The organism is Lysinibacillus sp. FSL K6-0057, assembly GCF_038630885.1.
Lineage (GTDB): Bacteria > Bacillota > Bacilli > Bacillales_A > Planococcaceae > Lysinibacillus > Lysinibacillus fusiformis_F.
This window is the reverse complement of record NZ_CP152047.1, coordinates 115,344-230,686: the sequence shown is the minus strand read 5'-3', so window position 1 is coordinate 230,686 and position 115,343 is coordinate 115,344. Positions and strand designations below refer to the sequence as shown.

Genomic DNA, 115,343 nt, shown 5'->3' with positions numbered 1-115,343 from the left:
AAGGCGCAAATTGGAATCAATCGGTTTAAAAAAATATTTATTAACGAAGAGAGGACAGGGTTATCAGTTATGAGTTTAATTGAATTTTTTAAGGAAAAACAGTTAGCAATACTTTTTCATTTACTATCATTGCTAATTATCTCTAGTGTCCTCTACTTGTATAATGAAAATGGAAGTTTAGTAATAGTAATAGATTTGATTCTTCTATTTTTCTTTTTCACACCAATTTTATTTAAATATTATCAATTAAGGAACTATTACGATGAAATAAAAAATATTTCAAAACAAATCAAAGAAAAAACATATATTGCAGATATTGTAGAGGAACCCCCTTTTTTTTCAGGGAAATTCTTCTACAACATCTTAAATGAAGCAACAAAATACATGAATGATTGTATTTTCTCTTTGAAAAACTCACAACGTAATTATACCGACTACATTGAACTTTGGGTGCATGAAATAAAAACACCAATCACTGCACTAAAGTTAATTATAAGTAACCATAAGACACCTGAAAATATCCTTATTCAAGAAGAACTATTAAAAATAGAAGGTTATGTTGAACAAGCTCTATACTATGCAAGAAGTAGTACTTTAAATCAAGATTATAGAATAGAAACATTTACACTTGATAAGGCTGTAAATTTAGCCATTAAATCATTATCTCTAAGTATTATTCGTGCCAATGGTAGTATATATAAGGATAACCTTGATTTGAAAGTCACATCTGATTCAAAATGGATTATTTTTATTTTAAAGCAATTAATAGATAATGCTATCAAATATCGTCATAATCCGCTTAAATTATCCTTTATTGCTAAAAAAGTAGAAAACGGTACTTTATTGTTAATATCAGACAACGGTATTGGTATAGCTTCATCTGATATTGAGAGAATTTTTAAACGTGGGTTCACAGGAACCAATGGTAGAAACTATGTTAAATCTACTGGTATGGGTTTGTACCTTTGTGAAACCTTGTGCAAAAAATTAGGGTTACGCATAAGTGTAGATTCTCAAGAAGATACTGGCACTACATTTAAAATATATTTCCCTGATAAACTGCGATTATTCCAAGAATCGAAACAAAATATATAGAGTTTATTTATTTCAAATCCCTTTTTTTGATTATATAGAGACCTATTATATAGGTTACTACTGAAAAGAAGCTTAAGTAAATAATATTATTAATATTGTAGTATAGAGTAGAAAAACCATCAGAAGCAATGTAAAATGGTGTATTCTCCATAATCGTCTTCATCCAACTGTCATCTCTTTCTACAATTTGTATACCAATGTTATATAAAAAAATATATAGAACATATCCAATTATTAATGAGTAAACGCGATTAAACGTAATAGAAATTGTAAATATACCTACTGATAAGATAGAAGAGAAATAAACTATATATACAATCCAAACTGAGAATAGTGTACTTAGGATCTCCATACTAGAGAAATGTTTACCTATGATAAGTTGAACAGTTAATCCAATTAATATATTAAAAATGCCATATAGAGAAGTATAAAATAAAAATGAAACACTTTTAATATGAATTATTTGACTTCTACTGTACATACTACTAAATACCATTTTCGAAGTTCCAAAACTAAACTCGGATCCTATCATATTACTGCCTAAGTAAATAAAGTAAATTTGTATAATAAATAAGGAAATACCAATATTTCCGCTTAACTCTACGCTTTTACTTAAATTCATCTGATAATAAAGAACATTATCAATAATTGTAGCAATAAATAATATTATTAAAAAAACGCATGTTGATGTATCAAATATTTTCTTAATTTCCATTCGGCTTATAGAAAACATACCAGTCATATTATCAATCTCCTATATTTCTCTTTTATTAATAATTATTAAAGATATTAAAAATAATACTAAGCCTGTTAATGCTAAACAAATATTATTTGATATTGATAAATTATTATATTGCATTCCCTTATAAACCAAAGCCAGTGGATTCTCTTTAATCCAAAGAGCTAATTTTGTTGTAGAGTCTAATTTTATTAAAATAATACCTCTAATCATACTCTCAAATGAAAACATAGAAATAATGGAAACTATTGTTGCAATTTGACTGAACGTAATAAACCCAATGATGAAAGATAAACTTGAAACAAAAAAGGAAATAAGTAAATAATTTGTTAGATTAGTGAAAATATCGTGTGTAAGATTATTCAGAGTAAATTTATTATGTTCCAATACCCACAATAAATTGGCTAGTAATCGATGAATAGTTCCTACAATACATCCAATTAAAATCAATGAAAGTAATTTTGATAGAACTATATTTATACGTGATAAAGATCCTGTGAATATAATTCTAGAAGTTTTTAATGAAAACTCTCTTGACATAATAAAAGAAGGCATAATGAGAATAATATAGTACGAAATATCACCAAAGTAATTGTAATATGTATCCAAATCCGAAGGGGATGGGTACATGGGCCTTTTTAGATAAATTGTAATAGTGTACAAAACTGCAATAAATAAACTTGACCAAATGCCATATCTTTTGAATAATTGTTTAACCTCTAATATTGATATTCTTATAGTGCTATTCAATCTTATTTCCTCCCATTAACTCAAAAAATCTCTTTTCTAAATCTTTGCGAAGTGGATAAATAGCATTTATACTAATTTTATTTTTTACTAAATCTACTATAAGAGAATCAGAATCTTTATAAAGATATTGAAATTTTACTTTATCTTGATCTATTTCTATAAAAGGTATGTTTTGTATATCATTTAAATAGTTTTTTACCATTTCTATTTTTTTAGTTTCTATGATAAATTCATGTAGCTCTCTATCAGTCTGTTTTTCTGTTTTTAAATCAATATAATCTACTACTGTTCCCTTCTTCAAAAACAAAACTTTATCACAAACAGCTTCAATTTCTGATAAAATATGGCTGGATATAAGAATTGATATCCCTCTCTCTTTTGAAACTTTCCCCAATATTTCTCTTATTTCAGCAACTCCTTCTGGATCTAATCCATTTGTGGGTTCATCTAAAATCAATAATTTAGGATTATTAACTAATGCCTGTGCAATTCCTAACCTCTGTTTCATTCCTAAAGAATACCTTTTTACCTTCTTATGAACAAAACCTTCAATCCCCAATAAATGGATTACAGATGAAACATTATCTCTATCATATCCCCCTGAAATCTCTGCAAAATAAATAAGGTTATCCATTCCACTCATATGGGGATAAAAACTAGGGTATTCAATCAGTCCTCCAATACGTTTTATATGTTGTAAAGGTTGCTTTTCAATATCAAACCGAACCTCCCCCTCAAACTTCGTTATTAATCCCATAATTATTCGCATAAGGGTTGTCTTTCCTGCACCATTTGGTCCAACTAAACCTATTACTTCACCTTTTGGAACTGAGAAAGAAACATTATTAATTACTTTATTATTTCGATAACTCTTTGTGATATTCGACAATGTTAAAATATTACTCATTTCTTCTCCTCCTTCTAACGCATCTTATCAATTACACGCAACAATTTTACTGATTTCCAATAAAAATGGTTTATAATTACATTTTATTAAAATAAGGATTTATTGTAAAATAATAGAATTCATAAGATATTACTCTTTCATAAAAAAGATATAGCAAATTGTAATTTAGTAGTTTTCTCCCTAGCTGAAAAGCCCAAGTAGACATATCCACTTGGGCTTTGTTGTAACTTTACTGTTTGCAGGAAAAACTAAGGTCTAACCTAGCCTTTCCTATCTACTTATTTTGTTAGCATATTTGGAAATTCCTCTAGCAACATGTTACTCGTTGTCATATCATCATAATTCCATTTATCCTCTATGAAATGCACTTTATTGTTCTTCACAGCAGGTAGGGAGTTCCACAATGGTTCTTGTTTTAATTCCTCAAATGCCTTTTGGGCCTCTTTATCCGCAGAAATTAATACAAATAATTGATCACCCATAAGTGTCTCATGTAGCGTCTCTTTAGTAATTTCAATATATGGTCCACTATTTGGCTGTAGTGCTTGCACCTTTTCATCCATACTATATCCTTTAGCTTGATACAGTAAACCTGCTACCCCACCTGTTTTCATCACGAACATCTTTTTATTCCAAAAAAATTGGAGTACTACTGCCGTTTCACCTTCAGCTACCTTACCCTCTGCACGAAGCTGCTCCCACATGGCATCGGCATCTTCATTATATTTCTTCAGTAGCTGCTCTCCTTCTTCCTTTTTACCAACAATATCAGCAACGACTGGGAATCGATCCTTTAATGGCTGCATACCATCAAAAACAATAGTTGGTGCAATTTTAGAAGCTTCTTCGACCTCATTATCCATAACATATGACAGCATAATCAAATCTGGCTTTAATGTCAGAACCTTCTCTAGGTTTGTTGGAAAGCCGATATCTGTTGAACTTACTTTCCCGTTATCTTCTAAAACACCGCTCTCGATAAAACGACGATCTACCCCAACAGGCTCTATGCCTAATGCAAGTAAATCACCGATCGAATTGCCCTGAAGTACAATTCGTTCTGGATTTGTAGGAATTTCTACCTCTGCTCCTTGACTATCCTTATAAACTCTTGTCTCAGATGAGTTGGCAGACTGGCTTTCTGCAACAGGCTGATTCTGTCCTGTTGCTTCATTGTTTGAACTGGTAGTCCCTCCCGCACACGCGCCCAACAGCAATGTTATACAAAGTAGCGCTATTGCAGTGAATGAAGTTCTTGAACCTCTATACATATGTATATCTTCCTCTCCTTTATATTGATAATGATTATCACTATCAATATATCGCCATATTTGCCGCCACACAATGGACGATTCAATGATATTTTGAGGACGATGTATAGCATCTTTTCTTTCTTGTTTTCTAAAGCGTAATGGCGATACACCCTTATACTTTTTAAAAAGGCGACTTAAATAATAAGGGTCCCTATAGCCTACATTTTCAGCAATTTCTTTCAATGTAGCATCTGTCTCTACTAATAAATTAGCTGCTATATCGAGGCGCGTTTGAATTACATAGTCAATTACACTATAACCCGTTTTCTTTTTAAAGATGGAAGATAGATGAGGAACACTATAATTCAAATGAGTCGCAATAGATTCTAGTGTCAAATTCTGTGCATAATTCTCTTGTATATACATCATTACCTGTCTCACAAGGTCTGGTTTAATCAGATCTATCCCCTGGCTATGAAGCTGCTGTAATAAATTATGAACAAATTGGTAGAATAATGATTTCACATAAAAGCGATTTATTCCACCAGCCTTCCTCCATTCCTGCTCCATCAATTTAACTTTGTGATAAATAAAAATAGGGTAATTTGGTATATAGCTATATTGCAACAGAAATGGATTACTCCTATCCATGAGTTTCACTATTTTTTGGCTCGTAGGAATAGGCATGGTCACTTTATAAAAAATCAAATAATACTCCAGCTCATCCTCTGTTAGAAAAATATCTAAGATCGTTCCTTTACTACCATGTATGACTTGAAACTGCTGAATAATATACTCAATTTGATTGAGCTGAACCTGCGCCCTTCCACGAGACACAAAAATAAAACCATTGGAAGGCATTTTATAAGGCTGTAACGTTTCATCCATTCTCAAAACTTGATGCCTAACATCCAGCACTTTGATAGCAGCATGATCCCACAGGTATATATGGTCATCAACATTCATAATGCACCTAACTCCTCCTATCTATCTTCTTACTACTATCATTATAATTGAAAATGATTCTCAAATAAAAGCCAAACTACGATTGATGGTAGTTTGGCTTATGATTTATTCATGTTATTTATTTTTTTGCATATTACTAAAGGCTTCCACTACTAAATCAAGCTGCTTCTCTAATGAAACAGGGTCATTAAAGTAGGAAGCATTACTATCCAATATCGTAACCATGTTATTATTCACTGCAGGCAACTCATTCCATAATGTGCTTTCCTTCAGAAATTCAAGCGCTGTGTCTTCTACAAAAATAAAATCTCCTGCATAATCTGGCAATCGTTCAATAGAAAATGAAACGCCCCATTCTTTTGAATCAAGCGCCTCCTTTTGAACTAAATCGGGCGCATCTAATTGGAATTCCCCATAAATAATTTCTCCACCTCTAGAGTAATGATCACCATATATGTAAACCTCTTTATCAGTACCACCCATGATAGAGACCGTCTGTTTCCCTACAACTTCTTGAACAATTGGCTTGTACTTGGCAATTTTCTCATCCCAATTGCTAATCCATTGAGCGGCTTCTTTTTCTTTATTAAGCATCTTACCGAACTCCACTAATTGTTCGCGATAACTCATGTCGCCATACTTAATGCCAACGGTTGGCGCAATCTTTTCAAAGTTTTCAAAGCCTTCCATGCCATCGAAGGCAATAATTAAATCTGGTTTCAATTCCAAGATTTTTTCAACAGATTTGTTGTCACCAATACTTTCAATACCATCTGTTTTACCCTCAAAATAAGGATGGCTTAACGCAAAATCAGACATGCCAATAGGTTTAATACCTAATGCCAATAAATATCCCGCATAGCTGTCTGCTACAACTACAATACGTTTCGGATTTTTTGGAATCTCTACTTCTCCACTCGCAGCTTGGTATGTAATGGTTTCCACCTGTGTTGCTCCACTTGTTTCACTTTGTGCTTGAGATTGTGAGCCTGAATTTGTATTGGCACCACTTGCGCAAGCACCTAATAATAGCGTCAAACACAGCAATAGTGTAGCTGCAAAATTCGACTTATTTTTTCGAGCCATCTGAAATTTTCCTCCTTCTTTGCATCGATAATGATTATCACTATCAATATATCGTTGGAGTGTTTTTTCATCAATGGAGGATTCCATGATGTTTTGTGGAGCATCTTCTAGCATGCCTCGATCCAATACCAGTTTTCTATATTTCCCTGGTGATATCCCTAGATGTCTTTTAAAAAGGCGATTAAAATAATGAACATCTGTATAGCCAACACTTGCCGCAATCTCTTTTAAAGGTACATTTGTTGATTTTAATAGCGTTACAGCCTTTTTCATTCTTAATTGCATAACATATTCAACTAAGCTATGGTTTGTCTCTCTCTTAAATACGGCAGATATATGTGACACACTATAATTTAAACGTTCTGCAAGAGGCTCCAGCTTTATCGAATCTGCATAATGTTCTTCCACATACGCCTTTATTTGACTTACCAAACCTGTTTGTTTTACATAGCTCTCTTGGCTACTTAACTGCTGATATATACTTAATACAATCTGATAAAATAATGTTTTAACTTGCAAACGTTCCAGCCACTTTGATTGTTGCCAGCTTTCATGCATAAGCTGCACTTTTTCATAAATAGCTATCGGATACCTAGGTGTCAAGCTATACTGCACTTGAAATGTATCTCTTTTTTCGAACAACTGAAGAATCCTTTGACCAACAGGATAAGGTACGGAACCTTTATAAAAGATAAAATAGCACTCTAGTTCATTATTTATTTGATTAATTTCTAAAGCCATCCCTTTGCCACTATGTATAATTTGAAACTCATGCACATGATAATTGGTTTGATCCAGATGCATTTTCGCATCTCCCCGAGTGACTATGAGAAAAACACTTGCTGGTAATTTATATGGCTGCAATGTTTCCCCTATACTGAGTATCCTATGACGTACATCTAATACCTTGATAGAAGCGTGATTCCAAAGTAAAAGGTGGTCTTCTATGTTCATGAGGATTGGCCTCCTTTTTGGGTGGAGTGGTTTTATGTATTTATATTATAAATGACAACTATTATCAATTAAATAAAAAAGGAATGGTAGCCTTTAGTTATGAGGAATACTATTTTCGATAGAAAGGAGGCAATACTATTTAGATTAACAGCATTTGGATACTTTTTATAAAATTACGGTAATTATGTAAAGCTTAAAAAACCAAGTGGGGAAAACCACTTGGTTTTTTATAATTTTATGGTGCTTTTGTGATCGTTACATAAGGTTTTAAATCATTACTTACAGCCATAACAATATTACCATATTGATCAATAGTTAATAGGTAAACTTTTTGTCCTTCCCTAAATTCACTTGTACTCACTTTTAAGAGAATTGAAGGTGCTGCTCCTGTTGTTCCATTATTTGTATTGACAGGTACATCATCTTTATCAGATGCAACTACCCCAGGAGTTAGTTGTTTATGATCCACTGTATCAATAATATCTTTAGCTGTTAATATTTTTGTATTACTGTTTGTAACTACATAATAGTATTTTTGTTTTCGGTTTAATTCTGTGTTAATTTCAATACTTACTTTCAAATCATGGGATGAAGTTGCACCACTTGGTCCAATAAGCTCTGCTTTTAGAATTGTATTATTTTCAAAGTCTGCAGGGTGTTCGTACTTAGCAACAGATTTATCAGAAACAAAAGATAGCTTCCCTAAATCCTTAATATCTTTCAGAGTCGTCGCATTCATATCAATCATAAAGTTTGATGAAATTTTCTTATTAAATGTAATAATTAACCTGCGTGGTTCTGCCGTATTTAAAGTTTTTTCCCACTCTATTTTATCAATTGCACCTGAACCAATCGAACTAGAGCTCTCTAACTCATCTTTTAACTTCTTAATAGTAGCTGTAGTATTTTCCTTTACAGGAATCAAGTCAGTATCACTTGATAAAGAAATTGCCTCAGAAAATGTAATAACGAATGTTTGATCTTCTTTATAAGTTAATGTAGATGAATCATTTCTAGGAATAATATCGAATTCTTTATCTGTAATTTTCTTGATAATCGGATCAATCTTTGGTGCTGTCCCGTCCGCATAGAATGGTTTCATCATAACATCACCATATTCTTGCGTAGTACCTACCCTTTGTTGCACTGTGAAGTTCCCAGGTGTGTCTTCAACTCCAATGTATAATACATATTCTTCATGTGGTATTAATCCATCAATTGAAAGTTTATTATTACCCGCATCTAATGACGCACGCTTATAGCCTGTTGCAGCACTTAAGAAGGCAGCTTTCCTTGTAGCACTATCTTTAGATGAATCAGTTGTTCCAGGTAATGGTTTTAAATTGCCACTATTATCATATATATCTGGATTCAGCTCAAGCACACCGCTAACTGGATTTTTCTTATATTTTGGTAATGCAGCATAATATATAAAACCTTTTTCATCAGAGTTAAGTGTGATATCAGCAGTCTCTTCTCCTGGTTTCCCCGGTTTCTCCCCTTTTGGTGTTACTTGAATATCTCCAATTAGTGGAGGCTTACTATCATCAGCAATTAGGGCATCTTCAATGATAGATAAATTTCCGGAACGATCCTTTACTACCATATATACAGAATAACTTGTAAATGGATCAACTGCCAAATCTGATAATACAATATCAAATTTAGTGTTGCCTCTATTGGCTATCTTTTCACCTTCCTTGAATAAATAAATTTTCGCACCACTACTATTGTCAAATTTGCCACTTGGTTTTGATGTGAACTCATCTATAAAATCACGGGAGTCTATATTTAGAGCATCCATATCTGTATTTTGAGGCATAATCATATAGTAGAAAGTTCCCGCTTTATCTGTTGAAAATTCTACTTCAATCTTAGTTTTTTCAGCATTTTTCATTACCTTTTCAATTTTTAATTTTGGAGTATCTATATCTGAGTGCATATATTCTGCATAATTATTCGGAATAGCTCCAGAAGGAACCGTACTTATATTTTCAAAATCATTAAATGCCAAATCTTTAACTCCAGGTAATACTGTTACAGTTAAAGTATCATGATTAATAAACCCGCTTAATGAAGGAACTTTTAATAATACTCTTGATTTGCCAGAACCATATTCTTCATAAATAGCCTCTTCGGGACTAATTACTTTTTGCCCTGTAACGTTAATTATCCCTGTACCGGATAATTCATAGTTTTTAACATCCTGCGCGGTTTCTTTATCTAACCTTTCGTTGAAGTAAACATATACTTGATTAAGCCCTTTTCGTTCTAAAATTTTATTTTCGACATACGGATGAATACTATCAAGTTCTTTCGTTGTAAAATCCTTTGCTACAGCAGGGTCTACTGAAAAGTTGCCAGACTCATCTTTCATCACTACATAAAGCTGATAGCCTGTTTCAGCCTGTAAGCCTGTTAGAATTTCTGTTATGCCTAGTGCACCAGCCTTTGCTTTCCCTTTACCAGTTGGATTAGCAACGATATCTGCTGTTGTTGGGTCAGGTGCTGTAGTTTTTGGGCGTAAATAATAGTAATAGTCTCCAGGTTCACTTGCAGTAAACTTGAATTCAGCTCTTGTTCCACCATGTAAAGGTGTAACTTGTAAAGATTTTACTGCTGGTGGTGATGCATCTTTCATTTGGAAGGACTGTGATGCAATATCTGATGCATTTTTCGATCCATCTACTACCATAATGTAGATAACATACTCTTTTTTCTCACCTAAATTGGAAACCTTAATAGTATTCTTATCTTTAATGGCTGCACCAGTTCCATGTGCTACGTTCTTGTTGGAAAGACGGTTGACCATTTCACTTTTATTTGGTGCCTCTGCATCCTTTTCACGCACAATATAGTAGTAAGTACCGACTTCATCTGATGTGAAATCTGCTTGTATCTCACTACCATTTAGTATTTTGAGCTCCGTAATACTAATGAGAGGTTTTGTTTTATCATCAGGATTCTGGTTCTCATTATCGTCTTTATCGATTGGTTTGCCATCTGGATCAGTAATTTCCCCAACATTATCTTTATCATCTAGGAAATCATCAAAGATATCATTTGGTGACACGTCCTTAGGTAAAATAACTTTATCAATATACGTATAATCTCCAATATCAATCTTGCCATATGAATTATCAACAAATAATGTCCCAATTCGCCCATCAATATACAGCTCAAGATCTGTGTAGCTATTGTAATTAATCCAATCAATATTTCCTGAACCATAAATTGTGAGTTTTGTTTCAGTATTTAAATTTAACGTACCAATATTGCCTTGAATTTCAAACTCTCGCACATTTCCAATGATGTCTACACGTGGTAGTTTTGTATTTGTTTCAATTTTTGTACCTGTTTGAGATACTACTAGTCGAGAAACACTGCTGTTATAGAATTCTAGATACTTTTCAACATTTTTCATTTCCTCTTTTTCTTTAGACCAGTTGACGAACGGCTTGTCATTATCATTATTTGGTTTTGTCCAATTTTGAAGATCGTTCGAATTGTTATTTGACGAATCTTCTCCTTTATTGTTATCTGGATTCGACCAATTGATAAATGAGATATTGTTACTTGCTACACGCCCAAGAGCTAATGGTTGATGGTTTGCAGCCCCTATATGCAAAGGTGGGCGAACTGTTTCATTGACAAACATTGCCCCTGTCAATGTCATATTAGAGAATTCAATATAGTTACCATTTACAACAATCGTTGCACCAAAAGATCCGTAATTACCATCGAAATCAAGTGAACGAGAACTTGTTCCACTTGCATTGAGCGTTAGTTTTGAAATGGATCGAATTACTTTCCCTGAAAGATCACCCTCAATGTAGGCGCCTTTTAAGACAGGTGCATTATAGTCGTTAAAAATATGAGAAAGGCTTTCTGGAATTGTGTAAGATTCACCGTTTACATAAACTTTATCGTCTTCAACACCTGTAATTTTGAAAGATGTTTCATTGCCCTTCTTCTCTTGTGAACCGACAACAAATGAAGCAAACTGTCCACGAGTTACTGGAGCAAATGGAGAGAAAGTAACAGGTGTTGTACCTTCTGTAATATTTAAATCAATAACTGTTTGAATATAGATAGCATTGCTTGTTTGGCTATTTACATCCTTAAAAACATTATTATAATTTTGAGATACTTCTAGATGGAATCCGACCACTACTATTTTGGCTAGTTCACCTCGAGTAATGACTTCATTTGGCATAAATGTACCGTTTGAATAACCTGACATGATACCCGCATTTTGCAACGCAGCGACATATTTATAATATTCGCTACCCTTAGGTACATCTTTATAGTAAGGATCTTGGACATTTTTCGTATCCAATTTTAAAACAGTTGCCAGCATTTTCGCAGCCTGTCCTCGTGTTACATTTACATCCGGGCGAAATGTATTATCGGCAAACCCTTTAATTACCCCTTGAGAATATAATTTTAGAATATCGTTATAATGATCTGTGTATTGGTTAATATCCGTAAAGGGAGAAGTAGCCGCTGCCGCTTTCGGTGGAGGTACTACAACAGCAATTCCACTTGAAGCAAATACTGTTGCAATCAAGGCCTTATTTACTCTTTGGATTTTAGATTTATCCATTCCACTCTTCCTTTCGCTTATGTATTTTGATACGTTCAAATATCATTTTCCTCATACCCTTTATATCGACCATAGACTAGTGAACCTTCATAGATAAGTTTAAAATAGTGAGGTAAAATTCTTAATACGTATAATAAATTCAGACTATACTACTCTCTTTGTCGAAAAATAGTTTCAATTCCCCTTAGTAACCAGGTAGGATTGATTTCTAGGGATTACTTTTACACTTCTTATGAGCAGGAGCAGCTCTTTTTCGATCACTTTCAGACTTCTTATGAGCGGCGGCAGCTCTTTTTCGATCACTTCTTTACTCCTTATGAGCGGGAGCAACTCTTTTTCGATCACTTCCTTACTCCTTATGAGCGGGGGCAACTCTTTTGTGATCACTTCCTTACTCCTTATGAGCGGGGGCAACTCTTTTTCGATCACTTCCTTACTCCTTATGAGCGGGAACAACTCTTTTTCGATCACTTCCTTACTCCTTATGAGCGGGAGCAACTCTTTTGTGATCACTTCCTTACTCCTTATGAGCGGATTCCTCACTTTTGTGATCACTTCCCCACCCTCTTTGAGCGGATTCCTCACTTTTGTGATCACTCCCACACTCCTCATTAGAACAACCTAATTATTCCCAATCATTTCATAAGGATTCCACTCTATTTGTATTCCCCACCAAATATCAAATGAACTTCACTCAGGCACTCAACAAAAAAAGCCAAGGAGCATCGGTGCTCGCTTGGCTTTTGACGATATATAGGCATACATCCAGTCGTACTTGGGGTGTCATAAGGGAAAGGGGGATAACCTTACGTCTTGTCAAGTCGATCAAGAGATGTGGCCCGAGTTACATATCATTTGAACATGGTTTAAAAGTCATATGGCGGATGACTTACACATAGCTTGCCCAAATGATGTTTGCATTAATCATTACCCCAAAAATTTGAATTGTAAGCTCTTTTGTTATATTTTTTTAATTCGTTTTTGAGACTGCCACTTTTACTTGGTTGCGTCCCTCTTGTTTGGCAAGGTAAAGTGCATTATCAGCCGCTTCAATTAGCGCCTCCGTTGTATCTGCCATTGCGGGATAGACCGCTATTCCTGCAGATAATGTTACTGGTCTACCACATGGGCTGACTGTATCGGCCAAAATTCCTCGTAGTTGTTCAGCCACTCGTACGGCTTCCTTTGCTGTCGTATTCGGCAAAAGCATGACAAATTCCTCGCCCCCGTATCGGCAGCATATATCTCCTTTACGGGCTACAGATTCCATATGTCTAGATAAAAATTGTAAAACTTTATCGCCAATTGCATGACCATATGTATCATTCACACTTTTGAAGTGATCTAAATCTAGCAAAATAATGGCATGCGGTACCTTATTTGTTAACCACTCAGCAAGCATTGAATCCATTGTTCGTCTGTTCGTAATACCCGTCAGTGGATCAACTGTAGATTGATCCTTGAAAAAAGAGACCTGTCCATGTAAAAACGATAAACTTCGAACCAATGCATTCTTCAAAGAATACGCTTCAAAGTACCATCCACTAACAGATTTTAAACCTTCTACATTTTTCTTATCTAGACTTTCCTCTGTCAAAGAGGCTAGTTGCTGTAAGGGATTAGCAATGCGTGCTGCAGCCCAAAGTACGATAATAATCGAAACAACCATAAGGGGTACAGATTTTATAATGACTTCCTGTACACGATCAAATGAAGGTGCTAATGCTACGTCTAATGGTTTCTGCGCAACAACTCCCCACCCTGTCGTTGCCACTGCACTATAGCCAGCAAGCATTTTTACCCCTTTTGTGTTCTCAACTAGTTGGGCACCATCCTTGCCAGATATAACAGCTTGAACGACTTTATTTTTCGTTACAACATCATTAATACGGCTTGGATCTTGATGATAGATAACTCGTCCATCAGAATCAACTACATATACGTAAGAACCATCCTTACTATAATGCTCTCCCAATAAGGTTTTAAAGGCATTAGGTTCCTTTAAATAAATAGTGCCTGCGATCATTCCCAGATACTCATTGGACTCTGAGAAAATAGGATGCGATATAAAAATGATGAGCCGTCCTGTCATCGCCTCATAGGGTTTAGAGATGAGTGGTGTCTTTTTGGCTAATGCCTCTTTAGCACCAATTGATGTTAAAACCTCTCCTTTAATTTCTATAGATGGTGGGGAGACAGACAAAACAAGTCCCTTTGCATTTGTTATGACCACCGAATTGAACATTTGATTTTGCAATCTCAAACGCTCCGTTTCCTGATTCAATGTTTGTTCATCATTCATTTTTGTGTTGACCTGATTCGCACTATATCCTAAGATTTGAAAAGCTTCATGTAGATAGGAATCAGCAGTTGATGCCAATTTTTGAGCATAAACTCTATTCGTTTCTAGCGTATTTTCCTTAATAGAATCAACGTTCATCCTATAGCCGCCCCAAACACTACCAATGCTTGTGAAAAAGAATGCGGCCATCGCTACGCCCATTATAAGATGCTTTAATTTTAACTGATGTGATTTCATTTCTTCCCTCCTATTTACGTTGTTTTTATATGTATATTTTGAAAGATTCTTTAAACAATTAGTGCTTATTATAAGCAAAGATTCCTATAGGTAAAAGTATCATTTCATAATTGTGTAAGAAGAATCCAACACACCTCTAGGATTGTATCAATAAAAGAGGTCGTATCATATAGAATCTAGTAAACAAAATTCCAACATTTTAGTTACTTAGATTAAATATTCCAACAGCTGACGCTAATTATCTGAAATTTGATAGAAAATCTAAATTCTAAATTTTTTTACTTTTATTGTTATTCTGACATATAAAAGTTGAAGCGTTTATTTTATAATTAAAATTAGCGTAGGCAAGTTAAGATTCAATCTGTTATAATACTCATTAAAATATAATAAACTGTAATAATACAGTATATAAAATACGCTTTTCACACAATGGGGATTATGAGAAAAGCGCTACTCTGCCATCATCATACAGATGGTTGTGTAGCCTACACAAAAAGGGGTTGGAAGATTTGGGCATTTTAAAGGGGTTAAAAATTCTCGATTTTTCTGCATTACTACCAGGACCAATGGCGACAATGATATTTGCTGATTTAGGAGCAGATGTCATCCATGTTGAATCTTCAAAGCGTGTTGATTTAACACGAATTATGCCTCCCTATGATGATGATCATGAGGCATATATCCATCAACATTTAAATCGATCAAAAAAATCAATTACGTTAAATTTAAAATCACCAGAAGCTATCGACATTGTTAAATCACTTGTACAGGAATATGACGTTATTATCGAGGGATTTCGACCTGGAGTGATGCAACGACTTGGCATTGGCTATGAAGCTCTTAAAGAAATAAATCCTAAGGTTATTTATTGTGCGATTACTGGCTATGGACAAACAGGGCCTTATAGTAATCGACCTGGACACGATAATAACTATCTATCCTTAGCAGGCGTACTCGACTATTCGCGCCATAAAGATAAAAAGCCTGTTTCGATGGGAGTTCAACTAGCTGATATAGCTGGGGGAACTATGCATGCCGCAATTGGCGTGCTGGCTGCTGCACTTCATCGTGAAAAAACAGGGGAAGGACAATTCATCGATATAAGTATGACAGACGCTGTCTTTTCACTTAATGCTATGTATGGTGCTGCCTTTATTGGAGGTGGGCGTGTTCCACAGCCAGAGCAAGAAATTTTAAACGGAGGCAGTTACTATGATTTTTACAAAACAAAGGATGGACGATTTTTCTCTGTCGGTAGTTTAGAGCCTCAATTTCGCAAATTGCTCTGTGAAGCACTCGATATTCCTGAGTTGATCGATAATACCTTCAATGATTCCTACTATACGCAAATTCGTTTTAAAGAAGCTGTTCACGATGCCTTTTTGTCCAAGACATATGAGGAATGGCTTGAAGTATTTAATGAGGATTTTGAAGGTTGTGTTGAGCCAGTTCTAACATTTCCTGAAGCATGTGAACATCCGCAGCTAAAAGCACGGGAGATGATTGTGACTATTCCCAAAAGCGATGGGACTATGCAAAAACAAATTGCCTCTCCGTTTAAATTTGATGGTGCACAGCCTGAATACAAGCATGTTGGTGCTAAGTTAGGGGAGCATAATAAGGAAGTTTTACTATCTCTAGGCTTTGATGCTGAACAAATCGATGCTTTGAAAGAAAAAGGCGTTTTAGAGTAAAAAAAGGTGTCTAATACTGTGACGTATTAGACACCTTTCTTAGTGTTGAAAAACAAAACTGTCAATCGAAAGGTAGAAATGGATTTCCGTTGCAGGCTACTTGCTTTCCTGTGGGCGAGCGCCGAATCGCTTCCTCCGCTACCGCTCCGTGCAGGGCTTCGCCTGTCTCGCTATCCCACGGGAGTCAAGTAGCCATAGCCGTGTCCTTAGTGATTTCCTTTATTCGTTGGTTCATATTTCTCTTATCAAGGTATAGATAAGTACACTTGATAAAGGAGGTCCAGCAAAATGAAACCAGAAAATATTCAATTACTTGCGCCACTTTTTCAGATACTTGGGAAAAATGAAGTAAAAGAGGTGGGTAGATTATCGGGTTTTATTCAACGCGAGCGTTCGTTTAGTGCGGCACAATTTTTACACTTTCTGTTTTTGAAAAAGAGTGAGATTATCAGTGATTCGCTTGAAACGCTTTGTACGGACTTGGCGGAGCAGGATATATTTATGACGAAATCGGCTCTTAATAAACGCTTTGATGAACGGGCTGTTACTTTTTTGGAAACCATTTTTGGACGATTATTCAAAACGCAGCTTCAACTCGCCTTCCCCAAGCTAACGGGATACACATTTACTCGAATACGTATTTTAGATAGCACAACGATCAAATTGCCAGATGCCTATCAGGGAAATTTTCAGGGTGTCCATTGTTCGTCTGTTAAAGTGCAAGTGGAGTTTGATTATTTAACCCAACAGCTACTTTATTTTGATTTAATGAACGGACGTGATGCCGATAATCCAGCAGGAATGACGCGATTACCTTTGATTCAGGAGAGAGAACTGGTTCTACAGGATTTAGGCTATTTTCAATTCGATTTTTTTAAAAAGGTGCACGCAAAAGGTGCTTTCTATATCACAAAAACGAAAAAAGATACGCAATTGTTTGTCGAAGTAAGTCATCCACCTCGTCATCCAAATGGGAAATTGATTGAAAGTCGCCGTTACAAACAAATTCATTTAGAAGAAATCGCATTAGAAATGGTACGTGGCGAATACAAAGAGTGGTCCCAATTATTTGTAGGACGACACGAAAAAATGCCTGCACGTTGTATTCTCTATCGCCTCTCAGAGGAACAGGAAAAAGAGCTACACAAGCGGGAAAAAAGAAGACGTCAAAAGAAACAAGGGCAAGTCCATAAAAATGAAGTAGAACAAATACCTGGAGTGGTCATCTATTTAACAAATGTACCAGAGGATATGCCAGCAAGTGAAATTCATGAACTTTACCGATTACGCTGGCAAATCGAGCTCTTATTTAAAACATGGAAATCAGATTTAGAAGTCGATAAGATGAAGAAGGTGAAGATTGAACGATGGTTATGTCATTTCTATCTTCAAAGTATTGTGCTTTTATTGACTGAAATGATCATGGGAATGATGAGAAATGATCTGTGGGTGACAAGAAAACGGAGGATTAGTGAAAGAAAGACGGTCCGGTTGATTGCGAAACAAATAAATCGACTTTTAAAAAGTATGTGGCATTCGAAAAAACAGCTATATGTCTATTTCGATACGCTCACCCGAAACGTTTCGTCATTTTGCCTAAAGTGTAAAAAACGCAAAACTTCTTAAAAGTCGATGTAAACCCAATATTTGGATGGATAATTTGTATAGTTTATTTAGTGAGGTCATTTTTCCCTCACTCCTTGTGTAATACCCATTTTAAACAGAAGATAAACACACGAAAATCTGGCGTAGGATGTCTGATGTTTTTTTAAGGACACGGCTATGGTCAAGTAGCCTTCCACTTCAACCCACTGACTTTTTAGCAAAGATTTTCATATAAAGGGAAGGTGTTCACTACTCTTTATGAAGAGGTGTTGTCACGCTTCACTTCTCCACATTGAAAATAAGAGCTCATCTCCTCTAAGAATACAGTTAATGGGCGATTTGATCGCTATGCTACTATGAAAAAAAGTAAAGACACTTTGCAGCATGGTTGATTGGAGTGGAGCCAGCGTCACTCCTTGGGGATTTAGCGTCACAGAGGAGACCCTGGAGCGAACGTAAGTGAGTGAAGCGGCTCCTCGGACGCCCCCTGGAAAGGATGCTGGCGGAACGGAAATCAACCCCTCACCTTGCCAAGTTGCTTTTTCTGCCGTTAACATCACCTTTCTTATACATACGCACTAATAAACATACGAAGGCTTTCAAAATGATCATCAATTAGCAGATATTTTTTATAGATTTCCATTAATTTTTCAAAAAGCTCGAACTGCTCGGTTACAAACAATACTCTTAAAATATTTAACATATGCAGAGATGCACTTTGTGCGACAACATAGTATGGTGCATCTGGTTGACGATAATTGCGTCGCCACTCTTCCACAGACAAACCAATATGTTGGAGAGAGTTATTCACATGTAGTGCTATATCCTGTTGAACATACGCCTCAATCGCAATAAGCTGTTCGCTACTAAAGTTTTTTTGTACTAATGAGGTATTAATTTTTTTATTAGATGCTAGGACATGCTCCTTTAATAAAAGCAAGCCATCCTCATAACGTGCCATTTTTACATAATGCTCAAGTAGAATAGCATATAAATTTTCTAAATAATTTAGCTGATAATTTTTAATAATGGCAGGTGGTGTTGGTTTACGATTTGGCAATAGCTCTTTATACTCAAGTAATATTTCAATAGCGTAATTATTTATTCGTTCATCTTCTAATAAATATTCACCATAATGTATAACTTCTTCACTCTGCTGTTCTTTATTGGCTATATGAAATAAAATATAGGCAATTAATACTTTTTCCTTCTCTGATAGTGCATACATTGAGTAGCGCCATTCCGCTTCGAATGAGGTAATAAACGCTTTAACACTATTAAAATCACCTTCTGATAAGCAATAATGAGTAACAATTTGGTAAAGACGTAACTGTTTCTTTGCCAAACAGCTAGCATTATGCTTATCCACATGAGTTATACACTTATCCAGTATTGATTTATAGTTATTCACAAAGTTATCCACATGTTCACAATTTTCTCTCACAGATTGCTCGAAATGTCCCATTATTTCATAAAGAAATGTGAATTGCTCTAAAGGTCTGTGGATAAGAAGTGAATAAACTTTTTTTGTGAAAAGCCAATGCCAAAAAGATGCATGCTCTTTATACATCATATGCACTAAATATTCATCTTGAAATTTATATAAAATAATTGATTGTAGCTCATTAACTGGCATAGCTATTTGCATTCGTTTCCCAAAAACTAACCAAATTAATCGTTCTAGGTCTATTGTATGTTGTGCAAAAAGCTGCTCAAAAAAAGTATCTTTGCCTTTTTGTGTATAGAAAAAAGCACTAAGCCGCTCATTCACGAATTTTGAATCTAAACCATATTTGTCAAAATACATTTGCATTTCTGTTGATACATGACCCCAATATTTACGTGCTGTGGAAAAGGCAATATTCTTAGCCGTTTCTTCGTCTACTAAAAATAGATTGGGTGAAAGCGAAGTACCAAGTATTTTTGGATCTTCTTGCAGATTGGACTCTGCCTCCAGCCATGTTGCTAGTATATTTTCAGCACCCTTTTCACTTCTTTGTTTATAAGCCATGAATAATTGCTCATCACAGTCCAACAGCATACAATTGGATCCTCCCATCAAATTCTACCAACAAAGATCTTCCCCTATCATTCAAATACATGTTTTTTACACTCTTTCTTCAATATAACAAATCTTAACTAACATATGCTAAAGAAATTTTGGTATGCATAGCGAAAACGTTAACAAATAAAAAAACCATCTATTAAGTGAACACACTTCATAGATGGATAACTTCATTACCAAAACATCGGATATTTTCTTTTTTCTCGTAAATTATTTATCAACAACCCGAAAAACACAATGATGACTGCTCCAATTAACACCGGTGTGAGTAAGTAACTCCAACCGTAACCTCCTAAAATAATAATTATAGGATTGGCGCCTGCTGGCGGATGAATGACACCTAAAAAGGCCATAAAAAATATGGTTAATCCAACACCTAGACTAATAGACAATATATTGGAACCTAATAAGGAATACATAGCCAAGCCAATAAAGGCGGAAATAAAATGACCTCCGATTATATTTCGAGGCTGAGACAAAGGTGCATTCCAGACGACAAATACAAGCACACAACTACCACCTAATGATGCCATTAGCCAAGGTGAATCAGTAAAATTGGTTAACCATAGCAACACAAAAATGCATATTAATCCACCCATTGCTCCAGTAAAGGCATCAGCGAAATTTGTTCGAGAAGGCGCATGGCCTCCTCCTCTCATTTTTAATATAAAGGGTTTAATGCTATTCTTTTTCTCTATCTTATTTTCTACACCTAGAATTTCTGTCATTGGACACCAACTTTTCTCTTCAATACTCATCTATTTAAATACGAACATGTAATCATTGTTAAACTTTAACTATTATATCAACACGACAATAGATTTCAATCCAAACTTCAAATTTCAGACAAATATTTACTTTTCCAACTTATAACTCATACAAAAAAGCAAACTTTTAAAAGTTTGCTTTTGCAAGAAATCATCTATTAGTCATATTGCCTTTTCACAGTTTTATATATTCTTACCTTTTTCAATATTGTTTTAGGTACTTGGAAAGTGGCTGTGACAACCCCTGGATGGCGTCCGATTTCAATGGAGCCTGTGATTGTTGCTCTATTTAAAACCTCTGGCTCGCTCATCTCAAATAGCTTCGCAGCTCGACTTATCGCGTTATCAGTCGCCTCATTTAACGTTTTACCAGAACCAACCACCGACACTGGAAATGCATCCTCTACCTGTTTAACACCGAATTCCTCTGCTAGCTCACGTGCACGACGTTTTTCTTCCTTTGTAAAGGGCTTTGCTGTATAAGGTAAATCTTCTACATTTGGTAGTAAAATTGGGCCTTCCAATGCTACTTTTTTCAAGACCTTCACTTGAAGCTGGACAATACCCGCTACATCGGTTGTATGGCCAGCAATCTCGCCATCCCCTTGCATGGCATGCATGTCTCCAATATATACACCACCGCCTGGTACCTTGACCGGACAAATTATAGTCGCTCCTTCTCGCACTCGGCTAATATCCATATGTCCATCGGTACGATGTAAATCCAATTCATCTTGGGTAAAGGCATATTCATGTGGTGCTCCAATTAAGAATGAACCAAAATCTCCAGCATTATGAGAATCTGGCATCGCTTTCGAAGGGGTTGTACCAAGCTGACCTAAAAATGGACGCATTCTTGCTATTACGCCTACTAAGTCGCTGGGAGCTAATGCAACAACAGGATTTTGTACAGAATTTTCAGGTGTTCTCATGTAATTTCTGGCATCAAGTGCAATTCGTCTAGCACCCTCTCGTCCAACAGTCACACCCATTTGCCCTTTATGATCTAGTGCCATCGTATAGCCATTTGTCATTTTAAAAGGTGCCGTTTCTGTATCACATGTCGAACATCGAATTGCATGTGGACCTATTCCTTTGACAACTGTGCTTGGGTGAAGTTTGCCACAGCCTGGACATTTTACAGAAACAAACGGATCGCCAATGAATCGATCTACAATTGCCTCATCATGACCAGACGAAGTTGCAAGCGATGTGACCTGAATCGATTTAATTTTTATAACAATAGCGTCACCCACCTCTGCCCCTTCTACAAACACAGGCTTCGTTACTTCATGTCCTCCACGAATAGTGGGTGTAAGCATGGGTCCCCAACATCCAGGTGTTGTATTGGCAATAATCGTTCCACCATCCTTAACCGGCCCTAACATCTTTTGTGATGGATCTAAAATACCATCAATAAACTCATTTACGAACAATGTCTCAGCGGCTTGTGGTTGCTGTATAAAATCTTCACTTTCTACCTCTTCTTTTTCTAGCACATGCAATTCGTTTGTCATTTTTCATCACGCTCCTAGAATAATTTTTATGTATAACGTTATATGTTAAAAATGCTCTCCACACTTGCAGAGAGCTATTTTTATCAATTGTTCATATATAAATCAAAAATATGTGAGAAGTCTTCTTTTTTATACTTATCTTTATGATCGATCATCCAAGTATTCGCAAAGCGCGTAATTTCCTCGAATGACGCTGATGGAGAAATGTTGTCATTGCCAATTCGTCCAAGTGATGAAGAAGCAATGTTTAGACTTTTTTCTGCTACTTCTAACTTATAGGCATTGTTCTTTTGCTCATAGCTAATAGCATGTAGTGCTTTATATAAATCTTTAATGTCATCAATAAAGCGTTTATGAATGTCGATGGATAGTGGGGAATTGCCGATTGTAAACTTAATTTCGACATCAAGGTCGATTGTTCCTGCTGTTTCGAGAAAAACTTCTGTCACGGTATACATAGAATAGTCATAGCGTCGCAGTAATCGTTTCTTGCTCATAGCGCTTTCGCCATCCACATGAATAATGGCACGATTCGTAAAGCAATATTCATCTGCTTTCGTTTTAATTAAAAAATAAATTTTTTCGTCAATTTCATGTAGGATAAAATCATCTGCATCTGTTTTATCATAATCCTCTCGCGGCACAACCACCCCGATATCTGAAAGTCCAAGTGCATCTGCTGCTATTTTTTTAAACATCGTCATTCCTCCTAATTTGTCATATTCTTTTTACGCTTTACAATCTGTAAAGGTTTCACAATGTAGCGTTTTATATACAAAATGACTGCTTCTCTTTTAGAATAAAGGTATTTGCTGGTTAAGCTATACAACTCAACATTTCCTCTTTCCTATACATTTCATTTATAATGATTGTCAGTAAAGATTCTTCCAAATCGAAAGGTCGTGTGAACAAGTGCAAGAACCAACCATTTTAGTAGTGGATGATGAGGCTGATTTAGCCAATCTGCTAAAAGTAAGCTTACAAAAAGAGGGCTATAAACAAATTCATACAGCTGGCACCATCCACGATGCTTGGACAAGCTTTCAACAAACAACACCCGATATTGTACTTCTAGATGTCATGCTTCCAGATGGTGAGGGCTACGATTTATGTAGACGTATTCGTGAAGTATCACATGTTCCTGTGCTCTTTATGTCTGCTAAAAATGAAGAAATTGATAAAATTTTAGGGCTTGCCATTGGCGGAGATGATTATATTACAAAACCTTTTAGCCCTAAAGAAGTTGCTTATCGTGTGAAGGCTCAATTACGTAGAGCTGGCTATCAAACACAAGATACCGTAACGAACATTGTCGAAAAAGCCCTACAGATTGGACCATTTCAGTTGAATGCAGATGAAACAGAGGTCCATAAAGATGGCGTTTTATTGGAGTTAACAGCTAAGGAAATTGGTTTAATGGCGTGCTTTATGCACAATCCCAATCGAATCTTAAGTAAAGAAACATTGTTTGAACGTGTATGGGGAGAGGATTTCTTTGGTTCTGATAACACTGTTATGGTGCATATTCGCCGTTTACGTGAAAAAATTGAGCAGGATCCCTCTAACCCGCTGTATATCACAACTGTAAAAGGACTTGGCTATAAATTTATCATGCCAAAAGAGGCACAAGAATGAAGTGGAAATTAACGGCTCGCTTTCTCCTTTCCGTGCTTTCTATAGTCATCATTGTTATTTTCGTCAATACAGCTATCTTCATGGGACTCCTTACTTATCGATTAGCAACTGATTCTGAAGGCGCTTCTGCCACTAAAGAGGAAAACTTTGTGCGGGAATTTCAAAAATATATTGAAATAAAAAATGGAGCAACCTCCATCAATGCAGACGGACTTGAACAATTGCATCAAAGAAATGCTTGGATACAATTGCTTGATGAAAATGGTCAAGTTATTGATGCTCATTTTGCGCCAGATAAAGCACCATCGCACTATGCACCTATCGACTTAATTCAAGTATATAAATATAAAGAATTTGATTCTGATACTACGGTGTATATTGGCAGTAAGGATGCTTTTAGTTATTTAATTGGTATTAAAGGCAGTGGTGTTACAAGATTTGTTACGCATGTTTCTGGTACATCACTCTTACAGTTTATAGGGAAATTTGGATTGTTCATCGTGATTGCTGACTTATTAGTAGCTACATTGGTAGGATGGCTTTTTGGACGTACATTAACGAAACCTCTATATGCGATGATAGAGCGCATTCATCATTTAAAGAATCATGATCATAAGTCTGTTAAAGCTCCTGGTGGTGTCTACAAGCCAGTTTTTGAAAACTTAAATGAAGTATCACGAGAATTGGCAGCCCATGAACAGGAGAGAAAGAGACTAGAGATTATGCGTGAAGAATGGATCAGTAATGTCTCCCACGATATGAAAACGCCACTAGCCTCTATTCGGGGTTATGCAGAACTATTAAATGATGCACAAATAACAAATATTGAGCAAATGGAGTACGCACAAATTATAGAAAAACAATCATTGCATATGCAAAATCTACTGGATGACTTAAATTTAACGATGCGTTTAAGACATCAACAGCTTCCACTTACACGAAAAGAAGTTAACATGGTGCCTTTCATTCGTGAGATAGTGATTGAAACATTGAATACACCACAATATGAACAGGCTAACCTTGCGTTCGAGGCAGTCACCGAGAACAGTCTGCATCAAATTGACGAACATTTTATGCGCAGAGCTATTATGAACTTTTTACACAATGCGCTCCTTCATAATGTTCCAGATGTATCTGTCCATGTGTCTGTTGATGAGAATACTATTACAATTTCTGATAATGGCAAAGGGATAGCCCCTGAGGATCTTGAACATATTTTTGAGCGCTATTACCGAGGTACAAATACGGACAAAACAGCTGGTACTGGTTTAGGTACAGCAATTGCTAGAGATATCATCGAGGCCCATGGAGGAACAGTGACCATCACCTCAGAAAAAGGAAAAGGTACAAGCGTTATTATTTATTTACAAAAGGAATTTCCAAGTACAAACCAAGAAATTCAGGATTCTCTTAAAAACAGGAAATTTTAATACACTTTTGCTACTGGCGCTTCGTTATACTTCGCTTTCATGCAGAAAAGGAGGAGTCTCAAATTTATGAGACTCCCCCTTTGTGCTATTTCATTTGATTCTGTACTTTTTTAGGTAATTCATGGAATTTTACTTCATCAAATGAAGTGACTTCCGTTTCCTTTTTCACGTAAAGCTTTAAATAAGCATCCTGGCGTAAATTTTTGTGAGCTGAAAACTTTAATGTTTTCTCTTCCCCATTTTTATTGTAAGTAGGTAGCTCGTACCAATACATTTTAAAGATTTCACCACTATCTGTCTTATACTCCTCTACCTCACCATCAGCTGTAATATGGACATAGTATGTGTCTTTATTTAAACGGTTAAAGTCTACAGTCATCAATACAACCAATCCTGCTACGAATAAGATGAACAACGCACCTATTCCGAAAAATACTTTTTTCATATTAATTCCCCTGTCTCACTATTTTATAGAACGAACGCACGGTAAAGATATAATAAATAAAGTAAATAGCTGAATATGCAATCATCCACAGAATGACTGGCTTTGTAATATTCATGCCAAATAGCTGTGAAAATGCTAGTAATGCAAACGCACTATGCACAATACCTACAATAAGTGGAGCACTAAAAATGACAGCCACCTGTCCTGCTACTGTCTTTAATATTTGCTTACTATTTACACCAATTTTATTTAAAATAGCATATTTCGCCTGATCTTCTTCAGCTTCCGTTAAAATTTTGAAATAGATAATACTACCCGTTGCCGCTAGGAAAACCAATCCCAAAAAGCTTCCTACAAACAAGAGGGCACCAACTGTTGCTAAACTATCCTCATAGCTTTGCGGTACACTCGAGAAGGTTTCTTGCTGTTCAGAAGACAATTGCTTGTAAATGTCTTTTGACACATCCTGCTGTTTCAAATCATTGTCCAATCCAACGACCTGCATGATCATCTCATCGGCATCTGTAGCCTTAAATTCCTGATCATTCACAACAAGTACTGTTCCCGCTGCTATAAAGTTTAGGACGCTATCCATGTACATTTTATCTACATGGAAGGAATCTCCGTTTTGTAGTTTAAAATCTTCACCTGTAAAATCATGTGAAAATCGTTCATCAAAGGCTGCATCAAGTAAAACCGTAGAGCCATCTGCAATGTGTAGCTCTCTATCCTTGCCTTGTAATTTCGCTAAACGATTATAATCAGATTCCTTCAGTAATGTATATTCGAAAAACGAGAATTCATTATCAACACGTAGATTTTTCACAGCCACTGCTTCATTATATAAGACATCTTCTTGAGAAAATTCTACTGTCTCGCCCTTCCACATAAATGTATTTGGCAGCATCTGACGCACACTTGCTTCTGCATTGTAATACATGCCAAAGACACCACCGCCAGCAGTAATCGTTGTGGCACTTAAAATTGCAATGATTGACAACGATTTTGCATTGGCTCGAATACGATATAATAACTGAGAAACACCAATTAGATTTAAGCCCTTCCAGGACCATGATGTTGCTCTTTTTAATGCCGTTAACAAAAAGACGCTCACACTATGGAATAGAAGGTATGTCCCTGCAATCGTTACGCCTATAACCATTAATGGCGTCCCTAACACCGTAAAGAATCGCCATATTTCACTCGTAAACATATCAGAGGCAGCTGTATAATAACCAAATGCAATAAGTACAGTACCAAGTAAAGCGGCTACTAATGATGCACGTGGAATTTGCTCCCCCTGTTTGTCTGCATGGAATAAATCAATTAGCTTAAATTGATAAATCACACGATAGCCCTGTAAGGACGTGAATAAAAACAGTAGGGTAAAAATGCCCGTTGTATTAATTAGTGCCTCCATTGAAAATGTCAGGCTACCAACCACTTCATAGCCCATTAAGCGTACTAAAATCATTAACAGCCCTTGAGACATAAAGAATCCTAGAACAATACCAAGTACTAGAGAAACAAGCCCTATCACTAAATTCTCAAAAAAGAGCATTAAGCCGATTTTTTGCTTACGCACACCTAGTAAAGAGTAAAGGGCCACTTCTTTTTTCCGCTTCTTCATAAAAAACGAATTGGAATAGGCCATAAAGATAACAATGAAGAACAGAAGTACTACGGACGAGGCACTCATCAATCCTTTAATTTGTTGTGACGATTGCTTTAAGGCTGAAAGATCATCATTGTATTTGAGCGTCACAAACGTAAAGTAAATAACGATACTAAATACCATCGAGGCAATATATAAAAAGTAATTCGACATACTGCGTTGAATATTTTTCCGCGCTAAGCTAAATAACGTCATTTACTCCACCCCCGATGCTAGACAGCACCTGCAAGATCTCTTGGAAAAATTGCTTCCTTGTTAGAGTCCCACGTTGAATTTCCTTAGAAAGCTGTCCATCCTGAATAAATAGTATGCGCTGGCAGAAGCTAGCTGCAAAGGCATCATGGGTAACCATCATAATCGTTGCGGCTTGAGATTGGTTCAAATCACTTAAGCTTTCTAGTAAATCTGTTGCGGATTTTGAATCAAGCGCACCTGTAGGCTCATCGGCAAAAATTAGTTTCGGCTCTGTCACTAATGCTCGTGAGGAGGCAGTACGTTGCTTTTGCCCACCTGATATTTGATAAGGATATTTATCAAGCAAATCACTTATACCAAACAGTGCAGCAATGCGATCAACCCTTGCGTTAATAGCCTTTGTCGGCATTTTTGCAATCGCTAGTGGTAAAACAATATTTTCTCGCACTGTTAAAGAATCGAGCAAGTTATAGTCTTGGAAAATAAACCCTAAATTATCACGACGAAAATCCGCTAATTCAGCATCCTTCATACGTGCTAAATGAGTATCCTCAATAATTATTTCACCAGTCGTTGGTGTATCAATTGTTGCTAATACATTTAGAAGTGTAGATTTCCCAGCCCCAGAAGGACCCATTACACCAACAAACTCTCCTTTTTCAACTTCAAATGATATATTCGATAGCGCTGTAAAAGTATTTGCGCCTTTGCCGTATGTTTTTCCAACGTTTTGTACCTTTAATAATGGCGTCATATACGCTCACCTCTTCTTTCTGACTTTAGTATACGACCTCAAACTTACAACAAATTTGTCGCAAGCTTACAGCAACCTTAAATCATCTGCTTTTTGAAATTTGTAGACAAAAAAAGATTCATACACAAACTGTGCATGAACCTTTTCTAATCTATTGTGCTAATACTTTTTGAATATCTTCCTCAAAGCTACTTGGCTTATCTGCTGATGCATACCGTCCAACAACCTCTCCATTACGATTCACAAGGAATTTAGTAAAGTTCCATTTAACACTATTACCTAAAAATCCTTTGGAGTGAGAAGTAAGATAATCGAAAATAGGGTGTGCTTCTTTACCATTTACCTTAACTATCTCATGCATTGGGAACGTCACACCATATGTCAGTCGACATTGGGAGGCCGCTTCTTCAGCTGTCGCTAGCTCTTGTTTAAATTGATTTGACGGAAAACCAAGTACAACCAGACCTTGCTCCTGATATTTTTCATAGAGCCCTTCTAATTCTTCAAATTGTGGTGTAAAGCCACATTTGGAAGCTGTATTAACAATTAGCAAAGGCTTTCCTTTATAACGTTCGAGGCTATAGATAGTACCATCTTCTAAAGTTACGTTAATATCATAAATGCTCATCTCTCTCTACCTCCTATTATAAACGTCCATTCATTCTTGCCACCTGCTGCAAAGGATCCCAAACACCGTTAAATGGTGGTGCATAGGCTAAATCTAAATCTAGCAAATCAGGTAGTGTCATTTTACTATATAATGCCGTAGCAAACACATCGATACGCTTATCGACTCCCGCAGGTCCCACGATTTGCGCACCCAGTAACAATTGATCACGTTTGCGAACGACCACTTTAATAAACATACGTTGTGCACCTGGATAATAGCCAGCTATATGGCGTGCAGATAATTTAAATGCCTCATAGTCAAAGCCCAGCTCTTTAGCATTGCGCTCATTAATGCCTGTTGTAGCTATGGTTAGATTGAAAAATTTTAAAATAGAAGTGCCCACAATTCCTCTAAACGGCGCAAATTTGCCTGACATATTGAGACCAGCTAAACGACCTTGCTTATTGGCTGTTGTTCCTAAAGGTATATAATCTAAACGTTCCTTTACAATATTAAAATGGGTTGCACAATCTCCTGCTGCATAAATATTTTCAATAGAAGTCTCTAAATGGCGATTTACAATGATTGCTCCATTTTTTGCAAGTGCAATCCCAGTATCCTTTAAAAACTGCGTATTTGGTTGAATGCCTGAAGCGACAATCACTAAATCTGTCTCCAAAATACCGTTGTCTGTAACAACGCGTTCAACCCGTTTATTTCCTTCAAATGCTTCAACACTCGTATTTAATAACAACTCTACATCGTTCTTTTTTGCTTCCTCATGAACATGCTGAGCAAGCTCTTCATCTAAAATTCTTGCTACATGGCTCCCTCGTTGAACCAGTCTTACCTTTTTCCCGCAGGCATGTAGCGTTTCAGCCATTTCTAATCCAATATAGCCACCACCTATGATGGTTACCTGTTCAATATCTGGTGTTAAATCAGCCAGTAAATCTTCCAGTTGAGGAATTGTTTTCACGGTATGGATACCTTCTAGCTCAATCCCTTTTTTCACAGGCATGACTGGACTAGCCCCCGTTGCGATAAGAAGTTTATCGTAGGTAATCTCAAAGTTTTCGCCACTTGCTTGTGTACCTGTAATAATCTTCTTGTCTATATCTACATGCTCTACCTCATAGCCAACTCTTGCATCAATGCCATATTTATCTCGAAAAGTCTCGACATCTCTTGCAATTAAACGTTTGGTTGATGAAATACGACCATCTACAACATATGGCAATCCACATTGCCCATATGAATAAATAAAACCACGTTCTAAAGAAGTTATTTCTGCTCCTGGAACATTCCGATAGATTTCCATTGCTGCAGACATACCTGCAGCATCTCCCCCAATGATGACGTATTTCATTCTACAAGCCCCCTTATTTTTTCCTTGTTGCCATTAAATCTGCATATTGATCGATATACAAACGTCGCTTTCCACCACTTACGATGACCCGTATCACATGAATAGCTATTATCATTGTAAGTGCAAAACCTGCTATAGCGGCAAGTAGAGAAATGACAATTTGCAGAACATAAAATGGTGAATCCATATCTAATTGAATGTCACCTAGCGTTGTAATGGCCTCTGATAAACACAAGGTAGCAATAATAGCAATACAGCGACGCCACGATTGCCTTACAATACTTTTGCCATTCTTGTTGACCATTGTAAAACGCATCACTTTCATACCGAGCGTTGCACCTTTCATCATACTTGGCATCAAACCAAAGAGTATCATGTACAGAGCCATTTCCACTAAGAATTCAAAAGTACCGCTATACCCTGTCAGAACACCAATCATCATCCAAATCAGTTGGGCGATAATTAAGTCAATGACCAATGCCAGCAAAATAGAAATCGGCTTAACAATATCATTTTTTTCCATTTCAGCAGCTTTAGCCTCAACCTCTTCATGCGAAGGGAATAATGCCCAAACAATTGGTGCTAAGAAGAAGCCTAATAGTGCACCTATACTGTTTAGTAATAAGTCATCTACATCAAAGATTCGGTATGCGCAATTAAAGATGCCATAAATGCCTGTTCTTTGTGTGACCTCATAAAACAATGTTAGCAAAAAGCTAATTAAAAATGCACGTTTCCAGTACCTTCTTTCTTTAAGAAAATAGCGCAAGTAAACGCCGAATGGCATCAGTAGTAAGAAATTAAAGAAGGCTTGAAAAAATGCCTGCTGTTTTGTGATAGCAAGCCATGTAGATGGATTTGTGACAACAACCCCACTGTCCTTTAAAACATCATCAACAAATTGAAAAAGTCTCAAATTAGTATGAACGGTGTCCGGGGATTGAAGTGAGCAAGTATCTCTTGTAGATGGAAATGGTAATAATACTAAACAAAGCGCAGATAAAAAGTAAAAAATAAATGAGAACACGATAATGGTTTTGGACATCGATAAGTATCCATACTTGCGATACGTATAAATTAGCCATGGAATAAACAGTACAAAGGATAAAATAATGGTTATGAAAAACGCTATAAAAATGGATTGCGTGTACGTTGACATAGAAACACCTCTCTCTTTAAATTGCCCTATTTTCTAAACACTAAAACTAAGTTTAGTTCTTCAATACTACATGTATATTTCATCAAGCTTACATAATCCTTAATTCAATAAAAAAACAGGTAAAGAATATATACTCTCTACCTGTTACTTATTATGCTTTCGCTATTTCTTCTTTACAGAATGCCAAAATTTCTTCTAGTTCAACATCCTCTAGTGCAAAGTCTAAATATTCACCCTCAGCCTTTTCTATGATGAAGTAATTTAAAATAAATGGCTCTTCTCCCTTTTCGCCAATAAGAACACGAATTTCAATGCCGGCTTCGTGGTATAGCTCATCCTCTTCATCAATTTCTACATCCAAAATAAATTCATAACGCTTACCTTCTATAATATTTGTTGGGTCTAAAATTTCTTCCATTGAGAATTGTGTAATTTCCATTATGTTAGCTCCTTTTTTCTTTAGCTGTTCTTTTCTATATTAAATCAATTTCAGCATGGGTCAACTAGAAAAGCCGTATACACCTGTAAGTAATTATGCCACAATTAAATGGAATTAAATTAGAGTTTAATTTCCCTACATAAAGGAGGCTTTTTCATGAAAGAGCTATTATATTACCAAGACGTTATGTTGCAAGAGTTTGATGCAACTATTATTAGTAAAGGGACTGATGAATCTGGCCGTCATTATGTTGTACTATCGAATACCGCCTTCTATCCAACTGGTGGAGGTCAGCCTCACGATACCGGTACATTGAATGCGATGGAAGTCATAGATGTTGAAAAGGTGGATGGTGAAATTCGTCACTATATTCAAGGTGATCCATCGACTTTAGATGGTATCATACATGGCAAGATAAATTGGCCAAGACGATTTGATCATATGCAGCAACACGCTGGGCAGCATATTTTAACAGCTGCTTTTGTAGAGCTTTTTAATGCGCAGACTGTAAGCTTTCATCTAGGCAGTGAGCAAGTCACAATTGATATTGCAGTTGATACGCTGTCTGAACAACAGCTTGCAGCGGCAGAAGCAAGAGCCAATGACATCATTTTAGAAAACCGTCCCATTCAAACAACCTGGGTTACAGAACATGAGCTTGGCAACTATAATCTTCGTAAAGAAGTTGCAGTGACGGGGGACATTCGACTTGTGATTATCCCTCATTTTGATTACAACGGTTGTGGTGGCACTCACCCCACATCTACTGGACAAGTTAGTGCCATAAAAATATTAGGTATCGAAAAAATGAAGGGTAATGTGCGCGTTTCTTTTGTTTGTGGTCAACGTGTTTTAACTGAGCTTGGCATGCGAAAAAAAGTATTAGGGGACGTTGCTCGACAATTAAGTGTCCCTGAGATTGAAGCTGCTACAGCACTCACAAAAGTTCTCTCTGCTCAAAAAACCACAGAAAAAGCACTTGCTGCTGCAAAAGAGGAGTTACTCACTTATGAAGCAAAGGCTCTTGTTAATAGCGAAGGCATAGTAACTGCTGCTTTTAATCAACGAACAATGCAGGAGCTACAAAAAATAGCCCGCATTATTGTCACGGAACAGAAAGATGTAATAACTCTTCTTGTGTCTGAAAATGAAGACAAGCTACAATTCGTTGCAGCAAGAGGTACGAATGTTTCAAAAAGCATGAAGGATATTGCCCAAAAGGCACTGCCTCTTATTAATGGTAAAGGTGGCGGAAGCGATCAAATGGTACAAGGCGGTGGCGATTGCACCATTTCTAAAGAAGCGTTACTAGCAGCTATGCAAGACGCTTAATTGCATCATAATAGAGGAGCTGTTTGTTATTAATAGACAGCTCCTCCTATGTTGTTGAAAAAAGACAATGTCACTAGCAGAAAAAGACTTCTTGACAAGGCGAGGGGTTGATTTCCGTTCCGCCAGCGTCCTTTCCAGGGGGCGTCCGATGAGTCGCTTCACTCACTTACGTTCGCTCCAGGGTCTCATCTGTGACGCTAAATCCCCTAGGAGTGACACTGGCTCCACTCCAATCAACCATTCTGTAAAAGTGGCTTTTCCTTATCTTTCATACAGTTGTTGTGAACAAAATAGCAAATGTATAATTCGAGAAAGGATAGACTCTTAATTTCAATGGGAGAAATGATGATGATTGACCACACCTCTCCATAAAATGAGTAGTGAACACCTTCAATTAAGCCTTTGCTAAAAAGGTAACATTTTTATGAGGTGGAGTGGATGGATACCTGACTTCTGTGGGATAGCGACAGACAATCCCCTGCATGGAGCGGTAATCCATTTTGACCTTTCACAAAAATTGTATGGATGGTTTTGTTTTTCAACACTCTGAGAGGAGCTGTCATTAATAGACAGCTCCTCTCTAATTTTAATATTTAAATTTTTGAATGGCTTCATATAAACGTTTTGCCATTTCTGATAGTTTTTCAGTTTGATTGTTCATTGTTGCTACAGTCTTCAATTGTTCGGCTGTTGCATCTGTTACCTCATGCACATAATCACTTGCCGCATGTGCAGTGGCCGCCATTTCTTCCATAGAAGCTGAAACTTCCTCCGTATTGGCAGACATTTGCTCAGCCGAAGCATTCATTTCTTCAATTTGACCTGCTATTTCTCCCACTGCTTGAACCATTTCCTCGAAGCGCTCTCCTACTGCCTCAATGGAAGCTAAACCACGCTCCACATTATCTTCGCCTGATTCCGCAGCTTTTACTACTTCTAATGTGTAAGATTGAACTCTTTCAATTAGCACATTAATTTTGGTAGCTGATTCTGCTGTTTGCTCTGATAGCTTGCGAACTTCTTCCGCCACAACGGCAAAGCCTTTACCAGCATCCCCTGCCCGTGCTGCTTCAATAGAAGCATTCAATGCCAATAAATTCGTTTGATCGGAAATATCGGTAATCATTTTTGAAATTAAGCTAATTTCTTCTGACTCTTTTTCTAGTTTGTGAATAATGGTTAGTTCATCCGTTGTGCCTTGCTGAATCTCATTCATACGTCGAATGGATTGCTGGACTGCATAATTGCTTTCACTAATTTTCTGGGAAATAAAATCTGTATTACAAGCAATGGTTGAGGCAACTTCAGCTACATTTTGTATCCCCATTGCCATTTGCTCCATTGCTGAGGCACTTTCCTCTGCCATCACAGTTTGGCTTTGTGCCCCTCGGTCTACCTCACTTATTGCACCAGCAATTTGCTTCGAATGCTTTGTTACTCCGACTACATCTCCCATTAAATCACATGAAGCTTCATTCACTGCAGTTGCTTCTTGACTCACTTTAGCTATCATTTCCCGCATATTATCAGTCATGCGATCTAATGCACGTGCCATCGTTCCCATTTCATCAATACGTTTCAAATATTTTTCTGGGATCTCCTGTGTAAAGTCTCCTTCTGATAAGCCCTCACTAATGCGAAGTACATGTCGAAGTGGTCTACTAACAGAGCGTGAAATGGCAAACGAGATGCATAGCCCTAGTATCGAAACAATGATTGTTGTGACAATGAAGTTCGTCTTAAGCTTAGAAAGCCCTGAAAACATCTCATTCTCTAATGCGATAACACCCATTTTCCAACCATTATCAAGGGTGTGATAGCCCATTAAGTTAGTTCCATTATCTTCTGTTTCAAAAGAAAAATAACCGTTATCATTAGCAAGCATTTCTTTAGCAGCCAATGCTCTGCCTGTCATGATACCTGTTTCGTCTGCTTCCTTGATTGGATTGTATTGCTCCTTCACATACGAATGATTATTATGTCCAATAATCGTTCCGTTAGCGTCTAACATAAATGCGTAACCACTGTCTCCAACCTTAATGCCTTCTACAATTTTAGATAGGTAATAGCCATCGATACGCGCTAGTAATAAAGCTTTTTCACCAGTCGCTGTTTCAATTGGTGAAACGATTAAAATGACTGGTTCACCTGTTACACGACTAATCGTAATTTCTGACATAACAGACTTACCAGTAAAACCTTCCTTTACATAATCACGATCCCCTAGTTCAGCTGTTGTATCATCAAGGTAATGAGCAACCCCATCAGCGTTAATAATGCCAAAACCTAAGTAATTCTCATTATTAGCAAGACGTTTCGATAAATATTGTTTCTGCTTCTCAAAGTCCATGCTACGAACTGCCTCTTGCTCTGCGATTGCTTCAACTTCTACTAATGTTAATTGGAAGTGTTCTTCTATGTATTGTGAAACATCCTCTGCTCTAGAAACCAAATTTGATTCCACTTGTTCATTCATAGCTTTTGTACTATTTATCCAAGTAGATAACCCTAGTGTGCCACATGTTACAAATACAAGAGCTATAATTGCAACAATTAATTTACCACCAATACCTTTTAACCACATTTCCCTTTTTCTCACTTCTTCCATTTTTAGCTATATCATTCACATATTTATGCATAACTTCAGAGTAAGGTCACTAAAAGTAGAAGTCAACAAAAGTTTTCCAATATGATTAATAAATGTATAATAATACCATTCACACTATCTTTATAGTGCTAACAATTTTCTACAAAATTTTCAATTCATTGATCCATCTTGTTATAAAAAGACAGGGTACATAAATCCAATGGATGAAATTAAAACATTTTCCAACAAAAATTGATTATAATTCACATTTTTTGCTGATTATTAAAGATAGGATCCGTTTAAAACATTTTGAGGGGAGGATTTCTATGAGTTCAGACAAAAACAATGTTTCTCGTCGAGACTTTTTAAAAACAACAGGTATTGCTGCTGGTACATTAGTCGGTGGTGGATTAATTGGAGGTCTAGTAGGCTACAACATCCATGGTAAAGGCACTTCTACCTTGGAGCATGATGGTCATGAAACAACGAATGAGGCAACAGGTTCACCTAAGGCTAAGATGTTTTTTAGAAACGAAAGAGATTTTAGTATCTTATCAAAGGCCACAGAACGTATCTTCCCAGAAGACGATTTGGGACCAGGTGCTATAGGTTTAGATGTTCCCTATTTTATCGATCATCAGCTTGCAGGAAATTATGGGAGTAACTCTAAAGAATATATGCAAGGTCCATTCGATGTGGGTGCCCCAACTCAAGGCTATCAGAGCCGCTTAACGCGAGCGGAAATTTTTAGGCAGGGTATTCAAAAAATGGAGGACGAAGCACAAAAACGTTATAAAAAAAGCTTTAACGATATAGATGGCAAACAAATGGATGAGATATTAACAGCGTTTCAAAAGGGTGACATAGAAATGGTTGGGGTTACATCTGCGTTCTTCTTTGCACTATTACGCGCAGCTACATTAGAGGGAGCTTATTCTGACCCAATGTATGGAGGAAATCGTAATATGGATGGCTGGCGCATGAAGGGCTTCCCTGGTCACCAAATGGCCTATATTACACAAATAGAAGATGCAAAATTCCAAAAAATTGAGCCTAATCCATTAGGCAACCATTAAGGGGGTTAGGAAATGGTTAAAACATTACCAAGTGTAGACGTGGTAACAGTTGGTGTAGGTTGGACAGGCGGTATCGTTGCTGCCGAGTGTGCCAAAGCTGGCTTAAAGGTAGTCGGTTTAGAGCGTGGGCAAAAGCGTGGTACCGAAGATTACTTAAATGTTCATGATGAATACCGTTATGCCATTCGTTATGATTTAATGCAAAATCTATCCAAAGAAACGGTAAGCTTTCGTAATGATCGAAATATGAAAGCATTGCCAATGCGTCAGCTTGGCTCCTTCTTGCTTGGAGAGGGTCTAGGCGGATCAGGAACACACTGGAATGGGATGACTTATCGATTTTTACCCTATGATTTTCAAATCAAAACGTTAACAGATAAACGTTACGGGCCTAATAAGCTTGGGCCAGATTATCTGATTCAGGATTGGGGTTTAACATATGATCAACTTGAGCCCTATTTCGATAAGTTCGAGAAAACAGCTGGTATTTCAGGGGATGATAAAAATAAATTTAGTGGGAAGCGCTCGAATCCCTATCCAACACCGCCTATGAAAAAAACGCCTATGCTTGCACAATTCGAAAAAGCTGCAGCAAATCTGAAGCTAACACCTTATATGGTACCATCAGCCAATGTGTCAGAGGTTTATAAAAATCCAGATGGCGAAACGATCAATGCTTGCCAATATTGCGGTTTTTGTGAACGTTTTGGATGCGAATACGGTGCAAAATCATCTGCAGAAATTACGGTTGTCCCTACTGCTCTGAAGACAGGAAATTTTGATTTACGCTTCAATTCCAATGTTGTAGAAATTTTAAAGCAGGGTAATAAGGCTACAGGTGTTAGATATATCGATACCGTTTCGGGAGAAGAATTCATTCAGCCTGCTAATGCTGTTGTATTAACTAGTTATGTCTTTAATAATGCCAAGCTATTAATGGTCTCTGACATAGGTGAAAGATATGACCCTACTACTGGTAAAGGAACACTTGGCAGAAACTATTGCTATCAAATCTTGCCTGGTGCCGCTGGGTTCTTCGAGGAACAATACAATACATTTATGGGCGCAGGTTCATTAGGCATGTGTATAGACGACTACAATGGGGATAATTTTGACCATAGTGATTTAGATTTTATTCACGGAGGAAATATTGCGCTTACACAGACAGGCACTCGACCAATCGGTTCCAATCCAACACCGCCAGATACACCTACTTGGGGACCAGAATTTAAAAAGCAATCTATTTATTACTATACACGCTCATTCGGTATTGGCGCGCAAGGAGCATCTATGCCACATAAGCAAAATTATTTATCACTGGATCCTACCTATAAGGATGCTTACGGCTTGCCATTAATGCAATTAACGTACAATTTTACTGGGCAGGATCGTGCACTTCATAAATATATCTCTGCACGTGCAGCGGATATTATGAAGGAAATGGGTGCAAAAACAATCGTCCCTAACGCGGAAATTACCGATTATAATATCGTACCTTACCAAACAACGCATAACACTGGTGGAACGGTGATGAGTTTAACACCCGAACAAGGAGTTGTGAATAATTACTTACAGCACTGGGATGTTGATAATCTTTTCGCAGTAAGTGCGGGCAACTTTGCACACAATAGTGGTTACAATCCAACAGGCACATTAGGAGCACTTGCCTACCGTTGTGCTGAAGGGGTTATTAAATATAGTCAATCAGGTGGGTCTTTAGTGTAAAAAAACATTATAAGGGAGGCAAGACTTATGGGAGGTCTTGGAGCAATTGGAGTACCTGGATTAATCATTATTTTAGTTATTGTATTAATTGTATTTGGTCCGAAAAAATTACCTGAAATCGGTGGAGCAGTTGGTAAAACGTTTGCAGAATTTAAAAAGTCTACTAAGGGGCTTATGGATGATGAAGAGGATACCGTGAAAAAGGTCGAAAAAAAATCTGATGCTTCGTAGGAGGGGTTCCTATGGATCCATATGAAGACGGAAAAAGAAAATATTTAAGCCCTCTTGATAAACCTCAAGCCGAGCCTCCAGCACCTATGGAGGCTTTAATTGAAATACCTGTGGTAGCAATTGAAGAGGATCATGTTTCAGCTGAGCCCCTGATACCTGTTACTTCATTATTGGAGCATCTTACTGATTTACGTAAGCAGATTATCAAAGGGCTAACGGTTTTTATTCTATTTTTCATTGTTGTCTTTTCCACAATTAATATTTGGTTTCCTTTCATAACGCGAGGTCACTCACTCGTTATTTTAGGACCGCTAGAAGTAGTTAAATTTTACATGACGATTTCAACTACTTTAGCATTTGGTCTTGCAATGCCTTTTCTTGTCCATTTTCTGTGGAGCTTTATAAAACCAGGCTTAAAGGAAGAGGAAAGTCGATTTTTAGGCCTCTATGCACCGATCATGCTAATTCTTTTTTTAGTAGGGATAGCTTTTGGTTATTTCGTCGTAAACCCACTTAGCTATACATTCTTAGTAAGCGTTGGGGCTACCAATTTCGATGTCATGGTATCAGCAAATGAATATATGCACTTTTTAATCATGACCACAGTACCGCTTGGTTTATTATTCGAGTTACCGATTGTTGCCCTATTCTTATCAGCCATTGGTGTACTGACTGCTGAATCCATGAAAAAGATACGGGGCTGGTCTTATATCGCAATGGGCGTAGGCTCTGCTGTTATCACGCCACCAGACTTTATAAGCCAGCTACTTGTATTAATACCAATGATTATTTTATATGAAATAAGTATCTATCTCGTTAAACGTATAGAACGCAAACAAATTGAAAGCACTGCGTAGATTTTACGCAGTGCTTATTTTTTCTTTAAATCCATCACAATAATTTCTGGTAGATTAAAAATACGATACGGTACGGAGCTATTGCCTAGCCCTCTACTAACCACCATTTTCGTCGCGCCTGCTTCGTAGACACCAGCTGTATATTTTGGGAACAATCCCTGTCCTGGTGCAACAAGTCCTCCTAGTCCAGGAATACGAACTTGTCCACCATGCGCATGTCCCGAAAATACTAGATCTATGTGATAATTTACATACGTATTAAACATTTCCGGTCTATGTGCTAGTAACAACTTAAACATATCGTCTGGCAAATAGGCCGTTGCAATGTCCAGCATGTCTTCTGTTGTTCTACCCATTAACGGATCCTCAATTCCAACAATCGCCAAGCGCTCCCCGTCGCGCTCTAACACGGTCGATTCGTTGGCCATTATATGTACCCCTAACGATGACAGCGCCTCATAAATTTCACTCACCTTATTCGTTGCTACCTCATGGTTACCTAGTACATAATAAACATCCGCTATTTCAACTAGTCCTTTCACTGCCTGTAGACTTTGTTTTAAATCATAGCGATTACTATCGATTACGTCACCTGTGATAAAAATATAATCAGGTTTTGTATCCTTCACCTTTGCAATCAGTTTTCGTTGATTGTCACCAAAGACGGCATCATGTAAATCCGAAACTTGTACTATGCGTAGCCCATCGAAGCTAGCAGGTACATTTTCTGATTCAAACACATGTTTACTTACGACTAGCCAGTGATTGTTTACGTACAAAAAAATGACTATAAAAACAACAAAGAAAATACCATATAATAATTTTTTCAATCGCAATCGCTCACTTTGTGGCTACTTTTTTCAGAAAAAATTCTGACCTTCCTATTATAAGCAAAAAACAGAGTGATTGTAAGTATATGCACTTTAAATACACAAAATGCACAAAATCCCTTTGATTAAAGTTTCTATCATTAGATAATGATGCATGATTTAATCTATTTTTTGTTAACTATTGACATGCTATACTATGGGTAGAAAGACATATTTAAGTATCCATTCATAATACATCACGATTTGGGAAATGCATCTCATTTACTAAAGTGCGAGAATACTAATAAACTTAAAACAATTAAAGGAGTAATAGACCTGCGCTAGTAAAATTTGCAGGATAATATTCCAATTAAATTGGATGGCGAACGGCGTTCTGCCACCTCGAAATTATTGAATTTTCAAAAACATGTAATTATTTAGTGGATGTCCCGTTGCTGAGGACAAAGCATAGCATTGGTGACAGAAGTTTTACTTCTACCAACTTCTTAGTGATATTTGAAAAAGCCCCCTAATTTTAGATGAAAAGAGGTGAAAAAATGTTAAAAGCCATCATTGTAGACGATGAAATTTTGGCAATCAATTTATTAGAAGCTACATTAAACGACAATGGTGCTGTTACTATTGTGGGGAAATTTCTAAATCCACTAGAAGCTATAGCAAACATCCCTACACTCAAACCAGATATTCTTTTTTTAGATATCGAAATGGGCGAAATGAATGGTATTGAATTGGCCAGTAAATTTGCAAACTTTGTGCATTTAATAGACATTGTTTTTGTAACTGCCTATGAACATTATGCCTTAGAGGCTTTTACTGTACAGGCTTTTGATTATATTTTAAAACCTATTGAGAAAGAACGTTTAATGAAAACAATTGAAAGAATTTCTTTGCGTAGAAAGCAGTTTCAATTAAAAGCCGATGTACACCCAATAGATGAAGATGCTCGTACTATAGAAGATTTTCACTTTCATGTTCACTCAGGAAGAGTTTATATTGGTAACATAGCTTTAGCCTTATCCACAAAGGAATTTCAAATATTTTTCTTTCTAGCACAACGGCCAGGACAAATTTTTCATCCTTCAGAATTGTATAAGCTTATTTGGGCAGAGGAAAGTATTGGGCATACTCAGGCATTAAAGGTTCATATTAGTAATTTACGAAAAAAACTGGAATCTGTCACTGGCCATAGAGCTAGGATTGTAACCGTGAGAGGTTCTGGGTATCAATTTCTATTTGAATCATGAAAAAAAGGCACGGCGATTACATAACGAATCGTCGCGCCCAATTTTCAGCTTATTTTTTTGCTGCTTCTTGAATTTCATAAAATGCCCAATGCTGTCTTGGCACATCTGTAAATAATGGTGTTTGGGCTTCTGTTATGACTTGACGCTCAAACAGTCGATTTAATACTTTCACCGCTTGTGCACGTGTTAAGTAGCCATCTGGATTGAATGTATCTGCTGTTACTCCTGTCATAATTCCCGCTGTATTGACAGTATCAATCGCTTTCACTGCCCAATGATTGACGCTCACATCTTTGAATACTGCACTTTGTGAGGTTGGTTGACAGAAATCTGCATCAGGACGATCTACACATTGCTGTTCTATCCAGCGGGCAGCCACTGTTGCCATCTGTGCACGCGTAATCGAGCCATTTGGATTAAAGTTAGCTGCCGTAACCCCTGTAAACAAACCCTTTTCCTTTGCAAATTCAATCGCATCTTTTGCGTAATGCTGAATGGTATCTGTATAGGTTGCCTTCGCTTGCGGAATTGCATTACCTGTTAATTGACGGGCAAACATACTTGCCATTTGTGCTCGTGTAACAGGTGCATTCGGACGGAAGGTACCATCTGGATAGCCTTGGATATAAGGTGAATGTGTAACGGCGTCAGTAGTTGGCTCCTTCACTTCTTCCTTTTCTGGTAAGTAAAGAATAGAGAATGTAGAGAACCTATTTACCTCAAACTGTAAACCTGCTATTCCTTTTTGAAATTCTACAATCTTTCCATACACAACCTCTTTTGTGCCATCACTATGCTCAATATAGATAGCTAGATGATCTAGCTGTTCCTGTGTTAAATCTGTAGGTAAAGGTAAGGTTAATGTGACGGGACGGCTTTGCATATTTGTTTCAATGATCATTGGACGACCAAGTAACTCAACAACTGCACTTCCTACCAACCGCTGCACAACCCTTTCCTTTTTTGCTTGTTCTTGGATATCCAATTGTTCAGCCTGCCCTCTTATAGGAATAAGTCTGAAATAGAGATTATCATTAAACATTTCCAACGAAGTTTTTGGCACTTCAATTTTGACGTTATCTGTGACAATTTCAAGATGGACTGCACCATTTTGTAGAAGTGTCACCACATTATTGGGTATAGACACATGAACTTGATTTACTTGATCCTGCTGGTCCGGAATGATGATTCTTGCTTTATCATTTCCTTGTTCCTGTAATTTTCTAATCGTCTCTGTTGCGCTCTCAGCAGTTAATGTCACTTCATCGTTTATAGTGTTATCTACATTTTTTGTTCGTTTTATTGTTGTTTTAGAAACTAGGTCACCCTCACCAGACTCAACATCTACCACAATTTCCTCTACATTGGTTGAAGGTGTTGATGAACCTGAATCAGGGTTTGGTGAAGGATCGGTATTACCGCCACCTGTATTATTACTAATCCATTTTGCATAGATCACTGTGTTGGCTGTAATTGCAGTATCAAAATTATATGGTGTTGTGTAGGCATTATTTGTATACCAGCCTCCAAATGTATAGCCAGCTTTTGTTGGCGCAGATGTCGGTTGACTTGCTTTTTCTCCAAATGCTACAGTTTGGTTCGATATTGTGCTCCCTCCGCTGACATCAAAGCTCACTGTATACGTCACAGAATTCCATTTTGCATAGATTGTTGTGTTCCCTGTAATGACACTGTTAAAATCAAATGGCATTGTGTAGGCATTACTTGTATACCAGCCTCCAAATGTATGACCAGTTTTTGTTGGCGTTGGTGTCGGCTGACTTGCTTTTTCTTCATGTGCCACTGTCTGATTTGATACGGCACTTCCTCCTGCTACATCAAAGCTTACCGTATATGTCACAGCCACTGGACTCCATTTTGCATAGACTACGGTGTCTCCTGTAATGGCAGTATCAAAATTAAAATGTGTATTCCCAGTACTACTTGTGTACCAGCCGACAAATGTATGACCAGCTTTCGTTGGCTCTGGGGTTGGTTGACTTGCTTTTTCCCCATAATCTATTGTTTGATTCGAGATGGTACTTCCTCCATCTACATCAAAGCTCACTGTATAATGATTAATTGCCCATTGTGCAAAGAGTGTGATATTTTCGGTTGCTATTTTAAATGTATTATTTGGCAGATAAGATGTACCTGTACCATTCGCCTTTGTATTCCAGCTTATAAATGAGTGCCCAGTTTTAACTAGACCGCCATCATTGGCAGCTACAGTGACATCGTCATTTTGACTATATATTGCATTATCTTGAGGTACAGTTCCACCTGTATTACCGTTACCATCGTATAAAACTGTATAAGTTAAAGGTGAAATGATTTTTGTTGAAGACGATACTCCTTGATCCCCATCTAAAATTAGTAGTCCATCACCTTTAGGCTGTACAAAAAAAGTATAGCTTCCTATGCCATTTGTTTGGAATGCGGTAGTAAAGTCAACACCATCATTGATATTTGTAGCTAATACATTTGTTGCTGTTCCAACTGCTATATCACCCTTATACAGAAGCACATCATAGCTCACCGCATTAGGAACAGCCTGCCATTTCGCAATATCTCCATCCCAGTTCAAACCGTTTGTAATGCTTGTTAGTTTAATAATCGTTTGTGTGTTAGAAGAGATTGACGGAACACCATCTAAATATGTTAACCCATCTCCCTTGGCTTTTACGGTTACTGTATATTCTCCCACACCAGCAGCACGCATTGCTGTTAGGAAATTATGCGTTGTTGTATCTGCTGATATGTCAACGACACTACCAATCGGAGAGCCATCTTTATAGAGCTGTACAGCATAGGAAGATTCACCTGCTATATCTGTCCATGTCGCAATACCACTAGTGCTTAATGCCACATTGTCTACTTGTTCGAGAGTAGGTAATGCTCTTATCACCGTGAGGGTATATGTTTTAGTTGCTACTCCGTTTTCAGCAGTCACAGCAATGGTAATCGTGTTACTACCTACATTTAGAGGTATTGTTCTCAATTGTCCACTTGCAATGGAGGTACCATTCAATTTAAGGATTGCACTACTATTTGCGGTCGTTGGCGTTATATCAATATTTTCAACATTATAAGCAACATTAACCTGATAATTCACTGTACTATCTGTAAAATTAGGATTTAAATTACCTGATGAAATAACTAAACTACTTAAATTGGCATTATCACTAGGAGATAGCGTAGTAAAATGCCATATATTATTTGCTGTTATACCTGCTACACCCTGATTGGCTGTGTCTACAAATGCCCCATCGTCCATTAATACATAATAAGTTATCTCTTTTAATAGAGTATTAGTTGGTTGAATTGATACCGTAGAGCCATTTACTGTTGCATTAGTAGCGTCTATTGTATCTATTAAACTATTATTTGGACCATAGATACGAATGTTCTTTCCTGCAACACCACTCACATTTTCGCTAAATGTTAAAGTTAGTGTAGGGTTAATTGGAATATTTGTTGCATTATTGGCTGGTGCTGTTGATATCAGTGTAGGTATTGGGTCTTCGTTGACATCGGTAACCGATATAGTAAATTCTTTATCATAAAATAAGCCATCTTTATCTGTTACCCTAATCCGAACACTATAGCTATTCTTGGTTTCGTAATCAAATGAGCTATTTGTCCGCAGTTCATCCCCGACTATAATAAAGCTACTATTATCGGTATCACCTGTACCAACTACTAAACTATACGTGAGCGTCTCTCCTACATCAGCATCCGTGGTACTTAATGTTCCGACTTTGGTTCCTGATGGTTGATTTTCTGCTATTGATGTTGGGCTTAATGAAATATCTGTTGGGGCTTCATTGACATCTGAAATACTTATAGTGAATGCTTTTTCATATAAATTATTGGTACTATCGGATACTTTAATTCGCACACTGTAGTTATCCTTCGTCTCATAATCAAATATTTCTGCGGTTTTTAGCTGATTCCCATCGATGGTAAAGCTACTGTTATCTGTAGCTCCTGTGCCAGCCACTAAGCTGTAAGTAAATGTGTCTCCAACATTAGGATCAGTAGTGCTAAATGTACCAACAACCGTTCCTACAGGCTCATTTTCCGCTACTGTAAGTGAGCTTAGCGTAATATCTGTTGGACCCTCATTCAATTCTGTCACCGAAATGGTAAATATTTTTTCAAACGTTAATCCTTTATTATCCGTTACCTGAATTCGAACACTATAGCTGTTCTTTGTTTGATAATCAAACGAACTATTTGTTCGGAGTTCATTACCTACTATGCTAAAGCTACTATTATCTGTTGAACCTGCTCCATTTACTAAACTATACGTAAAAGAGGAACCTGCATCAGGATCAGTAGCACTTAATGTTCCGACTTTGGTTCCTGATGGTTGATTTTCTGCTACTGTCGTTGGGTTTAATGAAATATCTGTTGGGGCTTCATTGACATCTGTCACATTGATAGTAAACGATTTATCAAATGATAGACCTTGACCACCTTTATCAGTTACCCTGATCCGTACACTAAAACTGCTCTTGGCTTCATAGTCAAACACACCTGCTGTTTTTAACTGTGTTCCATCGATGCTAAAGCTATTATTATCGTTATCCTCTGGGCCATTTACTAAACTATACGTAAACGTCTCTCCTGCATCGGGGTCTGTAGTACTTAACATTCCCACGGTTGTTCCTGTTGGTTGGTTTTCTTCTACTGTAGCTGGATTTAATGATATATCGGTGGGTACACTATTTTGACCATCACCATAGGTAATTTTTAGAGTAGGTGCCAAGGGTGCCAATTCAGAATCCATCGAGCTACTAAATTTAACTACAGTCATCTCATTTGAATTACTCGTTAATATAAATGTTACATTATTACCTATAATTGCTGATGAATTTGTTACTAGATCTGTCACATCAATCAATTCTTCATAAACTTGTCCACCGTCACCTTGAGCTACAGCTTCATTTTTTGTAGGAATTCCCTGTATAAAATCTGGAAAGTTATTTCCTGGAGAAGTACTATTCCAATTATTATTACCTATTCTAACTTCTAGATTAGAAAAAGGTTTATTATCTTGATTTATTCCAGCTAAAGCAAGCTGAGCTGAAAGGATGGGTTTAGATGTATCAATACTAAATTTCAAAGCAGCAAAATCTTTAGTTGCAACATTCATCATAGCAGGGTCATTATATTCCGCTAAAAGTTGACCATTAGAATCCTTTTTTACATTCATCTGTTCTACAGGAGATAATGTGTCTGTATAACTAGCACTTGCAGGTTGTATTCCTAAGGTTGAGAAAACCATTGTAGAAATGGTTAAAATTATTAATATTTTATATACTGTTGATTTTATAAAAGAAGCTAATTCCATTCTCACTCCACCTTCTTATGGCTTCTGAGGATATATTCCGTCTAAACAAATAATAAAATTCATTGCGACAAATGGCTGCATATTATTATGTGGTTGATTTCCACCTTGTGGATTTACTATATCTACTTTCATTGCAATTGCATTTTTTAAATTAACATATGGTTTTGCCGAAAGCGCTGACTCACTACCCCAAATAGCATTAGTGGGGTTGTTAATGCCACCTGCTACTACAGAGGACCCCTGTGCTATATGTTTATGAATAGGCATTTGTGTTTCATTAAGAGTTACTGTACCTGATCCTATTGATTGGGCAAATGTCCTTGGCGTTAAACCAGGACCATCGCCATAGTGCATGGGGGCACGTCCCCTTAAATCAGGTAACTGAAATGTTGTCTTACCATCTCCACCATAAGTTATTCCGATAATGGAGTATAAAGCATTGTATTGAGCAATAGACAATAGACTGCCATCACAAAATGCCCAATCTCTCGGAGCATAGTTTCCTGCGAAAATTCTAATCTCACCTAAATACGGATCCATTCTGTAGTCCCTCCTTATCCTCTACTTGGAAAAATGCCCATTGTTGCAATACAAAATGATAAGCTTAAATAGGGCTGCATATTATTATGTGCTTTATTCTGTCCTGTACTTGACAAAGCAGTTTCATTCATAGCTGTGTTATGGTTTTTAGCATAAATATTCTTCCCATTAACTGCACCCCATGTATTGTCTTTTGGTGAAGGCTTATCTGTTGTCGAAGAATCTGCTGTTATTTCATGGGTATGAGAGGGTATCTCGTTAACTGTCAATGTATGTGCTTCCTCTCCTCCTACTGTTCCGTAAGCAATCTGATTACCTTGATGTAATGGTACTCTACCTTGTAAATTCGGAAGCGCAAAGGTTGTCTTGCCATCCCCTCCATACGTAACTCCTAACAATGAATACAACGCAACATTTCCAGTTATAGGTAATGTTTGACCATTACAAGGAAGCCACCCTCTCGGTATTTTATTGAAACTAAAAAGACGTATTTCGCCTAAAAATGGCTCTGCCATTATACTCACTCCTTTTTATTGAAAATCGGGATAAAGTCCCTGCGTTGCAATTATAAAATTAAGGACAAATGAAGGCATAATGTTATTATGAGATTGATTTCCACCTACATTAGAAACTAACTCGTTGTTCATTTGTACAATATTACTGGAAACATTCGTTTGATAGTTTGTAAGGCTAGATATTCCCCAGGTATTATTAGCTGGTGAGTTTTCGGTTGCTTCATTTGGTATATTATTGGCATAAACACTATGAGTATGGGCAGGTAAATTTTCCTCTGTTAATGCAACCGTCTCCGTGCCACCTTTACTTGCCCAGGGGAACTGGGAACTATTATGAATCGGTAGTCTTCCACGTAAATCTGGTAAAGCAAAATTCGTTCTACCATCTCCCCCATATTTGACACCTATTAATGAAAAAAGTGCCTCATTACCTGTAATAGTCAATAATTGACCATTGCATAATTCCCACCCTACTGGAGCATATTTACCGCTAAACATGCGTATTTCGCCTACATATTGATCTGACATTATGCACATCCTCCCTTATTGTAATTTCGATGAATGCTATATTAAGCAACACTCGCTAAAATATCCTTATTTTCTTCTTGGATAGATTCGACTTCTTGGATTTCCATTTCTAAGACTCTTGCTATCTCGGATGGTGTATGCTTCGTAAATAACATATACATAGCCTTTATTTTCTTTGCTTGATCCCCAGAAACTTTTAAGGTATTGGAGATTTCAGCTAAATCTGTATGGCTCTCTATTAAATACGAGCCTAATAAAGTATTAGTGACTTTTTGTAACTCATTTGGATCCGCGGTGTTTTTACATAATGCTTCAGCAGCTATACTTGCTGCCACGGATAAATCCATCCCTTTTTCATGCATCCGTTTCATAGCATTAAATTGATCTGACCATTTGCGTAATGTAGAGTTTTGCTCCTTTACTAAGAAAACTAGCTCTCGATGATTTACAACAGTATCTTGTAAAAGTCCTGTCTCCTTAAATGTCATTGCAAGATCTTTAAAGAAAGCATTAACTTGACTCTGTCCACGATTAATCTCTTGTTTGGTCTTAGTTAAATCCTCTTTTGCCTTATTCGTTTCTGCTTGAATATTTTCAAAATACTCTTTCCGCAATTCACCTTGAATAATTCCTGTAATAAGGTAAAGGACAGCAGCTATTGCACCAAGCGTACCTAGTTTCGCAACTAAGCTATCCAGCACTTTTATTTTTCCAATCCATTGATTAACTACAAATAATGTAAGCGCCACATATTTATCTAAAGCGATTTTCTTATAAGAAGGCACAACGATTGATAAAGAAATCAGCGGCAACGTATTTTTAAAGCATTTTCTCCATTCGAGGAATTCCATTAGCAAACTATTTAAATCATCTTGGATATCATGCTTTAAAATATTTAAGTCAATTGATGTTCCACTTAACTCACTTTTCAGCTCTTTTAAAAGCTTAATTGCTTGTACTTTTCGCTCTGGGTTATCTGTACGAAATAGATTATCACCAAGCCATGCACTAATTTCTAAATCCTCGTCTAATAGCTTAGAAATGATGCTATCAATTCCCTCTTTACACTCAGCCAGCTTGTCTTCTACCTCATAAATATTTTTTAGAGCAGGCTGTAATTCTTCTACATAGGTTGCTAATGTCGCTTCTGTAATCGCCATATTATCCATCCATTCTAAGATTATTTTTTAGCTAACAATTGCTATTAAATCGCTATTCGTCTCTTGAATCGTCATGACCTCGTTTACATCCATTTCCAAGACTTGTGCAATTTCATCTGGTGTATGCATTTTAAATAACATGTAGGTTGCTTTTACTTTTTTAATTCTTTCTAAGGACATATCAAGCTTTTGAGACACTACACTATTGGACTCTCCCATTTCAATAAGGTATGCACCCATTAACAGCTTGGTATAATTGTCTAATTCACTTTTATCATCTTGTTTATTTACTAGATTTGCAGCAACCACTTCTGCTGAAAATTCAATATCTAAGCCTTTATTAATCATTCGCTTCATCGAATCATATTGATCCGACCAACGTCTTAATGTCCCAGCCTGTAATTTTACAAACGATACTAGCTCCTGATGGTTTGTATATGGCTTCGTTAACAAGCCTGTTTCTTGAAAGCTCTTTGCCACATCTTCAAAAAAGGTATTTACTTGTACCTGCACATCATTGATATCCTGCCTTAGCTTTTTAACATCTTCCATCGCTACTTTTGTTTCTTTTTGGATATTTTCAAATAGCTCCATTCTTTTTTCGCCTTGAATTATTCCATCTATTAACACCACCACCACGATAAGACCTACAACACCTAACCCTAACACCTCAAATATTGGTAATAATATATCTTTCAATACGATGGTTAATACAAACCCTAGCATTAATCGATGAAAGGGATTAGAAGCCTGGAATTTAGGTACAGCTATGGAAAATGCAATGAATGGTAACCTATTATCAAAGTAAGTTTTCCATTCCCCATATTCCTTTAATAAAGTATTTAATTCATCTTGGATATCATGCTTTAAAATATTTAAATCAATTTTTGCATAACTTAATTCATTGTTTAAGTCATTTAACAGTTGAATAGCTGTTTCTTTCCTTTTCGGGTTATCTGTCCGAAATAGATTGTCACCAAGCCATGCACCAAGATCAAATCCTTCATCGTTTAATTTGGATAAAATACTGTCTATATCTCCACCGGCTTTTCCAAGCTTGTCTTCTAGTTCAATTATATTTTTAATACTGGGTTGAAGTTCCTTCACATAATTGTCTAATTGGTATTCCGAAATTGGCATAGCATTTTCTCCTTTCTGTTTAGGAAATAATTAAAGAAAAAAATTCTTTATTTTCTTTATAAAAAGCTTCAATCTCCATCAATTCCAAATTCACTTGTTCAGCAACTACTACTATGCTCTCTTGGTTTAGCAATAAGTATGCTGCTACTAGCAACTTTGCCTGTTGTTCAGAAAGCTTTAAATCTTGTGCTAATGTCATATAGGTCGCGCCTGTTTCAAGTAGATAAGCTCCTTGTAAAATTCTCTGGTTTTGATAGATTTGCGCTGGTTCCTCTAAACCTTCGCTTAATACTTTTGCCGTTAGATGTATAGCTTCTTGGAATTCCATATCTTTTCCAAGCATTGTATGAAACATTTGATAATGGTCCGCCCATATTTTCAACTGCTCTCCCTTGCTTTTAATCTCAGCAATGAAGTCCTGTTGAGTAGAGGGGGATTCTGACAATCTATCACTTTGATTTAAATTTGAGATGACATTACCAAATTGCCTATCCAATTCATTTTCTGTTTCCGTTACGCTAGACATTAATTTAGCTACACTGCTTTTGGCTTCATTTATTTGCTCTTTTATGTTCACATCAAATTTTTCTAGAGTTACTATTATCCCGTTCACTTGGCTCGATTCAAATGCTGCAGTTAGTAGTGGCAATTTTGTTACTATCTCTTTTTCAATTAAGGGGGACAGAAATACGCTAAATTGAACATTTGAAGAAAGGCTTGTCTCAAAGGGATAGCTTGATAGTGCAAATGGCAGTAAGGGAAGCATCTCCTTAAAAGCTTGCTGAAATTCTCTGCTATCTTTTAGCAAAGTGTTTATTTCATTGACAAGTAGCTGTTTGATATGAGAAATACCGATTAAAGATTTTTGTAAATCCGATTGTAGTATTCTTAGTTCTCCGAGGTATTTTTCTTTCTTTTTACTCGCTAATAAGAATCCTCTTTCTTTTTTTCGAATATAGCTTTTGATATTGCTGTCAATGTGAACAATGATACTTTCGACTTGTCCCTCTAAATTAAAAAAGCACTGAATCGTTTGCCGTAAATCTTCTTCATATGTCTGTAAAGCCGTATTTGATATTGGCAATTCACATTCACCTCTCTTTATTTTTTAATAATGGACGGGTTGTAGCTTTAAAAGAGTGGCAACACTCAAATCCATTTTGTTTATTGCCATCTCATTTTTAAATAGATTTCATCCGTTGACACTACTTGAAATCCTAATCGCTCATATAGATTTTTTGCAGGATTTGTATGAAGAACTTGCAATATCACTGGTTTATTTTCTTCATTTGCCTTTTGCTGAAGATTGCTAATTAGATAAGTTCCTACTCCATTACCTTGGAAGCTTGGCAGAATAGAGATATCAATTATATGTAGTTGCTCAGGTAAGTCTTCTGTTAACAATCTCCCTATATATTGCTCATTTGAAGTAATAATACAGTGGTTTGCCTGTGGAAATCGCTGCCTATATGAGGTCTGCTGTGCGCACCACTGCATTTCTAAAAAGTGCTGTATTTGTTCAGCAGACCATCCCCATGAATCTATTTCTTTCCTACGAGAAGAAGCATAGACTTCGTAAAGGAATGGCTCATCATCTTTTGTAGTAGATTTAAGCTCTACTTTCATCCTCTCACCCCCTTCTTTTCTTGAAAATCTTAATGATTATAGAGTTATAACCCATGTCTGTTATATCTCTCCCACTTCATTTATCTTAAAATTCAGATTTTTTAAACCCTATTAATAACTAATCCTTAATACCCAAATTTAAAGTCTATTATTGCATTTATTTGGTGACTTTCAGCCTTTTTTTCATTATATTATAGGTCAATAGATTTCACTATGAATTTATTCCATTTTTTAGGTTAATTTTTCTTAACCTTTTATTATGATTAGTGATGTTAGTAGCTAAAGTATAGTTATTGGCTTCTTTTTAACTATCACTGATGTAGCTTAATAGCTTCCAATCACACACCTACTGATGGAATGTTAATAAACAATAAGAATCTGCTAGAAAGCTAGCAGATTCTTATTAGTGTTGAAAAACAAAACAGTCAATTGAAAGGTAGAAATGGATTTCAAATAAAGTGAAGGTGTTCACTACTCTTTATGGAAGGGTGTTGTCACGCATCACTTCTCCACATTGAAAATAAGAGCTTATCCCCTCTAAGAATCCAGATAATGGACTAATTGATTGCTATGCTAGTATGAAAAAAGTAAAGACATTTTGCAGAATGGTTGATTGGAGTGGAGCCAGCGTCACTCCTAGGGGATTTAGCGTCACAGATGTGACCCTGGAGCGAACGTAAGTGAGTGAAGCGGCTCATCGGACGCCCCCTGGAAAGGACGCTGGCGGAACGGAAATCAACCTCTCACCTTGCAAAGTTGCTTTTTCTGCCATTGACATCATCTTTTTTCAACACAATGAAGAATCTGCCAGAAAGCTAGCAGATTCTTTTGATTGTTCACCTTATTAATCTAATTGGAATCGGGAAAAGATCTTCCATACTAGCTCATTCCGATTCGAGACATTTACTTTTTGAAAAATTACCTTTAAATGATCTTGTACTGTGTAAGTTGAAATATCAAGATTATGAGCAATTTCTTTTGTAGGAATCCCTTTAATAATTTCAAACACTACTTCCTTTTCTCTAGGGGTAAGATTATAGGCCGTTATTAAAAAATTGAGCATTTCTCTTGATGATGCTTCATTTATTAATAAAGCAATTTGCTGTTCTTGTTGGCTTGTCAGCAATAGTGATGCCCGAATAGCAATATAGCCTGTATCTTTGATAGGTACTATTAAAGAAGTATTTGAATTGTAATTGTCAGCTAGTAGCTTTGCGCATATAGCTTGAATAGGCTTAGGTACTTGTATATCGGCTAAACTTTCATACTTTCTTAAAATAGAGAGCAATTCACAAGCTTTGGTATTACTTGAAAGAATTTTTAACCTTTTATCAAAAATAACAATGCCTTGTTCTCCTTCTACAGCTGGAATCCTCTCCTCAATAATATAATGATGGAACTCCTTTAACGATTCCCCCATAATTGGCATCAGTATTTTTATAAGCACTAGATCTTGATCTTGAAATAAAGGCTGCTCATTTTTAGCTCTTTTGAAAAGTGTTAAAAACCCATAGCATTGTCCTTGATAGGTTAATGCAGCTCTTATTTCATCACTAAAACCATTGGGCATAAACACTTTTTTATAACGGAAGCTTTGACTTGACGAATCGCTTAACCTACCTATGTTTTGACCACTTTGTACTAAGAATCCATATTTATTTACATCTTCTGTCGTATATTCCAACTCCATAATCTTCTGATGAATCGCCTCTATTGATTGTTCTGTGACTGCTCCTACTGAAAAAAGTGTATGTGCATCCGTTAATGTACAGCAATAAGCATCAAAGTTTATATGTGTTCGTAGAGCTTCTATCATCAATTGACGATATTCAAATGAATTTTTGCTGTGCTTGAAGCATTGTTCAGATTTTCTTTGCCAATAGTGTGCTTCCTTCATAAAAACCTACCTCCCCCCAGAAATATGGGATAGTTCTTTTTTTCCGAAAGTTTATAATTGAGAATAATTCTTAATTGAATTGTACAGAAGTTCAACAAGGAGGAATACTATTTTGAAGAAATTTTATTTTTTATTTTTTATTGTCTTACTAACAACTGCCGTTATTAGTGGCTGCTCAGAGAAATCATCTCCAGCAACTGCGGGTAGTGATCAGAATTCAGAAGAACAGCAAACTCTTAAAGCTACTATTAGTGCACCTAAATCGCCAGCTATTTTTCCAAGTATCTTATTGGCAGAGCAACAGAAGGATATTGAACTTATTACCTGGGAAACAGCAGATACCCTTTTAGCTCAAATACAAAAAAAACAAGCACAATTTATTGCACTTCCTCTTAATATGGGGGCAAATCTATATGCAAAAGGTATGCCTTTACAGCTTATTCAAGTCAATACATTTGGCTCTATGTTTCTTGTTTCTACGGATGACAAGGTTCAAAAATTAGAAGATTTAGCACATCAAACTATTTTCGTACCTAGTCAAGGTGGTCCACCAGATATTTTAACAAATTACTTAATTGCTCAAAATAATATCCCAGGTGTTAAGCTCTCCTTTGTCAATCTATCTGAAATTGGTCAACAACTAGCATCAGGAGCTATTCAACATGTTGTTATTCCAGAGCCATTGTTAAGTATAGTGCAAGCTAATTTACAGACAGATTTACATATTGCCATCAATTTTGAAGAAGTATGGCAGAAACAATTTAGCAAACAATTACCTCAAACCGGTATTTTTGTAAATAAGGCTTGGGCATCTAGTAACCAACATGCTATTAAACAATTTCAAGCGCTTTCTGAACAAGCAATTACTGATTTATATCAACAGCCTGATGTTTCCTTGCCCTTATTGAGTGATTTTTTCAAAAGCAATGAAAAAATCATGGAAAGTGCATTAACAAATAGCTCCTTACACTTTCAAACCGCTCAACAAGCGCGGAATGAAACAGAAGCTTATTTTAAGATTTTACTAGAGATTGCACCTGACTCTATAGGTGATGCATTACCTAATGAAGACTTCTATTACAATGAATAGCCTACTTCGTTCAACAGGTAGCATGATCGTGCTAATACTTTTCTGGATTATATTAGCTACTAAATATCCTGACGTACTATTACCTAGCCCTATTGTAGTTGTTTCTGTCTTATTCAAACTATTAGGAAGCCCTGTGTTTTGGTCCGCCTTTTTTATTACAATACTGTCCTTTCTTATTGGAATACTGCTGTCTTTGTTATTGGGTAGTATTTTAGGAATCGCAGCAGGTTTATCAAATAAGTTAAAAGATTTTATAAAACCGCTTATTACATTAGCTCAATCCATTCCTCCCGTTTCATGGATGTTATTTACGGTTTTATGGTTTGGAGAACAGGGTGGTGCTCAAATCTTTATTATTTTCGTCACTTTAGTGCCTATCTTTTTCTTTAATGTCATGAAAGGGATACTTCAAACTCCTCAAGAACTGCTCGAAATAGCTCAATGTTTTAGAGTTTCACGTAAGAAAGTGATAAGAGATATTTATTTTCCACAAGTATCACCTTACTTACATTCAGCCCTATTAATAGCAGTTGGAATGGGGTGGAAGACAATTGTCATGTCAGAGTTAATTGTGGGTCATGGAGGGATTGGTCAGCAGCTTAGTCAAGCACGTGTTTTCTTTGATACCCCAACAGTGTTTGCCTGGACGATCATACTTGCATTAGTTGGTCTAGCTATGGAGTTTTTCCTACAAAGACTACTAAAGCAATCTATCTAGTATTATTCCTGTACATCTTTAGAAAGGAGCTTAACCTATGTTAATCCTTGAGAATCTATTCTTTTCAAGAAATCAAAAGGAAATTTTTCAGCAGTTTCAATTACAAATTGCCCCTCAGACAGTGACATGTATTTTAGGCTCTTCAGGTATCGGAAAAACGACATTATTAAGGCTTATTGCAAAGCTTATATCACCCGATTCAGGGCTAATAAGCTCTCCTACTGGATCTTTAGGCTATGTTTTTCAGGAGCCACGTCTTCTTCCTAGTCTCACCGTATTTGAAAATATTGCATGGGTCAGTGAGACAGTTGATGTGGAACGGATAAATCAATTATTAAAAATTGCAGGGCTCTATCACAATAAAGCACACTATCCGCATCAATTAAGTGGAGGTATGAAACAGCGAGTCTCACTTATTCGAGCAATGGTTAATCAACCAGCTCTTTTATTAATGGATGAACCATTCCAGTCACTGGATGTCCGTTTAAAAAAGGAAATGTTGCAGTTAGTCCATACACTTTGGTTGGACTATCAACCAACCGTTTTATTAGTGACACATGATTTACACGAGGCTCTTTTTCTTGGACAACGAATACTTATTTTAGGGAATAGTCCTACACAAATACTGGGTGACTTCACTAAACAATCATCAGCCTTTCATCCGAATGATTGCTTAAAGATGAAGGAATTGCTCTCGGAATCTTAACGCATAGAAATTAATTATTTTGGAGGTATTTTAATGAGTAGATCTTTACATAACTGGGACAGTCCTTCTGTCAACACATATCAACAGTCCATTCGACAAAGAATCATAGGCTATGATCTTATCTATGACATGATGGCCAATATACTTCACATTTTTACTGCTGCAAATAAATTTTTAGTAGTAGGTGCTGGTGGCGGACAGGAATTACTCACATTAGGCAAATCCTTTCCTTCTGCCCATTTCACAGCAGTCGATACCTCAAAGGTAATGCTGGATCTGGCTGCTAAACAAATTGAATCGCTACCACACGAGCTTACTATTAAGTGGCTTGAGAAGGATTTACTCTCCTTAAGAGTGAATGAGTTATTCGATGTAGCTAGTTGTCATTTAGTTTTACATTTTATTGAAGACCTGGACCAGAAGAGGACAATGCTTCAAAAAATTGCGGATAGCTTAAATGAAAATGGTGTGTTATTTATCTCATCGATTAATGCTGATTTAACTTCCCCAACATTCAGTCACGAGCTTCGTTATTGGCGAAGCTCCATGCTTCATAACGGAATAAGCGAGGATCATTGGGAACGCTTTGAACAATCCTTTCGCATGACAACTCACCCGATTACTCTTGAATTGCTTATTGATTTGCTGAAAGAGGCTGGTTTTACGACAATCCTTCCATATTTTAAAACACATATGATTGACGCTTTAGTCGCTATTAAGGGAGAAACTACTTTATGAAAAATGGGAATATCTTAATCATCGGAGGCTATGGTGAAGTGGGAGGGAAAATTGCAAAATTATTGTTGCAAAGCTATCCTAACAGAATATGGATTGCCGGAAGAAATATAGAAAAGGCAAAGCATTTCTGCGCCCAGCACAATAACTTAGTAAGACCTCTACAATTGGATGTGTCGAAAAAAGTGCAACCAGAGCAATTAAATAATGTAGCACTGGTTATTATGTGTTTAGAGCAAAAAGATACTGCATTTGCACAGCTTTGCTTAAATGAAGGGATTATGTATATCGATATTACTGCAAGCTATACCTTCCTAAAAAAGTTAGAGGCACTCCACTTACTAGCTGAACAGAATCATTCAACAGCCATATTTAGTGTTGGTATGGCTCCAGGATTGACAAATTTAATGGCCATGCATGCTGCAAAGCAATTATCCTCCGTAGAGGAGCTGCATATTTCTATCTTACTCGGCGCAGGCGATACGCATGGCACTGCAGCAATTCTTTGGATATTGCATCAATTAAATACACCGTTCAGTAGCTACAACAATCAGAGAGTTGCTAATTTCACTAATAAGAGAACCGTGAAATTTAAGAAGATTGGAAAACGTAGTGTGTATCAATTTAATTTCTCTGACCAGCACACATTAACAAAGCATTTTCCTTCTATTCCTATCGAAACAAGATTAGGTTTTGATGTAGAGTCGCTCAATAGATTTGTATCCTTTTTACAAAAAAGTAGAATTGCTTACTTATTAAAATTTGACCGTATCCAAACCTTGCTCGCTTCACTTATTCAAAAAATTAAAATTGGTTCTGATGTGTGTGGTATACAAATACAAGCCATTGGAAAAAAACATCACAAAGAAACAAGTTATACATTAGACTTTCTAGAACGCGATGAATCTCTCGTAACAGCGAAAGTTGCAGCATTTATTGCGAAAGAACTCCTTAACAACAATCATCCATCAGGAGCCTATCATATTGAGGAGCTATTTACTTTAGAAACCTTACAGGCTCAATTCGAAATGTCCATTCAATAAAAAAGACATTTAGCATTCGCCTAGACGGGGAGCTAAATGCCTTTTATTTTTTATAATACCTTTTCTAAAAAATCCTTAGCACGCTGTGTTGATGGCGCTGTAAAAAACTGCTCTGGTGAAGCATCTTCAATAAGCTTGCCGCCATCAAGGAAAAGAATACGATCAGCAACCTCACGAGCAAAGCCCATTTCATGTGTCACAATCAACATGGTCATACCAGAATCTGCGAGGTTTTTCATTACAGCCAATACCTCTTTCACCATTTCAGGGTCAAGTGCCGATGTAGGCTCATCAAATAATATAACTTTTGGATTCATAGCAAGTGCTCGCGCAATCGCAACACGTTGTTTTTGTCCGCCTGATAATCGATTTGGATATTCTTGACGCTTCTCAAACAGACCTACTTTCTTCAGTAACTCTTCTGCTTTATTGACAGCAGTAGCCTTATCCATACCCTTTACATTAATTGGCGCATATGTTAAATTTTCAAGCACCGTTTTATGAGGGAAAAGATGAAAATGCTGAAATACCATCCCTACTTCTTCACGTATTTTCATAATATTTGTCCCTTTATCTGTTAGGACATCCCCTGCAATCGTTACCTTTCCACTTGTCGGAGTTTCCAATAAGTTTAAACAACGAAGAAATGTCGATTTACCTGATCCAGAAGGTCCAATAATAGCAATTACTTCTTTTTCTTTAACTTCAGTTGAAATGCCTTTTAATACTTCATTCTGTCCATAAGATTTGTGTAAATCTTCAATTTTAATCACTTTTTCTCATTCCTTTCTCGATTCGTTTACCAAGGAACGTTAAAACAAGCGTCATGATGTAATAGATTACTCCTGCAAAAAGTAATGGCTCAAGATAACGATATGTCGAACCCCCTACTATGTAGGCACGACGCATAATATCTAATGCACTGATTACTGTCACAACTGCCGTTTCTTTATTTAATGTAATAAATTCGTTTACTAAAGATGGTAAAATATTTTTCACTGCTTGCGGAATAATAATATCCTTCATCATTTTTGCATATGGAATACCCAGTGCCTGTGCCGCTTCCATTTGTCCTTTATCGACTGCATTAATACCCGCACGGATAATTTCTGAAATATATGCACCTGAGTTTAAACCAAAAGCAATAATCGCTGTTGGAATGGGTTCAATTTGAATATCTAGTAATTGTGGTACTGCATAATAAATAATCAGTAATTGTAATACAAGTGGTGTACCGCGGAAAATCGACGTATAGAAATCAGCAAACCAACGTAAAAAATTCACTTTACCAATTTTACATAATGCTAAAAGTATACCTACGATAAAACCGATGATGGATGCACCGATTGCAATTTGAAGTGTAACACCTATCCCTTTTAAAATATAAGGAATAGAGGGAACAATAGCTGTAAAATCTAAATTCACAGCGCTCCCTCCTTTCTTTTTCATCATGATGTAGCTTTGTTTTTTGTACCAAACACAAATTTGGAAGAGATATAGAGGTTAAAAATGAAATGCACAAACGATAGCCCAAAAATAGAGCTATCGCACGCAATTATTATTCAACTTTTTCTATCCATTTTTCTTCCAGCTCTTGAATTTTGCCTTCTTCAGCTAGCTCTTTTAATGCTTTGTTAATTTTATCTTTTAAATCGCTTCCTTTTGGCACAGCGATTGCTTTGAAATCTTCAGGCTGTTCTTCTACAGGAAAAGCTTCTAATTGATCATTTGTTTTTAAATAGCCTTTCGCAACGCCACCCTCTAAAATACCTGCGTCTAAACGTTTAGACATCATATCTTGAACGATCTCAGGAATTCGTGTACGCCCTTCGACTTTTACATCAACCTTTTTCGCTATTGCATTACCTAAGTTCTCTTGGATAGATGCTGTCTGTACACCTATTTTTTTACCAGCTAAGTCAGCTTCTTTTTTAATACCGCTATCCTTTTTAACAAGGATTACTTGCTCTGTTTCATTGTATTTATCAGAGAAATCAACCACTTTTTCACGCTCTGGGTTCGGTGTCATACCAGAAATAACGACATCAATTTTTCCTGCTTGTAATGCTGGCACTAAACTGTTAAAGTCCATATCTTGCACTTGCATATCGACACCTATTTTTTCTCCAACTAATTTGATTAGATCAATATCAAATCCAATGATTTCTTCGCCTTTTGCTGCATCCACATATTCAAATGGTGCATAGTCAGCTGATGTACCAACTTTTAATACTTGCTTACCCTCTGTATCAGTAGTAGATCCTGTATCGCTTGCATTATTATCTTTAGTGCCACATGCTGCAAGAACACCTATTACTAATACAAGCATTGTGATGAATAACTTGTTCTTCATATTCAGTAACTCCTTTTATTTATAATTTATTGTGTATGAGAATACATCTCTCGAAAATAGTCGATTGGATATTTATTCATATTGAAGAATAAAAAATCTATCTGCTAATTAAGATATACTCTTTTGAAATAATAATCAAGATAAACTAAAAAATTTTTAGCTAAATATTTTATACATAATTTTCTGATAAGTCAATTTATTTTTCTTTCGTTCTTTCTATAAGGTAACTTTACTATTTTCCGTTTTATCATTATTTATTCCTCGATCATAAAAACAACTTAAATTAGGCGGTTCAGATACAGGGATTGATCATCATCATTTAAGCTCACAATAGTTTGATTTCATCGTTAGTAGGAATTTTATATTAATGGCGTAAGTTATCTTGTATAATCCAACTAAATCATTTGAAAGGGATTTTTATAATGAAAAAATTATCGTTGTTGTTCGCAATTATTATTGGTTCAATGCTGATAGCAGGCATTACCTTTTTCTTAACTCAACCTAAGTCGCATGGGCAACAAGCGATTAAAGGTGTGATGGATTTACGCCATCATACATTTAACGATAATACGCCTATCAAATTGGATGGGGAGTGGTCATTCATCCCGAATCATTTAGTTGACGGTGAAGCCTTTGATACTTATCAAAGCTATCTTGTCGATGTCCCTTCAGCATGGACAAAATATACAATTGATGGGCAACAAATACCTGTATTTGATAGCGGGACTTATCGTCTCAAGGTTTTAATCGATGATACCGAAGATATTTTAGGGATTAAGACAAGTAACATCCGTATGTCGAACGCATTGTATATTAACGGAAAGAGAGTTGGGCACAGCGGAGAGCCAGCTGAGGATAGCAGTTATATACCACACAATACTCCATATACTGCTTATTTTTCGCCTGATAAAAAAGAACTTGAATTGATTGTACATGTGGCAAATTTTGATTATGCACCCGGCGGAGGAATTATTAGCTCCATTTTTTTAGGAGATCAATCTAGTATTGCCAAGCTACGAGAGGGTGCACTATTCTACGATTTAATTACCTTAGCAGGCTTTTTAACAATGTTTATCTACTTTTTTGGCTCTTATCTTTATTCAAAATTTGGTATAGAGCAGCTTTATTTTGCTTTATTTTGCTTTTCAAGTGGTCTCTACACCCTTACACATGGGGAAAAGTTATTACTAGCCTTTATAGATATGCCCTACGCACCATTTCAGAAAATGCAAATGATCTCTAGTATAGCTGTCGGTCTTTTCATATTGTTATATTTTTACCGTGCTCTAAAAAAACATATGAATCGTTTGGTTGTGAAAGTGCTTTGCGCTGTAGGAACCCTTCTTATTCTTGTTGCAATGCTTCCCACATCAATTAATTCGCTATTTCAGAATATTAACTCACTATATGTATTCGCAAATATTGTTTATATTTTCTATGCGCAAATTATGGCAATTTACCAACGTGCTACTGGTGTAATGTATTTAACTTTAAGCTCATTAGCCATTTTGCTTTATTTTATCGTTGCAACGTTAAATACAAATATTAATCTAGAACTGAATGCCCTACCACCGCTGTTGCCATTTATTTGCCTAACAATGCTTTCACTATATATTTCTCATCGTTTTGCCGATTCTTATTTAGAAAAAGGCAAGCTAACAGAGGCACTTATCCGTGTAGATAAATTAAAGGATGAATTTCTTGCTAAAACATCCCATGAATTCCAAACACCTTTACATGGTATTATTGGCATTTCGCAGTCTATGCTGAAAGACAATAGCGTTCCCATCTCAGCGGACGAACAAAAAGAAAAAGTATCACTTATTTTCAATATTGCTGAACGTCTATCCTATTTAGTCAATGATTTACTTGATTTTTCAAAGCTGAAGGAGAACCAATTAACATTGCGTATGACCTCTGTAGATTTATATGCAATTACACATATGACTGTAGAAGTGCTATCCTATACGATCAGCAAAAATGTAAAAATTTATAATCATATTGAACGGGGAACCTTTGTCCAAGCCGATGAAAATCGTCTTCGCCAAATTTTATATAATTTAATTCATAATGCAGTGAAGTATACAAATGAAGGAAAAATTGATATAACTTGTTATGAGAAACAGTCATTTTTAGTGATTGAAATAATGGATACTGGCTGTGGAATAGCGCCAGAAAATTTAAAAACTATTTTTAATGCATTTCAACAATTCAACTATTCAATTGATGGCAGTGGATTAGGTTTACATATTACAAAGGAGCTTGTTGAGCGGCAAGGTGGAAAAATTTTTGTAGAATCTATTGTTGGACAAGGCGCAACCTTTTCAATCAAATTACGAAAAGCACAGCCGACAAACGAGGAATTACCATCAATGCCAATCCAAACATATCAACATCCCTTCCTAACATTCCCACATATTGTTGAAAATATAGGGAAGAAAAAAATCCTAATTGTAGATGATGACGCTGTTAACTTAAAGGTGTTAATAGATATTTTGACGCAAGAAAACTATTCCATTATAGCAATTGATAATGGACACCATGTTTTTGAATACCTTACACAACAACCTGGTATTGATTTATTAATTTTGGATATTATGATGCCCACTATTTCTGGCTACGAGATTTGCCAACAGGTTAGACAAAATTACACGTCTACAGAGCTACCTATTTTAATGTTGACAGCAGCGATTCGCCCAGAGGATATGATTGCAGCCTTTCAATCTGGTGCAAATGACTTTTTACATAAACCCTTGGATGCTACCGAGCTTAAGACAAGAGTTCGTAATCTTCTTTTATTAAAGGAGTCTGCAGAAACAGCTGTGAAAATGGAAACCGCGTTTTTACAAGCACAAATTAAACCGCATTTTATTTATAATGTCTTAAATTCCATTCTTTCACTTAGCTATTTAGACTTAGATAAATCACGGACAATGATTACAGATTTTGCTACATTTTTGCGTAATAGTTTTGCCTTTGAAAATGCCAACAGTCTTGTTCCTTTAGAAAAAGAGCTTAGTCTTATTGAGGCTTATGTAAATATTCATCGAACTAGATATCCAGAGCAATTAGAATTTAAAATTTGCATGGATGAGCCTATTCAATGTCTTATTCCCCCTTTATTGCTTCAACCTTTAGTGGAGAATGCACTTCTTCATGGTCTGAAAGTAGGAAAAGGGCATAGCAGGCTACAATTAGTTATAAAGGAGGAAAAGCAAATGGTGATTTTCCAACTGATAGACAATGGCATTGGTATATCTGCAGAGCTTTTACAGCAAATTCAAAACGGTGAAAAAACCGCTAGTCAAGGTATTGGTATTCTAAATATTTCAAAAAGATTAAAAAAATTCGATAACGCTACTATCCATTTTGATAGCCTTGAAAATGAAGGAACGACTGTTGAAATAAGATTTCCGATAATTACTACATAAAGGATGTGAGCAGCTTGTTAAAAGCAGTTATTATAGATGATGAAATTTTAGCCATTCGTTTATTAGAATCCATGCTAAAGGCAAGTGGCTCTATAGAGATTATTGGAACCTTCCAGAATCCAAAGGATGGTTTAGTAAATATTGATATATTAAAACCTGATATTCTGTTTTTAGACATTGAAATGGCCGAAATGACTGGTCTTGAGTTTGCTTCTAAAATAGAAGATGTCTCAAGCTACATGGATATTGTCTTTGTGACAGCATATGAAAATTATGCTTTAGAGGCCTTTAATGTACAGGCTATAGATTATATTTTAAAGCCCATTGACCACAGCCGACTTTTAAAAACCATTGAGCGGCTACTTGAACGGAAGCGTCATAAAAAGTTGATACAACCAATTGATTATACTTCTGTGAATGAAGGAACGAAAATTATTCACACATTACACTTTCATATACACTCAGGGAAAGTTTCAATTGGTGATACTGTATTAACTTTACCAACAAAGGAATTTCAAATTTTATCCTTTTTAGCACAGCATAGCAATCAAGCCTTTCCAGCTGCTGAGCTGTATCAACTTATATGGGGCGAGGATAGCTTTGGACAAACACAAGCATTACGAGTTCATATCAGCAATTTAAGAAAAAAACTGGAAACGATCCCAGGACACACAGCAAAAATTGTTATGGTAAGAGGCTCTGGCTATCAATTAGTTTTTCAAGCTGAATAATTTGAAAGGGAAGTTGATTAAACCGATCAACTTCCCTTTTCCACTTGAATTGCCCAATGATAACTGACTATAATCCACTGCTCTCTCATCTAGTTCAGAAATTTTATCCCCTTGGAACAATCTATCCATCAACCTTTTAACAAGACGAGAAGTTGATTTCCGTTCTGCCAGCGTCCTTTCTAGTGGGCCGTCCGATAAGCCGTTAAATCCCCTAAGAGTGACGCTGACTCCTCTCCAATCAACCATTCTGCAAATGTCTTTACTTTTTTCATACTAGCATAGCAATCAAATAGCCCATTATCTGTCTTCTTAGGGGGATAGGCTCTTTATTTTCAATGTGGAGAAGTGATAAGTGACAACACCCCTCCCTAAAGAGTACATTCCTTCACTTTATTTGAAAACCTTCGCTAAAAAAGTTAAATATTTATTAATTGGAGTGGAAGGCTACTTGACTCCCGTAAGATCACGAGCCAGGCGAGCCTCTAAACAGAGCGATAGCGGAGGAAAGCAAGTAGCCTGCAACGGAAATCCATTTTCACCTTTCACAAAAATTAAATTGGTTTTGTTTTTCAAGACTATGAGAGGCTGAGACAAAAAGAAAAAATGTTAGACCGATTGTTTCGGACTAACATTTTTTGATTTAGGAAGGAACACTCTACTCATCAAAGCGAAAAAGTTATCATCAATTTTCGCTATTATTCAAGATAATCGAGTTCTGTCCCAGCCTCCTCCTTCTATTTTATCGAATGCTCTTCAGGAAATAATTTTGACTTTAATTCGTCCTCTCCAGAGCCCTCTGCTAATGGAACGTGAGAACGATAGGCTGCACGGCAAATTAAATGTCCAGCGACTGGTGCTGTCACAAAGACGAAAAGAATACCTAAAATGAGCCGTACACTAACAAAACCGTCATGCACCCAGAAATAAATAAACGCTCCTAATAAACAGGTTAAAACTGATAACGTAGAACTTTTCGTAGCAGCATGTGATCGTGTATAGACATCTGGTAAGCGAATCATTCCAAATGCGCTAATCACACTCACGATGGAACCTATAAGAATAAGGATAACTGCCGCCCATTCAATCATCTGATTTACGTTCAACAATCACACCTCTTTCTATATATTTTGTAAAGGCAATCGTTCCGATAAACGCTAAAATACCTAAAATAAGAATAGCCTCTAAATATGCCTTCGTCTTCAATATAATAGAGACAATCGCAATAGCCGATAATAGATTAACACCAATTGTATCGAGAGCTATTGCTCGATCAGGCATTGATGGGCCACGGATAACACGATACAACGACAGCGCAATGGAAATACTAAAGAAAGCAAGTGCAAGAAGTAATATATTGTTAATCATTAGCGTGTCACCTCCATTATTGCTTGCTCAAATTTTCCAATTGATCGTATAACAGCATCCTTAGACTGTTCTATGTCCATGGCATGAATATAAAAAACATCGCCCTCTTCAGACACTTCCATGACGACAGAGCCAGGTGTTAATGTTAACAGTAATGCAAGTGCTGTAATCTCCCAGTCTCCCTTTAGTACAGTTTTATATGTGAATATACCAGGCGTAATGTTTAGCTTAGGTGTAGTGATTTGTCTTAATACACTATAGCTTGATAAAAATAGCTCCCAATTAAACAGCCATAATAATTTAATGATTGAAAAGACTCTTCGCAAGTAAAATTGAGTACCATAAAAGCGATGCATCGCATATAGAATACCCATACCTACAAAAAAGCCCATCAAAAATGTCGAAAATTGTGGTGTCACTTCATCCTGTAGGAGTAACCAAAGTGCTGCGATAAATAAATTTAAAATAAACTGCATCGCCATTATTTATTCACCTCACCTTGCCATTGTTCGCCATCTAAAACTGCATCGATATAGATAGATGGTGTATAAAGTGTTTCAGCTGCATCTGTTACAAATGGTGCCAATTTTTCTGCCCCAATACCTAAACCAATTGTACAGGCAGCCAGTAATGTTAATGGCAACAATATACGTTTTGGTAAAGGTTTTTCATCCTCTAAGCTAATAATCGTTTCGCCAAAAAAGGAAGAAAGAAATATCCGTAGCAGTGAATATAAAACAATTAAACTAGAGAAAAACCCTAGACCTAATAGAACGAAATGGCCACCTTCTATCGCACCTTGTCCAATTAAAACCTTTCCTAAAAAACCGCTTAATGGTGGTATACCAGCTAATGAGCACATCGCTATAAAGAATAGCCACCCAAAGAAAGGATAATTACGAATCAGTCCACTCATTTTATCAATTACTGTTTCCCCAGTGACATATATCATCATACCAACTGCTAAAAACAACATAGCCTTTGCTACCATATCATGCATTAAATAATAGATAACACCTTGTAATGCTGACTCAGTGCCAACCGCTAGTCCAACTATTATAAAGCCAACACCAATTAGCACATTGTAGGAGGCTATCGTTCTAACATCACGACTTGAAAGAGCACCGATACAACCTGCTATTATTGTAATTCCAGCCATGATGCCAAGGGCTGTGTGTGTGACCTCAGTATTATTAGGGAACAGCAAAGTAAAACTACGTACAAGTGCATAGATCCCTACCTTTGTTAATAAAGCAGCAAATAAAGCAGCAATGGCAGTTGGTGGTACGCTGTATGAGCCTGGCAACCAGAAGAATAATAAAAGTCCAGCCTTCAAGCTAAAGACGATTAAGAAAATAAGCGCCACTGTTGTAATAAGTGGATTAGCTCCTGCCTCCATTACACGAACGGAGATATGAGCCATATTTAAAGTGCCTACTGTTCCATACAGAAAAGCTAACGCCACTAAGAAAATCCAAGAGGCAACAATGTTGATGAGTACATATTTCAATGCTTCACGTAGCTGAATTTTTTCGCCGCCTAAGCTGATAAGTGCATACGAAGCGAGCAACATTACTTCAAAACATACAAATAAGTTAAAAATATCTCCAGTTAAAAATGAACCATTGACGCCCGCTACCATGAGTAAGGTAAATGAATAAAAATACATTTTTTCATACCTTAGCTCCATCGTAAAAATTGCATATAACATACAAATGAGGGCTACAAGATTTGCAACTAAAACTAGAAGTGTCGCAAATGAATCTGCAACAAATGAGATTCCAAATGGAGGTGCCCAACCACTAAAATCAATGCGCATCACACCCTGTTCTTGAATCTCTACTAATAAAATGATGCTAATGATAATAATAAAGCTCAATGTCAATAAGCTGATGATACGTTGTAACATCACATGCTCTTTTAAAAACACCAGTAAAATAGCTGTAATTACCGGTACAATTAATGGTAAAACAATCATATTACTCATCCGGCGTACCTCTCAATTCATCAAAATTCCCTGAACCATTTGTTTTGTACGCACGATAGCCTAAAACGAGAACAAAGGCAGTGACAGCAAAGCTAATGACAATAGCTGTTAAAATTAATGCTTGTGGTAACGCATCTGTATATGGTCCCTCTGATTCCCCTAATAATGGTACATCTCCTTTTTTTAGACCTCCCATTGTCAGAATCAGTAGGTGGGCAGCATGTGATAAAACAGCAGTACCTAAAATAACACGCAATAACTGCTTCGAGAGGATTAAGTACGTCGCAACAGCTACTAATATACCTACTAAAACAAGTATTAAAGACTCCATTGGCTACTCATCCTCACTTATACTTAAAATAATTGTTACAACAACCCCCACCACTGTTAAAGCCACACCCGCTTCAAAAATAGTGACAGTTGAAAAACCCATTTTCCCAAATATAGGAACATCTATATACGTATGTGCTTGTGTTAAAAATGGTACATCGAAAAACAACGAACCTATTGCAGTTCCAGTTGCAAGCAATACACCAAGAGCTGCAACTTTTTTGAAGTCGAAAGGCATCCCTTTATGCACAGTTTCAATATCGTAGGCTAGATATAATAAAACAATGCCCGAGGCTAACACCAGACCACCTATAAAGCCACCACCAGGAGCGTGATGCCCAGCGAAGAACAAATACACACCGAGTGTTAAAATAATGAACACGACTGCCTTGGTGATGGTCCTTAAAATCACATCATTAATTTTCATGATCTGCTTCCTCCTTTCGTGGCTTAAGCTTTGTCAGAGCATAGACCCCTAAGCCAGCAATCAGAAGAACAACAACCTCTAGCATCGTATCAAAAGCACGGAAATCCCCTAATATTGTATTAACGATGTTGGAACCGCCAGCCAATTCATAAGCATCATTGAAGTAAGTAGCCACTGGTTCAAAGCGATCATAGTGTACGACTGCTAAACCAACAATTGTTACGGTTGCCCCAACAAAAATAGAAATCAATGCTTTTGACCATTGAACCCTTTTACGTGGTACCTCTGGCATTAAATCTGGTAAATATTTAAAACATAAAAGGAATAAAGCTGTTGTGACCGATTCAACAACTAATTGTGTTAAAGCTAGATCTGGTGCACGGAAAATAACAAAGAAGAAGGCAATAGAATAGCCTAGTACACCATTAAGCAACATCGCTGTCACTCGACCCTTTGCGAAAATCATCCAAACGGCTGCAAAGATCATGACAAATACAAGGATTAACTCGTAGTATTCAATAGCGGAATCTTTGTCAAAATTAAAAGTCATAGCATCTGACCAAACAAAATAACCAGCTATAAGTGCAATAAAAAATACATATATATAGACAAAATAATGTGTTAAATTACCTGTCATATATTTATTAGTGAGCTTCTGTGAGCCATTTTCGCTCATCTCTATCATTCGATTGTAATACGTATTAAACGTATACTTTTGTGAAAACAGACGATAGAGTGGCTTCCAGCTTTTTAAAGTTTTGAATAAAATAATCCCAATAATAATGACACCTACTGTCATCAATAACTCTGCATTAATGCCATGCCATGCATGGATATGTGGTGTTAATTCACTTGTAGTCGGGAATGTAGGATAAATACTTGCCATGGCAGGCTCTAAAATATAGTGACCTAACACATTCGGGAAGAAAAAGATACCAACTACCAACAAGCATAAAATAATTGGCGAAATTAACATGCCAAGTGGAGCTTCATGTGGTTTTTTATCGATCTTCTCAGGCTGTAGTTTACCCAAAAATGTACGACTAATTAAAATCAAACTATAGACAAAGGTAAAAATACTTGCCACCCATGCTACTAATGGGAAAAATAACCCTATATCAGCAATAGAGAATGCTTCTACATCGCGAATAGCCAATACTGCTGCAAAAAACATTTCCTTACTTAAAAATCCATTAAATGGTGGTAGTCCTGCCATTGAGAAGCCACCAATGACTGCGATTGTAAAAGTGATAGGCATTAAAGACATTAAGCCACCGAGACGACGAATATCACGAGTACCTACTTCATGATCGACAATTCCAACCATCATGAATAAGGCTCCTTTAAAAGTCGAATGATTCACGAGGTGAAATAGTGCAGCAAAGCTTGCCTGTGTGTATAAAATAGAATCTTCACCATAGCCATAATAGTGACCAACAGACCCAAGACCAAATAGACTCATAATTAAGCCAAGCTGACTTACTGTTGAAAAGGCTAATAAAGCTTTTAAATCTGTTTGACGAACCGCATTAAATGAACCCCAGAATAATGTAACTAGACCGATAACACTAACTAGCCAGAACCACGTTGCTTCTCCGCCAAAAACTGGTGAAAAACGAGCAACTAAATAAATGCCTGCCTTAACCATTGTTGCGGAATGTAAGTAAGCACTAACAGGTGTTGGGGCCTCCATAGCATCAGGCAACCAAATGTGGAATGGAAATTGTGCAGACTTTGTAAAAGCCCCTAGTAAAATTAAAATGAGGGCTGGCGTAAATAGAGCATGATCCCGTATAATCTCTACATTCGCTACAATTTCACGAATACTAAATGTATGTGAAGCTACATAGAGCATTAAAAAGCCTGCAAGCATGGATAGTCCACCAAAGACTGTAATCATCATCGCTTTTTTGGCCCCTGCACGAGATGCCTTTCTATGATGCCAAAATGCGATTAATAGGAATGATGACACACTTGTCAATTCCCAAAATGTGTATAATACCATTAGGTTATCTGAAAAAACAACGCCAAGCATAGCGCCCATGAATAGTAATAAATAGCAGTAAAAATGATGAAGAGATTCTTTCGTTGATAAATAAAAAATAGAATATAAAATGACTAAACTACCTACACCTGTAATCAGCAGACCAAAAATCATACTGAGTCCATCTAGGTAAGTTGTGAAATTTATATTAAAAGAGGGAATCCACTCATATGTATGAATAAACGTTTTACCCTCGGCTAATTGAGGAATATAGCGAGCGAGTAAAAGAAATAAGATGAATGGAACAGATAAAACAAACCAGCCAAGATGTGTGACACGCCTTAGTCGCCTGTAAAGCAATGGAATCAGTGCAGCACAAACAAATGGCAAAAGTATCGCGATGAGAACTGTGACCAAATGAAAACCTCCTACTATCAAAATCATCTAGCAAATTTTTTGTGGTGATTGGCATGTAAAGTGCTAAGACTTTAGAAATTTGTTCAAGCTAAGTAACATATTAGATGTATTCTTGAAATTTTTTAAAGGAATGTGGTGGGGTGTTAAAGTGCCTTATCGTTTATAAAAATGGTTATTTTAGTTATTTAGTCACTTCTAACCCGATGCAAGCCTAAATAACTTGTGGAAAATCAGATAATTTATACAGTTACAACTTAGTTTATATCAGCACAATGAAGACACTTGACTATCTATTTAACTCACTGCATAATAGTGTGGCATATGAAAGCAATTTAGCTTTGATGCACAGAATGCATAAATTAAATAATTTCAAATTATTGATTTAAGCTTCATCCTTCAAGGGTTTTCCAATATATTTCCGTTAACTTTTATACATTTTTAAGTATACAATATAAATGAGCATAATGCACTGTAACAGCATTGATTTTAGCTGTTTTAGGATAATTTTTTCAAAATCAACAGTGAAATTAACAAAATACCAACAGATAAGAGGTGTACATTTTTTATGAAGCATGTAAAAGGGCGTTTGGATGAAAGTATATTAGTTTGTGTTTACTACGGCTTAAATGGCGAGCGTTTAATACATCGTGGTCATAAGATGGCCACAATGCTTGATTGCCCACTCTATATTCTTTCAGTCGATTCGCAACCCCTTGATGCATTTGACGCAGAGAAATCTAGTTATATAGAGCAATGGAAGAAGTTATCAGATGAGCTTGAGGTTGAAAAATTTATTTTGCAAGATAATGAAAAACGCCCCATACAAAAAGTTATTGCAGAAGTCGCAAAGAATTATGGCATTTCGCAAATTATCGTAGGGCAAAGCGCACAAAGCCGTTGGGAGGAAATTACTAAAGGTTCGTTCCTAAATGTACTGTTAAAAGAAGTTCCTTTTGTTGATTTTCATATTGTAGCTGTTCAACGCCCAACAGACGATGATGCAAATGAAACATATGAAAAAGGAGTACGTGCTTACTTAATTAAAGAGCAGGATAACTTTAAAGTAGCATTTACATGTCCTAAATATGTATCGATTGAGGGTATATTTTTCAAAGAAATTGGCACAGATTTTGACAATGGCATCTTTAAATTTACTTACAACGATAAAATGCATGAAGTTCATATTTCAGAGGGCTATGTAGTCGATCAGGAGAAACTGCCAGCAGAATTTTTAGCTCCATTAAGACAATAAAAAAAGATGATGTCAACGGCAGAAAAAGCAACTTTGCAAGGCGAGGGGTTGATTTCCGTTCCGTCAGCGTCCTTTCCAGGGGGCGTCCGATGAGCCGCTTCACTCACTTACGTTCGCTCCAGGGTCTCCTCTGTGACGCTAAATCCCTTAGGAGTGACGCTGGCTCCACTCCAATCAACCATTCTGCAAAGTGTCTTTACTGTTTTTCATAGTAGCATAGCGATCATATCGCCCATTATCTGTATTCTTAGAGGGGATGAGCTCTTATTTTCAATGTGGAGAAGTGAAGCGTGACAAAACCTCTTCATAAAGAGTAGTGAACACCTTCCCTTTATTTGAACACCTTTGCTAAAAAGTCAGTGGGTTGGAGTGGAAGGCTACTTGACTCCCGTGGGATAGCGAGACAGGCGAAGCCCTGCACGGAGCGGTAGCGGAGGAAGCGATTCGGCGCTCGCCCACAGGAAAGCAAGTAGCCTGCAACGGAAATCCATTTCTACCTTTCAATTGACTGTTTTGTTTTTCAACACTAAGAATAAAAAAACGCGTAGATACGCGTTTTTTTATTAGACAGCAGCAGATGCTGGTTTATCCTTCGGTAAGAAGAAGGCTACTAGTAATAATAAAGGTAATAATGAAACGACAATCATTGTAAAATCAATGCCTTTATGATCCATTAAAACCCCGATAACCATTGCCCCTATTGCTCCCATACCAAAAGCAAAGCCCGTTGTTAAACCTGCCATTGTGCCAATTTTTGTTGGAACTAGCTCTTGAGCATAGACCACCGTTACGGAGAAGCTAATCATGATTAATGTACCGATAATGACTAAAAATATCATAGCGGCCCATAATGGTACATAAGGCAATGCTAAACAAAATGGCATTGGTACTACAACAGAAAGAATTATGACATTCTTTCTACCAATACGATCTGATAAAGAGCCTCCGAAAAATGTACCTACTACCCCAAATGCCATAAAGGTGAATATTAATATTTGCCCTAGTCGAAGACTGACATCATAGTGATCCATCAAATAAAACACATAAAAGCTAGTTATATTTGTTGTATAAAATGATCGTGCAAAAATAATTGTAAATAATAACGTTAACGCAATTCCTACTTGTTTCTTTGTTAAAGGAGGCAATGTTGAGACGAGTACACGTTTTTTCTTCGCTATACGCTCCTGCTCCAATTGTTTTTTATACCATGTTGCAATTTTACTTAATAAAATGATACCGAACGTTGCAATAACTAATATGATCGCAGCACCTCGTTGCCCGAGAATATCAAAGATGTAAGCACTAATTAACGGTGCAAGAGCTTGTCCTGAATTCCCCCCCACCTGATAGATAGACTGAGCAAGTCCTCTTTTAGAGCCAGCTGCCATAAATGAAACTCTTGATCCCTCAGGATGAAAGATAGCTGAACCAAAACCGATAAATAATACCGCAATAATAATAATCCAATACTGTGTTGTAAACGCTATAATGGCAATCCCTATAAATGAACTAATCATACCAATAGGTAAAGCATAGGGCATTGGTTTTTTATCACTGATAAAGCCTACAGCAGGCTGTAAGGCAGAAGCAAATATGTTTAAAACAAAAGAAATCATACCAATTTGTGTAAAGGTCAAACCTAATTCACTCTTAAATATGGGAAACATCGCTGGGATAACAGCTTGCATCGTATCATTGATAAGGTGAGCAACACCGATTGCAATCATAATTGGATACATTGGATTTGTTACATTTAATTGTTTATTCATGTTGCCACCTCACTCTTATTTTGGTTATACATGATTGTCGCATACTATCGACCATTTTGCACAAGCTATAGTTTGACAGCTGTAAAAGGAGTTGATATATGCATGGAAAGCTTTATTCATGCTCATTTTTGGGAAATGATTCTTCGAACAACACTTTCATTTTTTGCATTACTTATTCTGGCGCGTATACTTGGAAAAAAACAATTGGGCCAGTTAACATTCTTCCATTATATTACCGGCATTACATTTGGGTCGATCGCTTCAGAAATTGCCTCTCAGGAAGAAACACCATTTTTAGATGGTATGATTTCCCTCGTTTGGTGGAGTGCCTTAACGTATTTGATGACCGTTATTACGATTAAATCTAAAAAAGCTCGCGTTCTCATTGATGATAAGCCAACGATTGTTATTCAAAAAGGTCTTATATTAGAATCAGCACTACAAAAAAATCGTCTTCATCTAGATGAGCTTACAATGATGCTACGTGAACAAGCCATTTTCTCTGTACAGGACGTTGAATATGCCTTACTAGAAACGAACGGGAAACTCAGTGTGCTACAAAAAACCTCTGAACAGGTGGCTACAAAGCAGGATGTTAAAGCAGACGTATCACCGCCTACTTATCTTCCTACAGAAGTCATTTCTGATGGTCAACTTATTATAGAAAATATTGTTGAAATAGAGCTGACAGAAGACTGGGTCATGAAGAAATTGAAAAAGCAAAATGTGCATTCCGTAGAAGAAGTTTATTTTGCTCAAGTCCAAACAAATGGTTCCCTGTACATTAGCTTAAAAGATAAAGCGAGACATTCAAGCCCTTAATTGCTTGTCTAGTCTCGTTTTTTGTTAATCAATTTTGACAATATCTAATGGTGTAATAATACCGAGTAATTTTTGATGTGGTTGACCATGCTCCGTTATTAATAATGCCTCAAATCGCCTCCCTCTTTCGACCCCCTGTTTAAATATCTCCTCAGCCTCATAGATGGATATAGATCTACTGACAAATTTATAATTCACTCTATTTTTCTCATGCATTAAAATATCATGCAATGTTGGAATTCTTTTTGGTAAATGATCGCCACCCATCTTTGAAGCAAGCCAATTGGTGATTCCTACTGTCGTGATTAGCCCCTTAAATTGCTTATTATAATAAACGGGAAATTGTGTATATTTGCGCAGACGTATCACTTTTAAAACATGTTTTAAAGAATCATTTTCTTGAAAAATCAGTACTCTTTTACGGAACATTTGCCCCACAAGCGTTGGCTTAGCGAGAGTAGCATCTATGTATTCAATTCGTTCTACAACATCGGTATGTGGCTCTGCAATCACATAATGTAAAGAGGTACGATGATGCACAATCGCATTTCGTAAGTCGGCATAGGAGCGTAGATCATCTTCATATTTCTTCACCAAGACATCCTTTTTCTTTGCTTGATCAATAAGTCGATAAAAAGGCATAAAATCTTTAGCACCTACAATATCTCGTAATCTATGATCTATTCGATTAAACGCTGTCAGGAAACGATCGGAATTTTCAGTTCCCACTTTTCATGTCCCTTCTTTCTATAGTAGTCTATATATTTTCCGAGTTATTTGACAAATTTCGAGTTACACCCCCATTATATTCCTAAGTTATGGAGATTCCAAGAATGTAGTTTTACATTCCCTCTTGAAAGTGACGTTACGTCATTTTATATAATGTCATTAACAGGGAGGAGGATTCGTTATTTTGCTTACGATTCATCATGTATCAAAACAAACTGGTATTTCTGTTCGCACATTACGTTACTATGAGGAGATTGGCTTGTTACTTCCTATAGCAAAGACCGAGGGGGGACACAGGATTTATGACGAGAATGAGCTAAAAACATTACAACAAATTGTATTTTTAAAAACATTAGGTTTCAAGTTGAAAGAAATTCAGACACTTATCAATAATTCTTGGGAGTGGGAAGCAAGTTTAGACCATCAGCTAGCTTTTGTAGCAGAGGAACAAAAGAAACTACAGCAGATGAAGAACGCCATCCTTGGATTAAAGAATGCTTCTTCTATCGAAGGTGGGTTAACAGAGTCCCTTATCCAAAAGTACATTAAGCTTTCGAGTCAAGAACGAGATAAAAAGCAAACTTTCCGCCAGCAGATTTTTGCAGCTGCCGAAATGGACCTTCTTCAAAAATTGCCTAATTTAAACCGAAATGATCCTAGTTCTTTAGAGTGGATTGGCTTATTGGGTCAATTAAAGCAGCTTCGGAAGGAAAGCCCTGAAGCAGATTCCGTTCAGTTTATTATCAAACGAATGATGGAAAAGACCGAAGTAGAATACAAAGGAAATGATGAGTTTTTAGAGAAGATGTGGACTATACGAAGGTCACCTCACAAATCTGAGCAAATGGGATTATATCCTTTAGAGGAAGAATTTCTACATTTTATTGAGCAGGCTTTTCATATTTATGAATCAAAAAAACAGGCGTCAGGAAAGTCACAACCATGAACATAGAAATGTTGCTACTGATAGGTGCCTTAGCTTTATTAGACATGTTTAGTCCTTCTATTATTGGTGTGTCTGTCTATGTATTGCTTGTAGCTAAAAAGCAGCAAATCCGCCTTTTATTAACCTATTTAATGACTGTTGCCTTGTTTTACTTTAGTACTGGGATTTTTTTAATGTTAGGTCTAGGTGTCATGTTCGATCCGATTTCTAATTTGCTAACTAGCTACTCAGCTCGATTTATCATGACCATTGTGGGAGCAATTTTATTTATCGGCAGTTGGTTAGTACCAAAAAGAAAGGCAAATGGAGCACCTAAACCAAAGTCTTTACATGTGACCTCTATGGTAGCCTTAGGTTTCACAACTTCTATTTTAGAAGTTGCAACCGCCCTTCCCTATTTCACCGCAATAGGTATTTTAACGAGTAATCAATTAACGTTTTATGAATGGTTACCTTTATTGGCAGGTTACAATTTGGTAATGATTGCACCTGGGATTATCCTACTGTGCTTACATCTATTATTTCGCCGATTTATGAATAAACCTTTAAGAAAAATTCAAACACTTTTTGATCAAAGAACAAGTTCTACCCTTTCTTGGATCATGTTCTTTTTGGGACTAATTTTACTTATAAATGGTGGGATGTTTTAAAACGAAAAACGGTAAAAACCCATTATAAGTTGGGTTTTTACCGTTTTATACTCTTTAGATTTTTGTCATAGACGCATTTCTTTTCATCATCACGATGCCAATGCTGATACAGATGATTGTCAATGCTAGCGTAATTATTAAGCTCCACCAGTAATCTGACACCTCTATTGTTCCTCGAAATTTTGCAATTCCGTAGCTTGCTAGTTTCCACGGTGATATTGTCCAAAAGATTCCTACAATCATATCGACGATTTGCCCAACAAAGATCAATGTAAATGCACATGTAGTAGCAATAACTGTTTTAAAACTGGCACTCATCATTAACGTAACAGCTATCACAAATAGCAACCATATATAGTACGTCGAAAAGCTTATTAACAGTGCACCAATGTCCAACGTTCCGTATAGAATACTTGTATAATAGACATTAGCAGCAAACCCAGCTAAAATACTAACAAAACAAATGGTGCTCATGACAACAAATTTACTTAAAAAATATGCGCCAAATGAAATGGGCCGAGCATATAATAATGTTGCCATACCATTAGCTCGTTCCTTACTAATAGCCCCTACAAACGAAGCCATCATCACCAATAAGCCGATCGTTTGAAACTGCCCGATAGCAGCTTGAATTAAATCAAGTGGCATTAATTCTGGCATCAGCATTTCAAAGCCCTCTGGTACATTCCCAACAGCATTTAAAATATCCATCATATAGTAGTTTGTTAGTGGATCATTCATTCCAAGCAGAGCAAACACAAGAGGAATCCATAGAAACTTCCAACTCCGCCACGCTTCTCTAAATTCCTTTTGCAGAAGTACATTGAATCCTCTCATGCTTTTTTCGCCACCTTCATGAAAATTTCTTCCAGAGATGCTGTCTGTCGCTCTACCTTTCTAATTGTATAAGGACATTCACTTAAACGTTGAAGCAACTTCTTCATCGTTGGCTCCTCATTCACTATCTCAATATAGACATAACAACCGATTACATGATTAGATGGATTTGCAAAAAGCTTAGCCTCTTCTTCACTGCCAAATTCAATAACATAATTTTGCTCATCAAAACGTTGCCGTACCTCACGTAATGTTCCCTGTTCTACGAGCTTTCCATTTTGCAAGAATAATAGTTGGTCTGTCATTTCTTCAGCATCATTTAAAATATGCGTTGAGTATAAAATAGTCGTCTCTTGTTGTAATCCTTTTAATAAATCGAGCACTTCTCTACGTCCAACGGGATCTAATGCTGAAACTGGTTCGTCTAAAAGCAGTAATTTAGGCTTATGCACTATTGCTTGGGAAATACCAAGTCGCTGCTTCATCCCACCAGAAAAAGTGGCTATCTTTTTATGTTGGGCATCCCCTAACCCTACAAATTCTAAGGTTTTTTGTGCTTCTAACTTAGCCTTTTTGGCTGCTACACCATTCAACCTTGCAGCCATTTCTGTAAACTCTAACGCAGTTAGCCAAGGATGAAACTGTGGATATTGTGGTAAAAAACCTATATTCGCACGTAAATCATTACCTAGCATCTTTACACTTCCAGCAGTCGGTCTTAAAAGCCCCGTTAACATAGATAAAGTGGTTGTCTTGCCAGCTCCATTTGGACCAATTAAAGCCGTAGAAGTTTTTTCCTCTAAGTTGAAATGAATATTATCTACAACTTTGTGCTCTGCAAATTGCTTGGTCAAACCTGTAACTTGAAGTAAAGTTGTCATGACTGCTTTCTCCCCACTATAAAGTACGCAATTGACCCTAATAGATTAGCAAAGATAATGATAAATACCCAAAGAATTTTAGGCCCGTTTGTTGCATGAATTTTACGTAAATCAATAAGTGCTACGATCATCAAAATAATTTGAACGATGATGAGCGGTGCTATAACTGCCCATGGAACTTTTGCTAATTCCTCCATCATACAGATCACCTCATTATTTGTTATACACTAACTATAACAACTTTGTTCTAATATGTATAGAACAAAATATCTCTTACACCATAAAAAAAGATGTACCTTAATTAGTACATCTCATGTTGTTGAAAAAAGATGGTGTCAACAGCAGAAAAAACAACTTTGCAAGGTGAGGGATTGATTTCCGTTCCGCCAGCGTCCTTTCCAGGGGGCGTCCGATGAGCCGCTTCACTCACTTCCATTCGCTCCAGGGTCTCCTCTGTGACGCTAAATCCCCTTGGAGTGACGCTGGCTCCACTCCAATCAACCATTCTGAAAATGTCTTTCATACTAGTAGTAGTGAACAAAATAGCCCACTATTTGTCTTATTAGAGAGAGGAGAGGCACTTATTTTTAATGTGGAGAAGTGATGCGTGACAACACCTCTTCATAAAGAATAGTGAACATCTTCACTTTAGCTGAAAACCTTTGCTAAAAAGATAACACTTTTGTAGGTTGGAGTGGAAGGCTACTTGACTCCCGTGGGATAGCGAGATAGGCGAAGCCCTGCACGGAGCGATAGCGGAGGAAGCGATTCGGCGCTCGCCCACAGGAAAGCAAGTAGCCTGCAACGGAAACCATTTTCACCTTTCACAAAAATTCTATTGATGGTTTTGTTTTTCAAAAATATGAGATGTACCTTAATTAGTACATCTTCTCTATTATTTATAAAGTTTTTGCAGAGCATCTTCCATTTTTGGGCGAATGGTTACTTGTGGACGAGCTGTTTTAACTGCTGCCTCTGCTTCCTCTAAGGAATCGGCCATTCCCAACTCCATTAGTACAGCGGTAGCTGCAACACCTGCACGACCGCCACCACTTCCACAGTGAACATATACTTTCTGCCCTGTCTCATAGGCTAAAGCAACTTCCTTCGCTACTTGTTGGATGGATGATGCTACCTCACTATCTTCATCTGCTATAGGCATATGTTTATAAGAATAAGGAACTTTCTCCTGCTCTTGAGAGGATAGCCCTTGAACACGAACATCTATCACAACATCAACTGATTCTTGTGCAAATGCAACCTCTGCATCTTTTGCACCGCCAAAGAACAGTTGATCCTTTACTAAAACATCGTAGTTTTTCTCCATATTCTTCACGCCTCGCATGTTTATTTTAGTAAATGCTTAATATCCTCATAATATGGTAGGGCTGTTAAAGCGCCTGCTTTCGTTGCGGCAAAAGCCCCTAATTTATTGCCAAAGCTTGTACAACGCACAAGTTCTTCTTTAGTTGTAGGTAAACCATTGTAATGGACATCACGCAGGACACCTGCCATAAATGCATCTCCCGCACCTGTAGTATCCACAGGCACTACTTTCTCAGTCGGTACATGGAGAACCTCACCATTAAGAACTGCATAAGTACCATTCTCTCCTACGGTAATTAAAATAATAGGCACCAAATAGCTATTTAATTGTTCGATCCCTTCTTCTAAGCTACTTGTCTCTGTCAGGAAGAATAACTCATCATCCGTCACCTTTAAAATATCGACATCTTCAAAAAATGATGTAATCGTATCTCGACAAATTTCTTCACTGCTCCAACGTAATGGACGAATATTTGCATCCATTGCAATAATTGCACCCTTGTCCTTAGCCATTTCTACTGCTGCTCGTGTTGTAGCAAGAGCTGTTGGATGGAACATCGTGCCTGAACACACTGTTAAAGCAGAGGCATGTTTAAAGGCTGCTTCATTTAGCTGTGAGGGTTCAACTTGTAAATCTGGTGTTTCATCAACATAATCCTTAAAAATCCGCTCACATGCTTCTGTTAGATGCACATATACACCACTTACTCGTTTTGCTGGATTAAATACGGCATAATCCAGTTTCACACCCTCTTGGGCAAGCCCATCTCGCACAAATTGCGAGCCCTCGTCATCCCCCGTAATTGTAATTAACGCTGAAGGTGCACCAATTCGGCTAATACCTGCTGCAACATTGACCGTTGCGCCACCCATATATTTAGTAAATGATGTGTTTGTTACATCATCAGCAATATAGTCAATAAAAGCATCTCCATAGACTAATATAAAATCCTTCTCTTGCTTTGTCATGATAGTCCTCCTGAAAGTCTAGTCATTATAGATTAACACGAAAATTGTCATTCTATAAAGGTTTTTACTTTTGGCATTTCTTCATAAGAGGATGGATAACTTGAGTCATCCCCTATCTTTGTTATACTTGCCTATAGAAAGGTAGGGATTATCAAAATGAGTATTACAATTCGACAAGCGCAACCACAAGATGCCCATGCCGTTGTGCCTTTAATTATCGATGCAATTGGCGATATTGCTAATCGCTTAACCGGCGAGCAATCAGCGGAGGCTGTTATGCAAGAACTGACTGTTCTTTTTCAACGTGAGGACAATCGACATTCTTATTTAAATACTTTTGTCGCTACTGAAAATGAACAAATTTTGGGGATTCTCGTTTATTATCACGGCGCACAAGCCGTTCACATGGACGCAAACCTTGTTAAATGGCTTGAAGCAAAAAATGCACCATCCATTGTTATTGACCGAGAAGCCCATGAAGATGAGGCTTACATTGATACAGTTTGTGTCGCACCAGATGCACGTGGTAAAGGAATCGGAACATTGCTATTACAATTTGCCGAAGAACTGACAAAGCAGCGTGGCTATACAAAATTATCATTAAATGTTGAAACCGAAAAAGAAGATGCTCGCCGTCTTTATGAACGCTTAGGCTTTGTTATTACGGAGCCATGGTCAATAATTGATGAGCCTTTTCACCATATGGTTAAACAGTTTTAGGAAGTGAAGTGAAATACGAATAGATGAAAAACAATTTTATTTACCCTCTTTTGATTGTCATTGCTTCTAGTAGTTACGGGATTTTGTCGACTATTATCAAAGTAGCTATGCAGCATGGCTTTACATCAGCAGAGGCTGTTTCAAGCCAGTATATTATTGGCTTTATACTCGTAATAGCTATCTTTATTTTTACAGACAGAACATTACCAAGTCCGTCCAAAAAGGGCTTATTTATTTTAATATGTACTGGGATTTTTACGGGGGCAACAGGGATTGTATATGGAGAATCTTTAAAGTATCTTCCTGCTTCTCTTGCAGTAGTCATGTTATTCCAATTTACATGGATTGGTCTGCTGATTGATTGTGCTCTTCATAAAAGATTACCAAGTAGACCTGAAGTGATTTCAATCGTCATCTTATTTATAGGAACCATTTTAGCTGCTGGTGTATTAAATGTAGATTTAAGTGACATCCCTATTCAAGGGTGGCTATTCGGTTTTGCAGCAGCGGTTACTTTTGCATGTTTCATTCAATTTAATTCCCGACCTGTCGAGGGTGTTACTACCACAACAAGGGTATTAATCGTTTCCTTTGTGGCCCTTATTATGATTAGTATTTTCCTTAACCCTGAGGTTATTTGGAACGGCAAATTATTCATGCAAGGCCTCTGGAAATATGGACTAGCACTTGGTCTTTTCGGTATTATATTGCCGATTTATTTATTTTCGATTGCTATTCCAAAAATCGGTGGTGCGCTTGCTTCTATTTTAAGTGCCATCGAATTACCAGTGGCGGTTACTGTTTCCGTTATTGTTTTGCATGAACCTCTAACTACTGTACAAATTATTGGGATTGTTCTCGTTATTGCTGGCATGATGCTGCCAACCATTGTTGCACAACGTCAACAAAAAGATAGCTTCTTAGAAGCACATTCATAAACTGACAAAAAACTCCTTAAAAATGGAATGATTCCTTTTTAAGGAGTTTTTTTGAACTTTATTGAAATGCCGTTGCTTACTAGCATGCACTTCGCTATGATGAATGCAAATGTAATTTTTTAATAATTCTAACATTAATGTTCCCCTTCGGTATTATACTGCATTATGCAAGTAACTTACTTTAAGAAAGGGGAAGTTGATGAAAAAAAAACGTATTCTTGGTTTTTTCCTTATGGTAATGCTTTTCGTTTTAGCTGCTTGTAACGGCAATGATCAGCAAGATTCTACAAATGATGCAGCAAATAACGACAAAGCTTCTGATGGCGACAAAACAGAAGTAGCAGCAACGTCACCTTCAGGCAAGCTTGTGATTTACACTGGACGTGATGAAGAAATGGTGCAAAATGTGATCGATCAGTTTAATGAAAAATATCCAGACATTGAAGTAGAATTTTTAACGATGGGTGCTCAACAAATTTTAGAACGTCTACGTGGTGAAAAGGCAAATCCTCAAGCAGATTTTTGGTGGGGTGGAACACAATCCGCTCTCATTGTTGGTGCAAATGAAGACTTACTACATGCTTGGCAGCCGAGCTTTATTGACGCTATTGATGCCACGCACAAAGATGTAGATGGACGATGGTTCGGCGAAATGTTGTTACCAGAAGTAATTATGATTAATAGTGATTTACTAACAAAAGAAACTGGTCCACAGGACTGGGATGACTTATTAGATCCTAAATGGAAGGATCAAATTTTAATCAGAGGTGTACTTGCGTCAGGTACAATGCGCACAATTTATTCCTCAATGATTGTACGACAAGGTGCCGATTCACCTGATAAAGGCTATGAATGGTTATTACAATTAGATGCCAATACAAAGGAGTACACGCAAGACCCTAATGCTTTGTATTTAAAGCTAACACGTCAAGAAGGCAGTGTCTCCTTATGGAATCTGCAAGATATTTTATTAAAAAAATATACGACAGATTATCCTTTTGATTATATTTATCCAAAAAGCGGAGCACCTATTTTAGTAGATGGTGTAGCAGTTGTAAACAATGCGAAAAACCTGGAAAATGCGAAACTATTTGTCGAGTTTTTATTTGAAAAAGAGATGGTAACACAATTAGCTAATGATTATTATCAAATTCCTACACGTTCTGATATCGACAAAGCCTCTATGCCAGAATGGTACCAGGAATTAGATTTAAAAACATTCGATATTGATTGGCAGCTAATGTCTGACAAAGAAGCTGAATGGATGGAATACTGGGATAACAATATTAAAGGGCGCAGTAAATAGTAGAATGGGTAAAAATTCGGCTTATGCAGCGAATTTTTACCTTCCTGCATCATCTAGATTCTTTGTTAGAGAGGAGTTTATGATTGAAAAGTGTCAGAATCGAAAATGTCTCGAAGTATTTTGGTCAAGTATATGGTGTGAAAGATTTAAATCTTGAAATAAAAGCAGGTGAATTTTTTACTTTTCTCGGCCCTAGCGGCTGTGGCAAAACAACCACTTTAAGGATGCTCGCAGGCTTTTATTACCCTACTAAAGGCAAAATTCTTTTTGATGATCGAGATGTCACTCGACTTCAGCCCAATAAACGCAATATCGGCATGGTATTTCAAAATTATGCCCTTTTTCCCCATATGACGGTTGATGAGAATATTGCATTTGGTTTACAAGTTCGAAAATTTTCAAAGGCTGAGATTCAACACAAGGTTGATCGAATTAGAGGACAAGTACATCTAGCAGCTTACGGCAACAGAAAAATAAATGAGCTATCTGGTGGGCAGCAGCAGCGTGTTGCTTTAGCTAGAGCACTCGTGATAGAGCCAGATATTTTATTGCTAGATGAACCTCTATCCAATCTAGATGCAAAATTACGTGAGGAAACACGTATTGAAATCAAACGAATCCAATCTGAGCTGGGAGTCACAACCATTTACGTTACACATGATCAAATGGAGGCCATGTCCATGTCGGATCGAATCATGGTTATGGAAGATGGCTATATCAAGCAAATTGGGACCCCTCAAGAAATTTATCATCAGCCCGAAGATCGTTTTGTGGCTAATTTTATTGGTGAAACTAATTTAATTGAAGGTTCTATCCAGGCTATTGAGAATGATGATGTACAAGTACGAACAGTAAATGGACATATTTTAACTGGGCGAAAACAACAAAGCTCTCCCTCTTTAACGCATATGATTGGAGACAAAGTATTTATTTCTATTCGTCCAGAATCGATTCAACTTGGTACTGGTGATAACACATTAACAGGAAAAATTACATTCGTAGAATTTACAGGTATTAGCGTTAATTACATTGTAGATTTTACGGCGTTCTCACTTAAAGTAATGCTTATTAATTCTTATGACCAAATCAAAAAGATCGGTGAAGATATTACCATCCATATGGCACAAGATTCACTGTACTTTTTAGGGGAATAGGAGGAAGCCAATATGGGGAAACAGTCTGAAAGTGTGTGGACGCGAATATTTCAAGCCAATTGGTTTGTCTATGTTTTAATATCGCCATTATTTTTAGTGTTGTTCGCCTATGTGATTTACCCCTTCTATCAAACTTTCATCCAAAGCTTTGCAGGGGATGAAGCATTCTTTCACTATAAGAAATTTTTTGATATAGCTAGTCCAGCAAATTTAGAGGCTTTGTGGACCAGTATTTATATTTCATTTGTCAGTGTTATTTGCTGTGCTCTTGTTGGGGTAACGATGGCCTTTTTACTAGAACGCTATAATTTCCCTGGGAGACGGATATTGTCCGTTTTAGTTTTGGTTCCAATGGCACTTCCTCCTTTAGTGGGTGTGCTTTCCTTTTCATTTTTATATGGGGATAGCGGGATTTTCCCACGAATTTTGCAGCATCTATTTGGGTTAGATCATGTGCCTTTTGCCTTGAAGGGAATATGGGGAGTCATCGTCGTCCATACATTCACAATGTATACGTACTTCTATTTAACAGCCTCTGCTGCTATTAAGGGGCTTGATCCAGCTCTTGAAGAGGCTGCTACTAGTCTGGGTGCAGGACGTATTCGCGTATGGACAAAGGTTATTTTACCAATGCTCACACCTTCTATTGTTGCCTCATCCTTATTGGTGTTTATGATTTCTATGGCTTCTTATACTGCACCTTTAATGTTTGGTGTGGAGCGCACTATGACAATGCAAATTTATTTATCACGTACAAATGGGAATCTTGAGATGGCTGCAACACAGTCGATGATATTATCCTTTGTGTCTATCACTTTTTTAATCATCATGCGTTGGTATCAAAATCGCCGAAATTATCAAAATCTCAGTAAGGGAATTAGTGTTCACCGTTCAGAGGTATCCTCAAAAAAGGTGAAAATTATAGCAACAATTGCCTCTTTTGTTGGCACATTAATATTGATATTGCCTATTTTAGTGCTGATATTGATATCCTTTTCTGTGGATGGAGCTTGGAAAACCCAAATTCTCCCGACCGACTATACAATCGATCATTATATTGCCCTTTTTACCGATGAGCGCACATGGCGACCCATTTGGAACTCCATTCAAATGGGTGTCATTGCAACACTGGGCAATATCATATTTGGTGTCGCAGCCGCTTATGCTATGGTGCGCTTAAATTTTAAAGGGAAAACCTTGCTCGATATTTTGATAATGGTACCTTGGGCTTTGCCAGGAACAGTAGTTGCTGTTAATTTAATTGCTGCCTTTAGTACAGAAAGCATCTTTAGTTTTAATCAAGTATTGATCGGTACATTTTGGATTTTGCCATTAGCCTACTTTATTCGACATTTACCACTTGTTTTTCGATCAACATCCGCCTCTCTTGTACAGCTAGATCAATCGATTGAAGAGGCATCACGTGGCTTAGGGGCCAACTGGTGGTATACATTTAGACGTATTGTCGTGCCTTTAACATTCACCGGGATTTTAGCAGGGACACTCTTAGCCCTCGTGCAAAGCTTTGGTGAATTTGTTGCATCCATTCTAATTTACAGTACATCCACTATTCCATTGTCTGTAGCGATATTCCAAAAATTATATGCATTTAAATTTGGGACCGCCTGTGCTTATGGTGTCTTACAAATTTGTTTAATTTTAGTTGTCCTTATTATTTCTGAAAAACTATCAAAAGGCAGTGCTGGTACAGCCATCTAACTGCCAATCTATTAGGGGGCCATGACAATGTTTGAAGATTTTCGCAACAAAACACAGCAGGAAGATGGGATGATATTCCCTTCTAACATCTATCGAAAAATCGTTTTACAGCCAGCTTATGATGAGGCGAAGAAAAATTTTTTAACAATCATGCTACAAATCAATATTGCTCATTTAAAAATGTTAGAAGAACAAGGACTTGTAAAAAAAGATGAAGCAAAACAAATTGGGATAGCTCTGAAAAAAATAGACTTAAATTATTATCGTTTAGAGGATTACAGTCCCCAATATGAGGATTTATTTTTCCGCATTGAAAATAAATTAATAGAGCTTGCTGGTGATGTTGCTGGAAATCTTCACATTGGCAGAAGCCGAAATGATATGGGAATCGCCATCTATCGAATGACATTAAGAAAAAAATTATTATTATTAATGCGCGAGTTACTAACATTACGGGATGATTTAATCGCTGCTGCTGAGGAACATATTGATACCATTATGATTGGCTACACACATACACAGCAGGCCCAGCCTACAACCTTCGCTCATTATTTAAAGGCCGTCATCGACCAGCTAGAGCGGGATTTTGAACGAATGCAGCATGTTTATAAGACGGTCAATCGCAGTAGTATGGGGGCCGCTGCTTTAACAACAACAGGCTTTAATATTAGTAGAGAACGTATGCGTGATTTACTTGCCTTCGATGATATTATCGAAAATGCATGGGATGCTGTTGCAGGAGCAGATTATATAGCCGAAGCTGCAAGTATTGTACAGCTTGCCGCACTCAATCTCGGTCGTACTTCTCAAGACTTTTTATTATGGGCTACTCAGGAGTTTAATGCGTTTACACTCGCAAGTCCATATGTGCAAATAAGCTCTATTATGCCTCAAAAACGTAATCCTGTTTCTATAGAACATACACGCTCATTACTATCTGCGGTTGTAGGAGATGCAAGCACTGTATTACAGATGGTACATAATACACCGTTTGGAGATATCGTAGACACGGAGGATGATATGCAGCCTTATTTATGGCGCGCCATTGACCGATTAATTGGCATTTACGAGTTGTTTGGTTCGCTTGTTGTTACAATGGATGTTAATAAAAAGAAATTAAAAAATCGCGCGGAGAATAGCTTTGCGAATGTCACTGAGCTCGCTGATACGTTAGTACGTTCAGAGGGGATTTCGTTCCGTCAAGCGCATAGTATTGTTAGTAAATGTATTAAAGTTCTACTTGCTCATGGAGAGGAATCATTGGCTAGCCTTACGTGGGGCCTTGCAAACACACAATCGAAATTGATTACAGGCAACGAATTAACTATTTCGGAAGAGGATTTCTATAAGACGTTAAAACCAGAATCTTTTGTTGGTGTGCGAACATTACTGGGTGGTCCCGCTCCAGCTACTATGAAGGATGCTCTTGAGCGCTCCAGATTGAATGCCCATGATTTTTATGAATGGATTCGCTTAAAGGAAAGCTCTATTATTGAAGCAGAAAAAGAACTAACAGCCTTTCTAGAGGAATGGAATCAATGAAACAATGGTTATTGATTATTGATGGTGGGGCGACAAAAACAGCATGTGCAGTTGTTCATGCTGAATCTGGTAACGTTGAATATTCTACATCCACTAAGGGCTCTAATTATCAAGCCATTGGTGTTGAATCAGCTACAGCAATCTTACAAGAGCTTTTAGCAAATGTTGAAACTTTTTTGCTAAAGCACCCTCATTCTCAAATTGCTGTAGCTACCTTTGCATTAGCTGGCATTGATTCTCCTAAGGATCATGTAGCAGTAGTGACCATTGTTCAAAACGCTCTTCAGACCACAGAGCTACAAATCGATACACTGATTATTGAAAATGATGCAGAGGCCACACTATTAGGTGTGACTGCTGGACAGGCAGGTGCACTACTCATTGCTGGAACAGGAGCTATTGCCTATGCCTATAATGGACAACGAATTGTACGTGCTGGGGGCTGGGGACATCGGGCTGGCGATGAAGGAAGTGGGTATTGGTTAGGGCAAGAAGTCGTAAGAGCTATATTTAAAATGGAGGATGGTCGTGGTAGGCCAACGATTTTAAAGGAAGCTGTCTATCAGTCTTTAGGTATACAGGATGTTACAGAGCTTGCTGAATGGTTATTCCACCCTTCCTATACAAATTCACAACTGGCCAAGATGGGCTCCTTTGTGGCAAAGGCAGTCGAGCAAGAAGATCCTTGCGCCATCGAAATATCTCAACAAGCTGCCCACGAACTAGTCCTTCTAGCAAGGGCTGTATTGAAAAAAATTAACTATCAGAATGAACCATTCTCTTTTTATTGTAATGGTGGTGCCATGAAGCATAATCCGCTCATTTTAAAAATTTTCACAGAGCAAATTACCTCCATGTATCCTCAAGTGAACATTACACTTTGTCAGCACCAGCCTATTACTTATCTGATTGAACGTACAAAAAGGGCATATGACTGTTTATAAGTCATTGCCCTTTTCTTAGTGTTGAAAAACAAAACAGTCAATTGAAAGGTAGCAATGGATTTCCGTTGCAGGCTACTTGCTTTCCTGTGGGCGAGCGCCGAATCGCTTCCTCTGCTATCGCTCCGTTTAGAGGCTCGCCTGTCTCGCTATCCCATGGGAGTCACGTAGCCTTCCACTCCAACCTACAAAATGTTAACTTTTTAGCAACGATTTTCAAATAAAGTGAAGGTCTTCACTACTCTTTATGAAGGGGTGTTGTCGCTACACAATGAAAATAAGAGCCTATCTAATTATACAAATCATGGGCTATTTTGATCGCTACGGTTAGTATGTAAGATAAGGAAAGACACTTTTGCACATGGTTGATTAGAGTGGAGCCAGCGTCACTCCTAGGGGATTTAGCGTCCCAGATGAGACCCTGGAGCGAACGTAAGTGAGGGAAGCGGCTCATCGGACGCCCCCTGAAAAGGACGCTGGCGGAACGGAAATCAACCTCTCACCTTGCCAAGTTGCTTTTTCTGCCGTTGACTTCATCTTTTTTCAACAACAAGAAAAGGGCATATGACTGTTTATAAGTCATTGCCCTTTTCTTGTTTTAGAGTGCCATTCTCTTCAATTCATTGGTCGTAAAATAGAGATAGCCATCCTTTATAAATAAATCCTTCGTATCCTCCCTATTTAGTACCTCTTCTCCACTGCCATCTGGACGAATCTTTGTTAAATACGCCCCTCGGGAATAATTACTAAAGTAGAGCCAGCCATCCGAATAAACGATATATTGTGCACGAGAATTTGTGACACGCTTTGTCTTACCAGTTTTCATATCAAGTACATATAACTTATTGTCATCTGAAATATTACTAAAAAACAATTGGTCTCCAGCCTGTGCTGGGAAGTCAATATCATGATAATAACTATACATTGTGCTTGTTGCCTTCGGGTAGTCTTCAGCAATCCACGTGTGATCCTTCGCCATTGTACGATCATCTACTAAAAAGTATTGGTAACGTATTGCACCCTTACGATCTGGTACTGGATCATTCCATGTCGTATCGAGATGATACCACTGTCCATCCAGCTTCACAAGATTCCACGCATGTCCCTCTTGACCTACATAGCCCACGATATATTTTGTTTCTATACCCAGTTTTTGAAGCATAGAGTGAGCAAGTAATGCATAGCCCTGACATACTCCCCCATGCTCGGCAAGAACGGTATAAGCACTATGTGGACTAGAATTCGTTTGATCCGTATAAGAAGTATTGGCAACAATAAAGTCATTGACAGCCTTTACCTTTTCTACATTCGTCATAGATTTTTTACTAATTTTGGCGATGATTTCTTGAACATTCATCTCTACATAAGCAGCCTGCTCTGGCGTCATTAAATAGCTCTGCTCTCCAAAAATAGTTGCTTTATTTCGTCCATATTCATATCGAATTGAATGTTTACTTACATGGCCGTAAACATAGTCATCTCGTTTAATAGCATTGTTATAGGCCTCTTCTACAATTTGTTCAATTCGCTGTGTATTCCCTTTATATTGAATTTCAAACTTCGGTGAAAAGCTATTATAATACGCATACATCGCATCAGCCATTTCCTTGGCATTTGTCACGACTAACTTTGTTTCAGGTTTCTGAATTGGTGGAGCTGTAGGGGCTACCTCCGCTTCATGTACATCTTCTATCGATAGGGCTGTTTCAATTGAGGCATTATCTGAAAGTCTTGCAGTAACATCTACGATTTTCTCCTTTGTTGAAAGAAGCATAGTTTCTATTTCATCATTATTTGTCCAATCGACCACCTGCTGAACAACCGCCTTACCAGCCGTATAAATGGGATCAATAAAAATAATAATAATGGCAATTATAGCTAATTTCTTCCACAAACTCCTCACCTCCAACCGTCTTCTTTACATTATATACAAAAAAAGCACAAAGAACTCACTTAAGGGTCCAATTGTGCTTGTTAATATTTGTTTGTTGATTTAATAAAATTCTAAGTTACTGTCTTTTGTATTCTTATTACAAATTCATAACTTCTATCTACTTTTCACAACTAAATTAACTGCTTCCTGAATGGCCTCATTCATTTTTTCGCCATCCCCTTCAGCATTTTGTACACATTCCAATAGATTTGTACTGACAATAACCCCAACTGTACGGTCTACAGCAGAGCGTACTGCTGATAATTGTGTAATGACTGCCTTACAGTCCTTTTCCTCCTCCATCATTTTCAAAATGCCACGTAGCTGTCCTTCCATCCGTTTTACACGATTTTTTACTTGATCTGAATATTCCATAAACATTGCTCCTTCTCTTATACTCGCTACGCTCTCATGAGTAATGGTTATTCTTTATCCTAGCTCATTATTTTAAATTTAAACCTAGCCATTACTATTCCTTGGCTTTAAATAATTCATGAGCATTCTCGTAATAATGGTACCAGCGTTTGTTATTTCATCGTACTGGATTATTGAATTCTTCTTTATACGTAATTGCCCAATTTCTACCTCGAAAATTGGACACTTTCTTTTAAGTGCAGCAATTAACATATTTGTATCATAATCATAGCGTTCACCTTTTACCTTCATTAGCCAAGGCAACTCATTTATCGAAATATAGCGCAAACCTGTTTGTGTATCCATTAATTTCTTGTGATACAATAACTCAAAAAATAAGCTTGTTGCACGATTTCCCCAATAAGAAAGGAATGTACTATCAGCTGAACGAAAGTTACGTACACCTAGCACTATCCCTTCTGAAAACACCTTTGTCATCGTTAAGACAAGCTTTACATCTTGTAAAGTATGTTGCCCATGTGCTCCAACTGTAAGGATACCATGGCACCTTGCTTGTTGTTGTCGTATATATGCAAAGGCGGTCTTAAGTGCGCCACCCTTACCAATATTGCAGTCATGCTGTAGTACTTGGCAGCGTTCAATTTTATTTAGATTTTCAAAAATATCCTTATATTTTTGATCACTCCCATCATTGACAATGATGATTTGTGTAATGGTCGTTGCTAATAATTGATGTACATAGGTAATGAGTGATTGTTGTGGATTATATGCTGGTATAATGGCTGCAATATTTTTCATTTCGATCCCCCACCTAAAGGCTGACAGGTTCTCCGTAGCTACGAATCTCCCTTATATCAAATAGTATCATGTCACAGCAACAATTCAACTGATGAATCCCATTAAAACATATCAATAATATCGATTTTTCTCCGATATATGAACAAAGAGATAAAGAGGCGCTTTGCAAAAAGGCTCGTAGGACGGAATGTTTATCTGTGCAAAGGCGAAGGGTCAGCTGCAATAACGCCGAGGTAATTAATGAAAGAGGTGAGTACTATCGTCATGCATTACGAAAATCTTGAAGAACAATGTCAAAAATTAAGGCAGTTGTCCTTCACAAAGTTAGCTAAAAATTTACAGGATGCTAGTTTGCTCGCCATTTCAACCCCAGCAGAATCTTTACAAAAGTCACTTCTTGTATTAGAGGAAATTTTATATGAGATTTATCGATTGGAAATGCATACCGAACCTAAAATCAAAAATGTTCGAATGCTATTAAATAATCGAAGTTTTGTAGCGCAAATTCATCCTCGTCGGATTTATTTATTGATGAATTTAATTCATAAAATGACAAGCCATACTAGTAATGACATTGTGGAAGCCAAAGCAGCTAAAATTGTTTTGGATTATCTTAGCGATATTGTTGAATGGTTTATGAAGCGTTATGATCGTAGTTTCAGATCAGCACGCCTTCCCTCTCACGCTGCAGAGCTTCCTTCAATATTTGATCAAAACATACTCCAGCATGATCAATCGCCAGAGGCTTACACACATGCAGCCAAATGGTTTGAAGTAGCGGCACATAACGGAGATGCAAGTGCTCAATATAATTTAGGTGCTCTTTACAATCATGGACGAGGGGTGGAAAGAGACTATAGGCTTGCAAAAATGTGGTATGAACGAGCTGCCGCACAGAATGACGCAAATGCTCACTATAGCCTCGGGGTACTTTTTCATCTAGGTCAAGGTGTCACACAGGATTATATGGAGGCTGCGCGTCATTACCAATTAGCGGCTGATTTAGGGAATGCTGACGCTCAATACAATTTAGGGGTACTCTATAATCAAGGGTTAGGCATGTCTCAAAACTTTCACGAAGCAGCCAAGTGGTATACCTTAGCAGCCAATCAAGGTAATACAAGCGCGCAAAACAATCTAGGCTTCCTTTATCACAATGGCACAGGTGTAGAACAAAGCTATGAAGAGGCCATCACTTATTTCGAAATGGCTGCCTTAGCAGGAGATGCGAGTGCTCAATATAATCTCGGCTATATGCACCTTAAAGGGCGTGGTATTCCCCAAAACCTAGAAGAAGCAGCAAAATGGTTTCATATGGCTGCTTTACAGGACCATGTGAACGCAGAGTTTCAACTGGCAATGCTCTACAACACTGGGCAAGGAATGACGAAAGATCATCTAGAAGCTTTAAAATGGTTCAAGCTAGCGGCACATAAAGGACATTTAAATGCTCAGTACTGTCTTGGCCTACTGTATGAAAAAGAACAGGATCTTGTGTCAGCAGAAAAGTGGCTACTGCTAGCCGCTGACAATGGCCATATCAGCGCTGGCTTCGAGCTAGGACGTCTATATGTATATCAGCTTCAAGAACCAGCCAAAGCAATGTCGTATTTTATGGCTGCGGCTGAAAAAGGCTATGCAGATGCACAGTATGAGCTTGGCCTATTACTGACATCAGGCACAGGCGTTCCTATAAATTATAGGGAGGCCGTGAAATGGTGGCGAGCAGCAACAGATCAATCACATATTCAAGCTGAATATCAATTAGGCCTACTATATGAACAGGGATTAGGGGTTAGCTTGAATCTTGAGGAGGCACGTAGGTGTTATCGCCTAGCTGCCATTCAAGGCCATGCAGGTGCGCAGTATCAACTTGGTAATTTATTTGATAAAGGTAAAGGTGTAGAGCAGGATTACACAGAGGCAGCTAAATGGATTGAACAGGCTGCATCACAAGGACATGTGAAGGCACAATACCAATTAGCTCAAATGCACATTCATGGACAGGGCGTACCAAAGGACTTTGCAAAGGCTGCCCAGCTTTATCGACTCGCTGCTAATCAAGGGCATCAAAAAGCTCAATTCCAGCTTGGTATGCTCTACAAAAAAGGGCATGGTGTTGCACAAGACTATCAAGAGGCTACAAGATGGCTGAAAAAGTCACTTGAAGATATTAAATAAACATTTTAAAACCTACCGCATCACGAATGACACGGTAGGTTTTATTAATGGATGATATTATCCTTTTGTTGATGAATCATGAATGTTACAACAATAAATAAAGCGAAGCTAATTAATAGCGTAGTTCCTCCTACAATAAAGAAGACTAATGTAAAAGTACTACCAAAATTAAATGGATTGATATTGTAAAACCACATGCCTAACGTTAAACCCAAAACACCGATAATGGCTGTCCAACCGTGAATAGTTACTAATTTTTGTGATTTCACTTTGAATGCTCTATAAAAAATACCCCAGGCAAACATACTAAGCCACCCGACCAGTAAAATATGTGCATGTATCGGTCTATATTCATAGCTACCTGATCCCGACATATGTGAACCTAAATATGTGCCGATTAAAGCAAAGATGGCCGCTAATCGAATAAGGCGTATGCTCCACTTTTGTTCCATACGATAACTCCCCCTATGTGTGTCTCAACTAAGTAGCAGTTTATCGTGTGAACATGAACTTTACATGAACTCCTTATGACAAAATTGGTAGATGGATATAAACCTTTGTACCGGCATGCATCGTACTTTCCATCTGTATAGTCCCCCCATGTAGCTCAATAATTTGTTTGACAATCGCTAAGCCTAGTCCCGTCCCTTGCTTGGTTCTAGAAGCATCGGCGCGATAAAAACGGTCATATACTTTTACTAATTGATCCTCAGTCATTCCTATCCCACTGTCCTCAACTAGGATTTCAAGTGAAGTGGATTTTTTCTGTAAATACAGATGTATTTGCCCACCCTCTACATTATATTTAATGGCATTTGTCAGTAAATTATCCCACACATTTTGTAAAAGCCCTGCATCGCCATCATAAATAGTTTGCTCTAGCTTGTATGATATTTGAAGCTGTGACTCTTCCATTTGCCAACGATATTTTCGCACTGTTTCCTTTAGTTGTTCATCTAACCGGTACGGCTCACGTTTTGCGATTCTTGTCGATTGATCAAGGGAAGTTAATAATAATAATTGCTTGGTTAATGTAGATAGGCGTTTTGTTTCTAGTTCAATTATTGCTGCGTATTCCTGTCTTTCCTGCTCCGTAAGGGAAGGATTTTTAAGTAAATCGACATACCCTTGAATATTTAATAAAGGCGACTGAAAATCATGTGATACATTACTAATAAATTCCTTCCGTGTACGATCATTTTCTTGTAATCTCTCGGTCATCCTATTAAAGCTTGCCGCTAATTGACCAATTTCATCTGCACGATCAATGTCTAAAACCGTATCAAATTTTTCATGTGCAAGCTGTTGAGTTGCTGCCGTTAGCTTTGTAATGGGTCGAATTAATGCTTTAGCAAATAGTAGCATGGCAAGTAAGCTCAGTACTGTCATAACCAACATTAATCCAGCAAGTATCGTATGCACCTCAGAAAACAATAAACGAATATCAGGTCTTATGAATAATGCATAGGGCTTGTTTTCATAGGTAAATGGCACACCAATTGTATTAATCAATTCGTTAGCAAAGAAGCCTGTTACAAAGGTTTCTTTAGGGAAATCCCGCATACCATGATAGGTTTCTCCATTTAAAACATGCTCAACTACAGATGCTGACAATGTTTGATCACGATATTGACCGCCAAAAAAATGCCCCTCTTCACCTGGTGTCACATAAATTTGATAGCCGATTTCGCCCAATGTTGTCAGATAGCTATTTAAATCTTCTGGTTTGTCTGTCTCAATATAATGCACAATATCCTGTGCTATGTTTACGTTTTTCGTATCATTTTTTTCTTTTACGACTTGATGATAATAGGTATTCGTTGCCAAAAAACCAATACATAAGCTAACGATCATTACTAGCATTGTTGTGATAACAAATTTACTATATAACGTTTTCATGTTGTTTCCTCTAGCTTATAGCCAACACCTCGTACTGTTGTAATTTCAACAGCCGTGTCATATCGATTTAATCTTTCGCGAATCCGCTTCACATGTGTATTTAACGTTTGCTCATCTCCGTCATAGTCATAGCCCCATACTTGCTCCATAATATAGCTACGCGTAAACACTTGATGGGGGCGTGACGCTAACAAAGCCAGTAATTCAAATTCCTTTAAAGGTAATACAAGCGTATCTTCCCCTATTACAACCTCAAAGCTTCGACGGTCAATTATTAATTGTCCTACTTGCATGGTTACTTGATTTTTCTTATCTAATCTCCTCAAAATGGCTGCTATACGAAATAATAATTCCTTTGGTTCGAAGGGCTTAACAACATAATCGTCAGATCCTGCTAAAAAGCCACGCTCTTTATCCTCTAGCTCGCCTTTTGCTGTTAATAATAAAACAGGAATGTCATAATCCTGTGTTAAAGACTCTGTTAATGTAAAGCCATCCATTCCTGGCATCATGACATCGACAACAGCTAAATCTGGCAGATTCCCTTCAAGTAAGGCTAGTGCCTGCTGTGCATTTTCTGCAAGTAACACTTGATAGCCTTCCCTTGTTAGATAAATATTTACTAGCTGTAAAATATGAACATCGTCATCCACAACAAGGATCTTCATCTGCCCACCTCCAGTTAATAAGAAAAAATCCGATCACACGGAACGAATTTTTTCCTCACAAATTACTATTATTTTATAACGAAAATATAGAAATCAACAGCAATAAGAGAAAAGGTAAACCAATGACAATATAACCTCTAGGATTGGCAAGGTTCATGGTCCATCCTACCCCAAAGCGTTTCTCCACAAAAACGGAAGGGTCTTGTCGATTCATATAAATTAAACCACCCTTCCAATAACGATCCTCATCCACGTCCATTACCTGTGAATCTATATTTGCTTCATAACGTACTTTGTGTTTATGCTTTTTCACAACATATATAAGTAATGAACCAAGCAAAACAACTAAAAATAAAATAAATACTGGTAATAGCTTATAACCTACCGTCATAGAAGGATAGATGTTGCTTAATTGTAAAATTGTTAATAAAGCCGTTAATGCATAACTCATCAGTAATATTTTCCAACTCATGTATTTTCGCGTTTTTAGCTGATCCTCCAGCGATTCCTCTTTGCGATTTACAGCTAATTTAATTGCAGAACGTTTAATGGAGTCGGTAATTCCCCACATCATACATTGCATCATTAGCATTACCAGCGGCAGTGAAATAGCCGTAAAATAAGTCTTGTTTCTCCAGGCATCCGCTTCTCCACTCGGCCCCCAATGTACGGCTATATCATTTGGCATTTGATCGTAATGAAGTATTGTGTAAACGATCAAAAACACTGATATTCCTAACGGTACAGCAAAAAAAGACCAAGGAAGCATTTCATCACGGCTTCGTGCAGTTAAATCCACTGCCCGTACTTGTTTAATATTTACACCCCACTGCTCTTGTTTTTTCAACGTTGATACCTTCTGATGATTTATCCAATACACCGCCATACTCACTGTCAGCATACTAAACAAACAACTTAATAAAACAATACTTTGAATGGATTCAGAAGGAGCTAATTGATTGTAACTAATAATCATGATGATTAGAAATACTATTCCTGTGCCCCCTACGAATTGAACATACTGTTTTTTCAACTGAGCCAAGATGGGATGCTTAATCTTTTGATCAGGCACAGTGACTCCAAAAACTATTGTCTCTCGTACAATATAAGGAACCACTATTTGCAAAGCTAATGTCATGATGTAAATGGTAGTAAAAACACCAAGTAGCATTTTGCTACACTCCCTCTGCTGGAATTTGCAAATCAGCGAATACTTTTTTCATCATGTGCTCAATTTGTTCAGCTGTTGCGCCGAGCACCATTCCTTCTGCCACAACAGGTTTCAAATTCTTTTCGATTTGTCGTAATTGCTCAGGTGTTAAAGCTCTCTCCTCTGTTGAACTTATAATAGCTCCAGATTTTGGTCGAATGGTAATAATCCCTTTCGCCTCTAATTCATGGTAGCTCTTATTAACCGTATGCATATTGACACCTAAATCAGCAGCTAAACTCCGCACAGATGGTAAAGTATCGCCTGGTTTCATTTCTCCTCTTGCAATTCCTTCAATAATTTGACGTGTCACCTGCTCATAAATAGGTACGTCTGATTGAAATTCTATTTGAATAAACATGTTTATCAGCTCCATATTTGTTATATAACTAATATAACAAATTTCCTTCCATCTTGCATGAGATACAAATTTTTAAATGGGGGAATTTTTAATGGTTTCAATAAATTTTTGTACAAGTAAATTCTGCTTCTCATTATTCCTTGTGCAAATCGCAATTTTATGTTTGACAGCATGTATATCCTTCACATAAACCCTTGCCAAATGCCCACTCTCTACGTACTCTCTAACTGCAAGAGAAGAAATAAAATTTGCACCATAGCCTGCCATAACAGAGCGAATTGTTTCATTGATGCCATTAAATTGCAGGGCGATTTTTGGTGGTTTCACTTGGTATGTTTGACATAATGAGAAAAGATGCTCTCTCATCGAACTCCCTACTTCTCTCATAATAAAAGGCTCCTGAAACATTTCAACTAATGTAATAGATTGATGTGCATAACGATTATTTGGTGACACTACAAACCATAATTCATCCTCATATAATTCCTCCCACTCTATTTCTTTAGGTCTTTCAGACATTCCTCCACCATAAATGGCCATATCCGCTTTATAGTTTATTAACTGTTCAAAGGCATCCTTTGTATTGGTCGTTGTAATCATTAAATTCGCCTGTTCATTTGCAGCCTTGAAAGTAGCTGCCCATTTAGGAATTAAAAAATTGGCAGGTAAATAGGTAGCCACAATGTGTAAATTCCCTGCTCTTGCAAGTCGGTAATCTTCTATAAATGTTTCAATGTGTTGTTCAAGTGCGATCAGATTTTGCGCTTTTTCTGCCAGTGTCACACCGAATTCAGTAAGTACTACACCACGTCCCTGTTGCTGAAATAGCTGGACGCCAATTTCATGTTCAAAACGTTTGATTTGACTTGAAACGGCAGGCTGGCTTATGCATAGAATTTCTGCAGCTTTTGTAAAACTGCCTGTAACAGCAACTTGATAAAACAATTTTAAGCCATGACTATTCATGATATAACCTCAATTCATAATCTATAGTTATGTATAAATAATAATAATATATTTTTATTATGATTCATTCTATCATACACTTTATTGGCAAGCTTGCACTTTAAAACATAGTGAAATGAGGACTGTATAATGACAGAGTTAAATGTTTGGCAACATGTAGATGACTATTTTATGAATAAGCTCCTACCAGAAAACGAACACCTTAATGCTGTACTACAGGCTAATAAAGCTGCAGGTATTCCAGAGATTGACGTATCCCCTACTCAAGGCAAACTATTATATTTACTCGCTAAAATGAAAGGCGCAGCAAATATTTTAGAAATTGGCACACTTGGTGGCTATAGCAGTATTTGCTTAGCCCAAGCTCTTCCTCAAGAAGGTAAAATAGTGACTTTAGAAATTAATGAAGAGTATGCTTCAGTCGCTAAGCAAAATATAGAGAATGCAGGCTATGAACAACAGGTTGAGGTCATTGTAGGAAATGCCCTAGATATATTACCAAACTTAAAAAAAGCTGAACTATTATTCGATTTTATCTTTATTGATGCCGATAAACCCAATAACCCTGCTTACTTGCAGTGGGCGTTAAAATTAGCTCACCCTGGCGCTATCATCATCGCAGATAATGTAGTGCGCAATGGTGCGGTAACTGATGAAAATAGTGAGGATGAACGTGTTAGAGGCGTACAGAAATTTATGGATTTACTAAAAGAATGCCCTAGAATCGAAGCAACAGCCATACAAACAGTTGGTGTGAAAGGGTATGACGGTTTTGTGCTAGCCATAGTAAACTAGAATAGAAAAATCCGCGTAACTTAAATAACCGTTACGCGGATGTACTATAAAAAGATGCCTTACTGCTCCCCATCTAAGCTAGCAAGACATCTTTCACCCCTTAAAATCTCTTAACTTTTATTAATAGACCCCTTTTAATTCAAGCGTGCTCATCTCTTTAAACGGGGGAACAGACCCCGTCACGTTATGTTAGTGGAATAGGCTGGATTGTACCCGAGTGCAATCCATAGTTATTAGGAAAGTTTGATATGTTGGATAGTAGACTTGTATTTTACGCTAATTTTTCATACCCTGGAAGTGTCAAGAATTCCGCAAATTCATCTTGTTCAATTAAGGATTTAAACAGTTCAGCAGCTTCTTCATAGCGACCACTGTTATAGGCTTGTTCCCCAACAGCCTCTTTAATTTTCACAAGTTCTTCTTCCAATATTTCTAAAACAAACGCTAATGTAATACCACGTCCATCATCTAAGATACCTTTCGGATGACGGATCCATTGCCATACTTGTGTACGAGAGATCTCTGCTGTTGCAGCATCCTCCATCAAGTTATTGATTGGTGCAGCTCCGTTACCTCGAAGCCATGAAGCAATATATTGTACACCAACACTACAGTTAATACGAAGACCTTCAATTGTAATTGTTCCTTCTGGTACCGCTACTAAATCTTCGGCAGATACGTGTACATCTTCACGTTTTTTATGAATTTGGTTAGGCGTTGTCATAATAGCATCAAATTGCTCCATCGCTGTTGCAACCATACCAGGATGTGCTACCCAAGTACCGTCATGCCCATCTGTTGCCTCACGACGTTTATCTTCTGCAACCTTTGCAAATGCTACCGCATTCGCCTCATCATCATTTTTAACAGGAATTTGTGCTGCCATTCCGCCCATTGCTGGTGCATTCCGCTTGTGACATGTTTGAATACATAAAGATGTATAGGCTTTCATGAAAGGTACCGTCATCGTTACTTGCCCACGGTCTGGCAAAATAACTTCAGCTTGATTGCGTAGACGTTTAATGTAGCTGAAAATATAATCCCAGCGACCACAATTCAAACCAGCTGAATGTTCACGTAACTCAAATAAAATTTCATCCATCTCAAACGCGGCTAAAATCGTTTCGATTAATACAGTAGCTTTTATTGTCCCCTGTGGAATACCAATATAATCTTGGGCAAACACAAAGACATCATTCCATAGTCGAGCCTCTAAATGGCTTTCAAGCTTAGGTAGATAGAAATATGGTCCTGTACCTTGTGCCAGCGCGTTTTTGGCATTGTGGAATAAATATAAACCGAAGTCAAAGAAACTGCCTGAAATCGGCTCTCCATCGACTAGTACATGCTTCTCAAGCAAGTGTAGACCTCGTGGACGAACTAACAGCACTGCTGTTTCATCATTTAATTTATATGTTTTACCATTGGATGCTTGTGTAAATTCAATCGTCTTATTAATAGCATCACGCATATTAATTTGACCACCAATCATATTTTCCCATGTCGGAGAAGATGCATCCTCAAAGCATGCCATAAACATTTTTGCTCCAGAATTTAACGCATTAATAACCATCTTCCGATCAACTGGCCCTGTAATTTCAACACGGCGATCTTGCAAGTCATTTGGAAGTGGTGCAATTACCCAATCACCTTCACGAATATGCTTTGTCTCTGGTAGGAAGTCCAGTTTCTCTCCCGCATCAAGGCGTTTTTGGCGTTCTTGTCGAGCCTCCAACAGCTCCTTACGGCGAGCATCAAATTTTTCGTGCAGGGCAAGAACAAACTCAAGAGCTTCAGGTGTTAAAATTTCATTAGTTTGCTCGTTTTGTTCTCCAACAATTTTAAGCTTACCTGTCGTTGCTTGTTCCATTAGTTGTTTACCCACCTTTGCCATTTTAGTTTCGTCATCCTCCGCTTTAGGAGGAGCGGAGGAGACTATTCTATGATTATGAATTTAGGAAAACACGTATTTAAACGGCGACTTATACAAACTGTTCTGTTTCAGTAGAACCTGCCATCGCTGTTGTAGAAGAAGTACCACCTGAAATAACTTGAGAGATTTCATCAAAGTATCCAGTACCTACTTCGCGTTGGTGACGTGTAGCTGTATAACCTTTAGACTCAGAAGCAAACTCTGCTTGCTGTAGCTTAGAATATGCAGCCATACCATTATCTTTATAGTCATGAGCAAGCTCAAACATAGAGTGGTTAAGTGCATGGAAACCTGCTAAAGTAACAAACTGGAATTTATAACCTAATTTACCAAGTTCGCGTTGATACTCTGCAATTTCTTCTTCTGAAAGATTTGCTTTCCAGTTGAATGAAGGTGAGCAGTTGTATGCAAGCATTTTACCTGGGAATTCTGCATGAATAGCTTCAGCAAATTCACGTGCTTCCTCAAGTGATGGTTTAGAAGTTTCACACCAAATTAAATCTGCATATGGTGCGTAAGCTAAACCACGAGCAATTGCTTGTTTGATACCTGGTTTTGTACGGAAGAAGCCTTCAGGTGTACGTTCACCAGTGATGAACTCTGCATCACGTGGATCAATATCTGAAGTAACCATATCAGCAGCATCAGCATCGGTACGCGCGATTAGAATTGTATCTACACCCATAACATCTGTTGCTAAACGCGCAGCAACTAAGTTACGAACAGCATTTTGCGTTGGAAGTAATACTTTACCTCCAAGATGTCCACATTTCTTTTCGGAAGCTAATTGATCTTCTAAGTGAACACCAGCTGCTCCAGCTTCAATCATACCCTTTACAAGCTCAAATACGTTCAGAGGTCCACCAAAACCTGCTTCTGCATCTGCTACGATTGGTGCGAACCAATCAAATTGATCGACACGTCCTTCAGCATGATCAATTTGATCTGCACGTTGAAGTGCTTGATTAATTCGTTTTACTACTGCTGGTACAGAGTTAGCAGGATATAATGATTGGTCAGGATACATTTGTCCAGACAGGTTTGCATCTGCAGCTACTTGCCATCCTGATAGATAGATAGCCTTTAATCCAGCTTTTACTTGTTGTACTGCCTGATTCCCCGTTAATGCCCCCAATGCATTAATAAACGGTTCCTCATGTAATGAATTCCAAAGTCGAGTAGCACCTTTTTGTGCTAATGTTTGTTCAATTACTACAGTACCCTGTAATTTAACAACCTCTTCAGCTGAATATGTGCGTTCAATACCAGCCCAGCGTGGGTTTTCAGCCCATTGTTTTTCTAAAGCTTCGATTCTTTCTTGACGAGTTGACATATTGAAATTCCACCTTCCCCTTTGTGTACAATATACTCTGTTAAAAAACTTTTAATTATCTGTTCCATAACAGGTTTATTTGTTGTAAATTAATATATAACAGACTGTTTGAATTTTCATTATTTTTCGATAAAAGATCAAATTTTAAGGATAAAACTACCTTTTTTGACGATGAAATTTGGAAGACTGTTTACAAACAAGGGGGCTATTCACAATGAACAATGAGTTAAATTCTTTCGTAAAAGATATTTCACAACAATATATTTTTATGTTGAAAGACTGGATTCCTGCTGATTCATCCATTGCAATTGCTGTTGAAAATTCTTATATTTATTTTCACTCTGGCCATACAAGTATTCAATTAGAGGTAGGTCAACAAGTATTACCTGGGAGTATTGCTTACCAAGTGTTACAGACTCACAAAAAAACAGATGCCGTATTAGATAATTCCCTATTCGAAACGCCATATTACGGCATTGGTTACCCCATATACATTCAAAATAAGCCTGCTGCACTAGTCATTGTCTTACCGTCATCTTTTACAACAAAAAAAGCAGAACCGTTTCAATTTTTAACTGGAAAGCAAGAGGAGGAATGGAGTCCTGTGGCAATCAATAAAATTTCTCATATAGAAAGCCTACAGAAAAAGACATGGTTTTATGTAGATGGTGAGCAGTTTAAAACGAGCATTACGCTTAAAGAACTTCAATTAAGATTACCGTCATGTTTTATTCGTATCCATAGATCTTACATAGTAAATATACATTTCATCAAAAAAATGGCCCGTGATTTAACGTCAAATTTTATTGTTACATTAATTGATGGAAGTGAGTTACCAGTGAGTCAATCCTATATAAATGATCTTCGACATGCTCTTGAGTTTTAAGCATATAGGCTGTCTTTTTTGAGAGACAGCCTATTTTAAACTTTCTTCAATTTGAATACAGCAAAAAGACCAGAGAAAAAATTCTCTGGTCTTTCATTTGCCTAGCGACGTCCTACTCTCACAAGGGGAAGCCCCCAACTACCATCGGCGCTAAAGAGCTTAACTTCCGTGTTCGGTATGGGAACGGGTGTGACCTCTTTGCCATCATCACTAGACATGTATTAAATTGAAAGAATTATTCTTTCAAAACTGGATAAACGTGCATTGAATGGTTCAAACGTTTTGGTTAAGTCCTCGATCGATTAGTATTCGTCAGCTCCATGTGTCACCACACTTCCACCTCGAACCTATCTACCTCATCGTCTTTGAGGGATCTTACTTACTTGCGTAATGGGAAATCTCATCTTGAGGGGGGCTTCATGCTTAGATGCTTTCAGCACTTATCCCGTCCACACATAGCTACCCAGCGATGCCTTTGGCAAGACAACTGGTACACCAGCGGTGTGTCCATCCCGGTCCTCTCGTACTAAGGACAGCTCCTCTCAAATTTCCTACGCCCACGACGGATAGGGACCGAACTGTCTCACGACGTTCTGAACCCAGCTCGCGTACCGCTTTAATGGGCGAACAGCCCAACCCTTGGGACCGACTACAGCCCCAGGATGCGATGAGCCGACATCGAGGTGCCAAACCTCCCCGTCGATGTGGACTCTTGGGGGAGATAAGCCTGTTATCCCCGGGGTAGCTTTTATCCGTTGAGCGATGGCCCTTCCATGCGGAACCACCGGATCACTAAGCCCGTCTTTCGACCCTGCTCGACTTGTAGGTCTCGCAGTCAAGCTCCCTTGTGCCTTTACACTCTACGAATGATTTCCAACCATTCTGAGGGAACCTTTGGGCGCCTCCGTTACCTTTTAGGAGGCGACCGCCCCAGTCAAACTGTCCGCCTGACACTGTCTCCTGCCCCGCTAAGGGGCATGGGTTAGAATTTCAATACAACCAGGGTAGTATCCCACCGACGCCTCCTTCGAAGCTGGCGCTCCGAGATCTCTGGCTCCTACCTATCCTGTACAAGTTGTACCAAAATTCAATATCAGGCTACAGTAAAGCTCCACGGGGTCTTTCCGTCCTGTCGCGGGTAACCTGCATCTTCACAGGTACTATAATTTCACCGAGTCTCTCGTTGAGACAGTGCCCAGATCGTTACGCCTTTCGTGCGGGTCGGAACTTACCCGACAAGGAATTTCGCTACCTTAGGACCGTTATAGTTACGGCCGCCGTTTACTGGGGCTTCAATTCGCAGCTTCGCTTGCGCTAACCACTCCTCTTAACCTTCCAGCACCGGGCAGGCGTCAGCCCCTATACGTCACCTTACGGTTTTGCAGAGACCTGTGTTTTTGCTAAACAGTCGCCTGGGCCTATTCACTGCGGCTCTCATGCGCTTGCACGCTCAAGAGCACCCCTTCTCCCGAAGTTACGGGGTCATTTTGCCGAGTTCCTTAACGAGAGTTCTCTCGCACACCTTAGGATTCTCTCCTCGACTACCTGTGTCGGTTTGCGGTACGGGCACCTCTCACCTCGATAGAGGCTTTTCTTGGCAGTGTGAAATCAGGAACTTCGTCCATACGGACTCGCCATCACAGCTCAACGTTACAGTGTGCGGATTTGCCTACACACACGCCTTACTGCTTGGACGCGCATATCCAACAGCGCGCTTACCCTATCCTACTGCGTCCCCCCATTTCTCAAACGGTGAGGAGGTGGTACAGGAATATCAACCTGTTGTCCATCGCCTACGCCTATCGGCCTCGGCTTAGGTCCCGACTAACCCTGAGCGGACGAGCCTTCCTCAGGAAACCTTAGTCATACGGTGGACGGGATTCTCACCCGTCTTTCGCTACTCATACCGGCATTCTCACTTCTAAGCGCTCCACCAGTCCTTCCGGTCTGACTTCAACGCACTTAGAACGCTCTCCTACCACTGACATCGTAGATGTCAATCCACAGCTTCGGTGAATCGTTTAGCCCCGATACATTTTCGGCGCAGCGTCACTCGACCAGTGAGCTATTACGCACTCTTTAAATGATGGCTGCTTCTAAGCCAACATCCTGGTTGTCTGTGCAACGCCACATCCTTTTCCACTTAACGATTACTTTGGGACCTTAGCTGGTGGTCTGGGCTGTTTCCCTTTTGACTACGGATCTTATCACTCGCAGTCTGACTCCCGTGTATAAATATCTGGCATTCGGAGTTTGTCTGAATTCGGTAAACCGGGATGGCCCCCTAGTCCAAACAGTGCTCTACCTCCAGTATTCTCATCACGAGGCTAGCCCTAAAGCTATTTCGGAGAGAACCAGCTATCTCCAAGTTCGATTGGAATTTCTCCGCTACCCACACCTCATCCCCGCACTTTTCAACGTGCGTGGGTTCGGGCCTCCAGTAAGTGTTACCTCACCTTCACCCTGGACATGGGTAGATCACCTGGTTTCGGGTCTACGACCACGTACTATTTCGCCCTATTCAGACTCGCTTTCGCTGCGGCTCCGCCTTCTAAAGCTTAACCTCGCACGTAATCGTAACTCGCCGGTTCATTCTACAAAAGGCACGCTATCACCCATTAACGGGCTCTAACTACTTGTAGGCACACGGTTTCAGGATCTCTTTCACTCCCCTTCCGGGGTGCTTTTCACCTTTCCCTCACGGTACTGGTTCACTATCGGTCACTAGGTAGTATTTAGCCTTGGGAGATGGTCCTCCCGGATTCCGACGGAATTTCACGTGTTCCGCCGTACTCAGGATCCACTCAGGAGAGAACGAACTTTCGACTACAGGGCTTTTACCTGCTCTGGCGGACCTTTCCAAGTCGCTTCATCTAACTCGCTCTTTTGTAACTCCGTATTGAGTGTCCTACAACCCCAAGAGGCAAGCCTCTTGGTTTGGGCTCTTCCCGTTTCGCTCGCCGCTACTCAGGGAATCGATTTTTCTTTCTCTTCCTCCAGGTACTTAGATGTTTCAGTTCCCTGGGTCTGCCTTCAAGACGCTATGTATTCACGTCAAGATACTACGCGATTAAACGTAGTGGGTTCCCCCATTCGGAAATCTCCGGATCAAAGCTCACTTACAGCTCCCCGAAGCATATCGGTGTTAGTGCCGTCCTTCTTCGGCTCCTAGTGCCAAGGCATTCGCCGTGCGCCCTTAATAACTTAACCAAGTTATTAAGCCTATAAAAAAACTTAAAAAATAAATGTGTTTGTTACAATTTCAATGTCGTTTTATCCAGTTTTCAAAGAACAAAAAAATGGTGGAGCCTAGCGGGATCGAACCGCTGACCTCCTGCGTGCAAGGCAGGCGCTCTCCCAGCTGAGCTAAGGCCCCAAGAGGTATATATGGTGGGCCTAAATGGACTCGAACCATCGACCTCACGCTTATCAGGCGTGCGCTCTAACCAGCTGAGCTATAGGCCCTCTTAGAAGTTTTATTATATTTCATAAACCTTCAAAACTGAACGCAAAACGTAATCTTACAAACCCAAGGTTTGTATTCCGAAATAATCCTTAGAAAGGAGGTGATCCAGCCGCACCTTCCGATACGGCTACCTTGTTACGACTTCACCCCAATCATCTATCCCACCTTCGGCGGCTGGCTCCAAAAGGTTACCTCACCGACTTCGGGTGTTACAAACTCTCGTGGTGTGACGGGCGGTGTGTACAAGGCCCGGGAACGTATTCACCGCGGCATGCTGATCCGCGATTACTAGCGATTCCGGCTTCATGTAGGCGAGTTGCAGCCTACAATCCGAACTGAGAACGACTTTATCGGATTAGCTCCCTCTCGCGAGTTGGCAACCGTTTGTATCGTCCATTGTAGCACGTGTGTAGCCCAGGTCATAAGGGGCATGATGATTTGACGTCATCCCCACCTTCCTCCGGTTTGTCACCGGCAGTCACCTTAGAGTGCCCAACTAAATGATGGCAACTAAGATCAAGGGTTGCGCTCGTTGCGGGACTTAACCCAACATCTCACGACACGAGCTGACGACAACCATGCACCACCTGTCACCGTTGCCCCCGAAGGGGAAACTATATCTCTACAGTGGTCAACGGGATGTCAAGACCTGGTAAGGTTCTTCGCGTTGCTTCGAATTAAACCACATGCTCCACCGCTTGTGCGGGCCCCCGTCAATTCCTTTGAGTTTCAGTCTTGCGACCGTACTCCCCAGGCGGAGTGCTTAATGCGTTAGCTGCAGCACTAAGGGGCGGAAACCCCCTAACACTTAGCACTCATCGTTTACGGCGTGGACTACCAGGGTATCTAATCCTGTTTGCTCCCCACGCTTTCGCGCCTCAGTGTCAGTTACAGACCAGATAGTCGCCTTCGCCACTGGTGTTCCTCCAAATCTCTACGCATTTCACCGCTACACTTGGAATTCCACTATCCTCTTCTGCACTCAAGTCTCCCAGTTTCCAATGACCCTCCACGGTTGAGCCGTGGGCTTTCACATCAGACTTAAGAAACCACCTGCGCGCGCTTTACGCCCAATAATTCCGGACAACGCTTGCCACCTACGTATTACCGCGGCTGCTGGCACGTAGTTAGCCGTGGCTTTCTAATAAGGTACCGTCAAGGTACAGCCAGTTACTACTGTACTTGTTCTTCCCTTACAACAGAGTTTTACGAACCGAAATCCTTCTTCACTCACGCGGCGTTGCTCCATCAGGCTTTCGCCCATTGTGGAAGATTCCCTACTGCTGCCTCCCGTAGGAGTCTGGGCCGTGTCTCAGTCCCAGTGTGGCCGATCACCCTCTCAGGTCGGCTACGCATCGTCGCCTTGGTGAGCCGTTACCTCACCAACTAGCTAATGCGCCGCGGGCCCATCCTATAGCGACAGCCGAAACCGTCTTTCAGTGTTTCACCATGAGGTGAAACAAATTATTCGGTATTAGCCCCGGTTTCCCGGAGTTATCCCAAACTATAGGGTAGGTTGCCCACGTGTTACTCACCCGTCCGCCGCTAACGTTCGTCCTGAGCCAGGATCAAACTCTCCATAAAAGAAATTTGATTAGCTCAAATTGTTTTGCTGGCATCAATTTTGATGTCCAAAATTTTTGTTTCGTTCACTCGCCGAAGCTAGCTACTTAAAACTTTATTGATTACGTTTTGCTTGTTCAGTTTTCAAGGTTCATAAATTGACTTGGTGGAGCCTAGCGGGATCGAACCGCTGACCTCCTGCGTGCAAGGCAGGCGCTCTCCCAGCTGAGCTAAGGCCCCATAATTTATAGGAAATGGTCGGGAAGACAGGATTCGAACCTGCGACCCCTTGGTCCCAAACCAAGTGCTCTACCAAGCTGAGCTACTTCCCGTTGTTCTTTTGGCGCGCCCGACAGGAGTCGAACCCATAACCTTCTGATCCGTAGTCAGACGCTCTATCCAATTGAGCTACGGGCGCATTAAAATGGTGCCGAGGACCGGAATCGAACCGGTACGGTAGTCACCTACCGCAGGATTTTAAGTCCTGTGCGTCTGCCAGTTCCGCCACCCCGGCACATTTGGAGCGGAAGACGAGGTTCGAACTCGCGACCCCCACCTTGGCAAGGTGGTGTTCTACCACTGAACTACTTCCGCATGTGCATAAGTTTTTTATCTGGCAATGAAAATAATGGTGCGGGTGAAGGGAGTCGAACCCCCACGCCTTGCGGCGCTAGATCCTAAGTCTAGTGCGTCTGCCAATTCCGCCACACCCGCTTATTATTATTTCAAAAATGGTGAGCCATGAAGGACTCGAACCTTCGACCCTCTGATTAAAAGTCAGATGCTCTACCAACTGAGCTAATGGCTCGAAAAAATGGTGCCGGCTATAGGAATCGAACCCACGACCTACTGATTACAAGTCAGTTGCTCTACCTGCTGAGCTAAACCGGCATATGGTGGAGGATGACGGGCTCGAACCGCCGACCCTCTGCTTGTAAGGCAGATGCTCTCCCAGCTGAGCTAATCCTCCTGGGTACTATGCCTAGCGACGTCCTACTCTCACAGGGGGAAGCCCCCAACTACCATCGGCGCTAAAGAGCTTAACTTCCGTGTTCGGTATGGGAACGGGTGTGACCTCTTTGCCATCATCACTAGACTTTTTAAAAGACAAGATTTATTATAACATATTTCATTATAAATGCAAGCTTTTTTCAAAACTTTCTTGTTCTTTCAAAACTGGATAAACGATGCATTGAATGTTTCAAACTTTTTTGGTTAAGTCCTCGATCGATTAGTATTCGTCAGCTCCATGTGTCACCACACTTCCACCTCGAACCTATCTACCTCATCGTCTTTGAGGGATCTTACTTACTTGCGTAATGGGAAATCTCATCTTGAGGGGGGCTTCATGCTTAGATGCTTTCAGCACTTATCCCGTCCACACATAGCTACCCAGCGATGCCTTTGGCAAGACAACTGGTACACCAGCGGTGTGTCCATCCCGGTCCTCTCGTACTAAGGACAGCTCCTCTCAAATTTCCTACGCCCACGACGGATAGGGACCGAACTGTCTCACGACGTTCTGAACCCAGCTCGCGTACCGCTTTAATGGGCGAACAGCCCAACCCTTGGGACCGACTACAGCCCCAGGATGCGATGAGCCGACATCGAGGTGCCAAACCTCCCCGTCGATGTGGACTCTTGGGGGAGATAAGCCTGTTATCCCCGGGGTAGCTTTTATCCGTTGAGCGATGGCCCTTCCATGCGGAACCACCGGATCACTAAGCCCGTCTTTCGACCCTGCTCGACTTGTAGGTCTCGCAGTCAAGCTCCCTTGTGCCTTTACACTCTACGAATGATTTCCAACCATTCTGAGGGAACCTTTGGGCGCCTCCGTTACCTTTTAGGAGGCGACCGCCCCAGTCAAACTGTCCGCCTGACACTGTCTCCTGCCCCGCTAAGGGGCATGGGTTAGAATTTCAATACAACCAGGGTAGTATCCCACCGACGCCTCCTTCGAAGCTGGCGCTCCGAGATCTCTGGCTCCTACCTATCCTGTACAAGTTGTACCAAAATTCAATATCAGGCTACAGTAAAGCTCCACGGGGTCTTTCCGTCCTGTCGCGGGTAACCTGCATCTTCACAGGTACTATAATTTCACCGAGTCTCTCGTTGAGACAGTGCCCAGATCGTTACGCCTTTCGTGCGGGTCGGAACTTACCCGACAAGGAATTTCGCTACCTTAGGACCGTTATAGTTACGGCCGCCGTTTACTGGGGCTTCAATTCGCAGCTTCGCTTGCGCTAACCACTCCTCTTAACCTTCCAGCACCGGGCAGGCGTCAGCCCCTATACGTCACCTTACGGTTTTGCAGAGACCTGTGTTTTTGCTAAACAGTCGCCTGGGCCTATTCACTGCGGCTCTCATGCGCTTGCACGCTCAAGAGCACCCCTTCTCCCGAAGTTACGGGGTCATTTTGCCGAGTTCCTTAACGAGAGTTCTCTCGCACACCTTAGGATTCTCTCCTCGACTACCTGTGTCGGTTTGCGGTACGGGCACCTCTCACCTCGATAGAGGCTTTTCTTGGCAGTGTGAAATCAGGAACTTCGTCCATACGGACTCGCCATCACAGCTCAACGTTACAGTGTGCGGATTTGCCTACACACACGCCTTACTGCTTGGACGCGCATATCCAACAGCGCGCTTACCCTATCCTACTGCGTCCCCCCATTTCTCAAACGGTGAGGAGGTGGTACAGGAATATCAACCTGTTGTCCATCGCCTACGCCTATCGGCCTCGGCTTAGGTCCCGACTAACCCTGAGCGGACGAGCCTTCCTCAGGAAACCTTAGTCATACGGTGGACGGGATTCTCACCCGTCTTTCGCTACTCATACCGGCATTCTCACTTCTAAGCGCTCCACCAGTCCTTCCGGTCTGACTTCAACGCACTTAGAACGCTCTCCTACCACTGACATCGTAGATGTCAATCCACAGCTTCGGTGAATCGTTTAGCCCCGATACATTTTCGGCGCAGCGTCACTCGACCAGTGAGCTATTACGCACTCTTTAAATGATGGCTGCTTCTAAGCCAACATCCTGGTTGTCTGTGCAACGCCACATCCTTTTCCACTTAACGATTACTTTGGGACCTTAGCTGGTGGTCTGGGCTGTTTCCCTTTTGACTACGGATCTTATCACTCGCAGTCTGACTCCCGTGTATAAATATCTGGCATTCGGAGTTTGTCTGAATTCGGTAAACCGGGATGGCCCCCTAGTCCAAACAGTGCTCTACCTCCAGTATTCTCATCACGAGGCTAGCCCTAAAGCTATTTCGGAGAGAACCAGCTATCTCCAAGTTCGATTGGAATTTCTCCGCTACCCACACCTCATCCCCGCACTTTTCAACGTGCGTGGGTTCGGGCCTCCAGTAAGTGTTACCTCACCTTCACCCTGGACATGGGTAGATCACCTGGTTTCGGGTCTACGACCACGTACTATTTCGCCCTATTCAGACTCGCTTTCGCTGCGGCTCCGCCTTCTAAAGCTTAACCTCGCACGTAATCGTAACTCGCCGGTTCATTCTACAAAAGGCACGCTATCACCCATTAACGGGCTCTAACTACTTGTAGGCACACGGTTTCAGGATCTCTTTCACTCCCCTTCCGGGGTGCTTTTCACCTTTCCCTCACGGTACTGGTTCACTATCGGTCACTAGGTAGTATTTAGCCTTGGGAGATGGTCCTCCCGGATTCCGACGGAATTTCACGTGTTCCGCCGTACTCAGGATCCACTCAGGAGGGAACGAACTTTCGACTACAGGGCTTTTACCTGCTCTGGCGGACCTTTCCAAGTCGCTTCATCTAACTCGCTCTTTTGTAACTCCGTATTGAGTGTCCTACAACCCCAAGAGGCAAGCCTCTTGGTTTGGGCTCTTCCCGTTTCGCTCGCCGCTACTCAGGGAATCGATTTTTCTTTCTCTTCCTCCAGGTACTTAGATGTTTCAGTTCCCTGGGTCTGCCTTCAAGACGCTATGTATTCACGTCAAGATACTACGCGATTAAACGTAGTGGGTTCCCCCATTCGGAAATCTCCGGATCAAAGCTCACTTACAGCTCCCCGAAGCATATCGGTGTTAGTGCCGTCCTTCTTCGGCTCCTAGTGCCAAGGCATTCGCCGTGCGCCCTTAATAACTTAACCAAGTTATTAAGCCTATAAAAAACTTAAAAAATAAATGTGTTTGTTACAATTTCAATGTCGTTTTATCCAGTTTTCAAAGAACAAGTTTTGAAGCATTTCATTCAGAAGAATGAACCTT

At 38.3% G+C, this 115,343-nt stretch carries 91 protein-coding genes, 11 tRNA genes and 5 rRNA genes (1 of these 107 only partly in view); 33 read left to right on the top strand and 74 right to left on the bottom strand.

Features of this window, described 5'->3' with window-relative positions; translation table 11 throughout:
* A protein-coding gene (locus MHB40_RS01085) for a response regulator transcription factor (RefSeq protein ID WP_342442212.1) crosses the window boundary here: on the top strand, positions 1-73 show its end. Its footprint begins 590 nt before the window's first position; 73 of the gene's 663 nt are visible here — the last part of the coding sequence; the start codon falls outside the window, past its left edge; its stop codon occupies positions 71-73.
* Entirely contained in the window at positions 70-1,095 is a 1,026-nt protein-coding gene (locus tag MHB40_RS01080; protein WP_342442211.1) for a sensor histidine kinase, read from the top strand. Before MHB40_RS01085 ends, MHB40_RS01080 begins: the two co-directional genes overlap by 4 nt.
* Before the next feature lie 7 nt (positions 1,096-1,102).
* Here MHB40_RS01080 and MHB40_RS01075 read toward each other — a convergent pair whose 3' ends face one another.
* From MHB40_RS01075 to MHB40_RS01040, 8 genes are all read right to left on the bottom strand, one after another.
* Positions 1,103-1,837, bottom strand: coding sequence for a hypothetical protein (locus MHB40_RS01075; protein ID WP_342442210.1), 735 nt, complete (start codon positions 1,835-1,837; stop codon positions 1,103-1,105).
* Positions 1,838-1,849: 12 nt separating this feature from the next.
* The gene (locus tag MHB40_RS01070) at positions 1,850-2,584 is read right to left on the bottom strand and encodes a hypothetical protein (protein WP_342442209.1); all 735 of its coding nucleotides are present in this window, start codon (positions 2,582-2,584) and stop codon (positions 1,850-1,852) included.
* On the bottom strand, positions 2,577-3,491 hold the full coding sequence (locus MHB40_RS01065; protein WP_342442208.1) for an ABC transporter ATP-binding protein: 915 nt from the start codon (positions 3,489-3,491) through the stop codon (positions 2,577-2,579). The genes MHB40_RS01070 and MHB40_RS01065 overlap by 8 nt, the downstream gene beginning before the upstream one ends.
* A 278-nt stretch (positions 3,492-3,769) precedes the next feature.
* Entirely contained in the window at positions 3,770-5,710 is a 1,941-nt protein-coding gene (locus MHB40_RS01060) for an AraC family transcriptional regulator (protein ID WP_342442207.1), read from the bottom strand.
* 114 nt (positions 5,711-5,824) lie between these two features.
* Entirely contained in the window at positions 5,825-7,750 is a 1,926-nt protein-coding gene (locus MHB40_RS01055) for an AraC family transcriptional regulator (protein ID WP_342442206.1), read from the bottom strand.
* 235 nt (positions 7,751-7,985) lie between these two features.
* The gene (locus MHB40_RS01050) at positions 7,986-12,356 is read right to left on the bottom strand and encodes an S-layer homology domain-containing protein (RefSeq protein WP_342442205.1); all 4,371 of its coding nucleotides are present in this window, start codon (positions 12,354-12,356) and stop codon (positions 7,986-7,988) included.
* 174 nt (positions 12,357-12,530) lie between these two features.
* Entirely contained in the window at positions 12,531-12,953 is a 423-nt protein-coding gene (locus MHB40_RS01045) for a hypothetical protein (protein WP_342533731.1), read from the bottom strand.
* Between the two features lie 373 nt (positions 12,954-13,326).
* Positions 13,327-14,895, bottom strand: a complete 1,569-nt coding sequence (locus MHB40_RS01040) for a sensor domain-containing diguanylate cyclase (RefSeq protein ID WP_342533730.1) — start codon at positions 14,893-14,895, stop codon at positions 13,327-13,329.
* A 509-nt stretch (positions 14,896-15,404) separates the two neighbouring features.
* Here MHB40_RS01040 and MHB40_RS01035 point away from each other — a divergent pair.
* Both MHB40_RS01035 and MHB40_RS01030 read left to right on the top strand, forming a co-directional pair.
* Positions 15,405-16,589, top strand: coding sequence for a CaiB/BaiF CoA-transferase family protein (locus MHB40_RS01035; protein ID WP_342533729.1), 1,185 nt, complete (start codon positions 15,405-15,407; stop codon positions 16,587-16,589).
* A gap of 288 nt (positions 16,590-16,877) precedes the next feature.
* Complete coding sequence (locus MHB40_RS01030) at positions 16,878-18,215, top strand: IS4 family transposase (RefSeq protein WP_342440973.1); 1,338 nt, start codon at positions 16,878-16,880, stop codon at positions 18,213-18,215.
* Positions 18,216-18,759: 544 nt separating this feature from the next.
* Here the strand turns inward: MHB40_RS01030 and MHB40_RS01025 are convergent.
* The 4 genes from MHB40_RS01025 to MHB40_RS01010 form a co-directional block, all read right to left on the bottom strand.
* Entirely contained in the window at positions 18,760-20,235 is a 1,476-nt protein-coding gene (locus MHB40_RS01025) for a hypothetical protein (RefSeq protein WP_205446459.1), read from the bottom strand.
* A gap of 197 nt (positions 20,236-20,432) precedes the next feature.
* Positions 20,433-20,987 (bottom strand): HPP family protein, encoded by a 555-nt coding sequence (locus MHB40_RS01020; RefSeq protein ID WP_205446458.1) that lies wholly within the window; start codon positions 20,985-20,987, stop codon positions 20,433-20,435.
* Between the two features lie 197 nt (positions 20,988-21,184).
* Complete coding sequence (locus MHB40_RS01015; protein ID WP_342533728.1) at positions 21,185-22,543, bottom strand: acetamidase/formamidase family protein; 1,359 nt, start codon at positions 22,541-22,543, stop codon at positions 21,185-21,187.
* Positions 22,544-22,626: 83 nt separating this feature from the next.
* Positions 22,627-23,241 (bottom strand): PH domain-containing protein, encoded by a 615-nt coding sequence (locus MHB40_RS01010; RefSeq protein WP_205446456.1) that lies wholly within the window; start codon positions 23,239-23,241, stop codon positions 22,627-22,629.
* A gap of 214 nt (positions 23,242-23,455) precedes the next feature.
* On the opposite strand from MHB40_RS01010, the gene MHB40_RS01005 reads away from it, so the two are divergent.
* Entirely contained in the window at positions 23,456-24,178 is a 723-nt protein-coding gene (locus tag MHB40_RS01005) for a response regulator transcription factor (RefSeq protein WP_342533727.1), read from the top strand.
* On the top strand, positions 24,175-25,608 hold the full coding sequence (locus MHB40_RS01000; RefSeq protein WP_342533726.1) for a HAMP domain-containing sensor histidine kinase: 1,434 nt from the start codon (positions 24,175-24,177) through the stop codon (positions 25,606-25,608). The genes MHB40_RS01005 and MHB40_RS01000 overlap by 4 nt, the downstream gene beginning before the upstream one ends.
* Positions 25,609-25,693: 85 nt before the next feature.
* On the opposite strand, the gene MHB40_RS00995 is transcribed toward MHB40_RS01000, so the two are convergent.
* From MHB40_RS00995 to MHB40_RS00965, 7 genes are all read right to left on the bottom strand, one after another.
* A complete protein-coding gene (locus tag MHB40_RS00995; protein WP_342442198.1) occupies positions 25,694-26,053 on the bottom strand; it encodes a YxeA family protein in 360 nt (119 codons plus the stop codon).
* A gap of 1 nt (position 26,054) precedes the next feature.
* Entirely contained in the window at positions 26,055-27,923 is a 1,869-nt protein-coding gene (locus MHB40_RS00990; RefSeq protein WP_342533725.1) for an ABC transporter permease, read from the bottom strand.
* A complete protein-coding gene (locus MHB40_RS00985; RefSeq protein WP_342442196.1) occupies positions 27,910-28,677 on the bottom strand; it encodes an ABC transporter ATP-binding protein in 768 nt (255 codons plus the stop codon). The genes MHB40_RS00990 and MHB40_RS00985 overlap by 14 nt, the downstream gene beginning before the upstream one ends.
* A gap of 151 nt (positions 28,678-28,828) precedes the next feature.
* On the bottom strand, positions 28,829-29,305 hold the full coding sequence (locus MHB40_RS00980) for a glutathione peroxidase (RefSeq protein WP_205446450.1): 477 nt from the start codon (positions 29,303-29,305) through the stop codon (positions 28,829-28,831).
* Between the two features lie 16 nt (positions 29,306-29,321).
* Positions 29,322-30,656 carry an FAD-dependent oxidoreductase gene (locus tag MHB40_RS00975; protein ID WP_342533724.1) on the bottom strand — a complete coding sequence of 445 codons (1,335 nt, stop codon included), beginning with the start codon at positions 30,654-30,656 and terminating at the stop codon, positions 29,322-29,324.
* Between the two features lie 13 nt (positions 30,657-30,669).
* Positions 30,670-31,815, bottom strand: coding sequence for a VanZ family protein (locus tag MHB40_RS00970; RefSeq protein ID WP_342533723.1), 1,146 nt, complete (start codon positions 31,813-31,815; stop codon positions 30,670-30,672).
* A gap of 151 nt (positions 31,816-31,966) precedes the next feature.
* Positions 31,967-32,254, bottom strand: a complete 288-nt coding sequence (locus MHB40_RS00965) for a DUF6509 family protein (RefSeq protein WP_205446447.1) — start codon at positions 32,252-32,254, stop codon at positions 31,967-31,969.
* A gap of 156 nt (positions 32,255-32,410) precedes the next feature.
* Between MHB40_RS00965 and MHB40_RS00960 the strand changes: the two genes are divergently transcribed.
* Positions 32,411-33,586: a DHHA1 domain-containing protein gene (locus MHB40_RS00960; protein WP_342533722.1), complete on the top strand. Its 1,176-nt coding sequence runs from the start codon at positions 32,411-32,413 to the stop codon at positions 33,584-33,586.
* 586 nt (positions 33,587-34,172) lie between these two features.
* On the opposite strand, the gene MHB40_RS00955 is transcribed toward MHB40_RS00960, so the two are convergent.
* Entirely contained in the window at positions 34,173-36,194 is a 2,022-nt protein-coding gene (locus MHB40_RS00955; protein ID WP_342533721.1) for a methyl-accepting chemotaxis protein, read from the bottom strand.
* Between the two features lie 305 nt (positions 36,195-36,499).
* Between MHB40_RS00955 and MHB40_RS00950 the strand changes: the two genes are divergently transcribed.
* From MHB40_RS00950 to tatC, 4 genes are read left to right on the top strand one after another with little or no spacing between them, the layout of a single operon-like run.
* Entirely contained in the window at positions 36,500-37,249 is a 750-nt protein-coding gene (locus MHB40_RS00950) for a gluconate 2-dehydrogenase subunit 3 family protein (RefSeq protein WP_342533720.1), read from the top strand.
* A gap of 12 nt (positions 37,250-37,261) precedes the next feature.
* Complete coding sequence (locus MHB40_RS00945; RefSeq protein ID WP_342442190.1) at positions 37,262-38,974, top strand: GMC family oxidoreductase; 1,713 nt, start codon at positions 37,262-37,264, stop codon at positions 38,972-38,974.
* Between the two features lie 27 nt (positions 38,975-39,001).
* Positions 39,002-39,205 carry a twin-arginine translocase TatA/TatE family subunit gene (gene tatA / locus MHB40_RS00940; protein ID WP_205446442.1) on the top strand — a complete coding sequence of 68 codons (204 nt, stop codon included), beginning with the start codon at positions 39,002-39,004 and terminating at the stop codon, positions 39,203-39,205.
* A gap of 11 nt (positions 39,206-39,216) precedes the next feature.
* Complete coding sequence (tatC, locus tag MHB40_RS00935; protein ID WP_342533719.1) at positions 39,217-40,062, top strand: twin-arginine translocase subunit TatC; 846 nt, start codon at positions 39,217-39,219, stop codon at positions 40,060-40,062.
* Positions 40,063-40,076: 14 nt separating this feature from the next.
* On the opposite strand, the gene MHB40_RS00930 is transcribed toward tatC, so the two are convergent.
* Complete coding sequence (locus tag MHB40_RS00930; protein WP_342533718.1) at positions 40,077-40,892, bottom strand: metallophosphoesterase; 816 nt, start codon at positions 40,890-40,892, stop codon at positions 40,077-40,079.
* Positions 40,893-41,428: 536 nt separating this feature from the next.
* Here MHB40_RS00930 and MHB40_RS00925 point away from each other — a divergent pair.
* A complete protein-coding gene (locus tag MHB40_RS00925) occupies positions 41,429-42,136 on the top strand; it encodes a DNA-binding response regulator (protein WP_342533717.1) in 708 nt (235 codons plus the stop codon).
* A gap of 49 nt (positions 42,137-42,185) precedes the next feature.
* On the opposite strand, the gene MHB40_RS00920 is transcribed toward MHB40_RS00925, so the two are convergent.
* The 9 genes from MHB40_RS00920 to MHB40_RS00880 all read right to left on the bottom strand — a co-directional run bounded on the left by MHB40_RS00920 (position 42,186) and on the right by MHB40_RS00880 (position 54,901).
* Positions 42,186-47,495 (bottom strand): InlB B-repeat-containing protein, encoded by a 5,310-nt coding sequence (locus MHB40_RS00920; RefSeq protein ID WP_342533716.1) that lies wholly within the window; start codon positions 47,493-47,495, stop codon positions 42,186-42,188.
* Between the two features lie 15 nt (positions 47,496-47,510).
* Positions 47,511-48,035 carry a tail fiber protein gene (locus MHB40_RS00915; RefSeq protein ID WP_342442186.1) on the bottom strand — a complete coding sequence of 175 codons (525 nt, stop codon included), beginning with the start codon at positions 48,033-48,035 and terminating at the stop codon, positions 47,511-47,513.
* 14 nt (positions 48,036-48,049) lie between these two features.
* On the bottom strand, positions 48,050-48,550 hold the full coding sequence (locus tag MHB40_RS00910) for a tail fiber protein (RefSeq protein WP_342442185.1): 501 nt from the start codon (positions 48,548-48,550) through the stop codon (positions 48,050-48,052).
* Between the two features lie 15 nt (positions 48,551-48,565).
* Entirely contained in the window at positions 48,566-49,078 is a 513-nt protein-coding gene (locus MHB40_RS00905; protein ID WP_342442184.1) for a tail fiber protein, read from the bottom strand.
* A gap of 41 nt (positions 49,079-49,119) precedes the next feature.
* Positions 49,120-50,247: a hypothetical protein gene (locus tag MHB40_RS00900; protein ID WP_342533715.1), complete on the bottom strand. Its 1,128-nt coding sequence runs from the start codon at positions 50,245-50,247 to the stop codon at positions 49,120-49,122.
* Between the two features lie 18 nt (positions 50,248-50,265).
* Positions 50,266-51,378, bottom strand: coding sequence for a hypothetical protein (locus tag MHB40_RS00895; RefSeq protein ID WP_342442182.1), 1,113 nt, complete (start codon positions 51,376-51,378; stop codon positions 50,266-50,268).
* A gap of 19 nt (positions 51,379-51,397) precedes the next feature.
* Positions 51,398-52,462 carry a hypothetical protein gene (locus MHB40_RS00890; RefSeq protein ID WP_342442181.1) on the bottom strand — a complete coding sequence of 355 codons (1,065 nt, stop codon included), beginning with the start codon at positions 52,460-52,462 and terminating at the stop codon, positions 51,398-51,400.
* Between the two features lie 80 nt (positions 52,463-52,542).
* Positions 52,543-53,004, bottom strand: a complete 462-nt coding sequence (locus MHB40_RS00885) for a GNAT family N-acetyltransferase (RefSeq protein ID WP_342442180.1) — start codon at positions 53,002-53,004, stop codon at positions 52,543-52,545.
* An 844-nt stretch (positions 53,005-53,848) separates the two neighbouring features.
* Entirely contained in the window at positions 53,849-54,901 is a 1,053-nt protein-coding gene (locus tag MHB40_RS00880) for a helix-turn-helix transcriptional regulator (protein WP_342533714.1), read from the bottom strand.
* A 112-nt stretch (positions 54,902-55,013) separates the two neighbouring features.
* Here MHB40_RS00880 and MHB40_RS00875 point away from each other — a divergent pair, with 112 nt between their 5' ends.
* From MHB40_RS00875 to MHB40_RS00855, 5 genes are read left to right on the top strand one after another with little or no spacing between them, the layout of a single operon-like run.
* Positions 55,014-55,991 (top strand): ABC transporter substrate-binding protein, encoded by a 978-nt coding sequence (locus MHB40_RS00875; protein WP_342533713.1) that lies wholly within the window; start codon positions 55,014-55,016, stop codon positions 55,989-55,991.
* Positions 55,966-56,709, top strand: coding sequence for an ABC transporter permease subunit (locus tag MHB40_RS00870; protein WP_342442176.1), 744 nt, complete (start codon positions 55,966-55,968; stop codon positions 56,707-56,709). Before MHB40_RS00875 ends, MHB40_RS00870 begins: the two co-directional genes overlap by 26 nt.
* 37 nt (positions 56,710-56,746) lie before the next feature.
* On the top strand, positions 56,747-57,415 hold the full coding sequence (locus MHB40_RS00865) for an ABC transporter ATP-binding protein (protein ID WP_342533712.1): 669 nt from the start codon (positions 56,747-56,749) through the stop codon (positions 57,413-57,415).
* A 33-nt stretch (positions 57,416-57,448) separates the two neighbouring features.
* Positions 57,449-58,153, top strand: a complete 705-nt coding sequence (locus MHB40_RS00860) for a class I SAM-dependent methyltransferase (RefSeq protein ID WP_342533711.1) — start codon at positions 57,449-57,451, stop codon at positions 58,151-58,153.
* A complete protein-coding gene (locus MHB40_RS00855; RefSeq protein ID WP_342533710.1) occupies positions 58,150-59,193 on the top strand; it encodes a saccharopine dehydrogenase NADP-binding domain-containing protein in 1,044 nt (347 codons plus the stop codon). Before MHB40_RS00860 ends, MHB40_RS00855 begins: the two co-directional genes overlap by 4 nt.
* Before the next feature lie 50 nt (positions 59,194-59,243).
* Here the strand turns inward: MHB40_RS00855 and MHB40_RS00850 are convergent, their stop codons facing one another.
* From MHB40_RS00850 to MHB40_RS00840, 3 genes are all read right to left on the bottom strand, one after another.
* Positions 59,244-59,966, bottom strand: a complete 723-nt coding sequence (locus tag MHB40_RS00850) for an amino acid ABC transporter ATP-binding protein (RefSeq protein ID WP_205446424.1) — start codon at positions 59,964-59,966, stop codon at positions 59,244-59,246.
* The gene (locus MHB40_RS00845; protein ID WP_036075291.1) at positions 59,959-60,618 is read right to left on the bottom strand and encodes an amino acid ABC transporter permease; all 660 of its coding nucleotides are present in this window, start codon (positions 60,616-60,618) and stop codon (positions 59,959-59,961) included. The genes MHB40_RS00850 and MHB40_RS00845 overlap by 8 nt, the downstream gene beginning before the upstream one ends.
* 133 nt (positions 60,619-60,751) lie before the next feature.
* A complete protein-coding gene (locus MHB40_RS00840; protein WP_342533709.1) occupies positions 60,752-61,546 on the bottom strand; it encodes a transporter substrate-binding domain-containing protein in 795 nt (264 codons plus the stop codon).
* A 422-nt stretch (positions 61,547-61,968) separates the two neighbouring features.
* Between MHB40_RS00840 and MHB40_RS00835 the strand changes: the two genes are divergently transcribed.
* Positions 61,969-64,977, top strand: coding sequence for an ATP-binding protein (locus MHB40_RS00835; RefSeq protein WP_342533708.1), 3,009 nt, complete (start codon positions 61,969-61,971; stop codon positions 64,975-64,977).
* A 14-nt stretch (positions 64,978-64,991) separates the two neighbouring features.
* The gene (locus MHB40_RS00830) at positions 64,992-65,708 is read left to right on the top strand and encodes a DNA-binding response regulator (protein WP_342533707.1); all 717 of its coding nucleotides are present in this window, start codon (positions 64,992-64,994) and stop codon (positions 65,706-65,708) included.
* A gap of 734 nt (positions 65,709-66,442) precedes the next feature.
* Here MHB40_RS00830 and MHB40_RS00825 read toward each other — a convergent pair.
* From MHB40_RS00825 to MHB40_RS00795, 7 genes are read right to left on the bottom strand one after another with little or no spacing between them, the layout of a single operon-like run.
* Positions 66,443-66,811, bottom strand: a complete 369-nt coding sequence (locus MHB40_RS00825) for a Na+/H+ antiporter subunit G (RefSeq protein ID WP_205446420.1) — start codon at positions 66,809-66,811, stop codon at positions 66,443-66,445.
* Positions 66,789-67,073 (bottom strand): Na(+)/H(+) antiporter subunit F1, encoded by a 285-nt coding sequence (locus tag MHB40_RS00820; protein ID WP_205446419.1) that lies wholly within the window; start codon positions 67,071-67,073, stop codon positions 66,789-66,791. Before MHB40_RS00820 ends, MHB40_RS00825 begins: the two co-directional genes overlap by 23 nt.
* Complete coding sequence (locus MHB40_RS00815) at positions 67,073-67,555, bottom strand: Na+/H+ antiporter subunit E (protein WP_205446418.1); 483 nt, start codon at positions 67,553-67,555, stop codon at positions 67,073-67,075. Before MHB40_RS00815 ends, MHB40_RS00820 begins: the two co-directional genes overlap by 1 nt.
* Positions 67,555-69,060: a Na+/H+ antiporter subunit D gene (locus MHB40_RS00810; protein ID WP_342533706.1), complete on the bottom strand. Its 1,506-nt coding sequence runs from the start codon at positions 69,058-69,060 to the stop codon at positions 67,555-67,557. The genes MHB40_RS00815 and MHB40_RS00810 overlap by 1 nt, the downstream gene beginning before the upstream one ends.
* On the bottom strand, positions 69,053-69,391 hold the full coding sequence (locus MHB40_RS00805; protein ID WP_004233143.1) for a Na(+)/H(+) antiporter subunit C: 339 nt from the start codon (positions 69,389-69,391) through the stop codon (positions 69,053-69,055). The genes MHB40_RS00810 and MHB40_RS00805 overlap by 8 nt, the downstream gene beginning before the upstream one ends.
* A gap of 3 nt (positions 69,392-69,394) precedes the next feature.
* On the bottom strand, positions 69,395-69,817 hold the full coding sequence (locus MHB40_RS00800; RefSeq protein ID WP_205446416.1) for a Na(+)/H(+) antiporter subunit B: 423 nt from the start codon (positions 69,815-69,817) through the stop codon (positions 69,395-69,397).
* Complete coding sequence (locus MHB40_RS00795) at positions 69,807-72,218, bottom strand: Na+/H+ antiporter subunit A (RefSeq protein WP_342533705.1); 2,412 nt, start codon at positions 72,216-72,218, stop codon at positions 69,807-69,809. Before MHB40_RS00795 ends, MHB40_RS00800 begins: the two co-directional genes overlap by 11 nt.
* A 565-nt stretch (positions 72,219-72,783) precedes the next feature.
* On the opposite strand from MHB40_RS00795, the gene MHB40_RS00790 reads away from it, so the two are divergent.
* Positions 72,784-73,470 (top strand): histidine kinase, encoded by a 687-nt coding sequence (locus tag MHB40_RS00790; protein ID WP_205446414.1) that lies wholly within the window; start codon positions 72,784-72,786, stop codon positions 73,468-73,470.
* Between the two features lie 563 nt (positions 73,471-74,033).
* On the opposite strand, the gene MHB40_RS00785 is transcribed toward MHB40_RS00790, so the two are convergent.
* Positions 74,034-75,239 carry an MFS transporter gene (locus tag MHB40_RS00785; protein ID WP_342533704.1) on the bottom strand — a complete coding sequence of 402 codons (1,206 nt, stop codon included), beginning with the start codon at positions 75,237-75,239 and terminating at the stop codon, positions 74,034-74,036.
* A gap of 102 nt (positions 75,240-75,341) precedes the next feature.
* Here MHB40_RS00785 and MHB40_RS00780 point away from each other — a divergent pair, with 102 nt between their 5' ends.
* Positions 75,342-76,061, top strand: a complete 720-nt coding sequence (locus MHB40_RS00780; protein ID WP_205446412.1) for a DUF421 domain-containing protein — start codon at positions 75,342-75,344, stop codon at positions 76,059-76,061.
* Positions 76,062-76,085: 24 nt separating this feature from the next.
* Here MHB40_RS00780 and MHB40_RS00775 read toward each other — a convergent pair whose 3' ends face one another.
* Positions 76,086-76,790: a CBS domain-containing protein gene (locus MHB40_RS00775; protein ID WP_205446411.1), complete on the bottom strand. Its 705-nt coding sequence runs from the start codon at positions 76,788-76,790 to the stop codon at positions 76,086-76,088.
* Between the two features lie 184 nt (positions 76,791-76,974).
* On the opposite strand from MHB40_RS00775, the gene MHB40_RS00770 reads away from it, so the two are divergent.
* Together MHB40_RS00770 and MHB40_RS00765 are read left to right on the top strand one after the other, a co-directional pair.
* Positions 76,975-77,736: a MerR family transcriptional regulator gene (locus MHB40_RS00770; protein ID WP_342533703.1), complete on the top strand. Its 762-nt coding sequence runs from the start codon at positions 76,975-76,977 to the stop codon at positions 77,734-77,736.
* A complete protein-coding gene (locus MHB40_RS00765) occupies positions 77,733-78,386 on the top strand; it encodes a GAP family protein (protein WP_342533702.1) in 654 nt (217 codons plus the stop codon). The genes MHB40_RS00770 and MHB40_RS00765 overlap by 4 nt, the downstream gene beginning before the upstream one ends.
* Before the next feature lie 54 nt (positions 78,387-78,440).
* On the opposite strand, the gene MHB40_RS00760 is transcribed toward MHB40_RS00765, so the two are convergent.
* From MHB40_RS00760 to MHB40_RS00740, 5 genes are all read right to left on the bottom strand, one after another.
* Complete coding sequence (locus MHB40_RS00760) at positions 78,441-79,223, bottom strand: ABC transporter permease subunit (protein WP_342533701.1); 783 nt, start codon at positions 79,221-79,223, stop codon at positions 78,441-78,443.
* Entirely contained in the window at positions 79,220-80,104 is an 885-nt protein-coding gene (locus MHB40_RS00755; RefSeq protein ID WP_205446407.1) for an ABC transporter ATP-binding protein, read from the bottom strand. Before MHB40_RS00755 ends, MHB40_RS00760 begins: the two co-directional genes overlap by 4 nt.
* Positions 80,101-80,304, bottom strand: coding sequence for a PLD nuclease N-terminal domain-containing protein (locus MHB40_RS00750; RefSeq protein ID WP_016992404.1), 204 nt, complete (start codon positions 80,302-80,304; stop codon positions 80,101-80,103). Before MHB40_RS00750 ends, MHB40_RS00755 begins: the two co-directional genes overlap by 4 nt.
* Positions 80,305-80,999: 695 nt before the next feature.
* A complete protein-coding gene (locus tag MHB40_RS00745) occupies positions 81,000-81,431 on the bottom strand; it encodes a dual specificity protein phosphatase family protein (RefSeq protein WP_342533700.1) in 432 nt (143 codons plus the stop codon).
* Between the two features lie 20 nt (positions 81,432-81,451).
* The gene (locus MHB40_RS00740; protein ID WP_342533699.1) at positions 81,452-82,399 is read right to left on the bottom strand and encodes a carbohydrate kinase; all 948 of its coding nucleotides are present in this window, start codon (positions 82,397-82,399) and stop codon (positions 81,452-81,454) included.
* Positions 82,400-82,555: 156 nt separating this feature from the next.
* Here MHB40_RS00740 and MHB40_RS00735 point away from each other — a divergent pair, with 156 nt between their 5' ends.
* The 7 genes from MHB40_RS00735 (at position 82,556) to MHB40_RS00705 (ending at position 90,722) form a co-directional block, all read left to right on the top strand.
* Positions 82,556-83,119 carry a GNAT family N-acetyltransferase gene (locus MHB40_RS00735; protein ID WP_342533698.1) on the top strand — a complete coding sequence of 188 codons (564 nt, stop codon included), beginning with the start codon at positions 82,556-82,558 and terminating at the stop codon, positions 83,117-83,119.
* Between the two features lie 23 nt (positions 83,120-83,142).
* Entirely contained in the window at positions 83,143-84,057 is a 915-nt protein-coding gene (locus MHB40_RS00730) for a DMT family transporter (RefSeq protein ID WP_342533697.1), read from the top strand.
* A gap of 199 nt (positions 84,058-84,256) precedes the next feature.
* Positions 84,257-85,363, top strand: a complete 1,107-nt coding sequence (locus tag MHB40_RS00725) for an extracellular solute-binding protein (protein ID WP_205446402.1) — start codon at positions 84,257-84,259, stop codon at positions 85,361-85,363.
* Positions 85,364-85,446: 83 nt separating this feature from the next.
* Entirely contained in the window at positions 85,447-86,517 is a 1,071-nt protein-coding gene (locus MHB40_RS00720; RefSeq protein ID WP_342533696.1) for an ABC transporter ATP-binding protein, read from the top strand.
* Between the two features lie 12 nt (positions 86,518-86,529).
* Positions 86,530-88,236, top strand: a complete 1,707-nt coding sequence (locus MHB40_RS00715) for an iron ABC transporter permease (protein ID WP_342533695.1) — start codon at positions 86,530-86,532, stop codon at positions 88,234-88,236.
* A gap of 27 nt (positions 88,237-88,263) precedes the next feature.
* A complete protein-coding gene (gene argH / locus MHB40_RS00710; RefSeq protein ID WP_205446399.1) occupies positions 88,264-89,778 on the top strand; it encodes an argininosuccinate lyase in 1,515 nt (504 codons plus the stop codon).
* On the top strand, positions 89,775-90,722 hold the full coding sequence (locus tag MHB40_RS00705) for a BadF/BadG/BcrA/BcrD ATPase family protein (protein WP_342533694.1): 948 nt from the start codon (positions 89,775-89,777) through the stop codon (positions 90,720-90,722). The genes argH and MHB40_RS00705 overlap by 4 nt, the downstream gene beginning before the upstream one ends.
* 595 nt (positions 90,723-91,317) lie before the next feature.
* Here the strand turns inward: MHB40_RS00705 and MHB40_RS00700 are convergent.
* The 3 genes from MHB40_RS00700 to MHB40_RS00690 form a co-directional block, all read right to left on the bottom strand.
* A complete protein-coding gene (locus MHB40_RS00700; protein ID WP_342442157.1) occupies positions 91,318-92,622 on the bottom strand; it encodes a transglutaminase domain-containing protein in 1,305 nt (434 codons plus the stop codon).
* 144 nt (positions 92,623-92,766) lie between these two features.
* Complete coding sequence (locus tag MHB40_RS00695) at positions 92,767-93,027, bottom strand: metal-sensitive transcriptional regulator (RefSeq protein ID WP_004233098.1); 261 nt, start codon at positions 93,025-93,027, stop codon at positions 92,767-92,769.
* 84 nt (positions 93,028-93,111) lie between these two features.
* Entirely contained in the window at positions 93,112-93,825 is a 714-nt protein-coding gene (locus MHB40_RS00690; protein ID WP_205446396.1) for a glycosyltransferase family 2 protein, read from the bottom strand.
* Between the two features lie 264 nt (positions 93,826-94,089).
* Here MHB40_RS00690 and MHB40_RS00685 point away from each other — a divergent pair, with 264 nt between their 5' ends.
* Positions 94,090-96,006, top strand: a complete 1,917-nt coding sequence (locus MHB40_RS00685) for a tetratricopeptide repeat protein (RefSeq protein WP_342442156.1) — start codon at positions 94,090-94,092, stop codon at positions 96,004-96,006.
* A gap of 44 nt (positions 96,007-96,050) precedes the next feature.
* On the opposite strand, the gene MHB40_RS00680 is transcribed toward MHB40_RS00685, so the two are convergent.
* From MHB40_RS00680 to MHB40_RS00655, 6 genes are all read right to left on the bottom strand, one after another.
* Entirely contained in the window at positions 96,051-96,458 is a 408-nt protein-coding gene (locus MHB40_RS00680; protein WP_342442155.1) for a hypothetical protein, read from the bottom strand.
* Positions 96,459-96,531: 73 nt separating this feature from the next.
* Positions 96,532-97,905 carry a HAMP domain-containing sensor histidine kinase gene (locus MHB40_RS00675; RefSeq protein WP_342442154.1) on the bottom strand — a complete coding sequence of 458 codons (1,374 nt, stop codon included), beginning with the start codon at positions 97,903-97,905 and terminating at the stop codon, positions 96,532-96,534.
* Positions 97,902-98,573: a response regulator transcription factor gene (locus tag MHB40_RS00670; RefSeq protein ID WP_205446392.1), complete on the bottom strand. Its 672-nt coding sequence runs from the start codon at positions 98,571-98,573 to the stop codon at positions 97,902-97,904. Before MHB40_RS00670 ends, MHB40_RS00675 begins: the two co-directional genes overlap by 4 nt.
* Positions 98,574-98,646: 73 nt before the next feature.
* Positions 98,647-99,744, bottom strand: a complete 1,098-nt coding sequence (locus MHB40_RS00665) for a DUF5808 domain-containing protein (RefSeq protein ID WP_342442153.1) — start codon at positions 99,742-99,744, stop codon at positions 98,647-98,649.
* Positions 99,745-99,748: 4 nt separating this feature from the next.
* Positions 99,749-100,144 carry a GntR family transcriptional regulator gene (locus MHB40_RS00660; protein ID WP_342442152.1) on the bottom strand — a complete coding sequence of 132 codons (396 nt, stop codon included), beginning with the start codon at positions 100,142-100,144 and terminating at the stop codon, positions 99,749-99,751.
* Between the two features lie 72 nt (positions 100,145-100,216).
* The gene (locus MHB40_RS00655; protein WP_342442151.1) at positions 100,217-101,110 is read right to left on the bottom strand and encodes a LysR family transcriptional regulator; all 894 of its coding nucleotides are present in this window, start codon (positions 101,108-101,110) and stop codon (positions 100,217-100,219) included.
* A 129-nt stretch (positions 101,111-101,239) separates the two neighbouring features.
* On the opposite strand from MHB40_RS00655, the gene MHB40_RS00650 reads away from it, so the two are divergent.
* Complete coding sequence (locus MHB40_RS00650) at positions 101,240-101,905, top strand: O-methyltransferase (RefSeq protein WP_342442150.1); 666 nt, start codon at positions 101,240-101,242, stop codon at positions 101,903-101,905.
* Between the two features lie 271 nt (positions 101,906-102,176).
* On the opposite strand, the gene aceB is transcribed toward MHB40_RS00650, so the two are convergent.
* Both aceB and aceA read right to left on the bottom strand, forming a co-directional pair.
* Positions 102,177-103,775 carry a malate synthase A gene (aceB, locus tag MHB40_RS00645; protein ID WP_205446387.1) on the bottom strand — a complete coding sequence of 533 codons (1,599 nt, stop codon included), beginning with the start codon at positions 103,773-103,775 and terminating at the stop codon, positions 102,177-102,179.
* A gap of 112 nt (positions 103,776-103,887) precedes the next feature.
* Positions 103,888-105,171, bottom strand: a complete 1,284-nt coding sequence (gene aceA / locus MHB40_RS00640) for an isocitrate lyase (protein WP_205446386.1) — start codon at positions 105,169-105,171, stop codon at positions 103,888-103,890.
* 214 nt (positions 105,172-105,385) lie between these two features.
* Here aceA and MHB40_RS00635 point away from each other — a divergent pair, with 214 nt between their 5' ends.
* The gene (locus MHB40_RS00635) at positions 105,386-106,057 is read left to right on the top strand and encodes a LytTR family DNA-binding domain-containing protein (RefSeq protein ID WP_205446385.1); all 672 of its coding nucleotides are present in this window, start codon (positions 105,386-105,388) and stop codon (positions 106,055-106,057) included.
* 99 nt (positions 106,058-106,156) lie between these two features.
* On the opposite strand, the gene rrf (MHB40_RS00630) is transcribed toward MHB40_RS00635, so the two are convergent.
* The 16 genes from rrf (MHB40_RS00630) to MHB40_RS00555 all read right to left on the bottom strand — a co-directional run bounded on the left by rrf (MHB40_RS00630) (position 106,157) and on the right by MHB40_RS00555 (position 115,225).
* A 5S ribosomal RNA gene (gene rrf / locus MHB40_RS00630) occupies positions 106,157-106,272 on the bottom strand.
* Between the two features lie 67 nt (positions 106,273-106,339).
* Positions 106,340-109,267, bottom strand: a 23S ribosomal RNA gene (locus MHB40_RS00625).
* 90 nt (positions 109,268-109,357) lie between these two features.
* A tRNA-Ala gene (locus tag MHB40_RS00620) sits at positions 109,358-109,433 on the bottom strand.
* A 12-nt stretch (positions 109,434-109,445) separates the two neighbouring features.
* Positions 109,446-109,522, bottom strand: a tRNA-Ile gene (locus MHB40_RS00615).
* A 94-nt stretch (positions 109,523-109,616) separates the two neighbouring features.
* Positions 109,617-111,107: ribosomal RNA gene (locus MHB40_RS00610) — 16S ribosomal RNA — on the bottom strand.
* 143 nt (positions 111,108-111,250) lie between these two features.
* Positions 111,251-111,326: transfer RNA gene (locus MHB40_RS00605), tRNA-Ala, on the bottom strand.
* A 15-nt stretch (positions 111,327-111,341) separates the two neighbouring features.
* Positions 111,342-111,418 (bottom strand) — tRNA-Pro (locus MHB40_RS00600).
* A gap of 9 nt (positions 111,419-111,427) precedes the next feature.
* Positions 111,428-111,504, bottom strand: a tRNA-Arg gene (locus MHB40_RS00595).
* Positions 111,505-111,511: 7 nt separating this feature from the next.
* Positions 111,512-111,600: transfer RNA gene (locus MHB40_RS00590), tRNA-Leu, on the bottom strand.
* 5 nt (positions 111,601-111,605) lie between these two features.
* A tRNA-Gly gene (locus MHB40_RS00585) sits at positions 111,606-111,680 on the bottom strand.
* A gap of 35 nt (positions 111,681-111,715) precedes the next feature.
* Positions 111,716-111,800, bottom strand: a tRNA-Leu gene (locus MHB40_RS00580).
* Between the two features lie 18 nt (positions 111,801-111,818).
* Positions 111,819-111,894: transfer RNA gene (locus MHB40_RS00575), tRNA-Lys, on the bottom strand.
* Between the two features lie 7 nt (positions 111,895-111,901).
* Positions 111,902-111,977, bottom strand: a tRNA-Thr gene (locus MHB40_RS00570).
* A gap of 3 nt (positions 111,978-111,980) precedes the next feature.
* Positions 111,981-112,056 (bottom strand) — tRNA-Val (locus tag MHB40_RS00565).
* Positions 112,057-112,066: 10 nt separating this feature from the next.
* Positions 112,067-112,182, bottom strand: a 5S ribosomal RNA gene (gene rrf / locus MHB40_RS00560).
* A gap of 115 nt (positions 112,183-112,297) precedes the next feature.
* Positions 112,298-115,225 (bottom strand): 23S ribosomal RNA (locus MHB40_RS00555).
* Together the 16S, 23S and 5S rRNA genes with 11 tRNA genes alongside form the textbook arrangement of a ribosomal RNA operon.
* Positions 115,226-115,343: the final 118 nt, after the last annotated feature.

What these genes read in the sequence shown, in the direction of transcription:
- MHB40_RS00950 (WP_342533720.1), top strand. Translation starts at nt 36,500, where the DNA reads ATGAGTTCAGACAAAAACAATGTTTCTCGTCGAGACTTTTTAAAAACA.
- MHB40_RS00895 (WP_342442182.1), bottom strand. Translation starts at nt 51,378, where the DNA reads ATGCCAATTTCGGAATACCAATTAGACAATTATGTGAAGGAACTTCAA.
- MHB40_RS00735 (WP_342533698.1), top strand. Translation starts at nt 82,556, where the DNA reads ATGAGTATTACAATTCGACAAGCGCAACCACAAGATGCCCATGCCGTT.
- MHB40_RS00820 (WP_205446419.1), bottom strand. Translation starts at nt 67,073, where the DNA reads ATGATTAACAATATATTACTTCTTGCACTTGCTTTCTTTAGTATTTCC.
- MHB40_RS00715 (WP_342533695.1), top strand. Translation starts at nt 86,530, where the DNA reads ATGGGGAAACAGTCTGAAAGTGTGTGGACGCGAATATTTCAAGCCAAT.
- MHB40_RS00910 (WP_342442185.1), bottom strand. Translation starts at nt 48,550, where the DNA reads ATGGCAGAGCCATTTTTAGGCGAAATACGTCTTTTTAGTTTCAATAAA.
- MHB40_RS00855 (WP_342533710.1), top strand. Translation starts at nt 58,150, where the DNA reads ATGAAAAATGGGAATATCTTAATCATCGGAGGCTATGGTGAAGTGGGA.
- MHB40_RS00905 (WP_342442184.1), bottom strand. Translation starts at nt 49,078, where the DNA reads ATGTCAGATCAATATGTAGGCGAAATACGCATGTTTAGCGGTAAATAT.
- MHB40_RS01010 (WP_205446456.1), bottom strand. Translation starts at nt 23,241, where the DNA reads ATGTTTAAAAAAATAGCAGCAGATGCACTTGGACTTTCAGATATCGGG.
- MHB40_RS00955 (WP_342533721.1), bottom strand. Translation starts at nt 36,194, where the DNA reads ATGGAAGAAGTGAGAAAAAGGGAAATGTGGTTAAAAGGTATTGGTGGT.
- MHB40_RS00880 (WP_342533714.1), bottom strand. Translation starts at nt 54,901, where the DNA reads ATGAAGGAAGCACACTATTGGCAAAGAAAATCTGAACAATGCTTCAAG.
- MHB40_RS00840 (WP_342533709.1), bottom strand. Translation starts at nt 61,546, where the DNA reads ATGAAGAACAAGTTATTCATCACAATGCTTGTATTAGTAATAGGTGTT.
- MHB40_RS00870 (WP_342442176.1), top strand. Translation starts at nt 55,966, where the DNA reads ATGAAGACTTCTATTACAATGAATAGCCTACTTCGTTCAACAGGTAGC.
- MHB40_RS00755 (WP_205446407.1), bottom strand. Translation starts at nt 80,104, where the DNA reads ATGACAACTTTACTTCAAGTTACAGGTTTGACCAAGCAATTTGCAGAG.
- MHB40_RS00665 (WP_342442153.1), bottom strand. Translation starts at nt 99,744, where the DNA reads ATGCTACTTGGTGTTTTTACTACCATTTACATCATGACATTAGCTTTG.
- argH (WP_205446399.1), top strand. Translation starts at nt 88,264, where the DNA reads ATGTTTGAAGATTTTCGCAACAAAACACAGCAGGAAGATGGGATGATA.
- MHB40_RS01075 (WP_342442210.1), bottom strand. Translation starts at nt 1,837, where the DNA reads ATGACTGGTATGTTTTCTATAAGCCGAATGGAAATTAAGAAAATATTT.
- MHB40_RS01025 (WP_205446459.1), bottom strand. Translation starts at nt 20,235, where the DNA reads ATGCTGTTGGACTGTGATGAGCAATTATTCATGGCTTATAAACAAAGA.
- MHB40_RS00790 (WP_205446414.1), top strand. Translation starts at nt 72,784, where the DNA reads ATGAAGCATGTAAAAGGGCGTTTGGATGAAAGTATATTAGTTTGTGTT.
- MHB40_RS00685 (WP_342442156.1), top strand. Translation starts at nt 94,090, where the DNA reads ATGCATTACGAAAATCTTGAAGAACAATGTCAAAAATTAAGGCAGTTG.
- aceB (WP_205446387.1), bottom strand. Translation starts at nt 103,775, where the DNA reads ATGGAACAAGCAACGACAGGTAAGCTTAAAATTGTTGGAGAACAAAAC.
- MHB40_RS01000 (WP_342533726.1), top strand. Translation starts at nt 24,175, where the DNA reads ATGAAGTGGAAATTAACGGCTCGCTTTCTCCTTTCCGTGCTTTCTATA.
- MHB40_RS00965 (WP_205446447.1), bottom strand. Translation starts at nt 32,254, where the DNA reads ATGGAAATTACACAATTCTCAATGGAAGAAATTTTAGACCCAACAAAT.
- MHB40_RS00945 (WP_342442190.1), top strand. Translation starts at nt 37,262, where the DNA reads ATGGTTAAAACATTACCAAGTGTAGACGTGGTAACAGTTGGTGTAGGT.
- MHB40_RS00915 (WP_342442186.1), bottom strand. Translation starts at nt 48,035, where the DNA reads ATGGATCCGTATTTAGGTGAGATTAGAATTTTCGCAGGAAACTATGCT.
- MHB40_RS00750 (WP_016992404.1), bottom strand. Translation starts at nt 80,304, where the DNA reads ATGATGGAGGAATTAGCAAAAGTTCCATGGGCAGTTATAGCACCGCTC.
- MHB40_RS01050 (WP_342442205.1), bottom strand. Translation starts at nt 12,356, where the DNA reads ATGGATAAATCTAAAATCCAAAGAGTAAATAAGGCCTTGATTGCAACA.
- MHB40_RS00760 (WP_342533701.1), bottom strand. Translation starts at nt 79,223, where the DNA reads ATGAGAGGATTCAATGTACTTCTGCAAAAGGAATTTAGAGAAGCGTGG.
- MHB40_RS00730 (WP_342533697.1), top strand. Translation starts at nt 83,143, where the DNA reads ATGAAAAACAATTTTATTTACCCTCTTTTGATTGTCATTGCTTCTAGT.
- tatA (WP_205446442.1), top strand. Translation starts at nt 39,002, where the DNA reads ATGGGAGGTCTTGGAGCAATTGGAGTACCTGGATTAATCATTATTTTA.
- MHB40_RS01030 (WP_342440973.1), top strand. Translation starts at nt 16,878, where the DNA reads ATGAAACCAGAAAATATTCAATTACTTGCGCCACTTTTTCAGATACTT.
- MHB40_RS01060 (WP_342442207.1), bottom strand. Translation starts at nt 5,710, where the DNA reads ATGAATGTTGATGACCATATATACCTGTGGGATCATGCTGCTATCAAA.
- MHB40_RS00860 (WP_342533711.1), top strand. Translation starts at nt 57,449, where the DNA reads ATGAGTAGATCTTTACATAACTGGGACAGTCCTTCTGTCAACACATAT.
- MHB40_RS00670 (WP_205446392.1), bottom strand. Translation starts at nt 98,573, where the DNA reads ATGAAGATCCTTGTTGTGGATGACGATGTTCATATTTTACAGCTAGTA.
- MHB40_RS01055 (WP_342442206.1), bottom strand. Translation starts at nt 7,750, where the DNA reads ATGAACATAGAAGACCACCTTTTACTTTGGAATCACGCTTCTATCAAG.
- MHB40_RS01015 (WP_342533728.1), bottom strand. Translation starts at nt 22,543, where the DNA reads ATGACAAACGAATTGCATGTGCTAGAAAAAGAAGAGGTAGAAAGTGAA.
- MHB40_RS00765 (WP_342533702.1), top strand. Translation starts at nt 77,733, where the DNA reads ATGAACATAGAAATGTTGCTACTGATAGGTGCCTTAGCTTTATTAGAC.
- MHB40_RS00740 (WP_342533699.1), bottom strand. Translation starts at nt 82,399, where the DNA reads ATGACAAAGCAAGAGAAGGATTTTATATTAGTCTATGGAGATGCTTTT.
- MHB40_RS00705 (WP_342533694.1), top strand. Translation starts at nt 89,775, where the DNA reads ATGAAACAATGGTTATTGATTATTGATGGTGGGGCGACAAAAACAGCA.
- MHB40_RS00800 (WP_205446416.1), bottom strand. Translation starts at nt 69,817, where the DNA reads ATGAAAATTAATGATGTGATTTTAAGGACCATCACCAAGGCAGTCGTG.
- tatC (WP_342533719.1), top strand. Translation starts at nt 39,217, where the DNA reads ATGGATCCATATGAAGACGGAAAAAGAAAATATTTAAGCCCTCTTGAT.
- MHB40_RS00815 (WP_205446418.1), bottom strand. Translation starts at nt 67,555, where the DNA reads ATGGCGATGCAGTTTATTTTAAATTTATTTATCGCAGCACTTTGGTTA.
- MHB40_RS00690 (WP_205446396.1), bottom strand. Translation starts at nt 93,825, where the DNA reads ATGAAAAATATTGCAGCCATTATACCAGCATATAATCCACAACAATCA.
- MHB40_RS00885 (WP_342442180.1), bottom strand. Translation starts at nt 53,004, where the DNA reads ATGAAAGTAGAGCTTAAATCTACTACAAAAGATGATGAGCCATTCCTT.
- MHB40_RS01020 (WP_205446458.1), bottom strand. Translation starts at nt 20,987, where the DNA reads ATGACAGAAATTCTAGGTGTAGAAAATAAGATAGAGAAAAAGAATAGC.
- MHB40_RS00900 (WP_342533715.1), bottom strand. Translation starts at nt 50,247, where the DNA reads ATGGATAATATGGCGATTACAGAAGCGACATTAGCAACCTATGTAGAA.
- MHB40_RS00810 (WP_342533706.1), bottom strand. Translation starts at nt 69,060, where the DNA reads ATGAGTAATATGATTGTTTTACCATTAATTGTACCGGTAATTACAGCT.
- MHB40_RS00995 (WP_342442198.1), bottom strand. Translation starts at nt 26,053, where the DNA reads ATGAAAAAAGTATTTTTCGGAATAGGTGCGTTGTTCATCTTATTCGTA.
- MHB40_RS01080 (WP_342442211.1), top strand. Translation starts at nt 70, where the DNA reads ATGAGTTTAATTGAATTTTTTAAGGAAAAACAGTTAGCAATACTTTTT.
- MHB40_RS00980 (WP_205446450.1), bottom strand. Translation starts at nt 29,305, where the DNA reads ATGAGCATTTATGATATTAACGTAACTTTAGAAGATGGTACTATCTAT.
- MHB40_RS00660 (WP_342442152.1), bottom strand. Translation starts at nt 100,144, where the DNA reads ATGTTTATTCAAATAGAATTTCAATCAGACGTACCTATTTATGAGCAG.
- MHB40_RS00805 (WP_004233143.1), bottom strand. Translation starts at nt 69,391, where the DNA reads ATGGAGTCTTTAATACTTGTTTTAGTAGGTATATTAGTAGCTGTTGCG.
- MHB40_RS00925 (WP_342533717.1), top strand. Translation starts at nt 41,429, where the DNA reads ATGTTAAAAGCCATCATTGTAGACGATGAAATTTTGGCAATCAATTTA.
- MHB40_RS00975 (WP_342533724.1), bottom strand. Translation starts at nt 30,656, where the DNA reads ATGAAATACGTCATCATTGGGGGAGATGCTGCAGGTATGTCTGCAGCA.
- MHB40_RS00985 (WP_342442196.1), bottom strand. Translation starts at nt 28,677, where the DNA reads ATGACGCCATTATTAAAGGTACAAAACGTTGGAAAAACATACGGCAAA.
- MHB40_RS00680 (WP_342442155.1), bottom strand. Translation starts at nt 96,458, where the DNA reads ATGGAACAAAAGTGGAGCATACGCCTTATTCGATTAGCGGCCATCTTT.
- MHB40_RS01040 (WP_342533730.1), bottom strand. Translation starts at nt 14,895, where the DNA reads ATGAAATCACATCAGTTAAAATTAAAGCATCTTATAATGGGCGTAGCG.
- MHB40_RS00780 (WP_205446412.1), top strand. Translation starts at nt 75,342, where the DNA reads ATGGAAAGCTTTATTCATGCTCATTTTTGGGAAATGATTCTTCGAACA.
- MHB40_RS01065 (WP_342442208.1), bottom strand. Translation starts at nt 3,491, where the DNA reads ATGAGTAATATTTTAACATTGTCGAATATCACAAAGAGTTATCGAAAT.
- MHB40_RS00725 (WP_205446402.1), top strand. Translation starts at nt 84,257, where the DNA reads ATGAAAAAAAAACGTATTCTTGGTTTTTTCCTTATGGTAATGCTTTTC.
- MHB40_RS00920 (WP_342533716.1), bottom strand. Translation starts at nt 47,495, where the DNA reads ATGGAATTAGCTTCTTTTATAAAATCAACAGTATATAAAATATTAATA.
- MHB40_RS00960 (WP_342533722.1), top strand. Translation starts at nt 32,411, where the DNA reads ATGAAAGAGCTATTATATTACCAAGACGTTATGTTGCAAGAGTTTGAT.
- MHB40_RS00835 (WP_342533708.1), top strand. Translation starts at nt 61,969, where the DNA reads ATGAAAAAATTATCGTTGTTGTTCGCAATTATTATTGGTTCAATGCTG.
- MHB40_RS00695 (WP_004233098.1), bottom strand. Translation starts at nt 93,027, where the DNA reads ATGGAATATTCAGATCAAGTAAAAAATCGTGTAAAACGGATGGAAGGA.
- MHB40_RS00865 (WP_342533712.1), top strand. Translation starts at nt 56,747, where the DNA reads ATGTTAATCCTTGAGAATCTATTCTTTTCAAGAAATCAAAAGGAAATT.
- MHB40_RS00635 (WP_205446385.1), top strand. Translation starts at nt 105,386, where the DNA reads ATGAACAATGAGTTAAATTCTTTCGTAAAAGATATTTCACAACAATAT.
- MHB40_RS00650 (WP_342442150.1), top strand. Translation starts at nt 101,240, where the DNA reads ATGACAGAGTTAAATGTTTGGCAACATGTAGATGACTATTTTATGAAT.
- MHB40_RS00745 (WP_342533700.1), bottom strand. Translation starts at nt 81,431, where the DNA reads ATGGAGAAAAACTACGATGTTTTAGTAAAGGATCAACTGTTCTTTGGC.
- aceA (WP_205446386.1), bottom strand. Translation starts at nt 105,171, where the DNA reads ATGTCAACTCGTCAAGAAAGAATCGAAGCTTTAGAAAAACAATGGGCT.
- MHB40_RS00990 (WP_342533725.1), bottom strand. Translation starts at nt 27,923, where the DNA reads ATGACGTTATTTAGCTTAGCGCGGAAAAATATTCAACGCAGTATGTCG.
- MHB40_RS00970 (WP_342533723.1), bottom strand. Translation starts at nt 31,815, where the DNA reads ATGTCAACGTACACGCAATCCATTTTTATAGCGTTTTTCATAACCATT.
- MHB40_RS00785 (WP_342533704.1), bottom strand. Translation starts at nt 75,239, where the DNA reads ATGAATAAACAATTAAATGTAACAAATCCAATGTATCCAATTATGATT.
- MHB40_RS00655 (WP_342442151.1), bottom strand. Translation starts at nt 101,110, where the DNA reads ATGAATAGTCATGGCTTAAAATTGTTTTATCAAGTTGCTGTTACAGGC.
- MHB40_RS00675 (WP_342442154.1), bottom strand. Translation starts at nt 97,905, where the DNA reads ATGAAAACGTTATATAGTAAATTTGTTATCACAACAATGCTAGTAATG.